The following is a 113,215-nucleotide window of genomic DNA, read 5'->3' as shown; positions in this document are numbered from 1 at the left end:
GCATGGTTTTGTGACGCCGGCTTTTGGCTTTGACAGCGCCGCAAACTGTGGTTAAGGGGACCACTCTTTTATTCACGAGGCTTGCCGTGGCAAAAACCGAACTTGGCACAAAACGTATCGACCCTGAAACGGGCCGAAAATTCTACGACCTGAACAAGGACCCGATCGTCTCGCCCTATACGGGCAAGACCTATCCGCGTTCCTATTTCGAGGAAGGCAAGGTCGCCGCCCTCGAGGAGGAAGAGGAAGTGGCCGAGAAGGAAGTGGACGCCGAGGACGAAGAAGGCGTCGAAGTCGTCTCGCTCGAAGAGGCCGACGATGACGCCAAGGGCGACGATCTTCCCGATCTCGGCGATGACGAGGATGTCGACCTGGGCGACGACGAGGATGACACATTCCTTGCCGACGAAGAGGAAGAGGACGACGACGTTGCCGACATGATCGGCGTTGGCGATGACGACGACGAGGTCTGATCGGCCAGCGATGCAGGTGTTTGCACGCTTTCTCAGCCTGTGAACAAAAAGCCGTCTATGAAGGCTTGATATTGGCGAAAGGCGGGGTTAGAAGCCGCCTGCACTAACGGCGCGGTGTTCCAACCCGCGCCGGATCTCTTCACCGGAAACGGTGCCGGTTGACTGCCGGATGTGGGGCCATAGCTCAGTTGGGAGAGCGCTTGAATGGCATTCAAGAGGTCGTCGGTTCGATTCCGATTGGCTCCACCAGTCCCTTCCAGGGTTTTCAAGGAAACCCTCTGATCTCAAGCTCTTACACGGAAATGTGGTCCACGGTGGTGGCGCACGATGTGGAGAATTTCATGCCTCGGCGTGAGGTCTCCAGCTTCGCGGCGGCGTCTGTTGGTTTCGGTTGCGCGCTCCCGATGGGCTCCCATTCAGCAAATTGCGGCGGCTAAGCTTGCGCCATCAGGCAGCGTCCGCGCCGAACTCGACAGCAAACCCCGCGTCGATCGCGCTTCGCGCTATGTGGTCGCCAAGTTCCCAATCCGTGAGCTCGCACAGCGGAAACCTCTTCCTCACGGCATGGATAACCTCCGATACCGAGACGCTGGGGTTGTCGACATTGTCGATCAGGTAGCGGACAATCTCTTGGCGAATGTCCGCGGGAGCCGTCGTCTGCGCAAGTGCGGGCATCTGCGGCCTATGAATGGAGCCGTGTTGTTGCGCCATCGGCTGGTGTCGCGTCGAAGGCGACGGGCACGTCGTGAACGATGCATGCCGCCGCCAGCATGTCTTCCAACTCTCTGTCGGTGGCCTTGCACGCCGGCATCAGTGTTCGGATGGCCCGGATCGCCTGGGCAATGGACAGGAACCGCGCCCTGCCTCTGGAAAGCACGTAGGCTTCGGCCGCCTTTTCAACCGTGATGGTGTGGAACGTGTTGGTCATCAAGAGCTCCTCCCTGAAGCCGATCCAACGCGATTTACGGACAACATTCAGCGATCTGCAAGCGTCTGTCCGATTGCGGACAAATCAGGCGGGTGACTGGGCGAAGTGGCGCTGTTCCTCCTCGCCATAAGCACCGTGTGTGAGTTTTATCATTCCTATGCGGTCGACAATCGTGATCTCGCCGCGCTTGGCGTGAACCAGTCCCCGATATTCAAGCATTTGCAGGGCCGTGGTAACGCCCGGCCTCCGCGCGCCGAGCATGGTCGCCAGAAACTCGTGCGTCAGGTAGATCTTGTTTCCTTCACAGCGGTCATGAACCATGAGCAACCAGCGGGCCAATCGCTCCTCTATCTTCGAGTGACCGTTGACCACCGCTGTTCGGGATGCCTGGACAAGGAATGCGTTGGCGTAGCGAAGCAGGGACTCGCGAAAGCTCTGGCTGCTCGCAAGAAGCGCGCGAAGACTTTCAACCGGCAGGCACCAGCCATTGCCGGCGACCTGGATATAGGTGTCATTGGGAGACCGGTCCTGGCCGAGAACGACCGTAACCCCGGTCATGCCATCGTGGCCGACAATGCCAACCTCGCCTTGACGCCCTCCGAACATGGTGGCGACGACCGACGCGATACCTGTCTCGGGGAAATACACGTGCTGGATCGGCTGATAAGCGGTTTCCAGCGGGCTTTTGAGGCCCAGTTCGACCTGACGTATCGACGGCAGGATCGTTGCGAAATCCTCAGGCGCCAATGTTCTCAAAACATGATTGCGTATCTGGGATTGGGACATGCTCCTTCCCCGTTCCGGGCAAGAGCAAGTACCCTCTCACTGTCGGCGGCATCCGAGTGACTGGCGGCCGATGCGACAGCATAGGCCTTGGAGGCCCCGCTGGCAAACACTTGTGGTGGTGCGCCGGCGCAACGGTGTCTCTCCGCGGGAAGGCGATTGGATCACAAGCTTCGTTTCCTTCGCCAAGCCGCCGGAAACGCACGCCCTGCGGCGGCTTGAGCGCATGGCCGCCGATTGACCCATCCGCGCGGCATCCTGGGCGAAATCATCGCCGTGATATTCCAGTAGGCGAAGAGAAGGCTTTCCGGCTCGCACAGGAAGATTGACAAGTAGCGGATGTTGGCGCGGCTGATGATGGCGAGCACTTCCAGCCAGACTTCGGCATGGACGCGCTTGTATTTGCGCGATCGCCTCGGCCTTCAGGCCGATACAAAGTCCCATTCTGCGCATGTGCTGGTCGTGTCGGGGTGCGGGGTTTCAGCCGAGAAGGTCGGCCGCGACTTCGAGCGTGTTGCGGAACGATGTCTCCAGATGGCGTTCCATTGCCTGCGCGGCGCCCTCGGCGTCATGTCGCTTCAGTGCGCCGAGGATAGCTTCGTGCTGCTCGATCGTCTGTTCGCCAAAGCCTGGTTTCGGAATGGCGAGATAGCGGCCGCGGTCCATCTGCGCCTTGGAGATGTCGACGGCTCGCCAGATCATCGGCAGGCCGCAGATCTCCGCGATGGTGCGGTGAAAGACGTCGTCTAGCTGGATCGCGGTGGCGTACCGGCCGCGCGATATTGCGAGCTTGTGCGCCGCCATGTTGTCCTCCAGCAGTTCGGCGGCTGCCGGGGTGAGCTTCACCGCCGCGCGCCTGGCGCTTTCCATCTCCAGCGCCCGGCGGATGACATAGGCCTCTTCCAGGTCGGCGCGGCTGATCGGTGCGACATAGGTGCCCGTCTGTGCCAGGATCTTGACGAGGCCCTCGTCGCTGATGCGCTTGACGGCCTCCCGCACCGGCGTGCGCGAGACACCGAGGGCCTCGGCGATCGCCACCTCGTTGATCACCTCCCCGGGTTTCATCTGTCCGACGACGATCAGGTTGCGGATCTTCTGATAGATCTGATCGCGGAGCGGCAGAGCCCGATTGAGGGTCGAAGGGTCCAGGTCCATGGCAAATCCGTAGCGTCGTTCACCGGAAATGGTCGGATTATATTAGAATGGAGATAGGGATGCATTCAATGCGCGCTCCAACCGCTCCACGGGCAGGATCGCTGCGGAGCAGCCTGTCCGCGGCGCCCTTTGCGCCGGGGTAGGAATCGGCGTCACCGCGACTTCGCTTACGCGCAATTTACGACCGTCGGCTACATCAGTTCCTGTTTGATTCGTCCGTGACAGGAACCTCATGAGCAAAGCCCTCACGACCTTCGCACTCGTCACCGTGCTGACCGCCTTGCTCATGGCGCTGAGCCTGGCCGTGGCCCGGCACGGCTATCCCTATGGCGTGACCGGCGTGAAGCGGCTCGACGGTGTCGCCGACGCGGGAACATTCATCCCGCTTGCCGCGGTCTATTTCTTCAGCGCGCTGCTGATGATGATCCTGCCGATCAGGGCGGCGAGCATCGTTCTCACCCACGCCGCCGACGCCATCTTCTGGACCGTGATCGTGCTGCTCGCCGCCATCGTCGGCGGCCTTCTCGCCCGATGGGCCTTCGGCCAGGGCAGCGTCCTGCTGGCATTGCTGAACTGGCGGTTCCTGTTTGCCGTGGCCGTCGTCGGCTGCCACTTCGTCATGAACGAGCTGCGCCGCAACGTGCTGTTGCGCAGCCTGTTCTTCGTCGTCTTCGCCGTCGCGACGCTCGCCTGCTTGTTCTGGTCCTTCACGCTCTGAGCGCGATCGTCGCTGGCTGATTTCCGGCCGCGATGTGGCCCGCGGCCTGCTCCATCCATGTCCAGAGATAGGCTGCAAGACCGCGCTCGACATGGATGCGCAGCCTGTTGTCATGGCGATAAACGATGACGCTGATGCCGGCGAAGGAAAGCGTTGCACTGGCGCTTGGCTGCCGAGGATCGAGCGTCGTCCCGCGTGCGATGAAGGCATCGAGAGCCGGGCCCTCGACCTCGAACACCTGCAAGCCGGCGCTGATCGTCGTCACCGCGAAACCCTCGCCGTGCCAACCCGCCGGGATGGGGAGCGGGTTGCTTGACACGACGAGCAGCCGGTCGCGCGCCAGCCGCGCGGCATAGCGGTCGCCCCGAGTGGTGCCGAAGGCACCTACAGCTTCCGCCTCGGATACACGCGTCCAGGCGTCGAGGTCGCCGCTGACCAGCATCTGGTTGAGGCCCGAGACCGCGCGCATCGTCACGCCCGGCGTCGTGATCGCCGCCGACCGCCAGTCCGGCGCGGCGGACCATTTTTCCGCAAGATCACGCATGCAGCCGGTCTCCTGCCGGGTCGAAGGCGCAAGGGGCGGCAATGGTCGCCGTGCTGACCTTCCCGAGATGCTGGATTTCGATCGCCTCGCCGTGGCGTGCCGCGCCGCGTTCGATCAGGCCAAGCGCGATGGGCCGGCCAAGCGCCGGACTCTGGTAGCTCGATGTGACAAACCCCTGGCTGCGCAGCCTTCCGCCGCTCCGTTTGATGCCATGCGCGCCGGTTGGCAGCGGCGCATCGCCCTGCGGCACCGTCAGGCCGACAAGCTGCAGCCGGTTGTCGCGCGACGCCTCCTCGGTGAACAGCGAGCGGCGGCCGACAAATTCGGTCCGGCGTTTGGCGCGTGGGCCCTCGACGCCGAGATCATGCGGCAACGTGGTCCCGTCAGTGTCCTTGCCGATGACGATGAATCCTTTTTCGGCGCGCAGGATCATCAGCGCTTCGAGTCCGATGACAACGGCATCGAACGCCTGGCCGGCCTGACGCAGATGCGCCCAAAGCGGTTCGGCGCGGTCCGCGCGGATCGAAATCTCGTAGCTCCTGTCGCCGGTGAAGCTGACACGGGCGATGCGGACCTCGTCGCCGCCATAGTTGCCATGGCCTGTCGCCATATGCGGCAGGCCCGCATCGTCGAGCGAAAGGCCGAAATCCAGGGTTTCAAGCAGCTTGCGGGCGTTCGGGCCGGAGACGGTCAGCGTTGCCATTTCCGCCGTGGCGTTGTGGATATAGACGGCGCCGCGGCCAAAGCGGTCCTGGCGCCATTCCTCCAGCCGCGCATGCACCGCGGTGACATGCGAGGACGAGCACGACACGACGAAGCGATGCTCGTCCAGTCGCACCAGCACGCCGTCGTCGAACACCACGCCGTTTTCCGATAGCATGAAGCCGTAGCGGCAATGGCCCGGCTTCAGCGTCGACATTGTGTTATAGTAGAGGAAATCCACGAATTCGGCCGCCCGCGGTCCGATCACCTCGATCTTGCCGAGCGTCGAGCCGTCGAACAGCGCGACCGACTGGCGCGCACGCCGCGCCTCATCCTGGATCGTGCGGTCCGCATCGGCATCGCGACCGCCATAATGGGCAGGCCGCAGCCAACCGCCATATTCCTGGAACACGGCGCCATCGGCACGATGGATGTTTTCCAGCGGCAGCCGGCGCACCGGCGCCATCAACTCGCCGGCGCGCGCGCCGGCAAAGCTCGCCAGCGGCACCGGCGTGAAGGGCGGACGGTAGGTGGTGGTGCCGACCTCCGGCACCGTGCGGCCGGTGATGCCTGCCATCAGCGCCAGGCCGGGGAGGTTGGAGGTCTTGCCCTGGTCGGTCGCCATGCCGAGCGTGGTGTAGCGCTTCAGATGTTCGACCGAGACGAAGTTTTCGCGCGCCGCCAGTTCGACGTCCTTCACCGTCACATCGTTCTGGTAGTCGATCCAGATGCGCCCCTTCGAGCCGGGCGCCGGCCAGGCGGCGACGATGCCGCCTGTCGCCTCCACTCCGGTGCTGCGCGGCGTCACGACTTTCGCCTGGCCGAGCGATGCAACAGCGTTCTGCGAGCCTGCGAACACCTCCGACAGCGAAACCGCGCCAGCCGCGGCGCCGGCAACGGCAATACCGTCAACGGGGTCGCCCGGCAGGAAGGCGGCACGCGCCTCGCTCCAGGCAAGCTTGCCCTTGGCCTGGCCGAACAGATGAATGGTCGGCGTCCAGCCGCCCGACACCAGCACGCAGTCGGCATCAAGCCTGGCGCCGTCGTCCAGCGTGACACCCTCGACGCGCAGCTTGCCATTGGCGGCGGCAAGCGCCCGCCCCTTGACCAGCCGCGCCTTGGTGGCTGGCATGCCGTCACGCCTGATGTCGACCAGCGTGACGTCGGCGCCGGCCTCGGCGACGGCCTCCGCCACTTCATACGCGCTGTCATTGTTGGTGGCGACGACGATGCGCCGGCCGACCAGCACCGCATGGCGCCTGAGATAGGCGAGCGCCGCATCCGCCGACAGGATGCACGGCAGGTCGTTGTTGGCAAACGGCAAAGGCCGCTCGATGGCCCCGGTTGCCAGCACGATCTGGCGCGGCCGGACCCGCCACAGCGTGTCGCGCCGGCCGTCGAAATGACGCTGGTTCAGCCCGACCAGATTGTGGTCGTAGATTCCAAAAGCGGTGGTCGAAGGCAGGATCAGGTGGCCCCCGGCGGCAAGCTCGGCAATCGTCTCGTCGATCCAGATGGCGGCCGGTTTGCCGTCGATCTCGCCGGCGCGGTGGCCGAGCGATCCGCCCGGCTTCTGCTGGTCGTCGACCAGCGTGATCGAGAGGCTGGCGCCGGCCGCCAGTTTCGCCGCCGCCAATCCAGCCGGTCCCGCGCCCACCACCAGAACGTCGCAATGGTGGTTGATCTGGTCGGCCGAGCCCGGCGAGGTCCAGCCCTTGTCCACTTCGCCCAGCCCAGCCATGGCGCGGATGCGCGGCTCGAACATGTGCCAGTCCGGCCACATGAAGGTCTTGTAGTAGAATGCCGCCGGGATGAAGCGCGAGAAGCGGTCGAGGAAGGCGTTGCGGTCGGCGAGCGCACTGGGCGTCGCGTTGACGCTTTTGGCCACCAGCCCGTCGCGCGCCGGCTCGGTCGTGGCACGCGTGTTCGGCGTCGCACGTGGGCCGCCGACATCGACCAGCGCGTTCGGTTCCTCGACGCCGGCGCCCCAGATGCCGCGCGGCCGGTGGTATTTGAAGGAGCGGCCGACAACCGCGATGTCGTTGGCCATTAGCGCCGAGGCGATGGTGTCGCCGGCAAAGCCCTCAACGTTTGTGCCGTCGAAGCTGAAGCGGATCGGGCGCGACCGGTCGATGGCGCTGCCGCCGGTGGTGAGACGCGACGCGGTCACGCCGCGTGCTCCCCGCCAAGAGCGGTCGAGGACAGCACCTCGTGCTTGACCGTGTCACGTTCCATGACGAAGAACTCGCCGCAACTCATGTGCACCCAGATTTCACGTGCCGTGCCCTTCGGGTTGCCGCGCAGATAGAGGTAGTCAGCCCAGCGCTCGATCGGCACGTCGGCTCCGTCCGGCCGGACATTGCCGGCATCGCCGCCATAGTGGAATTCGGTCTCGTCGCGCGGACCGCAGAACGGGCAAGGGAAGAGCTGCATGATTGCCTCAATCTTCGTCTTTATGCATGTCGTCGTCCCAAAACCGCTACACACTTTGGGCGACATGCATCAATGTGCGATGCCGGAGCCGGCCGCTTCGTCGATCAGCCGCCCGCTGGCGAAGCGATCGAGATCGAACGGACGGCTGATGTCGTTGTGCCTGCCCGTTGCCAGCAGGTTCGCCAGCAGCGTGCCGCCGGCGGGAATGGCCTTGAAACCGCCCGTGCCCCAGCCGCAATTGAGGAACAGATTGGGCAGCGGCGATTCACCGATGATCGGCGAGGAGTCCGGCACCACGTCGACAATGCCGGCCCATTGCCGCATCAGCTTCAGCTGGCCGAAGATCGGGAACATCTCCAGCAATCCTGCGATCACCGTCTCCAGTGTCGGCAAATTGCCGCGCTGCGCATAGGAAGGGATGCGATCGAGCCCGCCGCCAATGACGATCTCGCCCTTGTCCGACTGGCTGACATAGACGCCGGTGCCGGGCGACAGCACCACCGTATCCAGGATCGGCTTCACCGGCTCGGAAACGCAGGCCTGCAGCGCGTAGGAATTGATCGGCAGACGGAAGCCGGCCTTGGCCGCCAGCACCGAGGAATGTCCGGCCACCGCCATGCCGATGCGGTCGGCGCGGATCGCCCCGCGCGTCGTCTGGACACCACGGCAGCGGCCACCCTCGATGACGAAATCGGTGATTTCGCAGTTCTGGATAATGTCGACGCCGAGCCGGCTCGCCGCCCGCGCATAACCCCAGGCGACCGCGTCGTGGCGCGCCGTACCGGCGCGGCCTTGCCAGATGCCACCGAACACCGGGAAGCGTGCGTCTGGGGAGAAATTGTAGATCGGCGCGACGCGCCGCACATCCTCGGGCGAAAACAGCTCCGCATCGATGCCGTTGATCTGCATGGCGTTGACGGTGCGCGCGCCCACCTCCATCTCGGCCGTCGAGTGGCACAGATTGACCATGCCGCGCTGCGATAGCATGACGTTATAGTTCAGGTCTTTCGACAGGCCCTCATAAAGCCGGTGCGCCAGCCCGTAGAGCTCGACGCTTTCGGGATAATAATAGTTGGAGCGCACCACTGTGGTGTTGCGGCCGGTGTTGCCGCCGCCGATCCAGCCTTTTTCAAGGACAGCCACCCGGGCGATGCCGTGGTTCTTGGCCAGGTAGTAGGCCGTCGCCAGCCCATGGCCGCCGCCACCGATGACGATCGCGTCGTAAGACGGCTTCGGCTCGGGCGAGCGCCACGCCTGCTTCCAGCCGGTCTGGCCGGCGAGGCCCTCCTTGAACAGCGATAGGGCGGAATAGCGTCGGGTCATGGCGTGCCGGCCAGGCCTGATTTGGGGAAGGGGGCGTGGATCATTGCATGGTCTTCTGTATGGACGTCACTGGTTCGATCGGTCGCGCCCGCATCGCCTTGCCGAGAGGATCGTAAGGCGACGAAGCGATGACGCGCACCTCTTTCGACGCCGACTATATGGGTTGTCAACTGAGTATCGGCATCGGCGCGATCGCGACCGACAAGCGCCATGGCAAGGCTCTTGCCGACCGTATGGCCGTAGCCGCCGGAGGTGACGAAGCCGGCAAGCTTGCCCTTGTTCCAGACCGGTTCGTAGCCGCTGGCATACGCATCCTCAGCGTCGATTTCGAGCGTCACCAGCATTCGCCTGGCGCTGGCTGGTTCTTTTCCAGAGCAACCTCCGATTTCACCCTGTCGCACTCCACCCTGTTGCGGCGATGCACCCTATCTTTGTTGTACATATGTGTCCAGTGCACCGCGAGAACCGGCCGGAGGAGGCTGGTGTGTGGATATGGAGCACGCCTATTGCCGGGAAAGCTGCCGATCCAGGCAGCCGGTGCCCCGTCTAGCGTTTGCCGGAAAGCGTCTTTTCGACATAGCGCGAAAAATCCTCGACATCCTTGGCGGTCGGTTCCTGGCCGGTGAAGCTGCGCAGATAGGACGCGAGATGCGTCAGGCGGCTGCTCATCGGCTCGTCAAGTTCCAGCGAGTAATAGCCGATCTGCATGAAGTAGAGCACGCGGGCGCGTACGAACGCGTCTTCTTCATCATAGCCATGGCGCATGAACATGTCGCGTATCGCATTGACGCGTTCTTCGTCGGCCTCGTCGAGCGCGCGCCTTGTGGCGGGGGACCGGCGCGCCCAGGCCCTGATCGCGAAATCGAGCCGAGGGTCGAACAGCTTTTCGTCCACCCAGCATTCGAAAATGCTCATCACCCCACGGATGACCGTGGCGGATGGCCGCCCGGCGCGCTCGACGATGAACCGGGTGTTGGTCTGCCTCCAATAGTCCAGCAATTGGTCGAGCAGGTCCTGCCGGCTCTTGAAATACCAGTAAAAGCTGGAACGCGAGACGTCGAGCTGCTGGCCAAGCGTCAGCACGCGGACGCGTTCGACGCCATCTGAAATCAACGTTTCAAGCGCCAGCTTCAGCCAGTCTTCACGAGTGGCCTTGATGTTGCCGGTGGCGCCGGCGCGCTGGATCGTCGTTTCGATGGCTGCCATCGGTATGACGCATGACATGCCGGATCAGGCAAATCAAGGCTATGGACATCTCTGTACAGGGCAATCGATTGAGCTGACGTGACGGCCGCGGGGATATCAACCGGGCTGCTGTCGATGGGGCGCTGCCGCCGCCATGCTATTGACGCAGCGGTAGGCCCGGGGGTTTTTGTCGCGGCGGCCCGGCTAGTACGTGCTTTCCCCCTGGGCAATTGTCTGGCAAATACCAGTTCAGACAGATGCCGCCGCGCGGCCAACCAGCAGGAAAGACGAGGACATGGCTCAGTTTCGAAAGAACCTCATTGATGGCGAATGGGTCGGCGACGCCGGCTCCCGCAACATCAACCCCTCGGATACGGGCGACGTGGTCGGTGAATACGCCTCTGCGGGGGTCGAACAGGCCAAGCAGGCGATCGCGGCGGCCAAGGCGGCCTTTCCCGCTTGGTCCCGCTCCGGCCCGCTGGCGCGCCATGCGGTGCTGAAGAAGGCGTCCGACGAGATCATGGCGCGCAAGGACGAGATCGGCCGCAACCTGGCGCGCGAGGAAGGCAAGACGCTGGCCGAAGGCATCGGCGAGACCATTCGCGCCGCCCAGATATTCGATTTCTTTGCCGGCGAAACGTTGCGCCTCTCGGGAGAGATGGTGCCGAGCGTGCGGCCGGGCGTCGGCGTCGAGATCACGCGCGAGGCGGTCGGCGTGGTCGGCATCATCACGCCGTGGAATTTCCCCATCGCCATTCCTGCCTGGAAGATCGCTCCGGCGCTGGCCCATGGCAACACCATCGTCTTCAAGCCGGCCGAACTCGTGCCCGAGAGCGCCTGGTCCATCGTCGATATCCTGCATCGCGCCGGTCTGCCCAAGGGCGTGCTCAACCTCGTCATGGGCAAGGGCTCGGTGGTCGGCCAGGCGATGCTCGACAGCCCCGATCTCAACGCCATCACCTTCACCGGTTCGGTCGGCACCGGCAAGCGCGTCGCAGCGGCAAGCGTCGAGCACATGCGCAAGTTCCAGCTCGAAATGGGCGGCAAGAACCCGCTGGTGGTGCTGGACGATGCCGATCTTGCGGTTGCCGTCGACTGCGCGCTCAACGGCGCCTTCTTCTCGACCGGCCAGCGCTGCACCGCCTCGTCCAGGCTGATCGTGACGGATGCCATCCATGACCGTTTCGTCGACGCGCTGAAGGAGCGGATGGATAGGCTGGTGGTCGGCGATGCGCTCGACGCGCAGACCCAGATCGGTCCGGTCGTCGACGCAACGCAGCTGGAGCAGGACGAGGATTACATCGCCATCGGCGTCAGGGAAGGCGCCACACTTGCCTTCGGCGGCGAACGGCTCGACCGCAAGACGCCGGGCTTCTATCTGCGGCCGGCGCTGCTGACCAACGCCACCAACGCCATGCGCAGCTCGCGCGAGGAGATTTTCGGCCCTGTCGCCAGCGTCATCAGGGTCAAGGACTATGACGAGGCGTTGGCGGTTGCCAACGACACGCCCTTCGGGCTGACCTCGGGCATCTGCACATCGAGCCTCAAGCACGCCACCCACTTCAAGCGCAATTCGGAAGCCGGCATGGTGATGGTCAACCTGCCGACGGCGGGCGTCGACTTCCATGTTCCCTTCGGCGGCCGCAAGGGTTCGAGCTACGGTCCGCGCGAACAGGGCCGCTATGCCATGGAGTTCTACACCACGGTGAAGACCGCCTATACATTTGCAGGCTGATTGGACGCCGGCCATCGGGGCCGGCGGGCGTTCACTAGGGAATCGGCGCGAGGCAATGACGTTGCAGGACCTGATCTGGCTCAACCCGCCACCGCATCATGCCCTGGACGGCAACATCGTCCAGGTTCGCACCGGCAAGGAGACCGACTTCTGGCGTGAGACCTTTTATGGGTTCTGGCGCGACAACGGCCACTTCCTGTATCGGTCGGTCGAGGGCGATTTCACCGCCGAGGTCACCGTCAAGGGCGACTACAAGGTACTTTACGACCAGGCCGGACTGATGATCCGGCTGAGCGAAACGCACTGGATCAAGGCCGGAATCGAATACACCGACGGTCTCGCTTACTTCTCGGTTGTCGTCACCAACGACACATCGGACTGGTCGCTGGTCGCCATTCCCGCCGGCCCGAATGGCGTCAGGATCCGCCTGACCCGCCATGGCGAAGCGATCCGCGTCCAGTATCTCGACGCTTCGGACCGGCACTGGAAGCCGGTGCGGCTCGCCTATTTCCCGATCTCGAAGACGGTCGATGTCGGCATGATGTGCTGTTCACCGCAGCGCGAGGGTTTCGAGGTCACATTCTCCGGATTTTCGGTCGGCCCGCCGATTTCTCGGGAATTGCACGACTGATGCCTGGAGTATCTCAGGCGGAAGCTACAGCAGGCCGACGCACCACCACGGGACGTGCAGGATTTCCAGTTTCGGCAGGCCGACCGGCCTGATGCCAAGATCATTGGCGAGCACGCCGAAGGCTTCGGTCTCGATCAGGTCGCGTAGGGAATTTCGGGGAAGCGAAGGCCGCCGCGATGCAAGGCGGCGTCGACCAGGAGCATGGCCCCGCCGGGCCGTTCCATTATGGCTCCGGCATGAATACGGATCCGATATTGCAATGTCTTCCAGCTCCGGCTCAGGGTCTTGTGAGCGCGGACCGCACGCATCATGCTCATCGCATCCCTGTATCGCTTGTGCTTGAGAAGCTGCCTTGAAATCCGCTGCGCGATCCAGGCTTTCCTCCACTGCAGAACGTCCCTAGCAATGCCTGAACCGGCGAGCTTTTCCAGTTCAAGCGCGATCGCGAGAAACGTCGCCCGCGGAGCCTGCACAAACCGTCGCGCCATTCTCTCTTCGTCATGGTGGTAGAGGAGCACCGGGGTAGGGGTCGTCACCACGTCGGCTCGGGCAAGCAGGGCTGCCCAATAGCATGAATCCTCGTCAGTGAAGAAAGGCCGCTGCGCCGCTTGCGGTCATCGCCTGGACCATGCCAGCCAGCGCGCCGCAAGGCGCCTGCGCAAGGAGGTGAGCCGGGTTCGCCGGTAGGCGTCGCCCGCCATCTTGATGCCTTGCGCCTGTGTCGGGAAGGGATGGATGACATCGGCCAGGGCATGCAATCCCATACCCGACCTGATGGCGAGCGTCACCGCATTGATCATCTCGCCGGCATGGCTGGCGACGACGGTCGCCCCCAGGATACGGTCGGATCCCTCCCTGACATGGATCTTGACGAAGCCTTCCTCCTCGCCGTCCATCACGGCACGGGCGACATCATGCATCAGCACCGTATAGGTCTTGACCGGAATGCCGTTCAGGCGCGCCTCCGCGGGATAGAGACCGACATGGGCGATCTCCGGATCGGTATAGGTACACCAGGGAACGACAAGCTCACTCAGTCTTTCGCGCCCGCGAAAGAGCGCATTGCGCACGACGATGCGCGCCGTCGCCTCGGCGGTATGGGTGAATTTGTATTCGAGGCAGACGTCGCCCGCCGCGTAGATGTGCGGATTCGTGGTTCTCAGATAGTCGTCCACCCTGATGCCGCTGGCGTCATACGCTACATCGGCCTCTTCCAGTCCGAGACCATCGACATTGGGCGAACGGCCGACGCCGGTGATGATCTCGTCGACGGAGATCGTGGTCGTGTCGCCGTCCCGCACCAGGTCGGCGAGCTTCCTGCCGCCTTCCCCGCGCACCGCCACCACTTCGGTGTTGAGCCGGACCTCGATCCCCTCGCGCGCCAAGGCGTCCGATAGGATTTGCGCGGCGTCGCGTTCCTCGCCGGGCAGGAACATCGGATCGCTTTGCGCCAGGATGACCTTGGCGCCGAGCAGGCGGAAGGCCTGCGCGGTCTCGCAGCCAAGCGGCCCGCCGCCGATGACCAGGAGCCGCTGGGGGCATTCCGTCAGGTTGAACATGCTCTCGTTGTCGAGATAGCCGGCCTCGGCAAGCCCCGGAATCGCCGGCCCGCTCGGATGCGCGCCCGTCGCGACCAATGCCTTCCTGAAATGCAGCCTCTTGCCGGCGACCACCACCGTGTCCGGCCCGCCAAACCGCGCTTCGCCGAAATAGAGGTCGATGCCTTCGGCCGCGATGGTCTCGGCCGAATCGGCGCGGCTGATCCGCTGCCGGATCTGCCGCATCCGCATCATGGCCCGGTCGAAATCGACATGAAGACGTCGTGGCGCATCACCGCCGAAGCTCTCGGCATCGCGCATATCGGCATAGAGCCTGGCGGTGCGGATGATCGACTTCGACGGGATGCAGCCGACATTGATGCACGCACCGCCGATCAGCCCGCGCTCGATCAGGGCAACCTTCGCGCCAAGGCTCGCGGCGTCACGCGCCGCTGTCAGCCCTGCCGGCCCGGCGCCGATGACGACGAGATTGTAGGGGCCGTCCGGCTCCGGGTTCTTCCAGCGCGGCGGATGCGCGCCGCGGATCAGTTCGACGTCATTGCGGTCGACAGGAAAGGCGGCGGCCCATGTCCGTTCACGCGACATCGCCGCCCCCTGCCGCGGGCCCTGTCGGTTGCGACAGCCAGCCGCCCGAGAAGCCCGCTTTGCCCAAGCCGCGGCGAATGTGCGGATTGCACCGCATCAAGTCCCAGATCAGACGCGAGCGGTGGTTCTCGATCATCATCACCACGATGCCCTGGTCGAGCCCGTAATGGCCTTCGGACACCCAGCCATCGCCGCCGAATCTTCGCCGGTTGGCCAATGTCGGATTGAAGCCGCTCGGCAGCCGGTAATCGTCAATCACCTGCGGGTAGCGATCGGCGAGATGGCGCAGCGCAGCCAGGCAGATATCAGGCGCGAAAGGCAGCGACGCCGGATAGGACCATGGCGCGATCGTCCCGTCATCCGGACCGAAAGGCGCGCCGCGGGCGGCATAGCCGGAAAACCGATGCGTACGCCGCTCCACGCTGGCGCGGAAGCCGCCCGGCCCGTCCCCCGCCGAAAGGCCCCACAGGTTCTCGCCATAGCCATCGAAGCCATATGGGTTGTGGCGGGCATAGTCACGGTGAAGGTAGGTCGAGCGGCGGCTGTTTTCGAAATAGTCCGAGTCCTTCTCGCGCATGAAGGCGTCGCGGATGCCGGCGAAATCGATCCAGGCATGCGAGAACTGGTGCATGAACAGCGGCCCGCCATAAAGCACGTCATGGCCGTAGATGTTTTCCCACTGGTAGGTCGCCGTCCAGGCCTCGTAACTGTCGTCGGAGGCCGGTCTGTCGGGTGAGGCCATCGACAGCACATAGAGGACGATCGCCTCGTTGTAGCCTTCCCAGCCATAGTGGAGAAAGCCGCTCTTCGGCTTCCAGCCTTGCCGCAGGGTCGGGCTGCTGCCTTGCGCCCACCGCCAGTCGACGCGCCGGTAGAGCGCTTCGGCCAGGTGCCGGATTTCGGCTTCCCGTGCATTGTCGCCGCGGAAATAGGCGCCCGCCACCAGTATGCCGGCCATCAGCAAGGCGGTGTCCACCATCGACAGCTCGCAGCGCCAGACACGCAGCCCGGTCCGCATGTCGAGAAAATGGTAGTAAAAACCCTTGTGGCCAGTGACGTCCTCGCCGCCGCCTTGCGGACTGGCCAAGAAGAAACGCAGCGCGGCCAGCGTCAATTCCACCGCCGCCTCGCGTGTCATCCAGCCGCGCTCGACGCCGATCGGATAGCAGGACAGCGCGAAGCCGACGACGGCGATGCTGGCCGGCCAGTTCGGCCGCGACGTATCGGCGACCAGCCCGTTGTCGGGGTTCACATTCTCCAGGAAATAGCCGAAGGCGGCGCGCTGGTAGCGCTCCAGAAGCTCGTCGTCGGACAGCGTGGCGGGATCGGCTCTAAGCAAGAGATGCGAACTCCAGCCTGATGGCCGCGACTCCCAGGGGGGGAACGGCCACGTCGAATCCAAGGGTGCGGTCGTGCCAGGCAACTGGTTGCCGCCGTTCTTGCATTACCGAGGACGCACGCAACTGCTCGACCGCTGCCGCGCCCAGATAATCGGGTCGTCCCATTGTTACCCACAGCGCCTTGGCGTTGGCATTTTCCGCATCGATCCGCCGAACGGTTGCCGCTGTGGGCCGCGGCGCATTCCTGAGTTCGACATGGACGGTCTCGTTGGCGATCGGATGCCGTGGCAGGGCAAAGTTGGAGATCAGCACGGTCAGCGAATTCCCGTCACGGACGCACCAGCTATCAACGGTTGGGTGGGGTCCCTCCATGTACAGAATTTCCGTTCCAAGTTGATGCAGCATTTCAAAGGCACGGTAGGCCGGTTTGGCAATCCCGTGAAGATTCATCAACCCGAAGCCACCATGAAAGGGCACCGAAGGAAAATAGTTTTCCTCGAAAATATCGGAAAAGGTCCAGTAGCTGTACCCTTGAACCAATCCTCTCGCCTCCATCACCGTCTTGACGATGAAAGTGGCGGCATAGGGCTCGTCATGCATCGAATCGCGTGGATTCGAGGAGGTGCACCATTCGGTATAGTAGAGGGGCCGGTCGCCCGCTTGCAGGCGAGCGGTGCGAGCCTCATCGCGCAACGCGCTCCTGATGCTTTCCGAAAGCTGGATTTCGGTGTCATCGCCAGGTTTACCGAAGGCATCGGTGGGATAATGGTGCGTGCTGATGAAATCGGCCGGAAGGCTGTTCTGGTCACAGTATGCGACGAAGTCATCGATCCAGGCGTTGTCCGCGGTAGCCGGTCCGCCGACATTCAACTTGATGTCCACGGATTTGATCGCCTTTGCCGTATAGGCATATAGCTTGAAATAATCTTCCTGTCTGCCGCTGCCGAACGCTTCGAGATTGGGTTCGTTCCAGACTTCGAAGAACCATTGCCGCACTTCGTCCAGGCCGTAGCGATCGATCCAATGGGCGACGAGTTTCGAAATCAGCGTCGACCATTGGCCGTAGTCCTTCGGCGCGCTGACATTGGCGCGGTAGCGGAAGATGATCTGTCCGGAGGACGACAGCATTGTCGGCATGAAACTCAGCTCGACAAAGGGCCGCATGCCGATCGACAGCAGGAAATCGAAGATCTGGTCGGCATTGAAGAACGAATAGAGCGGCTGGTCATCCTGGTCGATGAGCGTGCCCATGTCGTCATCGAGCAGCCCGTGAAAACGGACATGGCGAAAGCCGAGTTCGTCATGCGCCCGGCGCATCTGGGCCTGCCAGTCCGCGCGCAACGCCAGCGTTGCATGGCCGCTGCCGACCGTATGTTCCCAGAAGTGCGGGAAGTCTTCGCCTTGGACGCCGACATCGCAGCGAAAGGTCACGCCCATGGAACAGTCACGAATATTTGCCGATCGCATGCCTTGCATTGCCGACTATCTACGTCGGCCAGGCTCCATTCGTTGCCTTGTCACGCGGATTTGTTGTCGCCGTCAGTAGGTGGCGCGGCCGCCGGAAACGTCGAAGACGGCAGCCGTGGTGAATGAACACTCCTCCGAGGCGATCCAGCAGATCAGCGCCGCCACCTCGTCGACCTCGCCGAAGCGCGCCATCGGTATCTTGGACAGCATGAAGTCGATGTGCTCCTGGCTCATCTGCTTGAAGATCGCGGTGCGCACGGCCGCCGGCGTCACGCAATTGACCGTCACCTTGGTCTTGGCCAGTTCCTTGCCGAGCGACTTGGTCAGGCCGATCACCGCCGCCTTCGACGTGCTGTAGGCGGAAGCGTTGGGATTGCCTTCCTTGCCGGCGATCGAGGCGATGTTGACGACGCGGCCATAATTGCGCTCGAGCATGTGCGGCACGAGCGCTTTGTTGCAGTAGAAGACGCCGTTGATGTTGATGTCGATGACCCTCTGCCAATCCTCGACCGAATAGGCCCAGGTCGTCATGTTTGGCCCGGTGATGGCCGCGCTGGTGACCAGGATATCGACGCCGCCAAGCGCCTCCATAGTCGCCCGCGCAGCGGCCTCCACACCGGCCGCATCGGCAACGTCCAACGTCATCCCATGCAGGTCGGGAATAACGGTTTTCGCCTGATCGATCTGGGCCGGATCACGATCCCAGACGCTGACGCGTCCGCCCTCGTCGACGATCCTTTGCGCAACGGCTAGGCCGATGCCCGAGGCGCCGCCAGTGATGACAGCCGACCGGCCAGCGAACCGTCCCGCGAAACTCATAGGCATGCGATCTTCCCCTGTCCGTGACCGACGGTATCGGCCGCGATCGGCCGTCCGACCTCCAGGTGACTGTGAGATTGCCGCCAGGCAAGTTCAAGCCGGCATGCAGGCCGATCGTCTGGGCCAATGCTCGGGAGCAACCCCGAAGTGGTGGCCCGCAGATGGGTCGCGGGGCAACCGGCTGATCTCGTCGATCGTCCCGCTGTAAGACAAGGTGACCGGATTTGCCATTGAGCACAGGGTGCGATAGATTATATTGCACTGCACAATGGAGACGCCGTTTATTGTACGCCCCTGTTTGCGGATATGCCGGCTGGCTTGTGGATTGCCCGCCCCGCGTCGCGTCGACGGGACTCTGAGATGAAGATTCCAAAGTCCCTGCTGGTCGATCCCCAGAAGAACTCCGTCTACGGCGGTTTTGCCGTAGCGGTTTCCACTTGGGCGTTTTCCTACTCCGTCATTTTCGGTCAGGTGATGATCCTGGCCTACTACGCCGTCTGGCTTCCGCTCATCCTGGTCGACTACCGGCGGTTCCTGCGGCAGCTGTCCAGCGCCTGGCTGCCGCTGCTGTTCGCCGCCTATATCTGCTCCTCCGTCTTCTGGTCGCAGGCGCCCGGCATAACCGCGAGGACGGCTGTCCAGTATTTTTCCCATATCGCCTGTGCCTACGTGGCGGCGCGCACAGTCAGCGTCCGGACCCTGACCATAGGTGCATTGATCGGAATATTCGTCGTCCTGCTTTATTCGCTGAAGGTCGGCGCCTATTCCGAGGACGTCCTCGACGGCACCTATAACTTCGTCGGCGCCTTTGCCTCCAAGAACCAGATCGGCTTCGTCGGTTCGCTCGGCATCTATTTCTCCGTGGTGTTCCTTGCCTTTCTGCGGCGCGGCCGGCTGAGCTTCATCTTGACGGTGCCTGTCGTGCTGTTGTCGGCCTACGTGCTGGTCGTTTCGCATTCCGCCACCTCGATGGCCTCGATACCGGCGGTTCTGGCGCTGGTGGCGCTTCTTGCCATGAGCAAGCTTTTGTCGCGGCGCTACCGCCGGGTGATTGTCCTGGTCGGCGCCGGACTGATCGTGGTGGTTGCCATTGTCGCCTTGAATTTCGGACTCATGGACTTCGTGCTTGGCATCTTCGGCAAGGATTCGACGCTAACCGGGCGGACCTATCTGTGGGAGCAGGGCTGGAACGCCGTGCAGAAATCGCCCATCCTCGGCGTCGGCTATGCCGCCTATTGGGTGCAGGGCTTCGCCGAGGCCGAGCGGCTGTGGAATGAGTTCTACATCACCGCCCGCAGCGGTTTCCATTTCCACAACACCTATATCGAAGCCCTGGTTGAGCTCGGCTTCGTCGGCGCGGTGATGATCTCGCTGATTATCCTGCGCACGCTCTTTGGTCACCTCGCGGCCGTGGTTCTCAGGACATGGCAGCCCGAGCCTGTGGTGCTGGCCGGCGTGATGGTGCTGCTCCTGATCCGTTCCTTCGTCGAGGTCGACATTCTCAACCCCTACATCATGGGGTCGTTTCTGCTGTACTACAGCTTCTTCAAGCTCGCGCCGGTGCCGGTCATGCAGCGTCGGCGGGTTCCAGTTGGGCCTGCCGACGAGCAAAACCGGCACAGGGCTGACCAAATGGCCTAGAGCGGCTCAGCGCCCGCTCTAAGTCTTTGTTATTGCGCAATTCCGGACGGAAAAACCGCTACGCACTTTTCCTGGAATTGCTCTAAAAGCGCACGTATCCCGGGGACGCCGCTATCTCGCGAATTATTCGAGCGGGATTTCCGGCAACCAGGCTGCGCGGAGGGACACTTTTGGTGACCACGGACCCGGCTCCAACCACGCTATGGTCGCCGATTTCAACTCCAGGCAGAATTATCGAATTGCGGCCGATCCACACATTGTCGCCGATCACGACGGCTTTCGTTTTGACGCCGGCGCCTTCATCGATCTCGTGATAGTTCGAATCTTGAATGACGACGCAATCGCCGACAAGGCAGTTTTTCCCGATGCTCACCGCTGTCGAAACGTCGATCATCACGCCGCTGTTTATGAATGATCTGGAGCCGATGGACAGTCTTGCATTGCCGAGCACATGGAACCAGGAACGGGATCCAAAACCCCGGAATGAAACCAGGGAACCGAGCTCGATAGCGCCCTTTCCCGCTATATGCGGCGAGACGCCGAGTACCGAAACGCGATCGGCCATTTTTATGCCCCTGATCCGCCAAAGGAAGGTAAAGATCCTACCTTTGATAAACCTTCGGACACGATAGATATTCACGACGACACCCCCTTCCGAGTCGCATTGATCGTCATGCGGACAGAGACATCAGGCTGCCCTCCGCAGCCAGGTGAATGCAATGGAACGAACAGCCTTTGCAGGACGGCCCGCTAGAGCGGCCCAGCGTTTTATGGAATCGTTGACCCGCCCCAGGTCTTTGTTATTACGCAACTCGAGACGGAAAACCGTTACGCACTTTTCCTGGAATTGCTCGGTGCGACTAACGCCTACTGGCTGGCCAGAGGCGCCAGCTTGACCTTGATGACGTCGCCGGGCAGCACGGGCGTGTCTTCCTTCGCCGCGATCTCGCTGGTCTTGCCGTCGACGACCCGCACCAGCGCGTAGAGCAGGCTGGGCTCTTCGCTGGTATCGGTGGCCGCCCTGGTGGCTGGATCGGTTGCCTGGGCGATCAGCCCCTTCTGCATATTCACCTTCAGCGCGGCCTCATTGAGGTCGGCTTCGGTCTGCTGCCGGTTGGCGGCGAGACTCGAACTCAAGGTGTTCTGGGCATCGATGGCGTCCTGCGTCGCCTTGCTGATCGCCTGCTTGGCGGTGAGGATGGCCGTTTCGTAGTCCAGGATCTTGCCCTGCAGGTCGGTGACGGACTGCTGCGAATCCAGAAGTCGCGCGTTGGCGACCAGACCCTTCTGCGCCAGCGGACCGATGCTGGCGAGTTGCTGCTGCGCCAGGTCGACCTGTTTCTGCTGGTTGACGATCTTCTTCTGCAGGGATTCGATCTCGGCCTGCAGAACCCCTTTGAGATCGTCGAGCGCCTCGAGCTTCAGCTTAAGCGCTTTCTGGTCCGAGGTCAGGATCGTCATCTCGTCGGCGACGATGGCCGGCAGCCGCGGATCGCCCTCGACCTCTTTTGGCACGTCGAAACTCGTCTTGCCGGCCATATCGGCGTCAATGCGGGCGCGCTTGACGATCAGCCTGACGCGCTGGTCGTCAGAGATATCGAAGCCGCCCTTGGCGGTGACCAGGTCCTTGCCGAGTTGAGGCCCGTAGTCTGTGTTGCGCCTGATGCCGCCGGCGACGCTGATCGCCTTCAGCACCGTAAGGTCGGGCACATAGGGAAACTGGCCGGGGTTCTGCACCTCGCCCGAAATGTAGAATGGCCGGAACTGCGCCATTTCGACCGAGGCTTCGGGCCTGTCCGACAAAGCGAGCTTGTGCTGCAGCGCCTCGCCGATCGCTGCCGCGACTTGTGCCGTGGTCTTGCCGGCCGCCGGCAATTCGCCGACGAAAGGCACGGACAGCGTACCGGCCGGGCCGACCGTGTATTGGCCGTTCACCGACGACCAGTCGCGGAACGCACTTTCGACGGTCTGCCATTCGGCGATGCGGATGGTGAGCTTGTCCTGCGAGCCGAGGTGGTATTCGTCGGCGGCGGCCATCGGCGGAAAAGCGAGCGATGCCACAAGGCAGGTGGCCATAAGCAGCGAGCGGCCGCAAACCGGGCCGCTGCCAAAGGCTTCCAATATGTCTTTTTTCAACTGTGCGTTCCGATCCGTTTTAGCCCCATCGCCCGATGAGCTTGCCGCCGGATGCCTGGCACCGGTTGCCGGTCAGTAAGAGCCGCGCGACATCCAGACGGCCGGCACGGTCTTGATGATGATGCGCACGTCCCCGAACAGCGACCAGTTCTCGACATAGTGGCGGTCGAACGCGACGCGGCTGTCATAGGAGACGTCGTTGCGGCCGCTGACCTGCCACAGGCCTGTCAGGCCGGGCCGGGACTTCAGATAGTACACGGCGGCGCTGCCGTAGATCTCCAGCTCGTCGCGCACCACCGGACGAGGCCCGACAAGGCTCATGTCGCCCTGAAGGATGTTGATGATCTGGGGCAGTTCATCGAGGCTGAGCTTCCTCAACACCGCTCCGACACGGGTGACGCGCGGATCGTTCTTCAGCTTGCGGGTGGCCATCCACTCCGCGTTGGCTTCCGGATTGGTGGCGAGATAGGCGGCCAGCACCTTGTCGCCGTCCGGAACCATGGTGCGGAATTTCAGGCACGGAAAGATCCGGCCGCCGCGCCCGATTCGCCTGTGGCCATAGAAAATCGATCCACCGTCGGAAAACTTGACCAGCAACGCTATCATGATGAACAGCGGGCTGAGCGCGATCAGGCCAGCCAGCGAACCCACAATGTCGAAACTGCGTTTGATAAGGCCGCCGATCGGCGGCGGAAAATCGGTGCCAGCCTGCGAAAAGTCCGCCGTGGCCGACTTGGCAATGTCCCTCATGCCGATACTCCATGCGTTGAACGAATGGTTTACCGCACGATATCAAAAAAATGCTGCAGCGCAACACACAATTTCCCAGCCCGTTGAAATAGTCACGTCATGAATTGACTAAATAATAAGCTTGTGCTGCATACTTTTCAGCACGTTTAGCAAATTTGTGACAATAAAAGGGCAAACAGAAAAAAATGCCGACCTTTCTGGGGCGATTTTGAGGCGAGGCGTTCCCCATGGCCTCGGACGGGGCATATTAGTGCTTTAGAAGGGTGCGAAGTTCTCGACTATTAACATAAAATACTGCGTAATATTGTAGATTGTACTGAAATAGGCCTATGGACCTAGATCGTTTGAAATGCCTGTGTGTGCGTTGCAACACGAGCGAGTCAATCGCATCGGCTCAACCAAAAATATGTGCGGTTGCCCTTGCCGCCTCCTGCCCGCCTTAATAGAATTGCAAATTATACCTGTCAGAGTGGCGACAGGTTGAAAGGCCGGAAGCAACCGGTCGGCAGCGGGCGACTTAACAAGCCCGCGTAACAAGGGACGGCGCTCGGGTAGGGCAATCGTTGGATATAACCCGAGCCGGTTTGTGGGCTGTTGGGTATGTCGCTTCCAAAATTCATCATTGGGATGATTTTCGCGCTGGTAATCATCGTTGGCTGGTCCTGGATCGATGGCGCTTCGCTGGGTACGACCCTGCTGCGCGTCATCATCTGCGCCGTGATCATCCAGGCCGGCTACTTCGTCCTTGTCTATGCCATGATCGCCAGGAGCGCGCCGACGCCGGCGGACAGGCTGCTCGAGGCCGAAAGAAAGCTCAGTGCGCCGGACGTGGCTGAAGGCGAAAAGCTGGGCAGCGCACGGCGAAGCCTGCACTGATCCAAGTAATATCGCCAAATCGCAGGGATATATCCGCTCTCAGGCCACATTGGCGGGTTCGGGTTCCGATTGTTCTCCCGACAGCATCCTGGACAGCCGGCTCCCCGGCTTTGCCTTCAGCCGCTGATATTGCCCGACTTCCACGACACGGCCGTCCTCCATCGCCACCACCCAGTCGGCGAAGGCGATCATCGACGGCCGGTGGGCGATGGTCAGAATGGTCATCGCCCCGCGCAATCCGTCGATCGACCTGGCGATCAGCGACTGGTTCTGCCAGTCGAGCGCGCTGGTCGCCTCGTCGAGGATGAGCAGCGACGGCTTGCGCAGCAGCGCACGCGCCAGCGCGATGCGCTGGCGCTCGCCGCCGGAGAGGCGCACGCCACGGTCGCCGACCACCGTATCGAGCCTGTGGTCGAGCCGTTCGACGAATTCACCGGCGTGCGCGGCGCGCAGCGCTGTCCATAAATCGTCATCGCTGGCCTGCGGCGCGGCGAGACGCAGGTTCTGCGCGATCGTATCGTGCAGCAGGAACACGTCCTGCGGCACATACGCCACCTGATCGCGCCAGCGGCGGCGATTGGCGGCATCGATCTCGACGCCGTCGACGAGGATCTTGCCGGCGGTCGGCTCGAGCAGGCCGAGCAGCATGTCGGCGATCGTGCTCTTGCCGGATCCGGACGGGCCGATCAGGGCGGTGACCTTGCCGGCGGGAAGGCCAAACGTGATGTCGCTCACCACCTCCCTGCCGGCGCTGTCGTCATAGAAGAAGGAGACACCGCGAATGTTCAGCCCGGTACCGAGCGCCAGCTTGCCTGCCTCCTCGAACTCGACATGGCCCGGTTCACGCTCTGCGTCGAAATGTGCCTGCAGGCTGCGCATCGCCGTATAGGCGGGCAGGTTGATCAGCACCTGCTGGGCCTGTGTCTGCATGTCCATGAAGCGCGGCGCGATGCGCATGAAGACAAGCAACAGCACGACAATCTCGGCCAGCGACAGGTTGAAGCGGACCAGCGCCACATAGATGAACAAGCTCAACCCCACCACGCTCGCCACCTGGAACACGGCGGTACCGATCGAGCTGTTGCGCACATAGTCGATGTTGTCCGCCTTCATCTTTTCGAGCGTTGCCTGCAACTGGGCGAAATAGCTCGCTTCGACATTCAGGCTCTTGGCCACCTTGATGCCGCCGAGGAATTCCGAAACTGTCCGGTACTGATCCTGACGATTGGCTGTCAGAACCCTGCCGAAAGCCGTAGCGCGCGAGCGGAACGGCTGCAGCGCGACGAACATCAGGATGCCGATGACCACGGCGAACAGCGTCATTACGGGCGAAATGAACACGGAAACCACGAGGTAGCCGGCCAGCAGCACGGCGATCTGCACCAGCATCAGCAGGGAGAAGGCCGCCCCCTGGACACGATCTATGTCGCCGGTCAGGGCATGGTCGAGGTCGGAGCCGCGCATGCGGGTGAACACGCCCCAACGCGCCTTGCCGATGCTCTCGAACAGATTCATGCGCACGCGGTTGATGAAATCGAAGAGAAGCCTGGCCATGTAGACCGACTTGAAGCGATTGAACGCTGCCTGCACGGCGACAAGCCCGACCAACGCGCACAGCACCGTGGTCAGTTGCAAGGTTCCGTCCGGGACCAGCCAGTGCACGAAATCGATATTCGGCAGCCGGACCGCGAAATCCTGGTCGGCGCGCCCGACCAGATGCAGCAGCGGCACGAGCAGCAGGATCGAGATGCCTTCCGTCAGGCTGCCGAGGATCAGGAACAGCAGCGCCATCCAGGTGCGCCGGCCGCCGATCTGGGCGATAACAGCGCCGAACGCGGCGATATCGCGAAACAGCGACAGGCGAAGGATTGACGACTTCGACATGTTTGCGCTCACCGCCGCCGACCGTCCGCGGCCCGATCTCCAGCCGCCAGGTTGATCCCGATCAACTCGACAGCCTCGCCGATCCTGTCGAGGCCTGCCGGAACTTCCAGCCGCCACACGCCGACATGGTTAGCGATCCCTGAACATTGGCGAAGATGCGTCGCCGCCAAATCGCCGGACAGGGCCGCTCGGCCAAACCGCGTCACGTAGGAGAATTTTATGATGGCCGGCAAGGCGGCAACGCCGGGCAAGGGCGTGATCTCGGCCGTTTGGCCGCGCTCCAGAACATAGATCCTGGCCACCGGCACCGTGTCACCGGAAAAGGCGCCGTGCAGGCGATGCTGCGCTTTGTCGATTGCCGGATGCACTTGCGGCCGCACCTCCGCTTGCCCAAGCGAAATCGCGGCCGCGGCGTCGGCGGCAAGCTTGATCTGCGGAAATCCCGGCACGATCATCGGCGCGTCCGGGTTGGCGAGATCGAGCGCTACGACGTCGTCGGTGAGCAGTTGGTGACCAGCCCGGATCAGCGCGCTTGCCGTCGTCGACTTGCCGGCGCCCTTGTCGCCCATGAAGACCGCGCCCTTGCCGGCCACCGCAATGGCGCTGGCGTGCAGCACGAGCAGTCCGCGCCGGTGCAGCAACAGCGCCATCACCGGTCCGAGCAGCGGAAACGCGAGCAGCGCGTCGTCGGCACCGGGCGCCGGCTCGACGTCAATGCGGCAGCCGTCGCTGATCAGGAAGGCGCCGACGGCATGCCAGGCCAGGTATTGCCGCTCCGGCTCGAAGCGGAAGATCGTCGCGGCTTCGGGTGAAGGCCTCGGCATATCGATCGTGCCGATGGCGATCAGGATATCCGCCACCGCTGGCCCCGCCGGCTCCAGCTCGGGCAAAGCAACGTCGGACGCAACGGTCAGGCCATAGGCCCGGTAGTAACGCCGCTCTCTGACCATCCCGGCATGCGCGGGCGGATGATCGGGGTATGCGGCAAGCGGCTGGTTACGGGGCATCATGCGGTGCTCCCGCCGGGCTGCACCTGCCGCAGCCAGAGCGACAGGGAGGCAGAGCGCCAGACATACTGGACGTCCAGCGGTGCCGCCCGATCAGGCTGGCTGAGCAGCCGCCCACAGGCGGCCTTCACCTGCGGCAGGTTGACATAGGGCGCGATGCGGCCGGTATCCGAGACCAGCAGCTGCTCCAGGAGGTCGCGGTGGTTGCGCACCATGCCGTTGACCAGATTGGCGGTGAAATCGATCTTGTCGCGCCGCCACTGGACTGCCGTCGGCAGGATGCCTTCCATGGCCCGGCGCAGCACATAGCGGCCAAAGCCGTGGCTGAGCTTCTCCTCGCCCGGCAGCGCCAGGCAGAATTCGACCAGCGGCTTGTCCCAGAACGGGTAGCGCGGCTCGATGCCGAAATTGGCCGCGGCCTTGTCGAGAATCTCGAAAGAATGCGGGACATAGCCATTTAACAGGATCCAGCGATGGCTGAGCGCGTCGCTGGCCTGGACACCGGGTGGCATGTAGCCGGCCCGGTGAAAGCGGTCGACAAGCTCGGTTCGTCTGGCCAGGTCCGGGTTGATCAGGTCGCGCCAGCTTCGGCCGCGCGGCGTCCGGGCGGGTCTGCGTATCCTGTTCAGGGCGCGGTTCGCCAGATGTCTCAGCCTGGCGATGCGCCAGGCCGGCCCGTAGATGGTCAGGAACTGGAAGTACAGGCCGAGCGTACTGTCGCCATAGGTGTTCGAGGCGCTGCGGACCTCGCGCCAAAGGTCCAGCCATCGGCCGGCATTGGCAAGCTCGTGCAGATGGCCATGTCCCTGTGAAACCACCTCGTCGCCGCCGTGCCCGTCGAGCAGCACCTTGATGCCCTTGGCGCCCGCCGTCCGGTAGATGCCGCGGGTCAGCGTCAGGCCCGGCGCCAGGAAGGGGCCTTCCTGCTCTTCCAGCACCCGTTCGAATTCAGCGAAGGGTGCATAATCGCCGACAGGGATCAGCGTCGGGTCGGCCTTCTGCTGGTCCAGCACGGCATCGATGAAAGGGCGCTCGTCCATCGACGAGCCCTTCTCGAAAATCAGCGAGAAGGTCGGCAGCTTCGGTTTCCGCTCGGCGGCGCTCTGCAGGCCTGCCACGCAGGCGATCGAGGAGGAATCGAGGCCACCGCTCAGCATCGCGCCGACCGACTGACTTCCGCGCATGCGGTTGCGCACCGATTGCGAGAACAGATGGGCGAACTCCTCCGCGGCGTCCGGCCGCGGCGCGCGCGGCGATGGCTCGATCTGCCAGTACCGGCGCAGCGCCACTTGCTGCGCGGTGACGGTGAGGCTATGACGCGCCGGCAGGCTGAAGATGTCGCTGTAGGGCGTTGATTGCGGGTCATCGGGAAGCCCGGCCAGGAAGCCCGAAATCCGGTGCTCGCTGATGCGCGCATCGACACCGTCCAGGCCAAGTATCGGCCCAATCTCGGAAGCGAAGACAAAGCGGCGTTCGGTTGCGTGATAGTAGAATGGCTTGACCCCGAAATGGTCGCGCGCACAAAACAACAGCTGCCGCTCGGCATCCCAGACCGCGAAGGCGAAATCGCCTTGCAGATGCACCGGGCAGGCATCGCCCCAGCGAAGGTAGGCCTGCATCAGCAACCCTGCGTCGGCGACCGACCTGTCCCTGACGCCGAGTCTCGCCATCAGCTCGTCGCGATTGTCCAGCCGGCAATCCGCGGTGATGGCGAGCTTGCCGCCGGCCAGGGTCAGCGGGCCTGGGCCGGATTCGTCCGTGGTGTTTAGCCAGGCGTGGCCAAGCGCTATGCCGGTGTCCAGCCACCACGAATTTCCGTCGGGGCCGCGATGGCGCATGTGTGCCAGCATCTGCTGGATGTCGGTCGCCGCGTCCGTCGGCGCGGGTTCCTGTCGCAGCAGGATTCCGGCCACGCCGCTCATCGGCTGCCGTGATCGACCAGATGGGCGAAACCATCGACGGAGCCGCCGAGCACGACATGGTTGTCGCTGATCAGCCAGGCATGCGCCTTCAACTGCTCGCCCGTGCCATGTTCGATACCTATGCGGATATTGGAGGCATTGCCCTGGCGCGCGAGAATGTATTGGCCCGAAAGCGCCTGGGTAAGACACGTTGCGCGCGGCACGAACCGCGCGGCGGCCGCAACGCCCCAGGCGACGAGCCGCAACTCGCCCATGCTGGCACATTGGCGCGCGTTGAGCCGGGTCACCATGCCGCGAACACGGTTGTACGAGAACAACGTCAGCCCCAGCCGGACGGCCGCGACCACCATCAGGCAGCGGCAGAGGAAAAGCGCTTCCGAACCGCTCAAGGTGAGGACCCTGGCCACCCTCCGCCCGCCGGGGCGACGGTTCGCCGGCCTGGCGCTTTTTTCCGTTGCAGGTCTTCGCCGCGGAGCCATGGCGTTTTGCGGAACCTGCCTAGACGAATGCCTCATCCTGCAGCCTCGCAAGGCCGTTTTCGGCCAGGTCCTTCAGCAATGCGTCGATGTCGGCGTTGCAGCGTTCGGCATCGACATTGTAGCGCGCCAGCACCGCGCCGCGGATATCGGCGATCGACTTCGGCTCCTGAATCAGCTCCCAGATGAAAGCGCCGACGCCGTTGAGACTGTAATAGATATTGGATTTCAGATTCAGCAGCGCGAGGCCATCGCCGAATTCGCAAGCCACGGCATCCCCAGTGGCCCTTACGCAATCGTGGTCAGATGGGTTCCAGTTCATCCTAAAACCTCGTTTGAAACACACGCTCTACGATACGCGTCGGCAGTTCAGTGCGGGAAAGTCGGGGATTTTCATCCCCGGCTCCATTTATGTTCTTGAATCCTGGGGGCCCAACGTCATTCCTCCAGGGTCACGCTGATCTTAGGAGAACGTCAGGTCGCCGATCGGGGTGTGCGCCGGAAACGACACGTCGGTCGCCGTGTTGCCGCCGCCGCCCTGGGTGATCGTCTCGATCGAACCGTGCACCGTCAAGCTTGGCGTTTCGTACTCATGCTTTTCAACATTCTGTTCCATTTTACTCTCCAATGAGGACTGGAAACGGCTTGTCGAACGCCGTCAGCACTTGCATGCTGCAATGCAATTGCTGCACAGCAACATTCATGAGTCAAGACTGATTTACCAGGCGTTAATCAATTATGGGTTGCGGGCGTCACCATGCGTGTGAGAGATGCTCAAAATTTGGTCTCTTTTGGCTTGAAGCCGAAAGCAAGCGGGCGCTGTGGCCTTCGATTCTTTAAGTGCCTGATTTTGCGTATATAAAACTTTGACGTTCAACGGCTTTTTAGACGTCACTAAAAAGACGGATTTTTGTTGGTCCATCCGTGGTTGATGGCGGGCCGAGGTTGCCTCGATGGGATCGGAATTTCAGCCTGTACTTCGCCACGTTCGGGAAAGCGGGCAAACGCTCTGGTTGCAAAATTCCGCGCTGCGAAAGGAAGGACTTTACGGCGCCGAGGTTTTTGAGGATGCTTTGCTTCGCACTTGCAGCATACGCGTGGCGCAATCGCTTTTTTGGAGACTGTGCGCTCAATGGCCCTGCCGGAAAGTTCCTATGAACGACTGCGCGCCGCGGATTGCGCCGACGAGATTGCCTACGTGCAGGCCTGCCTGCGCTTGTATTTCGCGGGCCCGGCCGCCTCGGCCGGCGAGGTGTCGACGCCCGGCCTTTCCGATGTCGTGCTCGCCGACATTGCCAGGCTGAACAAGGTCGCGACCTTCGTCCTGAAGGTCCTGTCGCGTGCGCCGGCGGGCGAAAGGCCGGCCGAGCTTTTCGAATGGCTCGATACCTATCGCAGGCGGACGGTTTCGATGAATGCCGCCTGCCTGATGGATTCGCTGGCGATCCATGAGGCGCTGCGGGACAGGCAGATCGACTTCGTCTTTCTGAAGGGCCCATTCCAGCAGCACCTGCTTTACGGCGACCATTTCATGAAGCCTTCGGGCGATGTCGACATCCTGGTCTCCCCTGCCGGCTTCTCGAAGGCGCGCGATGCGCTGCGCTCGATCGGCTACGAAGTGTCAGGCAAATCGCGCTCCGTCTGGTGGGTACGCTTCCTCGGCGAACAGCACATGAATCGCGGCAATGGGCCGAAATCGTCGACCGTCGACCTTCACTATCGCCTCCAGCAGCCCGGTTCGCCCAGTCCGCGTGATTCTGACGGGTTCTTGCGGCGCAAACAACTGGTCGAGATCGCCGGCACCGAAGTGCCGTTCACGTCGGCCGCCGACACCCTGGTGCTGTCTTGCATCAGCGTGGCCAAGGCGCTGTTCAATCGCGAACCCTGCGCCGGCCACGTTTGCGATATCAGGGCCGGCGCCAGCCGACTCGACGAGGCCGATCAGCGCCGTGTGCTCGATGCCGCGACGAGCCAGGGGCTAGACGATACGCTGCTGCTTGGCCTGCGCGCCGCCGACGTGCTGCTCGGCGGTGCCGGCACGCTTTTGTCGGAGCGGGCCACGCGGATCCTGTCGCGCATCGGCAATGAGGATCTGCTCAACATGGTCATCGCGCCATGGCTGTCATCGTTGCGGTGGCCGCAGCGGCGAACTGTGTTGTGGGAATTGTGTGGCAGGGCCCCAGTCCGCTACCTCGCCGAGGCCGGCTGGGCAGCGTCGGCGGACATAAGCCGCCGCATCTTCGAACGGCCGACCAGCGATGGCGGTGGCGTCGAACATTGAACACGTACAGGGCGAGGGCATCGGAACCTGTGCAAGAGGCAGAACCAATGTCGATGACGAAATCCCAGGTTTGCGTGATCATCGCGGCCAAAAACGCGGCACGCACGATCGGGGTCGCCATCGCATCCGCGTTGCGCGAGCCGGAAGTGGTGGAGGTCGTCGTCGTCGACGACGGCTCCACCGACAATACGGCTGAAGTCGCCCGCTCCGCCGACGATGGAAGCGGCCGGCTTGCGGTGACGCGCCTCGACATCAATCGCGGTCCTTCCTTCGCCCGCAACGCCGCGATCGCCGGCTCGGAAGCGCCGTTCATCAGCATTCTGGACGCCGACGACTTCTTTCTCGAGGGACGATTCCGCAACCTGTTTGCCGGCGCCGATTGGGATTTCGCGGCGGACAACATCATGCTCATCAGGGATGACGCGACGCGCGACGCGACCAAGATCGTCGCCCCGGATTTTGCCGCCGATCCGGAATTCCTCGACTTCGAGCGCTTCGTCGAAGGCAACATATCCAGGCGCCGCGTACAAAGAGGCGAGCTTGGTTTCTTGAAACCAGTGATCAGCCGCGCCTTCCTCGACCGGCACGGGTTGCGCTACGACGAGAGCCTGCGCCTGGGCGAAGATTATGAGCTTTACGCGCGCGCGGTCGCCCACGGAGCCCGGTTCAAGGTCATCCGTTCCTGCGGTTACGGCGCCATCGTGCGCGCCGATTCGCTCAGCGGCCGTCACAAGACGCAGGACCTGAAGCGGCTGGCCGATGCCGATCTGGCGCTGCTGGCGATCGACAGCCTGCCGGAAGGGTCCAAGGCGGTGCTGCGGCGGCATGAGCGGCACGTGCGCGACAAATACCGGCTGCGCAATTTCCTCGACGTGAAGGCCGAGCGCGGGCTGGCTTCGGCCGCGGCCTATGCTTTCGCAAGTCAATCCAACCTCGTTCCCATCGTCCAGGGTGTGGCGTCCGACAAGCTCGAGGCGCTGTTTCGTCGCGTTGGCCTTATGTCCAGGCATAAGCATGTGCCGCCGCTGCGTTTCCTGATGGCGGGAACCAGCACGGGCAAGGAGCGGTAAGACGCCGGGAACGTTTGCCCGCCGCCAGGCTCATCGCGCAAAGCATTTCCATCGGATTTATGAGTTTACGAATTGGGTGGTTGCCTCACGGCCCCGGGGATGGCAGTCTATGTTGCGGTGCAGCAAATAAAACGACCAGCCGAACTGGCCTCCGATCGGATTGGTCTGAACTCCCTCTCCCCGTCGCAGGAGGAGGACGATGCGACATTTGAACCCCGTTGCGGGGTCGGCCAGTAATCCGGCACGCGCGCCGGCGATGACAGGAATTTAAGCTCATGGCCTCGATATTCGGCTTCAGATCAAGGGATCCTGCCCGGGACCGGCAGGCCGACATCGCGCGCCTCGACCGACTGGCGAAGCTGTTCGAGCAGATCGCCGCCGAGATCGAGGCCGAGAAAACCGGCCTGGAGAGCCGCTACCGCAAGACGGCGACCAACGCGGCCTTCCTCGTCGAAGCCATGGAAAATGGCTCCGCCTCCGATCGCCGGTCGTCCGAAGTCAGCGCACTGACAAAGTCGATCCTGAATTGCGAGCGCCGCATCGCGGCGCTGTCGCGCCAGAACGGCATGATGCAGGAACTCCGTCATTCGCTGGATATGGTCTTCGACAAGGATGAGGCGTCCGATTCGGCCGTCGAGGTCGATTTTGCCAGGCCCGCGGGCGCCGGCCGAAAGTGAAAGCGAAGGTGCGAGACTGCCACGACGAATTTGATGCGAGGTGGAAAGGAAGTTCAAGGAGGGTCAAACGAGGAAGGTCAAGGTTGGCCCGTTTGGAGGCACTTCAAACGTCGACTTTGGGTTGGGGACGCACAGCACAAAGGTGAGTTTGGTATGAATTCTGATCCGAAAACCACGTCCACGACAGCAATTCACGCAATGCCGTTCGCGCGCCGGAACAGGCAAGACAGCCCGGGTCGATTGGGTTCGCTCTGTGCGTTGCTGTTGGTTGTCCTGGGCAGCCCGCTGGCAGTTCCTGCCCATGCGCAGAATATCGAGACGTCCCCGTCCTTCGTCGACGATTTCACCAGTTTCAACCGCGAGCGCTGGTATGTTTCCGACGGCTGGACAAATGGCAGCCACCAGAATTGCACCTGGTCGAAAGGGCAGGTCAAACTGTCGGACGGTGTGTTGTCGCTGGGCTTCGAGAAGCAGAAGACGAAGGATCGTGAGTTCGTCTGCGGCGAGGTCCAGACCAAGCAGCGCTACGGCTATGGCACCTATGAGGCGCGGATGAAGACCGACACGGGCCCCGGTCTCAACGCCGCCTTCTTTTCCTATATCGGCCCGTCCGACAAGCAGCCCTGGGACGAGATCGACTTCGAGATCCTGACCAAGGACACCTCCAAGGTGCAGGTCAACGCCTACATCGCCGGCAAGGGCAAGAACGAGAAGCTGGTCGACGTGCCGGGCGGCACCGACGGCGGGTTCAACGACTACGCCTTCGTCTGGCAGAAGGACAGTTTGCGCTGGTATCTCAATGGCAAGCTGGTGAACACCATCACCGATCCGGCGAAGCTGCCCGCCCACGCCCAGAAGATCTTCTTCAGCCTTTGGGGCAGCGATACCATGAAGGGCTGGATGGGGACGTTCGCGGATCCGGGCCGCAAGGTTTCGCTGCAGGTCGAGCGCGTTGCCTTCACAGCGCTCGGCGAGCCATGCCAGTTTCCGGAATCGCTGGTATGTAGCGTAAAGGAATTGGGAAAGACGAATTGAACCGGCCGGACCGTAAACGGTTCGCGGCCTTGGGAAGGAACGAAACCGAATGAACTTGACGGTGTTTGGAATTGGCTATGTCGGCCTCGTGCAGGCGGCGGTGCTTGCCGAGGTCGGCCACCAGGTGGTTTGCGTCGATGTCGACGCGAACAAGGTCGAGCGGCTGAACCAGGGCCTGGTCCCGATCTTCGAGCCCGGCCTCGAAAGCATCGTCAGGGAAAATCACGCCGCCGGCCGTATCAAATTCACCACCGATGCCGCCGCCGCCGTCAAGCATGGTGAAATCCAGATGATCGCCGTCGGCACGCCGCCCGGCGAGGATGGTTCGGCCGATCTCAAATATGTGCTGGCGGTCGCCGAGACCATCGGCCGCGAGATGGATACCGCCAAGATCGTCGTCGGCAAGTCGACCGTGCCGGTCGGCACCTGCGAAAAGGTAAAGGCGAGGATCGCCGAGACGCTGAAGAAGCGAGGGCGCGAGGATTTGACCTTCGACGTCGCCTCCAACCCCGAATTCCTCAAGGAAGGTTCCGCCGTCGCCGACTGCATGAAGCCGGACCGCATCATCGTCGGCACGTCCAGTGAGGACACCGAGGCGGTGATGCGCGAGCTCTACGCGCCGTTCAACCGCAACCACGAGAAGATGATCGTGATGGATGTGCGCAGCGCCGAATTCACGAAATACGCCGCCAATTGCATGCTGGCGACCAAGATCAGCTTCATGAACGAGATGGCCAATTTGGCCGAGCAGCTGGGCGCCGATATCGAGGAGGTGCGCAAGGGCATCGGCAGCGATCCGCGCATCGGCTACCACTTCATCTACCCGGGGCTCGGCTATGGCGGCTCGTGTTTCCCCAAGGACGTACGCGCCCTGATCAAGACCGCCGAGGGCGTCAAGTTCGACGCCAAGCTGTTGCGTGCCGTCGAGGAGCGCAACAACGACCAGAAATCCGTGCTGTTCGACAAGGTGAATCGCTATTTCAAGGGCAACCTCGAGGGCAAGACCTTTGCGCTGTGGGGCCTGGCCTTCAAGCCCAACACCGACGACATGCGCGAGGCACCGGCGCGCGTCCTGATGGAAGCGCTCTGGAACGCCGGCGCGACCGTGCAGGCCTATGATCCCGAGGCGATGCAGGAATGCCAGGCCATCTACGGGCTGCGCGACGACCTGATGCTGTGCGGCACCAAGGAAGCCGCCCTGCGCGGCGCCGATGCGCTTCTCATCGCCACTGAATGGAAAAGCTTCCGCGCGCCGTCTTTCGACGCGCTGAAGGATGCGCTGACCACGCCGGTGATCTTCGACGGCCGCAACCTTTACGACCCCAAGGTCGTCGCGCGCCACGGCATCGAATACCACTCGATCGGCAGAATGGCGGCGTGAGGCCCGTTACGGACAGGCCCGGAACGGAAGCCGCGACGAGCGCGCGCAACGTGACCGGCGCAGTTCGCCCGATGATCCGATCCGGTTCACCGGATGGCACTCATGTACCGATCCATTCGCGACGCTTGATCCGCCACGGTACGCCTGAGGCGGCTTCGACGCGGCTCTTCGTTGGCCGCATGCATGAACGCGAAAAGACGAGGAGCCAGGATCATGAAAGTTCTTTTTGCAGGTGGTAACGGGTATCCGCCCGAATTCAGCGGCGGTGTCCAGTCGAGCACCCATCACCTGGTCGAACAATTGATCGAACACGGACACGAGGCGGCGGTGCTCGCTGCCCTGTTCGGAGACGGTGTCTTCGGTTTCAAGGCACGCGCCAAGATGAAGCTGTTGCGTCAGCCGGCGGTCGTCGACAGCTTCCCCGGCTATCCGGTGATAAGGGCGTGGTTTCCCTGGGAGGCCGCGGGCTTTGCCGTCAACCGGGTGAAGCCGGATGTGGCGGTGGTCCAGTGCCACAAATCGGTTCCGCTAGGCAAGGCGCTGCAGGCCGAGGGCGTGCCGCTGGTCGTCTATCTCAGAAATGTCGAGTTTCACGAGCTGGGTGGCGATCTGCGCGAGTTGCACTCGGCGCTCTATATCGCCAATTCCGATTTCACCGCGCGTACCTACAAGCGTGAGTTCGGCATCGAGGCGACGGTGATCCCGCCGACCATCAACCCGACGCATTACAGCACGCCGACGACGGGCCAGTTCGTGACCCTGATCAATCCCTATGAGGAAAAGGGCTTCGAGCTTGCGGTGCGTATCGCTGGCGCGTGCCCCGAAATCCCGTTCCTGTTCGTCGAGAGCTGGAAGCTGGATGACGACCATCGCGCGCGCATCGAGGAAACGATCGCGCCCCTTGGTAACGTCACGCTGGAGAACCGCACCAGCGACATGAAGACGGTCTATGGCCGCACCAGGATCCTGCTTGCGCCCAGCAAATGGGAGGAGGCCTGGGGGCGCGTGGCGTCCGAGGCCCATTGCAGCGGCATCCCGGTCATCGGTTCGCGGCGCGGCGGCCTGCCTGAAGCGATCGGTCCCGGCGGCGCGGTGCTGGACCACGATGCTCCGCTCGCCGACTGGGTGGCTGCCGTCAGGCTGCTGTGGAACGATAACAAGGAGTATGATCGGGTCTCGGGCCTCGCGCGCGGCTTCGCGGCGCGCCCGGAGCTTGATCCGGATCGTCAGTTCGTCACCTTTTTCTCGATACTGGACAGGGCGGTGCAGCAGCGCGCCCGTCAGGCCGCGTAGGGCACAATTCAGGCCGGGCGCTTGCCCCGGCTTCTGAGCGTTTCGTAGCCACGGGCGCCAAGCAGGGCGCGAGCCAGGGATTTGACGACGCTCTTGCGGCCTTCCTGCGAGTTGATCTGCCGCAGTCTGGCCGGCAGGTTTCGCGCCGCCTGGCCAAGCGCCGGCAAGGATAGCGCCTCGGGAAAGCTGACCATGTGGGTCTCGACGCACAGCACCGGCTTGCCCGACAGCTCGGTGATCCTCAGCGCCTGCGCGTGCTCGCTTTCGATGAACAGGATGGCATCGGATTTGCGGTAGAAATCAGCCTTGAAACTGCCATGCGCGCCAAGCCGCTGGCGCTCCGCCTTGCTCGGCAGGTCAAGCATGACCAGGTGGTCATACTGGATCCCGTGCTTGGCCAGCCACGCCTCGGTCAGCGTGCGGTATTTCTCGAGCCGGCTGGTGACCAGCCAGCCGATCCTGTGGGTCGGCGCATGAAGCGGCCGCGCTTCGCTGAGGAATTTCTCGTAGGCCGGCCCGTCGTCGTTCTCCGCCTCGGTCGGATCGAGGCACAGAACGCCGTCTATGTCGACGCAGCATTGCGCCAGGAACTTGTGGTGCATGAAATTCCACTGGAACATGCGTGGATGCGGCACGACCTCGAAGACGATATCGGTTTCGGGATGCTGCGGCCGCAGGCCGAACACAGCGGCGAAGGTGAAGTCGGCCTCAATGCCGGCAGCCTTTATTCGAGCGCGGGCGTCGCGCATGGCGTTGCCGCCGGAGACGCTGTCATCGATCACCAGCACCTTGCGCATGTCCGAAACCTTGCGGTCGAGCGCGGCGCGGCGCTTGGTGATGCCTGACGTGTAGACCCGGCCTTCCAGGAAGCTATCCAGGTCGGTCATCGGAATGTTGGCCGCGAGGCTGACCAGCGTCGCCGCCAGCACGCCGCTTCTGGGAACGCCGACCACCAGGTCGATATCGCGCGGCAGCCGGTGAAGGTTGCTGACGATGGCGTCGTTCATGTCGGAGATCGATCGGTAGTGCATGGATCGGACCTGCTGCTCGGATGGAAGGGATAATGGTCGAAAGCGCCGAAATTATTGCGCTTCACGCGGTGTCGCCGCCGGCGGCCTTGCCGGCAGCATCTTCAGAGCCTCGCGCAAGGCCTCACGGCCGGGTGCGAACACCAGCGCGACGACGATGGTGATGGCGTAGGCGAGCACGGCACCGCTGGCCAGGGCGATGACATGCTGCTGCGGCAAGACCGGCTTGATCAGCCAGACCGCCGCCAACGCCAGATGCGCGCCGAGCACGAATGGCGTTGCTCCGCGCAGCACATGGCTGGCCCGCAGCGGTCCGCTCTTGCCGACATAGAGCCACAGGAAGGGCGTGCGCAGATACTCGCTGACCGCATAGGCCACCGCCACGCCGAGCGCGCCATAGGGCAGGCCGAGCGCGAACGCGATCACCGAGGTCAGGGCTGTGACGATGCCCCAGCGCATGAAGTCGCCGGAGCGGCCCTGGCTCACGAACAGCCAGCCCGCCGGGTTGTTGAGTGGCTGCAGCAGGCCGGCAAAGCCGAGCGCCAGGAAGATCGGGGCGCTTTCACGCCACTGCTCGCCGAGCACGTAGGGGATCAGCACGTCCGACATCGCGGTGGCGAAGGCGACGCCGGGCAGCGCCACCAGCAGGATCAGCGGCATGACGCGCAGATAGGCGCTGCGGTAGCGGTCCGGCTCGTCCTTGAGCCTGGAGAGCGCAGGCACCATGACTTTCGACAAGGGATTGGTGATTTGGCTGAGCGGGAACAGAAGCAGCTTGTAGGCGCGGTCATAAAGGCCGAGCTGGGCCTCGCCCCAGTATTTGCCGATCAGCACATTGTCGAGGTTGCGGGCAAAGAAATTGGCGAAATTGAAGCCGGTGATACCGGCGCCGAAATTGATCAGCTCGCTGATGCCCGCGACCTTGCGCGGCAGGCCGGGCCGCCAGCGCGAACTGGCCCAGTAGCAGAGCGTCGGCAGCACGGCGCCGGTCAGTGTGCCGGCAAAAAGCGCCCAATAGGAGCGGTCGATGAAGGTCCAGGCGATCGAAACCGCCAGCCCCGCGACCGCGCTGGCGACATCGATGATCGCCAGGCGCCCGAACTGCATGCGGCGCGTCAAAAGCGCCAGATGCTGGGCGCCGGACCCATAGGCCATGATCTGCAGCCCGAACGCGGCCACCAGGCCGGTCACGCGCGGCTCGCCGTAGAAGGCGGCGACCAGCGGTGCGGCACCCGCCAGCACACAGGCCAGCACGGCGCTGACGGCGACGTTGATCCAGAAGAGGTAGTTCACCTCCTCATGCCGGATGCCGGATTTCTGGATCGTCGCCTGGGTCAGGCCGAAATCCTGGAACAGCGCGATGAAGGCTAGCACCGGCGCGCACATCGCCACGACGCCGAAATCCTGTGGCGAAAGCAGCCGCGACAGCACGATGACGGATATGATCTGTGTCGCGATTCGCACCGATTGCGCCAGGGCGGTCACCACCGCGCCACGCCCGACCGATTTGCGCAGAGAGCCTTCTGGCGGATCGAATGGATTGGCTTCCAAATTCAGGATTCCTGATTTTTGCGCGGATTCCGGAACCCGAAATCCACAATCGCCGCCGACCCCAAACTACGACAATAATTTTGCAGTGCAACAGAAAACGTGGAACGCCGAACCAAGAATATTGCAATGCAGCATATCCGGCGCATATGCCTTGATGCTCGACAAAGCAGCCTTGGTGCCGTGAAGTTTAGCTCATTGGCCGACGTCGCTGCGCCTGTATCCGTGAAGTGTCATGACCAGTCTTTCCGAAGGGGCCATTGGCTCCCATTTGCCGGCCCAACGCGGATCCATGGCCGCGCCTGCCGCCACCCACAGGTCGAAATACGGCTGCATGGGCTTGTTCGGAAAGGCTCCGCCGGGGGTGTCGGCCGGCGTTACGACGGCCACTTCCTTGCCGTCGATGAAGAAGACAACTCTTTTCCCGGCCTCGTATTGCATGGCCAGGCGATATCGTTTGCCCGAGAGGTCGCCAGACTGGATCAATTTCATCCAAACGGTCTTGTGCCGATTGTCGACGTTGGCCCAGACCGTAAGCTGCATCCCCTTGGTGCCGACGATCTCAAAGTCGACTTCCTCATGGGCCTTGTCGTTGAAAATCCAAAGCGGCGCCGCGATTAGCCCTGGCTTCATGGAGGGAAGCGTTACGTCCACTTCCCATTTCGCCGATGAGGAAGCGGTGTTGGCGCCGGACACCACCTGCGCGGATGCCTTCTCGCTGACGGTAAGCTGAAGGGAGCCGTCGACGATTTTGACGTTCGCGGCTTTCCAGTCGTAGCCTCCAAGCTTGGGTTCGCTCCACTGCGATGGCACGAAGGGATTGCTGTATTTCCAAAGTTGCAGCCTGACACCCGACCAGTCGGGAACCTTGTCGAGGGTAACGTTCCCGCTTCCCGCCGTGCCGCTTTCAGCCAGTGCATGGCCGGCAACCCACTGCATGGCCGTGGAGGCCGCCAGAAGCGTCAGGAATTGTCTGCGTGTGGAACTCATCGTTAGCCTCCATTGGGTCGCCTTGACCTTGTCAGCGGCGACGATGCCAAGCCGGGCATTCGATGCGGCCTAGGTCGTTCTAGTGCATGGACACCACTTTGATGATCGAGCCGTACACCAAAGATAAGGCGATTGTTTGCTGCATTGCGTCAAAAATGTTGCACTGCGGAAAAGGCCTTTCGCGTCAGGAGATTCCGGCGGCGCGGCAGCAACTGCAACTCCTGGAGAGACGCTCAAGCCGCGGAGGCTGTTGGGAGGTGGGTTTGTCCACTACATTCTTGCCTGCCAGGTTCAAACTGCGATGAACCGAGTCGAACGGTTTCAAGCTGCAAGGACTGGGGAGATGCAACATCGAAGGCAGGATCGAGCTGCACAGACTCGCCCGCTCTTTCCAATGCGACACGATCGTAAAGCGCATCGAGAAACGCGCCCGCGGATTCTAACCCGAACATGGTCTCCGCGGTCCTGCGGGCATCGCGCCGGAGCGGCTCCATCAAGGCGGGTTGCCCTATATACGGCTTCAATCGTTCGATGGCCAAACTGGCGAGCCGCTCGACCTCGTCACGGAAATATTCGGCATATTTCGCCTCCCCCCGCGAATCGTATCCCGGACTCCACCAATCGCCGATGTCGTTGAGCCTGACGGGCAGGGCAATCCCGTTGACGCCGTCCTCAAGGAATTCCGGCAAGGCGCAGACCTTCGTTCCAAGAACCGGAGTGTGCTCGGACATGGATTCCAGCGCTGAATAGCCGAAAGTATCGCCAAACGTGGCGAGGATGCCGAAGTGCGAGTTGCGCAGCAATTGTCGCACCGATCGGTTGGGCAAAACCCCGTGATGCTGGACGTTTCTCAGTTCGAGCAGCTTTATATAGGGGTCGAAGAATCCCGGACTTGTCGGATCCGTCCATATATGGCCGCCAACCTGGAGACTTGAGACAATGTTTACCCGGATGGGCAATTTCTGCTGGATGGCTTTTTCGGCGATCTTGACTGCAACGCATCCGCCCTTGCGGCCAAAGTGAGCGCCGACAAATGTCAGCACCAGTTCCTCGGCGCTGTTTTCGGACATCGCATCTTCCGTCGCGGGCACCACGATATTCGGGTGGCGGACCAATAGCTTTTCCGTCAGGAGGCCGATTTCCGGATTGTCGCTGTGCTGGGCCAGAAAACTTCTGTGGGCAAAATGCGACAGTGCGATGATGCGACGGCAATTTGGGCTGGCAATCCGCGACCTCAGGTAGCTGGCCATCAACCCGCGTTTACGAAGGGCAAACTGTCGCGGCAAATGAGATTCAAACGACATGATGTACTTGGAGGAATTGATCGGTATCCGGTTGAATGCATGCACCATGTCGACAGACAAGGCAGGTTCGATCAGCGTCACGCCTTCCAGCTTGGATGAGACCAGATTCAATGGCAGAAATCGCTGGCGCAGGATCGTATGCCTTGATGCTCGCGGCGTGACGAAGCTGGTCGGATACTTATCGTCAAAGATGGCGATGCGAAGAGACTTGCCCATACTGAACCACCCGTCTTCAAGCAGCGGCATCGGGGATTTCGCAAGCTATTCCAATGATGCAGAAAGCATGCTGCCGCGCTGCAACAGAATGCAAGAGCGGATCCCTAGCCAAACTCAAGGCCCAACTTTCCTGACGAGAGTTCAACACCGTTTTGTGTTGCAGTGCAATACGAATTTTAGCAATTGCTTAACCTTCAGCTCGGCTACCGGGTTGGGGAGCGATTTGGGCCGATGTGACCGTCACATTGCGGGGTTTGCAGCAGAATGCCTCGGTTTATGGGCGCGTCAGGCCATGCCCCGCCTCCGATGGCGCGATTGTGTGGCCGCGCCCGCGCTGTCAAAAATTGGGTCATATGTTTTGTGCAGCGCGGTAGAGATGGCTAATTTTGCTACGCGGTGCCAAAAATGTTGCGATGCAGCAAGAGCTGTACTAGCATCCCCTTGGGTGGGTCAAACAGCGGTTGAGTTTTCATGCTGCATGTCTTGTACCTGGTGCACGATGTTTGCGATCCGGCGGTTCGCCGGCGGATCACAATGCTCAGGACAGGCGGCGCCCGTGTCACCCTGGCGGGCTTCCGCCGCACCGCGACCCCGATAGCCGACATCGAAGGATTGCGGCCGATCGACCTTGGCGCGACACGCGATGGCCGATTCGCCCAACGCCTGACAGCGGTGGCGAAAGCGGCGGTTTCGATAGGTTCGAAGCTCGGCGGCGTGCCGAAACCAGATCTCATCATCGCGCGCAACCTGGAAATGCTGGCGCTTGCCCGCCGCGCCAGGTCGGCTTTCGGCCGTGCGGTGCCGATCGTCTATGAATGCCTCGATATCCATCGCCTGGTGCTCCGCGATGATGTCCTCGGCAAGGCGTTGCGCGCCACCGAGCGGCATCTGGCGCGCGACGTGAAGCTGCTGGTGACCAGTTCGCCCGCCTTCATCGCCAATTATTTCAAACCCTTCCGCCAGATCGCCGCACCCGTCGAGTTGGTCGAGAACAAATATTTCGAGGCAGCAGCGATCTTGCCCGGTGAGCGCGAGCCGGTCGAAGCGCCTGTCGCCCCGCCCTGGCGGATCGGCTGGTTCGGAGCGCTTCGCTGCCGCCACTCGCTCGAACTGCTGGCCGATTTCACGCGCCGCATGGAGGGACGTTTCGAGGTCGTGCTGCGCGGCCGCCCGGCTCTGTCCGAATTCCCGGATTTCCACGGCTTCGTCGAAGCCGAGCCGTGGTTGTCGTTTGGTGGGCCATACCGCAATCCGGAGGACATGGCGGCGATCTATCAGGACGTCCATTTCTCCTGGGCGATCGATTTCTTCGAAGCGGGCCAGAACTCGGAATGGCTGCTGCCCAACCGCCTTTATGAAGGCTGCCGTTTCGGGGCGGTGCCGATCTCGATGGCCCATACCGAAACGGGACGGTTCCTCAGCCAGCAGGATATCGGCGTCCTTCTGCCGAACGCCACGCCCGACGCGCTCGAAACAGCACTCGGCACGATGGAGGAGCACCGCTTCGGCCGACTGAAGGCGCGCGTGCTTGCCCATGATCCGAGAATGTGGAGCTACGATCGCAGCGACTGCAGCGCACTGGTCGAAAAACTGCGCCGCCTGACCACCGTGCGCGAGCCCTTCGCGACCGAAGCCCTGGCATAGGATGGACATCGCCTGATGACGCAAGCGCTTCCTTCCAGCCTGATCGTGATCCCGTGCCTGAACGAGGCAGCCCATATCGGTGCGCTGCTCGACCAGCTCTGCCCGGCGGCGGCAAGGCTTGGCGCCCGCATCGTCGTCGCCGATGGCGGCAGCACCGACGGCACGCTCGCCATTGTCGGCGAGCGCCTGAAGAAAGATCCGCGCATCATCCTGCTCCACAATGAAAAGCGCATCCAGAGCGCGGCGATCAACCTTGCGGTGGCCAGGTTCGGCGACGGCGCGCAATATCTGATCCGCATCGATGCCCATGGCGGCTATCCCGACGACTATTGCGACCGGTTGGTGGAGGAGGCGCTGGCCACCGGTGCCGATTCGGTCGTGGTTTCGATGCTGACCAGCGGCAGCGGCGCGGTCCAGAAGGCGACCGCCGCGGCGCAGAATTCCAAGCTCGGCACCGGCGGCTCCAAGCACCGTCATCTCTCCGCCGGAGAGTGGGTCGACCACGGCCATCACGCGCTGATGCGGATCTCCGCCTTCCAGGCCGTCGGCGGCTACGACGAGACGTTCAGCCACAATGAGGATGCCGAATTCGACTATCGGCTGCGGCGGGCCGGCTATAGGATCTGGATGAGCGGCAGGACGCAGATGGTCTACTATCCGCGCGCTTCGCTCAAAGGCCTCTATTTCCAGTATCTTGGCTATGGCCGCGGCCGCGCCAAGAACGTGCTGAAACACCGTGTCATCCCGAAGGTCCGGCAGATGGTGCCGCTTCTGGTCCTTCCGGTGGTTCTTCTGGCCGCCTTCTCCTTCGTGCACTGGATCGCGGCGGTTCCGCTGCTGATCTGGGCGTCGGTATGCCTGGGCTATGGTTTGGCGACGGCGCTCAGCGAGCGCAATGCCGACATCGCGCTCGCCGGCGTTTCGGCCATGGTCATGCATTTCGGCTGGTCCGTCGGCTTCTGGCTGCAGCTTCTCGGCCTCGGCACGCGACGCGGGGTGGCGTGATGGCGGCTCGGACCAAGAACCGCAGCATCGACATCGGCGTGTGCACCTTCCGACGTCCGGAATTGGCCGACACGCTGCGCTCGCTCGCCGCCATGGACATGCCAGGAGGTTTCGATGTCGGCGTCACTGTCGCCGACAATGACGACACGCCGAGCGCCAGGGGCCTGGTCACGGCGCTATCGCGAGAACTGACCTTGCCGATCCGCTATCATCATTGCCCGGCGCGTAATATCTCGATCGCCCGCAACGCCTGTCTCGACGCCAGCGAGGCGGATTTCCTCGCCTTCATCGACGACGACGAGACCGCCACGGCTTCTTGGCTTGCCGAACTGGTCGCGACGGCTGAGAAAAGTGGCGCTGCCGCCGTGCTCGGCCCGGTGCGGGCACTTTACCGCCCGGATGCGCCGGACTGGATGCGCCGCGGCGATTTCCATTCGACCTTGCCCGTCTGGGTGCGGGGCGAAATCCGCACCGGCTACACCTGCAACGTTCTGCTCCGCATGGGATCGGACAGCCTGCGTGGCCGCCGCTTCAGCCTGGCGCGGGGCCAGACCGGCGGCGAGGATACCGAGTTCTTCGACCAGATGGTCAAGGCAGGCGGCCGCATCGCTTTCTCCGAACAGGCCTGGGTGGACGAGGTGGTGCCGGGCGCCAGGGCCGCGTTCGACTGGCTTGGCCGGCGTCGCTTCAGGGTCGGGCAGACACATGGTCATCTCCTGGGCAACAACGCCAGCGGCATTGGCCTGGCCAAACAGGTCGGCCTTGCCGCGGCAAAGGCGGCCTATTGCTTCGCGGCGGCACTTCCCGTCATCGCCAGCCCGGTGCGCCGGAACCGCAGCGTGCTGCGCGGCATTATGCATGTCGGGGTCGTCAGCGGTCTTGTCGGCATCCGCGAAATCCGTCTCTACGGCCAGCCCTCGCCGCGGGAAGGAGGTAAACGTGCAGCCTGACGCATCCTTCGTCCCGGATGTTTCCTTCGTCATCGCCGCCTACAATGCCGAGGCTACTCTTGACCGGGCGATCGCCAGCGCCATTGCACAGAAGGATGTCAGCGTCGAGATCATCGTCGTCGACGACCAGTCGCGCGACGCCACGCTCGATGTGGCGCGGGCCTATCCAGAGGATATTGTGCGCGTCGTCGCGCTCACCGCAAATCGTGGTCCCGGCGGCGCCAGGAACGCCGGGCTCGACATCGCCCGCGGCAGGTGGATCGCGGTTCTCGATTCCGACGACGCCGTCTTTCCCGGCCGCATCGCCGCCATGATCGGCCGCGCCGAAAAGGCGGGCGCTCAGATCGCCGTTGACAACCTCCAGGTCGTCCGTGAGGACGGCGTCGTCGAGGATGTGATGTTCCCGCGGCAGTATCTCGAAGGCCTGCGCGAGATTTCGCTGGCCACCTACATCGCCGGCAACGTCGTCTTCGAATCGAAGTTCAATCTCGGCTACCTCAAGCCGATCTTCCAGCGCCGGTTCCTCGATGAAAACCGGCTTCGCTATGATGAAAAACTGAGGATCGGCGAGGACTACATCCTGTTTGCCGACGCCCTTGCCAAGGGCGGCAGATGCGTGGTCGAACCTGCCATCGGCTATGCCTACCACATACGCGGCGGCTCCATCTCCCGTGTGCTCGAGCTTCACCATGTCGAAGCGATGCGCAAGGCGGATGCGGTGTTCGCTCAAACCCATCGGATGGATGAGGCAGCCCAGGCTGCTTTCGCGCGGCGCGGCCGCAGCCTGCGCAAGGCGGCTTCGTTCCTGGCGATGGTCCAGCACATCAAGGCGCGGTCCCCGCTCAAAGCGATCCGGACGGCGCTCAGCGACCCGGCGGCGGTCAGGCATATGGGCATGCCGATCGCCGTGCGGTTGCGAAGAGTAGCGGCACAGTTTGCCGTGGGGGCGGGGAGGTGAAGATGCAGGCACATGGAGGGATTTTTCGTGGCCTGCGAATGGACTGCAGTCGATCTCCTCAGAAGGAATTTGCGATGAAGAAAATCAGGAAGGCCGTGATACCGGTGGCGGGGCTTGGGACGCGGTTCCTGCCGGCGACCAAGTCGATGCCGAAGGAAATGCTTCCCGTCGTCGACAGGCCTGTCGTGCAATATGCGGTGGACGAGGCCTTCGAGGCCGGCATCGAGCACATCGTGTTCGTGACCGGCCGCAACAAGGCGGTCATCGAGGACTATTTCGACCTGCATCCGGAATTGATCGGAACCTTGGAGCAGACCGGCAAGAAGACGCAATTGCAGTCGCTGGAAAGCCTTTTGCCCGTGGCCGGCGCCACCAGCTTCATCCGCCAGCAATCCCCGCAGGGCCTCGGCCATGCCGTCTGGTGCGCGCGCGAGGTCATCGGCAACGAACCCTTCGCCCTGCTCTTGCCTGACATGGTCTCCTTCGGTGGGCGCGGATGTTTGGCCGAGATCACCGATCTCTACGCGCAAACCGGTGGCAACGTCATCGCCGTCGAGCGCTGCGATCCGAGCGAAACCAACAAATACGGCATTGTCGGCCGGGGCGCCGACATTGGCGGCGGCTTCGAGGTGACGGCCATGATCGAAAAGCCGGCGCCGGCCAACGCGCCGTCGAACTTCTACATCAACGGCCGCTACATCCTGCAGCCCGAGATCTTCGCGCTGCTCGGCAACCAGCAGCGCGGCGCCGGTAACGAGATTCAGCTGACGGACGCCATGGTGCGTCTGGCGAAGGACCAGCCGTTCTTCGCTCAGCCCTTCAACGGCCGTATGTTCGACTGCGGGTCGAAAGAAGGGTTCATCCAGGCCAATGTCGCCTTCGCGCTGGCGCGAGATGACATGAAAGGCCCGGTTTTCGAGATGCTCCGGGAGTTCGTCCGGTCGCATGAACGCCAGGAAGAAGCCGCATAATGCCCATCTTTCGGGAGCATCGTCGGATGGCTGACGGCGGAGGGGCCAGCCGGCTCGCCGCTGTCCGGCATGAAGCTTATGCCGCCCCCGGCAGTGCTCCCGATCGTCCCGGGGCCTGTGCGCTAGACAAGCCAGAATTGGACCGAAGATGAATTATGCCAACTTTCCTCTCGACAAGAGGATGCCATTGCCGAATTCGGATGCAGGAGACGGCGAAGACTTCATCGATATCGAGCGGCTGCTTGGCATGGCCGCACGACAGGCCAAGGTGGTCGGCGTGTGCGCCATCATCGGTCTTTTCCTTGGCATGCTCTATATCCAGACCACGCCGCCCAAATATCAGTCTTACGCCTCGGTGCTCATCGACGAGGGCTTGAACAAGATCGTCGACGACATTTCGGCTGCGTCGACAACGATGCAGACCGATTCCGCCATTCTGAGCCAGATCGAGATTCTGACCTCGACGCGGCTCGCCGCCGTGGTCGTCGACAAGCTCAAGCTGGACCAGAACGATACGTTTATGAACCCGCCCCAGTCGGCGCTTGCCCAGGGCGTCGACCTTGTCCGCGGCGTGATCCAGTATTTTCGCCCCAGCCCTCCCATGCCGGGCGTCGGTGACGTCAGCAAGCTCGACCCGGCCGCGCGCGATGCGTTGATCGCCACGTCGCGCCGCGACTACGCGATCCTCAAGCTGCAGAACGAGATCCGGGCTGATCGCGTCGGACGAAGCTACGTCATCGCGCTTGGCTACCAGGCGACGGATCCGGCGCTGGCGACCGCGATCACCAAGGCCTATGCCGATGCCTATCTCGCCGATCAGCTCGATGCCAGCTTCGACGCCACCGAGCGTGCGGCGGTCTGGCTGCAGGGCAGGTTGACGGAACTGCGCGAGAGCTCGCAGGCGGCATCGCTCGCGGTCGAGAAATTCAGGGCCGAACACGGACTGTCCGCCAACAGCGACGGCCAGTTGATGAGCGACAAGCAACTCGCCGACCTGAACGCCCAGCTCATCGTGGCGCAAGCCGATACCGCACGCGCCAGCGCCCGCTACCAGCAATACAAGTCGATCGTCGACAGCGGCTCCGATAATGCGTTCAAGGATGCCGCAATATCGAGCGACCAGCCGAGCAGCTCGGTCATATCGGCGCTCAAGACGCGCTACCTCACGGTCGCCAAGCGACAGCAGGATGTCGAAGCGAATTTCGGACCGCAGCATCCACAGGCGGTGGCGCTCGCCAAGGAAAAGGCCGACATATCGGCGCAGATCTTCGGCGAGCTGAAGCAGCTCACCGAAAGCTATCGCAACGAATATGAGGTGGCGCTGGCGCGCGAGACCGCGCTCAGGGCCAATGTCGCCGCCGCACAAGGCAAGAGTTCCATCGACAACCAGTCGCAGGTCAAACTGCGCGACCTGGACCAGAAGGCGACGGCACTCACCACGCTCTATCAGACGTTCCTCGGCCGCTACGAGGAGGCCGCCCAGCAGCAATCCTTCCCGGTCGGCAAGATCCGCATCATCTCGGATGCCTCGACGCCGCTCTCCGCCTCGAGCCCGCGCACCATCATCGTGCTCGGACTCTCGCTCGTGCTCGGCGTTCTGATGGGCGCCGGCTTCGGCGGCCTCAACGAATTCAACGAGCGCTTCTTCAGGACCGGCGAGGAAGTGCGCGACCGCGTCGGCCTCAAGTTCCTCGGCTACCTGCCGACCATCGGCAGCAAACCCGCCAAGGAGGACAAGCCAGCCGACGGTCAGCTTGACGTCAAGGCCGCCAGATCGCCGGCGGCCATCGAAAGGCGCGCGCGCATGAGGGTGAGCATCGACGCTCCGGCATCGATGTTCGCCGAAACGTTGCGCAGCGCCAAGATCGCTTTCGACGTCGTGCTGGAAGGGCAAGGAAGCCGCGTCATCGGCGTCATCTCGGTCCTTCCCGGCGAAGGCAAGTCGACGGTCGCGGCCAATCTGGCCGGGCTGCTTGCCGCCAATGGCGCCAGGACGCTGCTCATCGACGGTGACCTGCGCAATCCGGGCCTCAGCCGCGGCCTTGGCATGGAAGCCGACCAGGGGCTGATGGAAGCGGTGGTGAGTGGCCAGACCTGGCAGTCGGTCGGCAAGATCGACCGGCAGACCAAGCTGGCCATCATCCCGGCCGTGTCGCGCGGGCACTTCTCGCATACCAGCGAGCTGCTTTCCTCGGCCGGGATGCGGCGCTTCATCGAGAACGCCAAGGAGACGTTCGAATACATCGTCGTCGACCTGCCGCCGCTCGGGCCGGTTGTCGACGCCAAGGCCTTCGCGCCGCTCGTCGACGGCTTCGTGCTGGTCACCGAGTGGGGGCGCACGCCGCGCGCCATGGTGCGGTCGATGCTGGAATCCGAACCCTATGTCGCCAACAAGATCGTCGGGGTGGTGTTGAACAAGGTCGACCTGAAGAAGCTGGCCAAATACGGATCGTTCGGGGCCTCGGAGAAATTCTTCGACAAATACTCGACCTACTATCTCGACAAGTCGGAAGTGCGCAGCAAGGCACCCGTCTAGCCGCGCTTGCGCTCCTCGGCAATTCCAGGGAGAATGTCAGACGGTTTCCGTCGGAATTGCATCAAAACAAAGAGTTGGGGACAGCTCACCGTTTCCGTGAAACGGTGAGCTGTCCCCAGGAAAAGATCAGCCGGCTCTGCTTGTCGGCGAATCCGGACAGGCCGCCGCTCTGGAAGACGGCGGAGCCTATGCCTCAGCCTGCATCCCTCGATCCTCGGCTTGTCCACCGGCGTATGGCCGTACATCACCCAGCGGTCGAGAAGATGCGCCGCTTCGAAGGCGTCCGATTGCGTGTGGCGGGCAGGCCGAGAGGGTTCACACCGTGGCGGTTACGCTGCCTTCATCCGGTAGCGGAAAACGGTGTGGTCGAGCAGCAGCCGGATACGCGGTTCGGCCTCGGTGGCCACCAGCCAGCTTGCCGCGATCATGGTCGCGGCGACCACTGCCATCGACAGGAGATAAGGCACGTGATTTTCTTTTGAGCCATGCGACCTTGTCGATGGCCCCCCGTCAATCACTGTAGGGTGGCTTGCTGCATTGCACAATAAAAGTATTGCTTGCCGATCAAAGATAGGCCCATCGGCAAGCGAAGCGGCGCCTCAAACCCCGATCCCGCGTTCCTTCAGGGCGGCGGTGATCTCGTCGAGGATGGCCGGGTCGTCAATGGTCGCCGGCATGGCCCACTCTTCCTTGTCGGCGATCTTCTGCATGGTGCCGCGCAGGATCTTCCCCGACCGCGTCTTGGGCAGGCGCTTGATCATCACCACGGTCTTGAAGGCGGCGACCGGGCCGATGCGTTCGCGCACCAGCGCGACAACCTCCTTCTCAATGGCATCCCCATCGCGCGCGACACCGGCATTGAGCACCACGAAGCCGAGCGGCACCTGGCCCTTCATGGCATCGGCAATGCCGACGACGGCGCATTCGGCGACGTCGGGATGGGCGGCCAGCACCTCTTCCATGGCCCCGGTCGACAGCCGATGGCCGGCGACATTGATGATGTCGTCGGTGCGAGCCATCACGTAGAGATAGCCGTCTTCGTCGATCATGCCGGCATCGGCCGTCTTGTAGAAGCCGGGGAACTCGTCGAGATAGGCTTGGCGGAAGCGGGCATCGGCGTTCCACAAGGTCGGCAGGCAGCCGGCCGGCAATGGCAGCTTGACCACGACATTGCCCAGCGTGCCGCGCGGCACTTCGTGGCCGGCGTCGTCGAGCACCCGGATGTCGTAGCCGGGCATCGGCACGCCGGGCGAGCCATATTTCACCGGCAGCAGGCCGAGGCCGGCCGGGTTGATCGTCATCGGCGATCCGGTCTCCGTCTGCCACCAATGATCGACGACGGGCACGTTCAATTTCTGCTCCGCCCATTTGATGGTTTCGGGATCGGCGCGCTCGCCGGCGAGGAACAGCGTGCGGAATTTCGACAGATCGTATTTGGGAACGAACTCGCCCCTGGGATCCTGCCCCTTGATGGCACGGAAGGCTGTCGGCGCGGTGAACAGCGCGACGGCGCCGTGTTCGGCAATGACGCGCCAGTAAGTGCCGGCGTCGGGCGTGCCGATCGGTTTGCCTTCGAACAGGATGCTGGTGCAGCCATGCAGCAGCGGTCCGTAGACGATGTAGGAATGGCCGACCACCCAGCCGACATCGGACGCCGCCCAGAACACCTCGCCCGGCTTGACGCCGAATTCGTTCTCCATCGTCCATTTCAGCGCGACCATGTGGCCGCCGTTGTCGCGCACGATGCCCTTGGGCTGACCCGTCGTGCCCGACGTGTAGATGATGTAGAGCGGGTCGGTGGCGAGCACCGGCACGCAGTCGACATTGGCGCCGGCCGCCCGCTCGCGGGCGACGGCGTCGGCATAGTCGATGTCGAAATGGTCCTTCAGATCGCAGCGCAATTGGTCGCGCTGCAGGATCAGGCAGGCGTCCGGCTTGTGGCGGGACATCTCGATCGCCCTGTCGAGCAGCGGCTTGTAGGCCACGATGCGGCCTGGCTCAAGGCCGCAGGAGGCGGAGATGATCAGCTTCGGCCTGGCGTCATCGATGCGGGTGGCAAGCTCATGCGAGGCAAAGCCGCCGAAAACGACCGAATGCACCGCACCGATCCGGGCGCAGGCGAGCATGGCGATCGCCGCCTCTGCCACCATCGGCATGTAGATGATGACACGGTCGCCCTTGCCGATGCCGCGATTCTTCAGCACCGAGGTCAGCGCCACCACTTCGCGCTTGAGCTCGGCATAGGTGAATTTCTTCACCGTTCCAGTGATGGCGCTGTCATGGATCAGCGCAATCTGATCGGCGCGCCCGCCGGCGACATGGCGGTCGATGGCGTTGTAGCAGGTGTTGCAGGTCGCGCCGGTGAACCAGCGGCCGTAGACGCCGGCCGTGGCATCGAACACCTTGTCCCAGGGCGAGTACCAATCGATAGCGACGGCCGCGTCCGCCCAGAATTTTTCCGGATCGCGTTTCCAGCCGTCATAGACCTCGTGATAGCGTGAAGCCATCCACATCCTCCCAGGATCGATTTGCCGTCTTTGTGATAGCCTATGCTGTTTTTTCCGGCGATGTCTTCCCCGATTTTCGTCCGAGATGGTCTCGTCCTGAACGGAGACGCCCACCGCGGTGAAGTACGGCATTGAGGGGAGCGCATGCGCCACCGGTGGTCGCCTGCAAAACGCAAACCGGCATGGACTATCTCCCCGGCTGATAGACAGCGCCCCATCACCGCGCTATCTCATTTCGGGGTTTTGCATGGCTTTTTGGGGTTGGGGATGGAAATTGTTTCTGGGACGGTTTTGCGGCTGGCGGACGACGCCTCGGTCCAGCATGTCGGCGATGGGGCCGTCGTGCTTCTGGCGCGCAGCGGCCAACTCTACACCTGCAACGGTACGACCGAAGCCTTTCTAGACAAGGTCGATGGCGCCCGCAGCCTTGATCAGATCGTCGGCCTGCTTTGCGAGGAGTTCGAGGTCGACAAGGATACGCTCGACGAGGACATGGCGACACTCGCCACAGATCTGGTCTCGGAAGGTATCCTCGCCGCACCTAGCGCCTGATGAAGGGACGCGCCTGATGGCCGACGGTCCGCTCCTGCGTACTTTGTTTCGCTGCCATCTCTGGGCAAGCGCGCGGCTGATGCCGGTCCTCATAGCCAACCGCGATTTCGAGGAGGTGCTGAAATGGGCGCCGCTCGCCTCGCCGACACCCTATCGCGGCCTGCCAGCCGTCTACATCGTCGCCCGCGTCAACCGCACCGTGCGCCATCCCTGGCTGATGCGCGACCGCAGATGTCTGCGCGAGGGTCTGCTCGGCCATCGTTTCCTGCGCTTCGCCGGCTTCGATCCGGAGCTGCGTTTCGGCGTCGATCCGAAATCGCTGCAGGCGCAGCATTTGTCGGCCCATTGCTGGGTCTGCCTCGATGGCAAGCCGGTGGTCAGTGACAGTCTTCCCGGTATGGTCGAGATCTATCGCCACCATGCCGATGCCACAGAGGTGGGTCGCGCTTGACCCGACTTTCAACATGCTATGGCCTCAACGGCCAGGTTCTCGGCATATCGGCCGACCGTCCCGAGCTGTGGCAGGATTTCGACAGGATGCTAGGCATCATGCGCATGGGAGCTGCCGTCGAGCCGGGCTTTCACCTTGATATCACCGAGACGGATGTTCTGGAGGAAGAACCCAACGGGTCGCTCGTCTTCGAAGGAGAGATACCGGAAGACGGCTACTGCCGGATGATCGCGGAAGGCGGCACGGTCCATCTCGTCTTTCCAGGGCGCCAGACGGTGGCGATGAATGACAAGGAGGGCTGGGCGAAACTCCGGGTCCGCCCCGGTACGAAAGCGGCCTGGACGCCGTCGATGCTGGTGCTGGACGCCGCGCTCGATGCCGGCGGCCAGCATATGCTGCACACCGCCGGCCTGACGCTACCCGATCGTGACGCTGTCGTGCTGATCCACGCGCCAAGCGGCACAGGCAAGACCACCACGTCGCTGGCGCTGGCAACGCAAGGCTTCGGCCTTTGCTCCGACGACGCCATGATCCTGAACGTCGCTTCGGCCAGGCCTGTGGCCTGGGGTTTGCCGCGCCACGTCAAGATCCACCAGAAGACCGCCGCGATGATCCCGCTCGTGTCGCCATGCCTTGGTCCGTCATGGGACCGCAACGGGGAACAGGCGGTCTCGCTGGAGCGGCTGGCCGAGATAGCACGAATCGAAAGCCCGGCCGCCAGGCTGGTGGCGGCCCTTCTGCATCTAGCCCGGTCCGTCGACAATGAGACCCGGCTCTTACCCATGGCCCGGACCGACGCAATGGTGGCGCTGGCGATGGACAATGTCCGCACCGGCATGACCGGCCTGTTGCCGCTGCAGAAGCGCCGGCTGGCGACGATCGGCAAGCTGGTCTCCTCGGTGCCGACCTTTACCCTGGAAGTCGGCACGCGCCCGGCCGACGCGGCGGCGCTGATCCTGGATACGCTGGCTGCGTCGAACTGAATCCCCGCGGCAATTTCCAGACGGAAAACCGCTTCACACTTTCCCCCGGAATTGCTCTGGCCTTCGCCAGCCGCTGGATCCAGCGGAAAGCATCGCGGCGCAGGCGCGAGCCGATCTTTTCCCGGGAATTGACCCTGAGCAGCGTATTGGTCGTGATCAGCCGCTTGGCCAGCCTTATCGAGAGGTCGGGCTTGATCCGCCCGGCAAGCTCGAGCGCGCGGTGCTCCCCGAACAGTTCGCCGGTCACATTGAGCACGATCGCCAGTTCGAGTTCGATGCCGGTCATGCGCGCGGCGTCGAGCAGGCGGGTTTCCGATTGGGATGATTGCAGCGCACGCACGCCTTGCAGAACGTCGACGCAAAGCTGCAGCCGGTGGAATTTGTGGCCGCCGGCGGCGTGCACGATGGCGATCGTCAAAAGCGCGGCCGGCGTGTCCGCAGTCTCGCCGTCGATGATACCCAATTCGCGGAACCCCAGTGACAGGCGCCGCCGCATGCCGGTGTCGTGCACAAGGTCGCCATGCAGTTCGACCAGCAGGCTGGAATTCTCCTTTTCCAGCCATTTGAATTCCTGCAACCGGTAGGATTCGGCTTCGTCGCTGCCAAGCTCGAAGCCGCATGCCGCGATCACCCGGTTGGCCCGCGCGAGGTTGGCGGGCTCGACGAGAATGTCGATGTCGGTGAACGGCCTGTCGGATACGTTGCGGTAAAGCTTTCGCGCGAAGACAGGGCCCTTGACGATCCGCGCCGGAATGCCTTCCGCCGCCATTCCCTTCATGATGCGGTCGCCATGATACTGCAGCAGCATCGACTGGCCGGTGGCAATCGTCGCCTGATCACGCAGTCCCGACAGCTTCAGCTGCAAGGCAGGATCATCAGGCAAACGGACGTCGCCACGCTCACGGAGCTTGCGCAGCATGATCGGCAGAATGCCGTGGAATTCGGCATTGTCGAGCAGTGCCGACAGAGCCTTTGCCGACAAATTGTCGTCGACCGCCGCGGACTCCGGATCGGCGAAGCGCAGCAACAGTTTTTCGTCGGCGGGTGTCAGGGGTGGCAGCATCAAGCCGGACAATGTTGCAGACAATAGGGTTGTGCACGATGGTCGCAGAAACGCATGTCTGAAGCCAGTCTTACATGCCCCAGCGCAGCGCCGCCGTGTGGACGGGGGCGTCCCACCAGCCTGTCATCTCGTCGTCGAGCATGGTGAGCGTGATCGAGCAGCCGGCCATGTCGAGCGAGGTGACATAGGCGCCGACGAGCGAGCGGGTGATCGTTATGCCGTGGCTCTCGAAGATCCGGCGTGCGCTGTTGTACATCAGATAGAGTTCCATCAGCGGCGTGCCGCCGAAGCCGTTGACGAACAGCAGCGCCCGGCCTGTCGCCCTGTCGCCGAGATCGCCCAGGATAGCGGTGCAGATTTCCTCGGCGATCGCGTCGGCGCTTTTCAACCTGTCGCGGCGGCGGCCGGGTTCGCCATGGATGCCGACGCCGAACTCCATCTCGCCGTCGCCGATGTCGAAGGTCGGCTTGCCTGCGGCCGGCACCGTGCCACTGGTCAGCGCCACGCCCATTGAGCGGGTCGCGGCATTGACGCGCTCGCCCAGCGTCTTCAGCATCGGGAGGGCCAGGCCATGCTCGGCGGCCGCGCCGACGATCTTTTCCACCACCAGCGTGCCGGCGACGCCGCGCCGGCCGGTCGTGTAGGAAGAATTCTCGACGGCGACGTCGTCATTGGTCACCACCTGCAGGATGCCTTCCGACATTTCGGCCGCCATGTCGAAGTTCATCACGTCGCCCTCATAATTCTTGACGATGAACAGGCAGCCGGCGCCGGTGTCGACAGCCTGCGCCGCCGCCAGCATCTGGTCCGGCGTCGGCGAGGTGAAAACCTGGCCGGGGCAGGCGGCATCCAGCATGCCCTGGCCGACAAAGCCGCCATGCAGCGGCTCGTGGCCCGAGCCACCTCCGGAGATCAGCGCCACCTTGCCTGGCCGCAAGCTCCTGCGGCGGATGAATTTATGCTCCTCGCCAAGCACCAGTATATCGGCATGGGCGGCCACGAAACCGTCGAGGCTCTCGGTCAGCACCGTGTCCACCGCGTTCATAAATTTCTTCATGGCGTCCTCCCAAACAGCCCGGCAAGAAATGGTCAGCTGCTACCTTTGCCGGCGATGCTGGTGATCTTCTGAATGAATTCGTTGATCGCCCGGTCGAGCGCTGCGTTCTGCTTGTCGTCGCCGAAATCGGGCACGACCAGAGAAACATGCCGTGTCTTGCGCATGCCCGCCGCGATCGACATTTTTCCCGGATGTGCCTGATGGTAGGCGGCAAGGAACTGATCCCGCTCGGCCGGGCTGAAATGGCAGACGGAAAAGATTGAAGGCAGATGCTTTGAGGGGATGGGGATCGAATAGGCGGGGCTCGAAATCTGCGTGACGAAGCTGCGGTGCTTGCCAAGCGCGTCGGCAAGGCGCTGGCGCATGCCGGACGGGCGCTGGTCGATGACCTGCGACAGGATTGTCTTGTAGGCGCGGATCGCCTCTTCGGAACCGGGTTCGGGTGTGTTGTCGACCATGCCAGCCGTGCCTAGACCGAAATATCCGATATGGCCGCCTTGGCCATGGCGAGTTGCGCCGGCGCGACGGAAAGGTCGCGCAGGCCGGCTTCCAGCAGCGATGGGATCGACGCAGGATCGCCACCGGCATCGCCGCACAGGCTGACGGGAATGCCATTGTCCCGCCCGAAGGCCACAACCGAGCCGATCAGCCGCAGGACGGCAGGATGGCGGACGGAATTGAGATGCGCGACTGCTGCATTGTCGCGCGCCGCCGCCATCACATATTGCGTCAGGTCGTTGGAGCCGATGGAGAAGAAGGCGACGTTGGCGAACGCCTCCGGCGCGATGGCCACCGACGGCACCTCGACCATGATGCCGAGCGGCGGCATCTGCCGCGTGACGCCGCGCGCGGCAAGCGCCGCCTGTTCTTCGGCGAACAAGGCGGCCGCGCACTCATATTCCTCAGCCATGGCGATCATCGGAAACATCACTTTCAGATTGCCGTGTGGTGCGGCGCGCAGCAATGCCCTGATCTGAACGCGGAATATGTCGAGCCGCGCCAGCGACAGCCTGATCCCACGCAGGCCAAGGAACGGGTTGCCTTCCTCGACGGTGAAGCCTGGCACCGGCTTGTCGCCGCCGGCATCGACGGTGCGGATCGTCACTGGCTTGTCGCCGGCCCATTCCAGCACCTTGCGGTAGGCGTGGTATTGCGTCTCCTCATCCGGCAGGGTCTTGCCGAACAGGAATTCGGTCCGCATCAGGCCGACCCCGTCGCAGGTCGCGATGTCGATGGCGTCGACATCGGACGGGCCGGCGATGTTGACCTGCACGCGCACCGCCGTGCCGGTCTTGGTAACCGCCGGCCGTGCCAGGAAGGTCCGTGCCTTGCCTTGGCGGGTCGTGAAAGAAGAGGATAATTGCCGGAAGGAGACGACCTCCGCCGGCGAGGGCGCCAGCACGATGCTGCCGTGCTCGGCGTCGAGCAAAGCGAGGCCGGCCAGATTGGCCTCCAATTGGCGCAGCCCAACCACCATCGGCACGCCGCGCGATCGCGCCAGCATGGCGACATGGCTGGCGGTGCTGCCCGCCTGCAACGCGATGCCGCCGCCGTTCGTCCAGTCGGTTTCAAGAAAACGCGTCGGCGCGATGTCCTCGCCGAACAGGATGGCGCCCGAAGGCGCGGCGCGGTCCTCGTCCTCGGTGAGGGCACGCAGCACTTGATCCCTGATATCGCGCAGGTCCGCGGCGCGAGCGCGAAAATAATCCTGGTCGGAGGCTTCGTAGCCGGCGATCTCACCATTGAGTGCCTCTCGCCAGGCGGTGTCGGCGGTCTGTCCGGAAACGATCGACGCGAAGGCCGGTTCGCTCAGCGTGTCGTCCTCCAGCATGGCGATGTGGAATTCGAGTATGCTGGCGGCGTCGCGGTCTGCGGCTTCGACCATGGCGGCAAGCCGTTTCAGCGCCTTGCCGATCGCGGCTTCCAGCGACGCCTTCTCTTCCGCCGCGGTGGCTTTGCTGGCGTAGACGGCCGGTGGCCGATCGAGATCGAACAGCGGCCCCTCGGCATAGCCGGCCGAGGCGGAAATGCCTTGGAGCCTAAGCGGTACGAGCATGGTCCGCGCCTTCGTCGAAGTCGCGCCGCACCAGATCGACCAGCGCATCGACGGCATCATTGGCGCCATCACCCCTGGCCCTGATGTGCAGCAACGTGCCCTTCGGCGCCTTGGCCGCCATCACCTTGACGATGCTCTTGGCGTCGAACCACGGCCCATTGGCGGCAAGCGCGATCTCGACATCGGCGGCAAAGGTCTTGGCCAGCTTGGTAAACTTCACCGAAGGGCGCGCATGCAGGCCCACCGCATGGGTGATCAGGACGGTCGCTTCGGTGGCTGCGGACATAGGTTCAACGTTCCTGTTCACTCACGACGGCGACAATTCGTGCGCCGTCGCCACCACCTCTTTCAGCGAGGCGCCGCCGGACGCCTCTGTCGCCGCCATCACCGCGCCCTCGACGATCGGTGCGTTGCAGACGACGATCTTGTGCGCACGCGGCTCGCCGATCATCTCGACCGCCATTTCCGAGTTGGTCTCGGCGCCGCCGAGATCGACGAGAATGGCGACGCCGGCTTCCGACCAGGCCTGGTCGATTGCGCCCATGATCGCCTCGACATTGGTGCCGAGCCCGCCATGGCCGTTTCCGCCGCACCATGCAAGCGGCACTTCGTCGCCCACCATCTGGCGCACCATGTCGGCCGTGCCCTCCGCGACCAGCGGCGAATGCGACACGATCACGATCCCGACATTGCTCATCAGGCAACCTCCCCGATGGTTTCCGCCACTGTACGCACCAGCAGCGCGGTCGAGCGCGCGCCGGCATCCATATGGCCGATCGAGCGGTCGCCGAGGAACGAGGCGCGGCCGCGCAACGCCTTCATGGGCACGGTCGCCTTGGCGGCGATGTCGGCGATGTCGGCTATTTCAGCCGCCGTCTTTCCCTCGGCCAAGGCCCGATGCACCGGCTGCAGCACATCGAGCATGGTTTTCTGGCCAACCTGTGACTTGCCGCGCGCCGCCACCGCCCCGATAGCCTTGCCGAAGGCCGCCGTCAGGCCGGCGCGGTCGGGGTCCGCCGAAATCTCCTTGCCGAGCGCCATGAACAACGTGCCGAAGAGCGGGCCGGAAGCTCCACCCACCGTCATCACCAGCTTGGTGCCGATCGCCTTCAGCGCTTCGGGCAGCGGTTTTGCCGCGAACAGATCGGCCTCGGCCCGCACGGCCTCGAAGCCGCGTTTCATGTTCAACCCGTGGTCGCCGTCGCCGATCGCCTGGTCGAGCGCCGTCAATTCATCGGCGTGAGCGGCAATCGCATCCGCGGCGGCCGCGACCAGCCTGGCAAGGTTCAATGCCGTCATGTCGGCCAAATTCCTGGTTTGCGCCCTGACCGCAGTAGCGAAAGAACAGCCATTCGACAACTGGAGCATGCGTCAGGCCGTGACAAGCAGCGTGGCGGCGGCCGCGAACGCCTCGGCCACGGCATGGGCTCCGGGGTCGACCACGCCCTGCAATTTGGCGCCGACATAGGCGGACCGCCCCGCCTTTGCCTCCTCCATCGCAGCCGTGGCCTCTGCACCGCGCCGGGCCGCTATTGCCGCTTGCTCCAGGCCTTCGGCATCAAACGCCTTGAGCGCCGGCTCCAGCGCGTCGACCATGGTGCGGTCGCCCGGTCTGGCGCCGCCGTAGAAGGTCATCCGCTCGAGCCCGGCAAGCAGCGCCCGGGCAACGCGCGCGCCGCCGTCCAGGGCCTGTGCCGCCGCGGTGAAGAAGATCGACAGCAGCACCCCGCTGGAACCACCCATCGATGCGCTCAAAATGTCACCCACCGCGCCAAGGGTCGCCGTGGGGTTGGCCAGCGGCAAAGCATCAAGCCGTTCGAGGATGCTGCGCGCGCCGGTCGCCACCGTCGAGCCGGTGTCGCCGTCGCCCGCCTTGGCGTCCAGTCCGTTCAATGTCGCTTCGAGCGAAATCAGTTTTTCGCAGACCGTGACGATCAGGCGCCTGGTGACGGCGTCCTGGCTGGGCTTGTGCGCGGCACTCTGTCCGACTGCTTTCGCCATCAGCACGACAGCAGGTGCGGCGACCGGCCTTGCCGGCATCCAGGCGTGCGGGCCGACCGGCGCCAGCAGGGCGGCCTCGCGGGCCGCGTCAAGCCGTATCAGCGACAGCGAGAAGCCGTTCATGTTGAGCGCCGTCATCAGCGGCCCGGGGCCGATCGCCAGCTTGACCGACTTGCCGAGCGGCGAGGCAAGCACCGCATTCGCAACAAGCGACATTTCGAGCGGCGGCACCGAGCCTAGATTGTTGATCAGCAGGGCATGGTTGGCCTTCGGGTCGAGCCGCGCCGCCAGGCGCTCCGTCATGATCGCCACCAGCCGGTCGGCGCTTTGCACTGCGATGCGTTCGACACCAGGCTCGCCATGGATGCCAAGGCCAAGCTCGCCATCATCGGCGCCAAACCGGTCTTCATGCGGCTGGCCGGGGATGGAACAGGACGACAGCGACAGGCCGAGCGAGACGATGTCCTTCGCCGCCGCGCGTGCAGCGGCCGCGATGTCGGCCAGGTCGTGGCCTGCTTCTGACAGATGGCCCGAAATCTTGTGCACGAACAGCGTGCCGGCGACGCCGCGCGGCTGGGCGATGTCGGGCAGCGCGATGTCGTCGGCGACGATCACCATCTCGACGGCAAAACCTTCGGCGCGCGCCTTCTCGGCGGCCAGGCCGAAATTGAGACGGTCACCGGTGTAATTCTTCACGATCAGCAGGCAGCCGGCCGGGCCGGTGACCGCGCGGATGGCGGCCAGCACCGCTTCGACGCTTGGCGAGGCAAAGATCTCGCCCGACACCGCCGCTGTCAGCATGCCCTTGCCGACAAAGCCGGCGTGCGATGGCTCGTGTCCCGCACCGCCGCCGGAGACGATGCTGACCTTCGTCTTGTCCCAGCCGGCGCGCAGCACGACTTTGATCTCGGGATAGCCGTCGAGGCGCGCGAGCTCTCCGGAACCAGTGGTCCGCAAAAGGCCGTCAAGCGCCTCCGTGACGATCGTTTCCCTGCGGTTGAAAAAGTGCTTCATCGAATTCGTCCCGTATTCGCAATCGTCAATCAGAAGCCGGCGTCACCTTGGCGGGGCGCCAAGAACCGTTCACATCAATCTCTGTCCATCCGCGCCGAAATAGAGCGGCGAGCGGTAGCGGATCACCACCCTGTCGCCTTGCCCCAAATCGGTGTCGGGGTCGGTCAGCGTCACCAGTTTCTTCGGCCCCACCGTCACATGCAGATGGTTCTGGTCGCCGAGATGCTCGACCCAGTCGACGACGCCGTCGGCATGGCCATTCACGGCCTTTTCGATCGCCAGATGTTCGGTGCGCGCGCCGATCGTCTTCGTGCCGGCCGGCACGCCGCCATCGGGAAGCAACCCCATGGGCAAAAGATTGATCGCGGGCTGGCCGAGCCTTGCCGCGACATGCAGGTTCGCCGGCTCCGAATAGATCGTGCGAGGCGAGCCGATCTGCACCAGCACGCCATCGGCGAGGATGCCGATGCGGTCGGCCATGGTCATCGCCTCGATCTGGTCGTGGGTGACGTAGAGCATGGTGGCGCCGAGTTCGGACTGGATGCGCTTCAGCTCGAGCCGCAAATCCGCCCGCAGCTTGGCGTCGAGCGAGGACAGCGGCTCGTCCATCAGGTAGATGGCGGGCTTGCGCACCAGCGCGCGGCCGATGGCGACGCGCTGCATTTCACCGCCCGAGAGCTTGGTCGAGCGGTTGGCGAGCTTGTGATGGATGCGCACCATCTTCGCCACTTCCTCGACGCGGCGGCGGATCTGGTCCTCCGGCGTTCTCCGCGCCGGCGAGCGCAGCGGGAAGGCGAGATTCTCGAACACCGACAGATGCGGATAGAGCGAATATTGCTGGAAGACGAAAGCCGTGTCGCGCTCGGCCGGCGACAGTGTCGTAGCATTATGGCCGCCGATCTCGATCGTGCCGGCATCCGGCCGTTCCAGCCCCGCGATCAGCCGCAGCGTCGTCGTCTTGCCGGCCCCGGTCGGCCCGAGCAGCACGACGAATTCGCCGTCGGCTATATGCAGATCGAGACCGTTGACGGCGACATGCTCACCAAAACTCTTGGTCACGTTCTTGATGCGCACATCAGCCATGCCGCGCTCTCCGCTCCGAGGCAGTATCGTGGATCGCCGTCTTCACGGCGCGGCCGGAGCCCCTGTCGAACAGCGACAGCCGCGCGCTGTTCAGGGCCAGGCCGACATGGTCGCCGGCATTGAGCCGGATCTCGGCCGGTACCCGCGCCTTGATGATGCCGTCCGCCGTTTCCACGGCGACGATCTGCGTCGTGCCGAGATATTCGGTGCCGTAGATGGCGCCGCGCAGCTTGGAGGCATCGTCGAAACGGATGTGCTCCGGGCGGATGCCGAGCGCCATGTCGGCTGGCGCGATGTCCTCGCGCACCTCCGGCACCGCGACCGTCGCGCCCTGCACCACGATCTCCCTGGCACCCTTGGCAAGCCCGCCGCCGAACTTGAGAAAATTCATCGGCGGCGAGCCGATGAAGTCGGCGACGAACACGGTCGCCGGCCGGTCGTAGATTTCGCGTGGGCTCCCGAATTGTTCGATGACGCCATGGTTCATCACAGCGATCTTGTCGGCCATCGACATCGCTTCCATCTGGTCGTGCGTGACATAGACCGTTGTGGCGTGGATCCGGTTGTGCAGTTCGCGCAGTTCATGCACCATCAGATCGCGGAATTCGGTGTCGAGCGTGCCCAGCGGCTCGTCCATGAGGAAGCATTTTGGCCGCCGCACGATGGCGCGGCCAAGCGCCACGCGCTGGCGATCGCCGCCGGCAAGACCCGAGACGGATTTGTTGAGCAGATGGTCGATGCGCAGCAGCTTGGCCGTTTCCTCGACCCTTGTGCGGATTTCCGCCGACGGCTTGCCTTGCGCCAAAAGCGGGAAGCCGATGTTCTTGCGCACATTCATGTGCGGATAGAGCGCGAACAGCTGGAAGACGAAGGCGATGTCGCGCTCGCGTGCCCTGAGCATGGTGACGTCCTCGCCGTCGAGCAGGATCTGGCCGCCGGTCGGCAATTCGAGTCCGGCGATCATGCGCAGGGTCGTCGTCTTGCCGCAGCCGGACGGCCCAAGCATGACGAAGAACTCGCCGTCCTCGACGACGAAGTTGGAATCCTGCACGGCAACGAAGTCGCCGAAGGCCTTCCTCAGGTGTTGGACGCGGATCTCGGCCATGATTATTCCGGGAACTTCGAGACGACGATGAACATCACGGTGCCAGCAAGCATGGTGATGAAGGAATAGGTGTAGAGCGACAGCGCGAAGGGCTGGAACAGCATCAGGAAGCCGATGGCGATGAGCGCTGTGGCGACGTTTTCCATCACACCGCGCCTGGCCCAGCGCGGCCAGAGCGATTTGCGTTTTGCGGATTGGGTCATGCTCATTTGCGCACCGCGCCGAAGGTGATGCCGCGCAGCAATTGCTTGCGAAGCAGGATGGTGAAAACCAGGATCGGCACCAGGAAGATCGTCGTGCCGGCCGCGACCGCCGGCCAGTCCTGGCCGCCTTCGCCGATGATGGTCGGGATGAAGGGCGGCGCAGTTTGCGCCGTGCCGGAGGTCAAAAGTGCCGCGAACGCATATTCGTTCCAGGCGAAGATCAGGCAGAAGATGGCGGTGGCGGCAATGCCGGTCGTCGCCTGCGGCAGCACGGTGCGCCAGAAGGCCTGCAGCCGCGTGTAGCCGTCGATCATCGCCGCTTCCTCATATTCGCGCGGGATTTCGTCGATGAAGCCTTTGAGCAGCCATACCGCCAGCGACACGTTGACCGCCGTGTAGAGCAGGATCATGCCGAGCGCGGTGTCCGACAGGCCAAGCTCGCGATACATCAGATAGATCGGGATGGCGACGGCGATCGGCGGCATGAAGCGTGTCGACAGGATGAAGAACAGCAGATCGTCGGCCAGCGGCACCTTGAAGCGCGAGAAGCCATAGGCCGACAGCGTGCCGAGAAAGACAGCACAGAAGGTCGAGCCGAAGGCGATGATCAGCGAATTGAGGAAGCGCGGCAGGAAGTTGGACGGGCCGGCGATCACCATATTGCGCTTGCGCACCGTCTCGTCGCAGAAGCCGGTCGCCGGCCCGAGCGAGTTGATATATTCCGGCGTCTGCCTTGTCCGCGTGGTGAACAGGTTGCAGTAGCCCTCGATGCTCGGCTGGAACACGATCTTGGGCGGATAGGCGATCGAATCCGGCGGCGTCTTGAAGCTGGTCGCGAAGATCCACAAGAGCGGCACGATCGAGATCAGCGCGTAGGCGATGATGATCGCGCCGGCGATGCGCTTCGAACCTGCCGAGGGTGCGACGACAGAATGGGCTGTGGTCAGGCTCATCTCTGTTTCACCTTGTTGAGCGCCTTGACGTAGATGTTGGCCAGCCCGAACACCGCGACGAACAGGATGATGGCGAAGGCCGAGGAATAACCGGTGCGCCAGCTCTCGAAAGCCTGCCGCTTCAGCGTGATCGAGGCGACCTCGGTGGTCGAGCCCGGCCCGCCGCCGGTGAGCAGGTTGACCATGTCGAACATCTTGAAGTTCTCGATGCCGCGAAACAGCACCGCCAGCATGATGAAGGGCAGCGCCATAGGCAGCGTGATCGACCAGAATTGCCGCCAGTTGGAGGCGCGGTCGACCTCGGCCGCTTCATAGATGTATTCAGGGATGGAGCGCAGGCCGGCGAGGCAGATCAGCATCACGTAAGGCGTCCACATCCAGGTGTCGACGATGATGATTGCCCACGGTGCGAGTTGTACGCTGCCCAGCATCTCGAAGGAGGAAGGCGGTACGCCCGTGAAAAAAGCGACGAGGTAGTTGAAGAGGCCGGTCTGAGGTTGGTAGAGGAAGCGCCAGAAATTGCCGACCACGGCGGGCGACAGCATCATTGGCACCAGAATGACCGTCGTCCAGAAAGCGTGGCCGCGGAACTTCCGGTCGATCAGCCAGGCCAGCGTGAAGCCGATAACCGTCTGCAGCAGGATGGTCCAGAACACGAAATGCGCCGTTGTCTGCATGGCAATCCAGACATCCTGGTCCCCGAGGATGCGTTGGTAGTTTGCAAAGCCGAGATTCTTCACAACCTCGTTGGACCGGTTGGCGCGGTAGTTGGTGAACGAAAGATAAATCGCCCAGAACAGCGGGAAGATGTTGATGGCGAGCAGCAGAAGGATCGTCGGCGAGATGAACAGCCACGCCAGGCCCTTGTCGCTGATGCCCCGGACCTTGCGCGCCAACGGCTCCGGGGTAGCCCGGGCAACGTTGTCCGCGGTCCGATTGAGCATGGTCATTCCTGCTTCGGTCACGTGCTCGTCTCGATGATGGAATTTATCTGAACTGTGTCCCGTGCCAAGGCGGCACGGGACACTCGGCCGTGGCTCGGGAGGAGCCTTACATCTTGCCGTCGTCCTGGAAGGTCGCTGTCCAGTCCTTGACCAGGCTGTCGAGCGCTTCCTGGGCCGTGCCCTGGTCGGCCACGACGTAATCATGGACGCGCTTCTGCATCGCCTGCAGCAATGTGGCGTAGCTCGGCTCGGCCCAGAAGTCCTTGACCATCTGCATCGATGCGAGGAAATCAGGGGCGAAGGGCGCGCTGTGCGGGAAGGATGGTGCTTCCACCACCGCCTTCAGCGCCGAGTAGCCACCGATCTCCCACCATTTCTGCTGAACAGCCGGCTGGGCAAACCACTTGATGTACTTCAGCGCGTCGTCCTTATGATCCGAATACGAGACCACCGAGATGCCTTGGCCGCCAAGTTGGGTGAAGTGCGCCTGCGGGCCGGCAGGGTTGGGGAAGAACCCTATCTTGTCGCCGCCGACGTTCGGGTCCTTGTACAAGCCAGGGAAGAACGCGAACCAGTTCATCTGCATGGCCACCTGGCCTGACTTGAAGGCGTCAAGTCCCTCTGACATGTAGGCGTCGGTCATGCCCGGCGCGGTGCAACACTTGTAGAGATCCTTGTAGAACTCGAGGCCCTTCACCGCGCCCGCCGAATTGACGAACCTCTTCATATCGTATGGCTTCTTCGGATTCTCGTATTGGAAGCCGTAGTCGTAGAGGACGTTTGTCACGCCCATGGTGATGCCTTCCGAGCCCCGCTCGGTGAAGATATACGCGCCGTATACCTTCTTGCCGTCGATATCGCGGCCTTGGAAAAACTTGGCGATGTCCTTGAGCTCGTCATAGGTCTTGGGCGGCGCCAGATCGCGTCCGTACTTCGCCTTGAACTCGGCTTGCAACTCCGGGCGCGAGAACCAATCCTTGCGATAGGTCCAGCCGACAGCGTCGGCCATCGCCGGCAGTGCCCAGTAGTTCGGCGTGTTCTTTGGCCACTCTGAATAACCCAGCACCGTCGCCGGCACGAAGTCGTCCATGCTGATCTTCTCCTTGTCGAAGAAGTCGTTCAGCTTGACGTAATGGCCGTTCTCGGCCGCACCCCCGATCCACTGGCTGTCGCCGATTATCAGGTCGCACAATTTGCCGTGTGAGTTCAGTTCGTTGAGGAAGCGGTCGGCATAGTTGGTCCACGGCACGAACTCGAATTTCATGCCGATGCCGGTCTGCTTGGTAAAATCCTTGGACAGTTCGACAAGCGCGTTTGCCGGGTCCCAGGCGGCCCAGCACAGCGTCAGGTCTTCAGCGTGCGCGGCATTCGAGACAACTGTCGACGCAACCATCGCCGAAGCCAGTCCCAACGCCAGTTTCAAGCTCGATTTCATGCCTTCCTCCCATTTGCGAAACGCGCCCGAATGACGGTTTCAAAATCCTCAACCCTCTCCTCAGGGGCCCAAACATGGCGGCGCGGCAGCACTGCCGATGTTTAGTAATTTGTTTAGTGATGCAATTTTTACTAAACAAGGCAAGCGAATTCGTTGCTGCGCCGCAACATGACGAGCGGGCGCTTGAAATCGTTGGGAAATGACCGCCGGGTTCCTCTGGCAGTCGCTCAGCCGGCCTCGTTGGCGGTGCTCGGGTTTGGCATCACCGGCCGCAGGGGTGGCGCCGGCGGCAACAATGCCCGTATATCGGCGAAGGGAAATCTGGGCTCGAAGCGGAAGGCCTCCGCCAATGAACCGGGGAGGCTGTTGCATTGGCCGGCGCGAAATTCATTTTGGATGCGCGCCCTGTCGACATATTGCTCCGGCCCCTGCGAGCGGTGCGCCCTGATCGCCTGCGTTTTGATATCCCGATAGGCGGAAATATCGACATAGTGCGTGGGCGCGAACCCGGTGCCGCCCATCGTGTCGGCATGCAGCACGGGGACGGCGAACGAGGCCGCGATGCGCACGCCGTCAGACAGGGACCGATGATCGGCGTGATAGTCGTTGGGGGCGTGCGTGATCACCAGATCCGGTCCAATCTCGCATAGAAGCGTTTTCAACGCGCCGATAAGAGCGCCGTCGGCCACCAGCTCGCCATCGGGAAAGTCGAGGAAGCGCGGCGCTGCGCCAAGCAGCGCGGCCGCGGCCGTCGCTTCCTCGCGGCGGACACGGGCCAGAACCCGGGGATCACTCTTGCCGCCCCTGGCACCATCCGTGGCCACGGCAAAAGTCAGTTCTGCGCCTTGCGCCGCATAGGCGGCCATCGTACCGAACATGAAAATCTCGATGTCGTCGGGATGCGCGCCGAGCGCCAGTATTTTCACGCTACTCTCTCCCGGAAATGGAAAAACGTGCCGAACGGAATCCTGCTCGCCCTCATCGCCTACGCAAGTTATTCGGGCAGCGATGCCGTTATCAAGAGCCTGGGCGGGCAGTTCACCGTCTTCGAGATCGGCTTTTTCGCCACCTTGTTTGCTGGCTTTTTCCTGTTCTTCACCCGCCCGGCGGGCGAACGCTGGCGCCATTTCTGGCGCATGAAACGGCCATTGGCCGTGCAGGCGCGGGCCTTTGCCGGCATCGCGTCGGGCGTGCTCAGCGTCTACGCCTTCACCCATATTCCGCTTGCCGAAGTCTACGCGTTGATCTTCCTGGCGCCTTTGCTGGTCACCATCCTGTCGACCGTCATCCTGAAGGAAAAGGTCGGTCCCTGGCGCTGGCTGGCCGTCATCGCCGGCTTCGCTGGCGTGATGCTGGTGGTGCGTCCGGGTTTTCGCGAATTGAACCTCGGCCATCTGGCGGCCTTCGTGAATGCCTTCCTCGCCGCGACCAGCGTCATCCTGATGCGATCACTCGCCCAGCAGGAAAAGCGTACATCGATGCTCGGCGTGCTTGTCGGTTATGGCCTGCTGTTCAACGGGCTCGGGGCCGCCACCACTTCGCTCACCCTGCCAAATGCCATGCAGCTTGTCTGGCTGGCGATGGCGGGCGCTTTCACGGCCTGCGGGCAATTCATGCAGCTTCTGGCCGCCAAATACGCGCCCGCCAACCGGATTGCGCCGACGCATTATTCGCAGATCGTCTGGGCGGTCATCCTCGGCGCGCTGTTCTTCCAGGAATATCCCGACTGGCTGTCGCTGGTCGGTCTGGCGGTGGTCGGCGGTTCCGGTCTGCTGACGATGGTGCGCGAGGAGGTGCGGCTCGGCACGGTGCGCTGGAACCCGTTTTCACGGACCAGGCTTTGAGGCCGTACACATTGCAGAGCGACCGCGACCGCTGATATGCGAACGCGATGACGACCAGACACCTGCCGGAACTTCCGGTCACAGCCGTGCTGCCGGCGCTTGTTGAAGCGCTCGGTGATGGCAACAGCGCCGTGCTGGTGGCGCCGCCCGGCGCCGGCAAGACGACGCTGGTGCCATTGGCACTGCTCGATGCGTCCTGGCTGGGAGCCGGCAAGATCGTGCTGCTCGAACCGCGCCGGCTCGCCGCCCGCGCCGCCGCCCGCCGCATGGCCGAACTGCTGGGCGAGGAGCCCGGCGGCACCGTCGGCTACGCCATGCGCATGGAGAACCGCACGTCGGCCCGGACCAGAATCCTGGTCGTCACCGAAGGCGTGCTTTCCCGCATGATTCTTGATGATCCCGAACTTCCCGGCGTCTCCGCTATCATTTTCGACGAATTCCACGAGCGCTCGCTCGACGGCGATTTCGGCCTTGCGCTGGCGCTCGACGTACAAGGTGCGCTGCGGCCCGACCTGCGATTGGCCGTCATGTCGGCAACGCTCGATGGCGCCCGCGTCGCGAAACTCCTGTCGGGAGCGCCGGTGATCGAGAGCGAGGGCCGCGCCTTTCCTGTCGATATCCGCTACGACGAGCGGCCGGCCGGCGTTCCGGTCGAGGACGCCATGGCCAAGGCGATCCGTGCGGCCCTTGCCGAAGAAAGCGGCAGCGTGCTCGCTTTCCTGCCGGGCCAGCGCGAGATCGAGCGCACCGCCGAACGGCTGGCGGGCAAGGTCGGCGCCGACACCGACATCGTGCCGCTCTATGGCCAGCTCGACGGCAAGGCGCAGGACGCGGCCATCAGGCCGGCGTCGGCCAGACGCCGCAAGGTGGTGCTGGCGACCTCGATCGCCGAGACCTCCATCACCATCGACGGCGTGCGCGTCGTCATCGATTCCGGCCTGTCGCGGCTGCCGCGCTATGAGCCGGCAAGCGGCCTGACAAGGCTGGAGACCGTGCGTGTCAGCAAGGCTTCCGCCGACCAGCGCGCCGGCCGCGCCGGCCGAACGCAGGCCGGCGTCGCGATCCGGTTGTGGCGCGCCGAGCAGACGGCGGCGCTTCCCGCCTTCACGCCGCCGGAAATCCTCGAAGCGGACCTATCCGGCCTGCTGCTCGATTGCGCCGCCTTCGGTGTCGCCGATCCCACCGGGCTCGCCTTTCTCGACCCGCCGCCGGCTCCGGCACTGAACGAGGCAAGGACGCTGCTGCGCGCGCTCCATGCCATCGACGAGGCAGGGCGCCTGACGCAAGCGGGCATCGCGATGCGCAAGCTCGCTCTCCCGGTGCGGCTGGCGCATATGGTCGCCGAAGCAGCCAGGAACGGACACGCCGGCGAGGCGGCCATGCTCGCGGTGTTGCTCACCGAACGCGGCCTTGGCGGCGACGGCGCCGATCTGGAACGGCGGCTGATGCGCTTTCGCCAGGAAAGATCGCCGCGCGCCACCGCCGCGCGGCAACTGGCCGAGAGGCTGGCGAGGCAGGCCTTACCATCCCCCTCTAGGGGAGGGTCGGCGACCGAGCTGAGCGCAGCGAAGCGAGAGAGACGGGGTGGGGTCGGTTCGGGCACGCGACCCATCCCTCCACCCCACGGTGCTTCGGGGGTCGACACACCGGGGCGAGCCACAGGTCTCGCCCGCCCCTTGGACCCCCACGAGGAGGGGGATGTGACCGCCGGTTCCCTCCTCATCCACGCCTGGCCGGACCGCGTCGCCAAGGCACGCGGCGAGCGCGGCCGCTTCGTGCTGGCCAATGGCTCCGGCGCCATGCTCGATGCCGCCGACCCCCTGGCGGGCGAGCCGTTTCTGGTCGTCGCCGATCTGCAGGGCAAGGCGCAGAATGCGCGCATCGCGGCGGCGGCGGCAATAAACGAGGACGATATCCGCGCCACACTGGCCGACCGGATCGAAACGCGCAAGCAAACGAGCTTCGACCGCGATCGCCGCTCCGTGCGCGTGCGCGAAACGGTGCGCCTCGGCGCCGTCACGCTCGCCGAGCGCATGCTGCCGGCACCGGCCGGCGCCGATGCCGATCGCGCCATCCTGGATGCCTTGCGCGAGCACGGGCTGTCGCTGCTGAGCTGGAGCAAGGACGCCGAGACGCTGCGCCAGCGGCTCTCCTGGCTGCATCGCGGCCTCGGGTCGCCCTGGCCGGACATGTCGGACGCAGCACTTCTCGAGCGCCTTGACGACTGGCTGTTGCCCTTCCTGTCGGGTGCCGCATCCCTGGCCGCCATCGATCCCGGTGTTGTGTCGGCTGGCCTGACCTCGCTCGTGCCGCATGACCTGCGGCGCAAGGTCGATGCGCTGGCGCCGACCCACTTCGACGCCCCGTCGGGCAGCCATGTACCGATCCGCTATGACGGCGAATGGCCGGTGCTGGCGGTTCGCGTGCAGGAACTGTTCGGGCTGGACCGGCATCCCTCGATCGCCAACGGCACCGTGCCGCTGACGCTCGAACTGTTGTCGCCGGCGCACCGGCCGATCCAGACGACCCGCGACCTGCCTGGATTCTGGCGCGGCTCCTGGGCCGACGTGCGCGCCGACATGCGCGGCCGCTATCCCAAGCATGTCTGGCCGGAAAATCCGCTGCTCGCCGCCGCCACCGCCCGCGCCAAGCCACGAGCATGATCCCAAAAGCGAAATCGGTTTTTGAGACAAGATCATGGTCAACAGGGAGTAGAGCTTCAATCCGACCCCATCGGATTGGAGCGGACCTAGCGTTCCCGGCTCCGCGGCTGTAATCCATGGCGATGATCAAGGTTTTGCGCGCACCCGACTTCCAGCAGAGCCAGCGGCTGCGGCTCAACACGCTGATCCGACTGCGCTGGCTGGCTATCGTCGGCCAGAGCGTGACGGTGCTCGTCGTCGCTTATGGTTTGAAGTTCCCATTGCCGGTCAGCCTGTGCTTCGCGCTCATTGCCTGCTCGGCCTGGATGAACCTCTTCCTGGCCTTCCGGTTTCCGGCCGCGCACCGGCTCACCCCGTTCGCCGCCTTCGGCATCCTGATCTTCGACAGCCTGCAGCTTGCCGGCCTGCTCTATATGACCGGCGGCCTGACCAATCCGTTCTCGCTGCTGATGACCGTGCCCGTCGTCATTTCGGCGACATCGCTGCCCCTGCGCCTGACCGCCATTCTCGGCGCGCTGGTGATGATGGCGGCGACCTTGCTTGTGTTCATCCATCTGCCGTTGCCCTGGTATGAAGGCGCGCCGTTGGTGATGCCCTTCATCTATGTCGCCGGCATGTGGATGGCGGTGCTGTCCTCGATCGCTTTCACGGCCATCTATGCCTTCCGGGTGGCCGCCGAAGCGCGGCTTCTGGCCAATGCGCTTGCCGCCACCGAACTGGTGCTGCAGCGCGAGCAGCATCTTTCGGCGCTCGACGGCCTGGCCGCCGCGGCCGCGCACGAGCTCGGCACGCCGCTCGCAACCATCACGCTCGTCGCCAAGGAAATGGAAAAGGCGCTCGGCAAGGACCCGAAATATGGCGATGACGTGAAGCTGTTGCGCTCGCAGAGCGAGCGTTGCCGCGAAATCCTCAAGCGCCTGACCAGCCTGTCGTCCGAGGGTGAGGCGCATCTGTCCCGCTTGCCGCTGACTTCGCTGGTCGAGGAGGTCACCGCGCCGCATCGCGACTTCGGCATTTCGATCAAGCTTCGCCCCGGCGAACGGACCGGGCCGGAGCCGGTCGGGCGCCGCAATCCGGGCGTCATCTATGGCCTCGGCAATCTGGTCGAGAACGCCGTCGATTTCGCCCGCAAGAACGTCACCGTGAGCTGGAGCTGGGACGAGGCGACCGTCACCTTTTCGATTGTCGACGACGGGCCCGGCTTTCCGCCTGAGATCATCGACCGCATCGGCGAGCCTTACATGTCGACGCGCCAGGGCACGGAGGCCGGCGGTGGCCTGGGGCTTGGCCTGTTCATTGCCAAGACGCTGCTCGAACGCTCGGGCGCCGCGCTCGATTTCCGCAACTCGAGCGGCCTGGGCGAGGGCGCGGTGGTGCGGATTTCATGGCCGAGAACTGTCTTCCTGAATCCGGAATCGGCCCCTGCCACCATGTTTGACACCGCGTAGATTGGACAATAGCGGCGCAAAACTATATCTGCGTAAAATTAAGGCAGCAGGATTTTCGAGACGATGACAGGCGATGAATTTATTGGCGCAATGGTCGAGGGCGAGGACACTTCGCTTCTGATCGTCGATGACGACAAACCATTCCTGACCCGCCTCGCTCGCGCCATGGAAACCAGGGGCTTCGTGGTCGAAACCGCCGAGAGCGTCGAGGAGGCGGTGGGCAAGGCGCGCGCCAACCCGCCCGCCTATGCCGTGGTCGACATGCGGCTTGGCGACGGCAACGGCCTCGATGTCGTCGCCGCCATCCGCGAGAAACGCGAGGATTCCCGCACCATCATCCTGACCGGTTACGGCAACATCGCCACCGCGGTGACAGCGGTGAAACTCGGCGCCGTCGACTATCTGTCGAAGCCGGCCGATGCCGACGATGTCTTTGCCGCGCTCACCCGCACGACAGGTGAGCGCGCGGCACCCCCCGAAAACCCGATGTCGGCCGACCGTGTGCGCTGGGAACATATCCAGCGCGTCTACGAAATGTGCGAGCGCAACGTCTCCGAGACCGCGCGCCGGCTCAACATGCACCGCCGCACGCTGCAGCGGATCCTCGCCAAGCGCGCGCCGCGCTGATCGCCGAAGCACGCAGGCAATCGCTTGCGATATTGGTAATTGGCGAAACCATCGATGACAGCGCCCCTCTCCCCGTCACTATACGGGAGAGGATGCCGGCAGGCAGGTGAGGGGCGGCGCAAACGCTTGGAAACGATGACGGAGGCGACATGCAGGATTTGAAACAGCGGCCGGTCTCCGTTTTCCGCGAATTTCTCGACAGCGAGGCGGCCGGCGGCATCATTCTGATGGTGGCGGCCGCCCTGGCGCTCATCGTCGCCAATTCGCCGCTTGCCGAGACCTACTTCTCCGTTCTCCACGCCTATCTCGGCCCGCTCAGCATCTCGCACTGGGTCAATGATGGGCTGATGGCGGTGTTCTTCCTGCTCGTCGGGCTTGAGATCAAACGCGAGATGCTGGACGGCCAGCTTTCGACCTGGCCCAGGCGCGTGCTGCCCGGCATCGCGGCCGCCGGCGGCATGGTGGTTCCTGCCCTTGTCTATGTCGCCATCAACCGCAACAACGGGCCGGCCTTGCCCGGCTGGGCGATACCGACCGCCACCGACATCGCCTTCGCGCTCGGCGTGCTGTCGCTACTCGGTAGCCGCGTGCCGGCCTCGCTGAAGGTCTTCCTCACGGCGCTTGCCATCATCGACGATCTCGGCGCCGTGATCATCATCGCCATATTCTATACCAGCGGTCTGTCGCTGGCCTATCTCGGCGCCGCCTTCGCCGTCATCGCCGTGCTCGTCATGCTCAATCGCATGCGGGTGATGACGCTGGCGCCCTATCTCGTGCTTGGCGCCATCCTGTGGGTGCTGGTGCTGAAGTCGGGCGTCCACGCCACGCTTGCCGGCGTGGCCCTTGCGCTCACCATTCCGCTTGAACGCGCCGCCGGCATCGAGCACGACCTCGAGCATTCGCCCCTGCACCGGCTCGAGCACGGCCTGCACAAGCTCGTGGCATTCATAGTCGTCCCGATCTTCGGCTTCGCCAATGCCGGTGTTTCGCTCGCCGGCCTGAGCCTTGGCGCGCTGATCGAGCCGTTGACGCTGGGCGTCGCCGCCGGCCTCGTGGTCGGCAAGCTCATCGGCGTCTTCGGCTCCTCCGCGCTTGCCATCCGGCTCGGCCTGGCCGACCTGCCCGGCCATGCCGGCTGGTCGCAAATGCTCGGCGTGTCGCTGCTCTGCGGCATCGGCTTCACCATGAGCCTGTTCATCGGCCTGCTCGCCTTCGCCGGCGATGTGGCCCTGCAGGACGCCGTCAAGGTCGGCATTCTCGCCGGCTCCTTCATCGCCGCCATCCTCGGCGCGGCGGTGCTTTTGCTGGCGCCGGCAGCGGGAGGGGTGGAAGAGGACGAGGAATAGCGTCCGCGCTTCTGGCAGACGCCGCGCCGCCCCTCATCTGCCTGCCGGCACCTTCTCCCCGTGGAACGGGGAGAAGGGACACTGCCGCCCCTTGGCGCTTCTTTTGCAAACGCTGAAAACTGGCGAAATCCGCGATGAAAGCGTCCTTCTCCCCGTCACTATACGGGGAGTGGAGAAGTGGTCCGCGTAGCGGACGAAAAGCCAATTGCTTGGCTTTTCGAACGACGAACGCCGGCAGGCAGATGAGGGGCAGCGCAAACGCTGAAAGGCGACCACACGTCGCCAGCTTTCGATGGCAGCTACTCGCTCTCCCCCTCCAGCACCGGCACCGACACACCGGCCAGTTCCGCAGCCAGCAGCCGCGAGGCACCGGCGCGCGCGATGCGCAGCATCAGCGCCTTGCGCGTCGCCGCCACCATGCGGTGCTCCGGCGCGTCGCGCAGGATTTCGGCGCCATAGCCGTCGGAGAGGATGAATCCGCACTCTTCCGGAAAGATGTCCGCCGGCACGCCGGGATGGGTGGCGAAGAAGAAGCGGTCGGAATGCAGCCGGTAGTCGGGCCATTTGCGGTCGACCCTGAAATCCTCGATCGAGGATTTGATCTCGATGATCCAGATGTCGCCCTGGCGCGTCAGCGCAACGAGATCGGCGCGCCGGCCCGTGGCCAGCGAAAGTTCAGGCAGCACATGGGCGCCCATCTGCATCAGCAGCCGCTGCACGCCGCGCCGCACCAGTAGCGCGCGTTCGGACTGGCGTCCGTCGATGAGGGGGTTGAGGGGAATCGGCGAGATGATCGGCATGGCGGCACCATGCCTGATTTTGTTCACGGTTTGAACCTGTTTATCGATGGCGATTATCTGGTTGACAAACCCAAATAGATTACGTAGGGTAAGGGCATAGGAGATTTCCATGTCCGTTCTGTCCCGCCCCGAATTCCACGACGAAGCCAAGGCTTTCGAGCATGTGGAATCCATACTGTGGCCGAATGGTCCTGTTTGCCCGAAGTGCGGTAGCGTTGATCGCCACTACGCCTTGAAGGGCGTTCGCACCAAGCCTTCCAAAAAGAACCCGAACGGTGTCGAGCGTCACGGCCTGTACAAGTGCAGCGCCTGCCGTTCGCAGTTCACCGTCCGCATGGGTTCGATCTTTGAGGAAAGCCATTTGCCGCTGACCAAGTGGCTACAGGCTATCCACCTTATGTGCGCCTCAAAGAAGGGCATCAGCGCCCACCAGATGCACCGCATACTCGAATGCACCTATGAGGCCGCTTGGTTCCTGTGCCACCGCATTCGCCTTGCAATGGCGTCTGGCGAGCTTGCCCCAATGGGCGGCAACGGCAAGACGGTGGAAGTTGACGAGACGTATATCGGTCGCTTGAAGGGCACTCCGGTTAAGACTGGTGGCGGCGCGCACAAGAACTCTGTCTTCACGCTTGTCGAACGTGGTGGCCGCGCCCGTTCCTTTCACGTCGATACCGCCCGCATTGGCACCGTCATGCCTATCGTTCGCGCCAACATCGCCAAGGAAAGCGCCTTGATGACTGACGAAGCTGGCATGTATCGCCGCGCGGGCCAGGAATTCGCTTCCCACGATGTCGTCACGCATTCCAAGGACGAATACGTGCGCTACGAAGGCGAAAAGACCATCCACACGAACACCGTCGAAGGCTTCTACAGCATCTTCAAGCGCGGCATGAAAGGCGTCTATCAGCATTGTGGCGAACAGCATCTGCACCGCTACCTTGCCGAATTCGACTTCCGCTATTCGAACCGTATTGCCATGGGCGTGGATGACGGCACCCGCGCTTTCATCGCGTTGAAGGGTGCCGCTGGTAAGCGCCTCACCTATCAAAGACCTGCTTGACGCGAAGCGAACACACTTCCGAAAGGCGGTGCAGTTGGAATTGCCGCTCTGGCGATATGCAAGGCGCAAGAACTAGCTCATAGTTATCCCTCCCCTATGTGGCTTGCCGACTCACTTGGAGGCTGTTACATGACAGCCAAGAGGTAGAGGCAAAATGAGCGACCACGCATTCCCCACTCACGCCGACGTCCGAAAATGGCAAGCTCAGCTTGAGCAGCTTGTTACGGAGGAGTCCGCTATGAAGGCGCGTCATGCCGAAGAGGAGGCGCGCATCAAGAACAAGCGCACACGGCTAAACAAGCTGATCGAAGCGGCGTCGGCGTTCATGGATGCGATGGACGACGAGAGCCCGGTCTCCATTGATGACGAAAAGCCGGGTGCGGCGAGTGTGCCGGAGCCCGAAAAGCCGCAGGTACCATCCAAGAGCGCGATAGCAACGCCAGCCACAAGGCGCGCCAGCAACCAGACATGGACCGCTACAATCCATAGGGTCATTCAAGATGAAGGACGCGGCTTAACGTACCAGGAATTGAAGGAAGGTCTTTTGAAGACCCACCTAGGCGAAACGCTTCAACGGACGGATAAGGCTTTCTATGGAGGGATTGCAAAACTAGAATCGCGGCAGATGATCGTCAAACACAACGGTCGTCTATTCTCGCCCTCTGGCTACAAACGTTTCATGAATGATGTCGCCGCCGGACTCGTTGAAGACACGCCCTATACAGCGGCGAGCAACAGTTGGCAGATGTCTCCAAACGAAGCGGCTGTCGCCCGACTTCTCTCGCTTCATCCGAAGGGGCTGACCACAAGCGAAATCGTCGAGAGTTTGCTAAACGATCCTCCTCCCGACTTGGCTGTTACCAAGAACCGGAACTCACTCTATAATCTCCTCGCTAGGGAGAGGGAGAGGGGAAATCTAGTTAAAGAGGGAGACACGTATTCTCTACCTCTTCCTGAAACCGAAAGCAGCGGCTCCGATGAGGAGGCCGCTGCCTAAGAGATCGAGTGTGTCGCGGTTTAGCTTGCCGGCGGTCGCGACACAGAGCCCAAGCGAGAAAGGAGGATGTGTCATGTGGTTCATGACCCGGAGAATACCGGTAGCCGCCTAACGGCGGTTCACCCTGCCCCCTTCCACAAGGGGTAAGAACGAAGGTGGCGGTGCGTCCATAGCATCGGCATCTTCGCGCCATTGCGTATCAGATTCACCTGAAAACGTCTAGGTTGAGATCATGCCCGACAAAAAGCCGCAGATCGACAAATTCCGCGAAGCGGCGCGGGATCTGAAAACCGACCAATCCGACGAATCCTTCGAGGCGGTTGTGAAGAAGATTGCCAAGGCACCAAAACTTACGGCGGAACAGATAAAGAATATGGTGCGCCAAAAGCGCCAAACTGATTGAAAATAGCCCTAAAAAAGGAAAACCCCAGTCGCCGGAGCGCTGGGGCGGTTGCACTGAGAGCAGCGCAACGATGTGAGCGCAAGGTAGTGTAGAATTGGGGAAAGATCAAGACCCGCCCGAGGGAAAACGTGCGGCGCTTTATGTCGACGGGTTCAACCTCTACCATCCAATCCATGAAAAAGGCGAGGCCTTCCTTAAGTGGGCGAGCCTTTGGAAACTGGGAGAGATATTCTGTCGGAAGAACGGCCTAACCCTGGTTAAGGCCGTTTGCTGCACAGCCGTGCCTCAAGACGATGCCGGGAAACGGGACCGTCATAACAGCTTCAATTCGGCCCAAATCGCTTGCGGCGTGACGATCCTGAAAGGGCACCACGTAGTCGATCCAGAGAGCAAAAAGAGGAGCGAGAAACAGTCGGATATCAACCTTGCCCTGTCGCTTATGATGGATGCCGAGGACGATATTTTCGATTGGGCGTTTCTTCTGAGCGCCGATTCGGATCAAGCGGCAACGGCCAAGTTTTTCGCTGACAGGCACCCTAAGAAGGGATTGGTGGGAGTGGCGCCGCCGACGAAGAACGTTCCTGACAAAGTTATCCCCTATTGCATCTCTCATTTCGTGATGAGCTTTGACCAACTGGAAGAGTGCATCATGCCAGCGATGGTCCCCGGACTAAAAGGCTATATCCGCCGACCAGCGGAATACGCTCGACCGGAGTGGTGGGTGCATCCAGATGACCGTCCGAAAAAGAAGCCCAAGGAATAGCGAAGATTGATCTATTTTGCGGAACCGGTGGTCTCCTACAAGTCCTGTAGCCATTCCCCTACGGCTGGGTAGGCCCCGCCTATGGGGCGCCTGATGTTGGAATAAAAACCCCGAGAGCGACTGCCACCTGCATCTCCAGCAGAATTGCCCCAAACATGATTAAGAAAAACAAGCGGATAAGAAGTGACCGCTTGACCTTGTACCTTTGAGACAAGAGCACGCATACGATAGTAGCGACGCCCGCTGCAGCGGTGAAAATTAGATCAACCGTGACACCTCGCGAAAACATAGTTCCCCTTCCCTAAGCAGGAACTGCAATCCTAACGCGAACGGCCCGCCTTATGGAAGGGCAGGCCGTTCTGTCTCGCGAGTTGTTATCTTGTAACATCAAACGTTGGGTTTGTCAACCAGATAATCGCCTTATCGATGGCGATTATATATTTGACAGACCAAAAGCTGAGCGTAGATTCCGAGCCTGACATCGGTCTAGGTCAAATTCAGTCTCTCGGAGACATTGGCAAAACACGAGAAAACAAGCTGAAACACGGAAACAAAGAACGGCCTGCCCTTCCATAAGGCGGGCCGTTCGCGTTATGACTTGGTTCCTACTTGTGGGGGGACTTTGCTGTGGCTTTGACAGCCTTTGTGCTCATTGTTCTGGTATTCCCGATGAGCATCGCATTTACGGTGTGCTGGTTATTGCGAAAGAGACGCATCACGTTTGTTTGGTTCGTTCGAATATTTTTTATGACCATGTCGGTGATGGTCTTGCTGGGAATTCAGATAATGAAGGCCCTTGGCATGTAAGGCTAGTCGGCCGCCCGCTGCACCGGTCCTGTCCGGCGATTATACACCTGACAGCCCCGCCTTGGCGCACGCCTTCTTCCCATGCCGCTGCCGTTTCGCTAGTTTGACCGGATGGACGTTCTGGATTGGTTGGCCCGCTGGTACGAAGCCCAATGCGATGGTGTTTGGGAGCATCGGTTTGGTCCTTCGATCAGCACCATCGATAACCCCGGCTGGTCCTTGAAAATCGACCTTGTGGGGACGGACTGCGACGGGCGCACCCTTGATCCGATCACGCACAATCGCGGGCATCCAACCGACTGGTGGACATGCTGGACGAAGGACAACGTGTTTGAGGGGGCTGGCGGCCCGCTGCATTTGCGTTCGCTTCTGGAGACCTTCCGGGATTGGGCGACGAATGTGCGCTGAACTCTCCGAGCCCCATCGGCTTTCTTGGACCTATTGACGTCCGACGGCGGTCGGTTCGCGTTCCACCGTCCCCGCCATATCATCCAAGATCGGGCAATCCGGCCGCTCGTCACCGTGGCAGGCGTGGATCAGTTTCTGCAGGGTCGAGCGCATCGACTGCAATTCGCGTACCTTCTCCTCGATCGCCGTGACATGGGCGGCGGCGATCTCGCGCACGTCGTGGCTGGCGCGGCCGCGATCCTGGTAGAGCGCCATCAACTGGCGGCAATCGTCGATGGAAAAGCCGAGGTTGCGCGCGCGGCGCAAAAACGTCAGCCGGTGGATGTCGTCGCCGGAATAGTCGCGGTAGCCATTGGCGGCGCGCGCGGGCGCGATCAGGCCGATCTCCTCATAGTAACGGATGGTCTTGGCCGGCAGGCCTGAACGGTGGGCGGCGTCGCCGACATTCATGGCGGTTTCCTCGTTTTTGCGGGCTTCTCGATTTGCCCCATTGAATTTCCTTCACAATCCGGTGAAGGCTGTTGCCGAAATGCCATAGTGATATGCTTACCAGCGCGTAAGTCCCCGCATATAGGCATCGCGTGCTTGGCAAGCAAAGCAAATGCCAGCATGAATGGCGAGAAAGCGGCCGACTCGTGCTGCTGACGTTTGGGCGGGGCACCGGATCACCTCATGCGCATGAAGTCGCTTGCAATATTTGCCGCATTGGCGCTGTCCACTGCTATCGCCGGTTGCAGCACCATCGGCGGACAGATTTTCTCCAACGACTATGGCGCGGTGACCGATGCTGGTTATCAACTGCCGCGCATCCCGATCGAAAGGGTGCCGAGGCAGTTCCACCGGCAGGAAGTGAACTACGACACCAAGGAAAAGCCGGGCACCATCATCGTCGATACGCAGAACAAGTTCCTCTATTTCGTCGAGGGCGGCGGACGCGCGATCCGCTACGGAATCGGCGTTGGCCGCGAGGGCTTCGAGTGGCATGGCACGGCCCATATCGCGATCAAGCGTGAATGGCCTACCTGGACGCCGCCTTCACAGATGATCAAGCGTCAGCCGGAGCTCGCCAAGTTCGCCGGCGGCATGGAGCCGGGCCTGAAGAACCCGCTCGGCGCGCGCGCCATGTATCTGTTCAACAAGGGCGGTGACATGGGTTACCGCCTGCACGGCAGCCCGGAATGGAACTCGATCGGCAAGGCCATGTCGTCTGGCTGCATCCGGCTGATGAACCAGGACATCATCGATCTCTATGACCGCGCCTCGGTCGGCGCCAAGGTCATCGTGATATAGGCCATGCCCGTCAGGGCTTGGCCAAACGGCAAACAAGTTTCGTACGCGGACCGTCTAGGCAACAACGGACGTCCCAAACAGAAAACCGGGCAATTCGGCCCGGTTTTTTGTTATTCGCGAATAGACAGGCGGCGAGCGGAAGAATCAGGCGACCTGTTCGACCTGCTGCACCTCAGGCACGAAATGCCGAAGCAGGTTCTGGATGCCGTGCTTCAGCGTCGCCGTCGATGACGGGCAACCGGCGCAGGCGCCCTTCATGTGCAGGAACACCGTGCCGTTCTCGAAGCCGCGGAAGGTGATGTCGCCGCCATCCTGCGCCACCGCCGGGCGCACTCTTGTGTCGAGCAGTTCCTTGATGGTGATGACGAGTTCCTCGTCCGCCTTGTCATAGAATTCGCCGGTCTGGCTGGTCTCGGCGGCCGGGCCGGTCTTGGCCATGACAGGCGCGCCGGACATGAAATGCTCCATGATGGCGCCCAGGATCGCTGGCTTCAGGTGCTGCCAGTCGGGGCCGTCCTTGGTCACGGTGATGAAGTCGTAGCCGAAGAAGACGCCGGTGACGCCGGGGATTTCGAACAGCCGACCGGCCAGCGGCGAGGCGGCCGCCGCGCTGTCGGCGTCGCGGAAATCGGCGGTGCCTTCGAGCAGAACTTCCTTGCCAGGCAGGAATTTCAGCGTCGCCGGATTTGGCGTCGATTCGGTCTGGATGAACATGGCCGTCTCCGTGCCCGATCAGGGCAGATAGTTTGGAATGATTCTAAATAGGCTCTATCGGCCGGACATTCAAGCCAAACGCATCGCCCGAACGGCTGGCTGGCGGAATGTTTTGCCAAGGATCTGGCTGGAGGAATTGAATCCCGGGCGGATCTCAGGCGAGGCTGTCGATCTCCTCGTCGGACAGGTTTTGCGGCACGACGGTGACCGGAATGGGGAAGGCGGCGCCCTTGCCGGCCACCGCGCCGACCAGCGGCCCCGGTCCTTCCTTGCCAGCGCCCGCCGCCAGCACCAGGATGGCGATGTCCTGGTCTTCCTCGATCAGCTTGTGGATCTCTTCCGTCGGCTTGCCCTCGCGCACCACCATCTCCGGTTCGATTCCGAGCTTCTGGCGCACCTTGTTGGCATAGCCGTCGAGGGCCGCGCGCGCCGTGGCGGTGGCCTCCTCGCGCATGATCTTCTCGACGCCCAGCCAGTGCTGGAAATCATCCGGCACGATGACATAGAGCAGCACCAGCGTGCCGCTGGTGCTCTGCGCCCGCTTCGAAGCGTAGGCGACGGCGCGCTCGCACTCGGGCGTGTCATCGATGATCGTCAGGAATTTCCTGCGATGACCGGCTTCGCGGCTGAGGCGTTTGGAGACCATATCTATCTACTCGATATCTTTTCGACCGCAATCTGCCACTGCAGCAGACCGGCGGCAAGCCGCCGGTCTTAGGCCAGGATGTCTTGGGCCAATATGTCTTCGGCCATCATGGTGAAGATAGGGATCAGCCCTGCAGCAGCCCAATGATATCACGCACCGTCCTCATCGTCGTTTCGGCGAGAGCGCCGGCGCGCTCGCCGCCGTCCCTCAGCACCGCGTCGACATAGGCGCGGTCACCTTGGATGCGGCGCATCTCGCTCGCGATCGGGGCCAACTTCTCCACGGCGAGATCGGCGAGCGCCGGCTTGAAGACGGAAAACTGCTGGCCGCCGAACTCCTTCAGCACGTCGGCCTTCGATATCTCGGCGAGGCCCGCATAGATGCCGACAAGGTTCTCCGCCTCGGGACGGCTCTCCAGCCCATCGACTTCACCAGGCAAGGCCTCCGGATCGGTCTTGGCCTTGCGGATCTTCTTCGAGATGGTGTCGGCATCGTCCGTCAGGTTGATGCGCGACAGGTCCGACGGGTCCGACTTCGACATTTTCTTCGAGCCGTCACGCAGGCTCATGATGCGCGCGGCCGGGCCGCCGATGACCGGCTCGGTGATCGGGAAGAAGCCGTTCACCGTCTCCTCGCCCACCTGCATCTCGACGCCGACGCCAAGCCTGGCGATGCGGTCCGAAAAATCGTTGTTGAATTTCTGCGCGATGTCGCGGGTCAGCTCCAGATGCTGCTTCTGGTCTTCGCCGACCGGCACATGGGTGGCGCGATAGAGCAGGATGTCGGCAGCCATCAGCGAGGGATAGGCGAGCAGACCCAGCGAAGCGTTCTCGCGGTCTTTGCCGGCCTTGTCCTTGAACTGCGTCATCTTGTTCATCCAGCCGATGCGCGCGACGCAATTGAAGATCCAGGCGAGTTCGGCGTGCTGCATCACCCGCGATTGGTTGAAGACGATGTGTTTCTTCGAATCGATGCCGGAGGCAAGAAAGGCGGCGGTGATCGACCGCGTCTGGTCGGCAAGGTCGTCATGGACGAGCTGCGCGGTCAGCGAATGCAGGTCGACGACGCAGTAGATGCAATCGGACGTATCCTGCAGGGCGACGAATTTCTTGATGGCGCCCAGATAATTGCCGAGGTGCAGATTGCCGGTCGGCTGGACACCGGAGAAGACGAGTGGCTTGAAAGCGGACATGTTTTTCCTCGGGGCTTGTGGAGGGCCGTATCAGCGTGATTCCGAAAAGTTGCAGACCTTTCGGAGCCAATCACGCGGCTGGAAACCGCGCGCGGCGAAAGTCTTGCGACGGCGCGCTTATGGACGAGAGGGCGCGGAGGATCAAGGGGCTGCTCACTGATCTGGAGACTGTTCCTTGGGCGCCGGCGACCCCTTGCGCTTCACGTTGCGCCGGATCATGCCGAAATCGGCACCGCCGGTGGCAAACGCCATGAAGAAGTAGAGAGCCGCACCCCCGCCCACCAGCGCCAGGATCGTAGTCGCCTTGACCACCAGCGGCGAACCCGGACCAATCCTGGCGGCCAGCCAATGTTCGGCGAAGTACAGGGCGATGCCCATCACGATCGCCGACAGCACCAGACGTGGAATGCGTCTCAGAAGCGGCACGTCGCGGCCCCAATGGCCGCGCCGGATCAGCATGCCAAGCAGCATCAGGGCGTTGACCCAGCCGGCCACGGCCGAGGCCACGGCAATGCCGGGTGCGCCCATCGATGGAAACAGGGTCAGCGCGGTGGCAACGTTCACCGCCACCGAGATGGCGGCGAAGATCATCGGCGTGCGGGTGTCCTCACGCGCGAAATAGCCTGGGGTGAAGGCCTTGATCAGCACGAAGGCCGGCAGGCCGAGCCCGAAGATTGCCAGGATCGGCGCCACCGTCGGCGTCGAGTGGTTGGCCGCGAAGGCGCCACGTTCGTACACCAGCCGCACGATCGGTTCCGACATCACCCACAATGCCGCCGCCGCCGGCAGGGTCATGAACAGGGTGAACTCGACGGAACGGTTCTGCAGGTTGGCCGCCTCGATGAGATTGCCTGATTTCAGCGCCCGCGACAGCTCGGGCAAGAGCACGATCGCCACAGCCACACCGACGACGCCAAGCGGCAGCTGGTAGATGCGGTCGGCATAGGCAAGCGAGGACACCGCGCTGTTCTGCGCCGAGGCGATAGCCGTTCCGATCAACTGGTTGATCTGGGTGATGCCGCCAGTGATGGCCGCCGGCAGCGCCAGGATCAGCAGCCGCTTGACATTGGGCGTCATCTTCGGCCGGCGGAAACCGATCGCGATGCCGGCATTGCGTACCGCGACCCAGACGATGGCGAGTTGCACGATGCCCGCCGCCAGCACGCCCCAGGACAGGCCGAAGCCGACGGCGCGCGCATCCAGGCCATGGTACCATGCATAGCCAAGCACGCTGATCAGGATGATGTTCAGGAAAGCGGGTGCGATGGCAGCCGCGAAATAGCGGCGCAGCGAATTCAGCATGCCGGCCATCATGGCGGCGAGCGACATGCAGATCAGGTAGGGGAACATGATCGTCGCCAGCGTGACCGTCGTCTCGAACTTGCCCGGCGTCTCGGCAAAGCCCGGCGCCACCAGATAGCGCACGATCAGCGGCATCGCCAGTTCCATGGCGATCGTCAGCGCCAGCAGCGCCGTGAACAGCACGCCGAACACTTCCTCGGAGAAGCGCTTGGCGCCATCGGTGCCATGGGTCTCGATCTCCTTGGCGAACAGCGGCACGAAGGCTGCATTGAAGGCGCCCTCGGCGAACAGCCGGCGAAACGTGTTGGGAAACTGGAAGGCGGCGTTGAAGGCGTCGGCGACCGGCCCGGTGCCGAGTGCCGCCGCCATCAGCATCTCGCGGCCGAAGCCGAGTGCGCGGCTCATCAGCGTGCCGGAAGCGACCGTTGCGAATTTCTTGACGAGGCTCATGCGCTCTAAGACTGCCTGTGGGATTGGGACAAAGTGATGATGGCAGTCACTCGGCGGCCGCCTTGGCCTTGCCGCCGCGTTCGGGCGCGGTGCCTTCGAGCGTCGCCATCAGCCGGTTGCGGATGGTGGCGATGCGGGCCGGGCTGTCGATCTTCTGGCCGGTGAGGTCGGTGACATAGAAAGTGTCGATGACCTTCTCGCCGAAAGTGGTGATGTGCGCCGATGCGATGTCGAGCGACAGGTCGGATAGCGTCCCGGTGATCTCCGACAGCAGGCCGGGGCGATCGAGCCCCTCGACCTCGATGACCGAAAACCGGTTCGACAGCGTGTTGCGGATTTCGGCGCGCGGCGGGATTTTGAACACTTTGGCGCCGCGCCTGGGCTTCGTCCGCTTCTCGATCATCTCCGGCAGCCAGCTCTTGCCCGACAGCACGTCCTCGATCAGCCGGCCGACGCGCTCGGCGCGCCGGCGCTCGTCCTCGTCAAGGTCGAACTCCCGCGAGATCAGGATCGAATCCAGCGCGCGCCCGTCGGAAGTGGTGAAGATCTGCGCGTCGACAATGTTGCCGCCGGCGGCGGCACAAGCGCCTGCAATCACCGAAAGCAGGCGCGGATGATCCTGCGCCAGCACCGTGATCTCGGTCACCGCCTCGAATTCATATGTCTTGACCATGGTGGCGAGCATTTTGCCGGCGGCGTCCGCCTCCCGAACGAATTCCGCATGGCGAAGCTGGTCCGGCAGGTCGACGGTCAAAAGGTAGTTTTCGTAATGCTGGGCGACATAGCGCTTGCGCTCCTTCGCCGGCCAGCCGGCCAATGCCTCGGCCAGCCGCTCGCGCGCCGCCGTCGTGCGCTCGGCGCGCGACACTTCCGAAAAGCCGCCGGTCAGGAGCAGTTCGGTCTCGTAGTAGAGCGTGCGCAGCAACTGCCCCTTCCAGCCGTTCCAGACGCCTGGTCCGACGCCCCTGATGTCGCAGACGGTGAGGATCAGAAGCAGCTTCAGCCGCTCGACCGATTGGACGATCGAGGCGAAATCCTCGATGGTCTTGCGGTCGTTGAGATCGCGGGTCTGCGCCGTCATCGACATGGCGAGATGGTTCTCGACCAGCCAGGCGACCGTTTCGGTGTCGGCTGGCGACAGCCCCATATGCGGGCAGATGCGCCGCGCGATCCTGGCGCCGGCCTCGGAATGATCCTCCGGCCTGCCCTTGGCGATGTCGTGCAGCAGCACGGCGACATAGAGCGCTTCGCGGCTCTTCTTCAGCCCCGGCATCAACGAATGCGACAGCGGATGCACCTTCTCGCCATCGCCGCGTTCGATCTCGGCCAGCACGCCGATGCAGCGGATCAGGTGCTCGTCGACCGTGTAGTGGTGGTACATCGAGAACTGCATCATGGCGACGATCTTGCCGAAGTCGGGGATCAGCTTGCCCAGCAGCCCTGCCTCGTTCATGCGCCGCAGGTTGAGTTCGGCATTGCGGTCCGACGTCAATATGTCGAGGAACAGCCGGTTGGCTTCCTCGTCGCGCCGCAGAGATTTGTTGACCAGGCCGAGCGAGCGGGTCAGCAGTTTCAGCGCGTCGGGGTGGAATTCCAGCCCGTGCTTGTCGGCGAACCAGAACAGTCTGAGCAGATTGACCGGATCGCGCTCGAACACGGTGTCGTCGGCGATGTTGATGCGGTGGTTGTCGACGATGAAGTCCGAGGTACCGGCGAGCTTGCGCTTGCGGCGCTGGAAGGTGAGGAAGATGCGGTTGAAGCCCGGCACATGCTTGGCCTGCTCCTCCTCCAGCGCGGCGCAGAAGATGCGGGTCAGGTCGCCGACATCCTTGGCGACGAGGAAGTAGTGCTTCATGAAGCGCTCGACCGCCGACAGGCCGGGATGGGTGGTGTAGCCGAGCCGCTCGGCGATCTCGCGCTGGATGTCGAAATGCAGCCGTTCCTCGGCCTTGCCGGTGAGGAAATGCATGTGGCAGCGCACCGCCCACAGGAAATCCTCGGCCTTCTGGAATTCCCGGTACTCGGCCTCGGTGAAAACGCCTTTCTCGACCAGCTCCTCGCCGGTGCGCACGCGGTAGAAATACTTGCCGATCCAGAACAGCGTCTGCAGGTCGCGCAAGCCGCCCTTGCCGTCCTTGACGTTGGGCTCGACCAGATAGCGGCTTTCGCCGGCCTTGGCATGGCGCTCGTCCCGCTCGGCGAGTTTGGCCTGCACATATTCCGGGCCGGTCGTGCGCACCAACTCGTGGTCGAAGCGCAGCATCAGTTCGTCATAGAGCTTGCGTTCGCCCCACAGGAAGCGCGCTTCCAGGATCGAGGTGCGGATGGTGATGTCGGTGCGCGAAAGCCTCAGGCACTCGTCGATGTTGCGGGTGGCATGGCCGACCTTCAGCCCGAGATCCCACAGCATGTAGAGCATGTATTCGACTGTTTGTTCGCCCCAGGGCGTCTGCTTGTAGGGCAGCAGGAACAACAGGTCGATGTCGGATCCCGGCGCCAGCGTGCCGCGGCCATAGCCGCCGACGGCAACGACGGCCATGCGTTCGGCCGCCGACCGGTTCTTCACACGGTAGACATGGGTCGCCGCGAAATCGTAGAGCGCGCGGATCAGCTCATCCATCAGATGCGACAGCCGCTCGGCGCAGGCATTGCCGCCGCCATCCTGCCTCAGCATGGCCTCGGCTGTTCTGCGGCCTTCGGCGAGCCGGCCCTTGAGAAGCTGGAGAACGCCGGCGCGGGCGGCCGGTCCGGAGCCGTCGCCGGCCGTGGCCGTCGTCAGGGCGGTCATCTCGCGGCGCAAGGCGTCGCCGTCGATCAATTCATCAAGCTTCAGGGAGATTTTCGCCATATGTACCGGTTGGCCTTGCCTTTTGGGCGGCGTCTATAGCGCGTTTTCGCGGCGCTGGGTATGGGGCCGCCCGACAGCCCGGCAAATGGCTTATTCAGTCGCCTCGATCGGATCGAGAGGCACGACGATCTGTCGCCGGAACCTGCAGAAGTCGGCGATCCACCGCATGGTGCGTCCCGCCTCCCTCCTGATTCTCACGGCTGTCGGCTTCCTCTGTCTCGTCAAAAGCCCGCTCGCGGAGCGTGCGGCATCCCGTTCCTCGTCAAGCAGGCTTGGCAGCCTGTCGCCGACGAACTGGTCCTGCGCGCAGAGCGCTGGAACAAGCTGGTAGACAGTCTTGTCGGCTGAAATGACCGGATCGAATATGAGATCGTCGACGGCGATATTGACCTTGGCGGTTGCCTCCAGAAAGTCGCGTGCCGTCTGCCGCGAGAGCAGATAGCCCCCAGCCCCCGGATGGCCTTTGCGGAGCCTGACCATGGAAAAGCCGTGTCCAGCGGCGATCCTTTTCCTCTGGATCACGGTTCTGGAAAAGAAGGTCTCGAGCTTCACGACGTCCGCGTCAGCTGGCACCCAGCTGATATCGCCCAGCAACGCACCGGCCTTGCTGGAGAAGACCATGTCGTCCTCGAACACGGCGCCGTATGGGGCGTCGTCCTCGGCAATGATCATCCAGCAGGCGCGATGACTATGCAGGCAGGCGATCTCGCTGCCGGAAAGCGGGCGAATGGCGTGTATCGCGTGCTGCGGCTGCAGCACCAGGTCGGGGCATTCCCTGGCATCGACCCCCGCAACCCGCTCGAAGGCGACGCGGATGCGGGCAAATTCGGCGGTCATGTGGGCGAGCCGGTCGGGTGAGCGATCGAGATTGATGACCAGGCGCTTCATTGGTCGCCTGCCTCGATCGAGCCGAGGGGGACGACGATCTGTCGCCGGAATCGGCACAAGTCGGCAATCCACCGCGCCGTCCGCCAGACCTCTCTCTTGATGCGCGCCATGACCGGTTTCCTCCGCTCATTCGCACGCCCGCTGGCAACCCACGCAGCGTCCCGCTCCTGCGCGATCAGACTGGGCAAGCTGGCACCAACGAACTGTTCCTGCGCGCACAACGCGGGAACAAGCTGGTAGATGGTCTTGCCGATCGACGTCGTGAATGCGGGATCGAAAATCAGATTGTCCACTGCCACGTTGATCTCGGCGGTGGCCAGGAGAAGGTCGCGAGCCGCCTGCCTGGAGAGCAGGTAGCCTCCGGCCCCGATATGGTTCTTGCGGAGCCTGAACACAGAAAACCCATGGCCGATGGACGCTCTTTCCCTCTGGATCACCGTCGTGTGGAAGAATGTCTCCAGCTTGACGATATCGGCGTCGGCTGGAACCCAGTTCGTATCGGCTAGCAGCGCACCGGCTTTCGCCGAAAACACCATGTCATCCTCGAACACGGCGCCGTAAGGCGCGTCGTCCTGGGCAATGATGGCCCAGCAGGCACGATGGCTGTGCAGGCATGCAATCTCGCTGCCGGAAAGGCGTTGCACCGCATACAGAGCATGCTGGCGTTGCAGGCCCAGATCCGGATGCTGTCTGGCGTCGATTGCCGCGATCCGCTCGAAGGCAATCCCGATGCGGGCAAATTCGGCGGTCATGTGGGCGAGCCGGTCGGGTGAGCGATCGAGATTGATAATCAGGCACTTCATTCTTGCACGAAATCTTTGCTACTATTACACGAGCACTCGTTTCGCCGAGCCGGCACTAGCTGTCTGGCGCCGCGTTAGGCGTGTAGAACGAAATAGTTTGGCGTTTGCTGGCGGGATTTTTATCCCCCATATGCAGAAACGAATATTTAAGCCAGCCCAAATCCAAAAAAATTACACGAAGATTGCGTGTTACGGGAAGTAGGTGAAATTTTTCTATTCGAAGTCCGGTAACAAGCGGCAATTCGAAGCTAAGAGGTTTAACAGCCCCGCAGCGGATGTCGGCTGATGTTTTAGGAATATCTAAATTAGACTAATTGGTTGCACCGGGCATCCGGAACAAAGTCTATTTTTCTGCTTCCGGCGGATCGAGAGGGACGACGGTGTAGCGCCGCAGCCTGCAGTGATCGATGATCCACTCGGCGATGCGCCTGATCTCCACTCTCACCTTCTCGGAGAGGGGCTTTCTGCGTTTGACGGTCAACCCGCTTGCGACCCATTCGGCTTCGCGTTCGTCATAAATCAGGCTCGGCAGTCTGTCGCCCACGAACTGGTCCTGCGCACAGAGTGCGGGAACGAGCTGGTAGATCGTCTTTTCGCCCGAGGTCGGGAATGCCGGGTTGAAGACGAGATCATCGGCGGCCGCGTTGGCCTTTGCGGTCGCTTCCAGCAGGTCGCGCGCCATCTGTCTTGAGAGGATGTAGCCTCCGGTCCCCATATGGCTCCTGCGGAGCCTGAACGCTGAGAAGCCATGGCCGACGGCCGTCCTTTTCCTCTGGATCATGGTCTTGCTGAAGAAGGTCTCCAGCTTGATGACATCGGCGTCGGCCGGAATCCAGCTGCTGCCGGCAAGCAGGGCACCGGCTTTCGCGGAGAACACAATGTCATCCTCGAAGACGGCGCCGTAGGGGGCATCGTCCCGCGCGATGATCGACCAGCAGCTGCGATGGCTGTGCAAGCAGGCAATCTCGCTGGGGGACAGCCGGCGGACGGCATACATCGGATGTTGTGGCTGCAGCACCAGGTCCGGGTACTCGCGGGCATCGGTTCCGGCTATTCGCTCGAAGGTGATGCCGATGCGGGCAAACTCGGCCGTGATATGGGCAAGCCGGTCAGGAGACCGATCAAGATTGATGACCAGGCATTTCATTGTCGACGGGATCGGGGTCATGGTTTGAAGGACCCGCCTGTATTAGCACACGCTGCGCCAAGAAATATGGGCTTTTTCTGGGTGAACCGCCCGGTTGGACCCCGAAACGCGAAAAATCAAAACAGCCCTTGACCTTCCAGTTACTGGAAGCACTACCTCGGCTCCGAGGCAGAGGCATAGAGGCATTTTGGATGACGCATTCAGACCATGATCACCACGGCGATCACCACACACATGGCGCGCATGGCAGCTGTTGCACGCCGAAAGGCGGGGCCGTGGATGCCGGTGCCGTCCTGCGCGACCCGGTCTGTGGCATGACCGTGGATACGGCCGCCGGCAAGCCGGCATCAGAACATGGTGGCCATCTCTATCATTTCTGCAGCGAGCGCTGCCGTACGAAATTCCAGGCCGGAGCGGAACAATACCTGACGGCCATCGACCCCGTCTGCGGCATGAGCGTCGACCGTGCCACCGCCAGGCACTTTGTCCGCCATGAAGGCCAGGCTTTCTATTTCTGTTCCGCCGGCTGCAAGGCGAAGTTCGAAGCCGCACCGCAGACCTATCTCGGTGACAGACCGGAGCCGCCGCCTGCGCCCAAGGGCACGCAATACACGTGCCCGATGCATCCCGAGATCATCCGCGACAAGCCCGGCTCCTGCCCCATCTGCGGCATGGCGCTCGAGCCGATGGGGATACCATCAGGCGATGAGGGGCCGAACCCGGAACTGGTCGATTTCACCAAGCGGTTCTGGGTCAGCGCGGCCCTGTCGGTCCCGCTTCTGATCATCGCCATGGCGCCGATGGTCGGCCTGTCTTTCGAAGGCCTGGTCGAGGATCTCACGAAGGTTTGGATCGAGTTGGCCCTGGCAAGCCCGGTGGTGCTTTGGGCCGCTTTCCCCTTCTTCCATCGTGGCTGGGAGTCGATCCTCAACCGCAGCCCGAACATGTGGACGCTGATCTCGCTCGGCGTTGGCGCCGCCTATCTCTACAGCGTCGTCGCCACGCTCTTCCCCGACATCTTTCCGCATCAGTTCCGCGGCCATGGCGGTACGGTGCCGGTCTATTTCGAGGCCGCCGCCGTGATCGTCGCGCTGGTCTTCCTCGGCCAGGTGCTGGAACTGCGTGCTCGTGAAAAGACCGGATCGGCGATCCGCGCCCTGCTTGATCTGGCGCCGAAGACCGCGCGGCATATCGCCGGGGACGGTTTCGAGACCGATGTACCGCTGGACAGCGTCAAGGCCGGCGATCGCCTGCGCATCCGTCCCGGCGATGCCGTGCCGGTCGATGGCACCGTGCTGGAAGGCCGCTCTTCCATCGACGAATCGATGATCACGGGCGAGCCGCTGCCGGTCGAAAAGGCCGAGGGCGATGCCCTCACCGGCGGCACGCTCAACAAACAAGGCTCGCTGATCATGCGCGCCGAACGGATCGGCGCCGAGACCACGCTCGCGCGCATCGTCGAGCTCGTCGCCAAGGCACAGCGCTCGCGCGCGCCGATACAAGGATTGGCCGACCGCGTTTCCTTCTACTTCGTCCCGGCCGTTGTCCTCGTCGCGATCGCCGCGTTCATCGCCTGGGCGCTCTTCGGCCCCGAGCCCAGCCTGATCTTCGCCATTGTCTCGGCGGTCTCGGTGCTGATCATCGCCTGTCCCTGTGCGCTCGGCCTCGCCACGCCGATGTCGATCATGACCGCCACCGGGCGCGGCGCGCATGCCGGCGTGCTGATCAAGGAAGCCGCCGCGCTCGAACGCTTTGCTTCCGTCGACACGCTGATCGTCGACAAGACCGGCACGCTGACCGAGGGCCGGCCGAAACTGACCGACGTCGTGGCCGCCAATGGCTTTTCCGAGGATGACCTTTTGGGTCTCGCCGCGAGCCTGGAGAAAGGGTCCGAACATCCGTTGGCCGAAGCCATCGTGGAAGGCGCGGCGGCGCGCGGTGTTGCCGTCACTGACGCCACCGGCTTCGAGGCGGTCACGGGCAAGGGCGTTTCCGGTACCGTGTCGGGCAAGACGGTCGCGCTCGGCAACGCGGCGATGATGGGCGACCTCGGCGTCGCCGTTGCCGCCGTTTCAGCCAGCGCGGAAGCGTTGCAGGGCGATGGCAAGACGGCGATGTTCGTCGCGGTCGGCGGCACGCTGGCCGGCATCGTCGCCGTCGCCGATCCGGTCAAGGCGACCACCGCCGAGGCGATCAGGGCCCTGCATGAGAGCGGGCTCAGGATCATCATGGCGACCGGCGACAATGAGCGCACGGCGAACGCGATCGCCAGGAGCCTCGGCATCGACGAGGTTCGCGCCGGCCTGTTGCCGGAACAGAAGGCGGCCCTCGTCGACGAACTGCGCGGCAGGGGCGCCGGCGTTGCCATGGCAGGCGACGGTGTCAACGACGCACCAGCCCTTGCCGCCGCCGATGTCGGCATCGCCATGGGCACCGCCGCCGATGTCGCGGTCGAAAGTGCCGGCATCACCTTGGTCAAGGGCGACCTCAATGGCATCGTGCGCGCCCGCACACTGGCCCAGGCGACCATCGGAAACATCCGGCAGAACCTGTTCTTCGCCTTCCTCTACAATCTGCTTGGCGTGCCGGTCGCGGCCGGCGTGCTCTATCCGCTCACCGGCACGCTTTTGTCGCCGATGCTGGCGGCGGCGGCGATGAGCCTGTCCTCGGTCTCGGTCATCGCCAATGCATTGCGGCTGAGAACGTTGAAACTCTGAGCCAAAGCCCCAAATACGAAACCCACTCAACAGGAGACCATGAATGACGTTGGCCAAGAAACTGGTGCTTTTGCTGATGGCGGCCGGAATGCTGCTCGCCGTCTTCCTCGAAAGCGTTCCGGCGAGCAGTGAAGAGATGAAGCACGACATGGCAGGCATGGCGACCGGTGCAGCCAGCCCTTCGACCGAGGGCTATAGGGCGGCGATGGACAAGATGCATGCCGGCATGATGGCGTCGCAATATACCGGCAATGCCGATGTCGATTTCGTCCGTGGCATGATCCCCCATCATCAGGGTGCCATCGACATGGCCAAGGTCGAGCTTGCCAACGGCCAGGACCCGGAAATCCGCAAGCTCGCCGAAGCGGTCATCGCCGCGCAGGAAGCCGAGATCAAGCAGATGCAGGACTGGCTCGCCGCCCATCCCGTGAAGTAGGCCTTCGGGCATCGTAAGGCTGTGGCGAGAACGCTCTGGATTTCTCGCCCGGCCTGTGATGCGATCCTGCCTCAACTGGAGCCCCGTCATGCCATCGAGCGTCAGAACCACCACGCTGCCTTCCGGCGAGGCCGTACCCGTTCTCGGTCAGGGCACATGGAAGATGGGCGAGGATTCGCGCCGCCGCGCTGACGAGGTGAGCGCCCTCAGGCTCGGCCTCGATCTCGGCGTCACCCTGATCGACACCGCCGAAATGTATGCCAGCGGCGGTGCGGAGGAGGTGGTGGCTGAGGCGATAGTCGGACACCGTGCCGAAGTCTTCCTGGTCTCGAAAGTGCTGCCCTCGAACGCTTCGCGCGCGGGCGTGCGGCGCGCCTGCGAGAACAGCCTGAGGCGCCTGCGCACCGATCGTATCGATCTCTATCTCTTGCATTGGCCCGGCAGCGTACCGTTGGCGGAGACGGTCGAGGCCTTCGAAATCTTGAAGAAGGAGGGAAAGATCCGCCATTGGGGCGTCAGCAATTTCGATACCGAAGAGATGGAGGAATTGGTCGGTCTGCCGGCAGGCGATGGGGTCCAGACCAACCAGGTTCTCTACAACCTCTCTCGGCGCGGCCTCGAGTTCGATCTGGCACCGTGGAGCCGCCAGCGCGGCATCCCGCTGATGGCCTATTCGCCGGTGGAGCAGGGCGCCTTGGCGCGCAACGCCAGGCTCGACGCGGTCGCCGTCCGCCACGGTGCGACCGCCGCACAGATCGCCTTGGCCTGGGTGATGCACCAGGAGGGCGTCATCGCCATTCCAAAGGCCAGCAGCCAGGAGCATGTCCGCCAGAATTTCGCGGCGCTCGACATCGAGCTTACGGTTGAGGATCTCGCCGATCTCGACCGTGCCTTCCCACCGCCCACGCGCAAACATGGGCTGGAGATGATCTGACTATTTCCCCGCCAGCCCCTTCAGCCGGTAAAGCGCCTCCAGCGCTTCCCTCGGCGTCATCTCGTCGGGATTGATCTCGCCGAGCGCGGCGCCCAGCGCGTCGCTCTTCACCGGCTTCGGCGCCTCGCGTTTCATCGCCACCGAAAATAGCGGCAGGTCGTCGACCAGTCGGTTGGTCTTGCCGGAAACCTCGCCTTCTTCCAACTGGTGCAGCACTTGCTTCGCCCGGTCTACAACCGCTTCCGGCAGGCCGGCGAGCCGCGCCACCTGCACGCCATAGGAGCGATCGGCCGCACCCTTGCCGACCTCGTGCAGGAAGACGACGTCGCCTTCCCATTCCTTGACCCTCATGGTGACGTTGTGAAGCCGCGCCAGCTTGCCGGCCAGCGAGGTCATTTCATGGAAATGGGTGGCGAAGATTGCCCGGCAGCGGTTCTTCTCGTGCAGGTACTCCACCGCCGCCCAGGCGATCGACAGGCCGTCGAAAGTGGCGGTGCCGCGGCCGATCTCGTCGAGGATCACCAATGCCCGTTCGCCGGCCTGGTTGAGGATCGCCGCCGTCTCGACCATTTCGACCATGAAGGTCGAGCGACCCCGCGCCAGATCATCCGAAGCGCCGACGCGCGAGAACAGGCGGTCGACGACGCCGATATGGGCCGATGCCGCCGGCACGAAGGAACCGGTCTGGGCAAGGATCGCGATCAGCGCGTTCTGCCGCAGGAACGTAGACTTACCACCCATGTTCGGGCCGGTCAGCAGCCAGATCGCGCCGTTCTTGGCACTGCCTTCCGGCGAGAGATCGCAATCATTGGCGACGAACGGGCCTTCGCCAGAACGGCGCAACGCCTGTTCGACCACCGGATGCCGGCCGCCGGATATTTCGAAGGCAAGGCTGGAATCCACCACGGGCCGGCACCAGGCCTCGCTTTCCGACAGAAGCGCCAGTGCCGCCGACACGTCAAGCACAGCGAGCGCGTCGGCTCCGGCGCGGATCGCCTTGGCCTCGGCGACGGCTTCCGCCGTCAGCGCATCGAAGGCGGCGAGTTCAATGCTGAGCGCCCGGTCGGCGGCATTGGCGATCTTGGTCTCGAGCTCGGCGAGTTCCGTCGTGGTGAAGCGCATGGCGTTGGCCATGGTCTGTCGGTGGATGAAGCGCGCCTTGGCGCCATCGCTGCCGGTCATCACGGCATGATGGTTGGCCGTCACCTCGATGTAGTAGCCGAGCACATTGTTGTGCCGGATTTTGAGCGAGCGGATGCCGGTCTCGTCGATCAGCGAGCGCTCCAGCCCGGCGATCACCTTGCGCGACTCGTCGCGCAGCGCCCGCATCTCGTCGAGTTCGGCATGGTAGCCGCCGCGAACGAAACCTCCGTCGCGCTTCAAGAGCGGCAGTTCCTCGCCGAGCGCCTGCGTCAGGTGCCGGGCAAGCGCTTCGGGGAGTGCCTTGATGGCAGCCAGCGCTGCCGTCAGTTCCTGGGGCAGCGCTGTCGTGGCAAAAATATCAGCGATTGCGCCGGCGGCCTCGAGGCCAGCGCGCAATGCGCCGAGGTCGCGCGGCCCGCCCCGGTTGAGCGCCAGCCTGGAGAGGGCGCGCGGCATGTCGGCGACGCTTTTCAGGCTCGCGCGCACCGCCTGGCAAAGCCGCGTTTCGGACCGGAAGAACGACACCGAATCCAGCCGTGCGACGATCGCCGCCGGGTCGGTCAGCGGCGCCATCAGCCGGTCCGCGAGCAGTCTTGCCCCGCCGCCGGTCACCGTGCGGTCAATCGCCTTGAACAGGGAACCTTCGCGGCTCCCCGACAGCGTGCGTAAAAGCTCCAGATTGCCGCGCGTCGCCGGATCGATGAACAGGGTCGAGCCCTGTTCCTCGCGCTCGGGCCGCGACAAGGGCGGCCGCTCGGCTTTCTGCGTCTTCTCGACATAGGCGATGGCGCCCGAGATCGCCGACAGTTCGGCCCGCGAAAACGTGCCGAAACTGTCCGGTGTCGCCACATCGAAGAAGCGCGCGATACGACCCGTGGCCGAAGCCGAATCGAACAGCGACGGCGGCTGCGGGTTGGCGACCCGGCCGAGCAGGTCGAACACGGGCTTCAGCTCGGGATCGTGGAACACCGGCTCGGCGACGATCAGCTCGCGCGGATCGACACGGAAGATATCGGCGAGCAGACGGTCGGCGGTGGTCTCGGCGACGCGGAAGGCGCCGGTCGAGATGTCGATCCAGGCCAAGGCGAAGCTTCCCTGGTTTCCTGTCGCGGTCCCGCGCTCCCCGCCTCTTGGATCCGCGCCACCCTTCACCCGTCCGAGCGCCATCAGGAAGCTTGATTCCGAAGGCGCCAGCAATTTGTCCTCGGTGATCGTGCCCGGCGTCACCAGCCGCACCACGTCGCGGCGCACCACTGATTTGGAGCCGCGCTTCTTGGCTTCGGCCGGATCCTCGATCTGTTCGCAAACGGCGACGCGAAAACCCTGGCCAATCAGCTTCTGCAGATAATCGTCGGCGGCATGCACCGGCACGCCGCACATCGGTATGTCGTGGCCCTGGTGCTTGCCGCGCTTGGTCAGCACGATGCCAAGCGCCCGGCTCGCCTTCTCGGCATCGTCGAAGAACAGCTCGTAGAAATCGCCCATGCGATAGAACAGCAGCGAATCCGGGTTCGCCGCCTTGATCTCGATGAACTGCTCCATCATCGGCGTGACGGCGGCGCCGGGCTGCGGCGGCGTCATCACCTCTGGGGCTTCGGGCTCGTTCGGGCTGTGCATGTTCATGGCGCGGCACGCTAGCAGATGTGATGGCCGGGTTTAATGCCGGGGCCTCGAAAAGCAGGGGAAGACTGCGTTGTCGCCACCAATGTCTGGCGGGTTTGCAGGCATTGCACCCCGCTGGCGGCGGACCTAATCATTCCTGCGTACAGGACAGCGGTCGATGGACAGGTTTCGCCAGGAAACGTTCGAGGAGATGGTCGGTCCGGTCCACTCGCCCGTCGAAAGGCTGCGGCTGAGGATCGCCTTGCGCGCGCGCAATTTTCTCGGCAAGGCCCGGCTTTCGGCCGCCAGGCGGATCCCCTTCCTACTTCCGGTTCATGGCCCCTTGCGTGATCTCGACGCAGGCATGCTCGTTTCGGTTTATGCGATCTGCCGCGATCCGCTGATACTCTACACACCGATCGGTGGCGCTCGCCCGCTCTCCACCATTGCCGCCATCGGCCGACACCTGGCGAAGCGGCGCGCCACCTTGCTGCTGTCGCCGAACTGGACATTGGAGCGGCCGGCGGTGGTCGCCAGGATGGGCGAGGACATCGCCTGGTACGGCGCACGATTTCCGCTTCACGAGCTGATCTTCCTCTGCAACACCGAGGAGGAGCGTCGCCTTGTCGCCGCTGTCGGCGGCACAGCGATCGTCTCCAACCACAATCTCATGGTTTCCGAAGAGATATTCCGCCCGCTCCCGGACGTGCCGGTCATGTTCGATGCCGTCTACAATGGCCGCATCTCGCACACCAAGCGCCATTATCTCGCGCTGGACATTGAAAGGCTGGTCCATATCACGGTCTCGATCGGCGAGATGCCGACGGCCCTTGCCCGAGCCTTCGTCCGTCGCCTGCAGGCGCAGTCGCCGCTGCACCGCATCGCCAACCCGATCGTCGGTGGCATGACCGCCAAGCTGTCCGCGGCTGAAGTCAATCGCGTCTACAACCAGGCCGCCGTCGGGCTTTGCCTGTCGGCCGAGGAAGGAGCGATGTATTCCTCCATGGAGTATCTGCTCGCCGGTCTGCCGATCGTCAGCACGCCAAGCCTTGGCGGCCGCGACGTCTTTTTCGATCCGGACTATTGCATGATCGTCGAGCCGGAGCCGGTCGCCATCAGGCGCGCCGTCGAGCGGCTGCGCGACCGTGCTATCCCGCGCGAGGAGATACGCGGCCGCACGCTCGAAAAAGTGCGGGCCGGGCGGCTGGAACTGACGGCCTATCTATCGGCACTGAAGCAGCGTTTGGGCAGCGGCGGCCCGCCGTTCTCACAATGGCCGTTTCAGGGTGCAGGGACCTTGATGCGCTGGGCGACGCTGCGCCAGCATGCCCGTGAAATCGAGGCATTCAGGACGACACAAGAACGGCCGTGAACAGTCGTGCGCGCTTTGAAGCAGCTTTGCCGAGCTTGGCGGTTTACACGAGCCGGCGCGTGGTCTTAATTCGGAACCACACAAGCACCCGCTTCAAGGAGGTGCTGCACCGGCGAGGAAATCAAAAGCATCATGGCCAGGAAAACCGAGAACAACGGTCCGTCCGTCAGCGCGCAGGAAGCGCTCGAGTTTCATGCCATGGGCCGGCCCGGCAAGCTCGAGATCGTCGCCACCAAGCCGATGACGACGCAGCGCGATCTCAGCCTCGCCTATTCGCCAGGTGTCGCCGTGCCGGTGCGCGCCATCGCCGAGGATCCCAGCCGCGCCTTCGACTATACGACGCGCGGCAATATGGTCGCCGTCATCTCCAACGGCACCGCCATCCTCGGCCTCGGCAATCTCGGCGCGCTGGCATCGAAGCCGGTGATGGAAGGCAAGGCGGTGCTGTTCAAGCGCTTCGCCGACGTCGATTCCATCGATCTCGAGGTCGACACCGAGGATGCCGACGAGTTCGTCAACTGCGTGCGCTTCCTCGGGCCCTCCTTCGGCGGCATCAACCTGGAAGACATCAAGGCGCCGGAATGCTTCATCATCGAGCAGCGCCTGCGCGAACTGATGGACATCCCGGTCTTCCACGACGACCAGCACGGCACCGCGATCATCTCGGCCGCCGGCCTCATCAACGCGCTGGAGATCACCGGCCGCGACATGAAGACCACCAGGATGGTCTGCAACGGCGCCGGTGCCGCCGGCATCGCCTGCATCGAGCTGATGAAGGCGATGGGCTTCGCGCCGGAAAACATCATCCTGTGCGACACCAAGGGCGTCGTCTTCCAGGGCCGCACCGAAGGCATGAACCAGTGGAAGTCGGCGCATGCGGTGAAAACCGAGGCGCGCAGCCTGGCCGAAGCGCTCGATGGCGCCGACGTCTTCCTCGGCCTGTCCGCCAAGGGCACGCTGACCACCGCCATGGTGCAGTCCATGGCCAAGAACCCGATCATCTTCGCCATGGCCAATCCGGACCCCGAGATCACGCCGGAGGAAGTGGCCGAAATCCGCACCGACGCGATCATGGCCACCGGGCGTTCGGACTACCCGAACCAGGTCAACAACGTGCTCGGCTTTCCCTATATCTTCCGCGGCGCACTGGATGTGCGGGCCACCACCATCAATGACGACATGAAGATCGCCGCGGCCCGCGCGCTCGCCGAACTGGCGCGCCAGGACGTGCCCGACGACGTCGCCGCCGCCTATCAGGGCAACCGGCCGAAATTCGGCCCCAACTACATCATTCCGGTGCCGTTCGACCCGCGCCTGATCTCGGCCATTCCGATTGCCGTGGCCAAGGCGGCGATGGATTCTGGGGTCGCCCGCAAGCCGATCCTCGACCTCGACCGCTACGCGCAGGAGTTGTCCGCCCGCCGCGATCCGATCGCTTCGACCCTGCAGCGCATCTACGACCGCGTGCGCCGCCAACCCAAGCGCATCGTCTTCGCTGAGGGCGAGGAGGAGCAGGTGATGCGCGCCGCCGTTTCCTATGTGAACCAGCGGCTCGGCACCGCCATCCTGCTTGGCCGCGATGATGTCATCAAGGAGAACGCCAGGAACGCCGGCATCGACCTCAACAAGCAGGGCCTCGAGATCATCAATGCCCGGCTGTCGCGCCGCAACTCGATCTACACTGACTATCTCTACGAGCGCATGCAGCGCAAAGGTTTCCTGTTCCGCGATTGCCAGCGGCTGATCAACAACGATCGCAACCACTTCGCCGCCTGCATGGTGGCCCTGGGCGATGCCGACGGCATCGTCACCGGCGTGACCCGCAACTATTCCACCGCGCTCGACGACGTGCGCCGCGTGATCGATGCCAAGCCCGGCCACCGCGTCATCGGCGTGTCGATCGTGCTGGCGCGCGGCAGAACGGTGATCGTCGCCGATACCGCCGTGCACGACATGCCCAACGCCGAGCAGATCGCCGATATCGCCGAGGAGGCAGCGGGCTTCGCACGCCGCATGGGCTATGAGCCGCGGCTCGCAATGCTTGCCTATTCCACCTTCGGCCATCCGCAGGGCGAGCGTTCCGAGCGCATCCAGGAAGCGGTGCGCATCCTCGACAGGCGCCGCGTCGATTTCGAGTATGACGGCGAGATGGCCGCCGATGTCGCGCTGAACGCCCGCGCCATGGCGCAATACCCGTTCATGAGGCTGACCGGCCCGGCCAACGTGCTGATCATGCCGGCCTTCCACTCGGCCTCGATCTCGACCAAGATGCTGCAGGAACTCGGCGGCTCGACCGTGATCGGCCCGCTGCTGGTCGGCCTGAACAAACCGGTCCAGATCGTGTCGCTGAACGCCAAGGACTCGGACATCGTCAACATGGCGGCGATCGCGGCGTATACGGCGGGGACTTGAGAAACGCTCAGCCCGGCATAAACACCCGCGCTGCCTCGACAACCTCCTCGACCTGGTCCTGCCGCAGCAGGTCGATCGGAATGCGGCCGTCGAGTTGTGCTGCCGGACGCGTCAGCCACAGCCAGGCCAGCCTGGGATTGCCGATAAGGGACAGCACGTCGCTTATGCCCGCCACCGGCCTGCCGTCGACGAATTGCGCCAGCGGGAAGACGTGTTTGCGGCCGCCCTTGCGCAGGGCGATGACGTCGCCCCGCCGCTGCCAGCGGTGCAGGGTCGAGCGGGCGATGCGCAGGTTTTCCTCCAGATAGGTCGAACCGGCGACACGGCCGGCCCAGTCCTCGATCAGCATCGATTCGAGGTCGTCGGACTGGGGAGGAGGTGCTTCATCGGCCAGCAAGGCCGTCGGCGGGTTTGTCGTTCCGGCGGTGCCGGCTTCGCTGCGGCGCGCGGCTTCCGCCGCCAGCGCGCGCACGAACTTCTGGGCAAGGCCGGGAAGGTCGGCATGGATGGTGTCGATGGCGCGCTGAAGTTTCGGCGACAGCAAGGTGACGGCCGACGCTATGCTGCCGGCAATCTTGCCGACCGAGACCACTGTGGATCGGTTTATCGCCTCGTCATAGTGGGCAAGCGCACGCTCGACGTCCTCCGCGACCATCTCCGCGAAGTCGTCCTGTCCGAGACCATTTGTCTGAAATCTGCTCATGCATTCTGTCTTCTGGCCGCGCGCTCCTCCCCCAAGCCACGGCCGATTGCTGAATTTCTAGTGCGGAAAACGGAAATCGCGGCACGAATCTTGCCGCTCCACAGCTTGTTGTCTTACATCCTGGACACCCCAACTGACTGCGGACGTCCCGCAATGTCGGTCACGGGGCGCCCAAATTGCGTGTAGGAGCGATATGTGACAGCCGCGCGACGGTGAGAAGCGGTCCGCGCAGCGGACGAAAAGCCAATCGCTTGGCTTTTCGAGCTTCGAACGCCCTGAGCCTGCGAAGGGCAGCAGTCGAGGGCGCGAAGGATTGCCACGGACGAATGATTGTTCACGTACAGCGAGATAGAAACCTAGAGATACCGGCGGGACAGCGCCCCCCTCTGGCCTGCCGGCCATCTCCCCCACAAGGGGGAAGATCGGCAGCTTGACGGTTCCTACAGCAACCCCGCTTGCTCGGCCTCGCGGCGCAGATTTTGCCTCGGCCTTGGGCCGATCTGCTGGATCACCAGTCCGGCGGCGAGAGAGCCGAGGTCGCCGCAGGTCTTGAGGTCGCGGCCTTGCGTGTAGCCATGCAGGAAACCGGCGGCATAAAGATCGCCGGCGCCCGTCGTGTCGACCAACTCCCTGATGGCGGTCGCCTGGATCACCACGGTCTCGTCACCGCGCACGATGACCGAGCCTTTCTCGGACCGCGTCACGGCGGCGATCCTGCAGTCCTTGCGAATCTGCGCCAGCGCCGCGTCGAAGGACGATGTCTGGTAGAGCGACTTGATCTCGTGACTGTTGGCAAAGACGATATCGACGGTGCCCGAGCGCATCAACTCGAGGAACTCGTCGCGGTAACGGTCGACGCAGAAGGAATCCGACAGCGTCATCGACACTTCACGGCCCGCCGCGTGCGCCAGCTTCGCCGTCTGCCGGATCGCTTCCTTGGCGCGCGGCGGATCCCAAAGGTAGCCCTCGAAATAGGTGACCTTGGCGCCCGAAGCCTTGTCGGCCTCGACATCTTCGGGTCCGAGTTCGACGCAGGCGCCGAGATAGGTGTTCATCGAGCGCTCGCCGTCGGGGGTGACGAAGATCATCGAGCGCGCCGTCGGCGGCTCGCCCTCGAGCGGCTTGGTGTCGAAGGCGACGCCCTGCGCATGGATGTCGTGCGCGTAGATTTCGCCCAGCGCATCGTTAGAGACCTTGCCGAAGAAGGCGGCGCGTCCGCCGAAACTGGCGACGCCGGCCGCCGTGTTGCCGGCGCTGCCGCCGGAGGCCTCGATCGCCGGGCCCATGCGGCTGTAGAGCAGCTCGGCGCGCCTTGTGTCGATGAGGTTCATCGCGCCCTTGATGATGCCATTGGTCTCGAGGAATTCCTCTTCGCACTGGGCGATGATGTCGACAATGGCATTGCCGATGCAAAGCACGTCATAATCCGGCATCAATGTCTCCGCCAAAAAACCGAGCCGGCTTCTTGCCATGCCCGGGCGGGTCTACAGCATGACCCTGAAAATTGGCAACCGATTTTCTGTCCTTGCCGGCGTGGCGGCCATGACCGTTCGCTGTCGAGAAGGCGTAAAGCCGCGGTCCTTGCAAAATTGGGGTCCACGTGGTGCGCGTCAACAGCCAGGCGCTACGACAATTCGACCGTGGCCGAAGCACTTCTTCGCGGCGTTGCCTAGAACAAGTCCGATTGCACCCCCAAGGCGACAAGTCCATGTCCGAAAAAAGCGATACGACAACCGACCTGGCACTGCTCGGCGTGTTGGCGGTGCTGTGGGGCGCCTCCTACACCTTCATCAAGATCGGCGTCGAAACGATCCCGCCGGTCACTTTCATCGCCGCCCGCACCTTGATCGCCGGCGGCATCCTGTTCGCCATCATCCGCTGGCGCGGGCTTGCCATGCCCCGCGATGCGGCCGCGTGGCGTCGCTTCGCCTTCCAGGCATGCCTCAACAGCGTCGTGCCGTTCACGCTGGTCGCGGCGGCCGAGCGCTCGGTCGACGCCGGCCTTGCCACCATCCTCAATGCGACCTCGCCGATCTTCACCTTCCTGCTCACAGCGCTGATCACCCGCCACGAGCCGGTCACCTTGCGTAAATTGGTTGGTGTCGGCGCCGGCATTGCCGGCATCTGCCTGATCATCGGCACGCAGGCGCTGGGTGGTCTCGGCCATCAGTTCTGGGCCCAGCTTGCCATCGTCGTGGCAACGGTCTGCTATGCATGTGCCGCGATCTTCGGCCGTGGCTTCAAGGGCCTCGATCCGATGCTGCCGGCCGCCGGTTCGATGCTCTGCGGCGCGGTCATGCTGGTGCCGCTCAGCCTTGCGGTCGACCAGCCATGGACGCTGACGCCCTCGTCGGCGTCGATCCTGGCCCTGCTCGGCCTCTCCGTGTTCTCGACCGCGCTGGCCTTCGTCATCTATTTCCGCCTTATCCACACGCTGGGCTCGGTCGGCACGACGTCACAGGCCTATCTGCGCGTGCCGATCGGCGTCGGCATCGGCGCCGTCTTCCTCGGCGAAAGCCTGGGGCCAACCGCCTGGGCTGGAATGGCCTTCGTCGTCGCCGGCGTCGCGGCCATGACCATACCGGTCGGAAAGCCGGCCTTCGCGCGGTAGGGCAATTCCGACCTGTGAAGCGGCTTTCCGTCCGCAATTGCGCCAAACCGACCACGACCCACGCTTGTGCTTGCGGCCAGCGCCGCCTATCTCGGGAGCGTCCGCCTTTCCGGCGGTGCCCGCTGGAGCTAGGGGGTTAGGCACGGTGATTTTCGACGCTGCCCGCACTGCGGCCTTGGAACTGTTTTCGCCTCCTTTCCGTGCCGTGTTCATCAAGACGCTTGGCCTGACCCTGCTGGCGCTGGTTGCCTTGTGGTTTGGCCTGACCAGCCTTGTCGAGTGGCTGGCCCTGCCATGGCTCCATACGCTGTTGCCCGGCGTGCCGTCCTGGGCCGGCTGGCTCGGCGGCATCATTGCGGCAATAGCGCTTGCCTTCGGGATGGCGCTGCTCGTCGCGCCGGTGACGGCCGTGATCGCCGGCCTGTTCCTCGACGATGTCGCCGAGGTGGTCGAGCGCACCGACTATCCCCGCGACCCGGTTGGGCGCGCCATGCCGGCGCTGCGTTCGCTGGTGCTGGCGATAAAATTCTTCGGCGTCGTCATCCTCGGCAACATCGTGGCGCTCATGCTTCTGCTGGTGCCGGGCATCAACATCGCCGCTTTCTTCGTCGTCAACGGCTATCTGCTCGGCCGCGAATTCTTCGAATTCGCCGCCATGCGCTTTCGCCCCGAAGAAGAGGCCAAGGCCTTGCGCGGGCGCTATGCCGGCACGGTGTTTGTCGCCGGCCTGGTCATATCGGCCTTCCTTGCCGTGCCGCTGCTCAATTTGGTGACGCCGTTGTTCGCCGCCGCGATGATGGTGCATCTGCACAAGGCGATCTCGGCACGGGAAGCGGCCCGGTCCTGCGGCTAAGCGGTCGCTTCACCGCAACAGGAAGCCGCGTCCCAACTCGTCGTCGGGTTCGACGATGTATTCGGCACGCCCGGAATAGTAGGCGCGGCCGCCGACGCGGGCGATGATCGCCTCGTGCGGACCGGCCTGCGCCGTCCTCGCCACGGCTCCGGAAAAGCGCGAGCCGGCGATGCTCTCGAAGGTGCGCGTCTGCCCGATGGCAATCTGGCCCCTAGCATGCATGGCCGCCAGCCGTGCGGTGACGCCGGAGCCGGTCGGCGAACGGTCGACCTCGGCTTCGGCGAAGACGCAGATGTTTTTCGTCACCTCGCCGGAAAAGGCGTCCTTTCCATCCGTCAAAATGGTGCCGTAGAGAAAGGCAAGATCGGCGTGGTCGGGATGCGACAGCCGGAAATCCGCTTTCAGCCTGTCCGTCAAAGCCGTCGCCGCGTCGACGAAATCGCGCACCCGGCTGCGGCCGAACTCAAGGCCGAACTGGTGGCAGTCCGCCAGCGCGTAGAAGGCGCCGCCATAGGCGACGTCGAAACCGATCGCGCCATAGCCCGGCAATTCGATCCGTTGGTCACGGGCAAACAGGAAGGCCGGCACGCTTTCGAACGAGACCGCGCCGGCCTTGCCGTCCTGGACCTCGACCGAAGCGACGACCAAACCGCAAGGCGCCTCGATGTTGACCGTCGTGATTAGCTCCTGTTTCACCACCAGGCCTTCGTCGACGGCATAGCGGCCGAGCGCGACGATGGCGTGGCCGCACATGGTCGAATAGCCCTCATTGTGCATGAACAGCACGGCAAGGTCGGCGCCGGGCAAGTCGGGTTCGACCAGCAAGGCGCCATACATGTCGTAGTGGCCGCGCGGCTCGAAGATCAGCAGCTTGCGCAGATGATCGAGATGGTCGCGCACATAGGCGCGCTTTTCCAGGATGGTGCCCTTTGGGATCTCCGGATAGCCGCCGGTGACGATCCTGAGCGGCTCGCCGCCCGTATGCATGTCGACGACGGTAAGGCTCATGTGACGGCTCTTTTCAGTCCGAGGATTTGCCGAACAGCGCCTGCAGCTTGCCGAACGGCATGGCGGCGCGGGTGAAGCCGAACGTGCCGTCCTGCTGGATCTCGCGCGCCGCCGTCTCCAGCATGCCATAGGCGAAATTGGTCAGCCAGGGCCCGAGCGAAATGCGTTTTGCCCCGGCCATGGCGAGATCGGCGATGGTGAAGCCTGGTTTCGCCATGACGTTGACCGGCTTGCTGACCGCCGAGCACAAGGTCCGCACCATCTCGATGTCGCCGATGCCCGGCGCGTAGAGCACATCGGCGCCGGCCTTCTCGAAGGCCTGCAGCCGCTTGATGGTGTCGTCGAGGTCGGACTTGCCCCACAGAAAGTTCTCCGCCCGCGCCGTGAACACGAAATCGCGCTTCAGCGCGCGCGCCGCTTCCACCGCCGCCGCGACGCGCTCGACCGCGTGCGCAAAATCATAGATCGGCTTGTCGGGATCGCCTGTGTGATCCTCGATCGAACAGCCGGCAAGGCCCGCCGCTTCGGCCGCGAAGATGGTTTCGGCGGCCCGCTCGGCGCTGTCGCCCTTGCCCCTTTCGAGATCGGCCGAGACCGGCAGGCTGGTTGCCGCCGTCACCTCGCGGCAATGATGGATCATCTGGTCGAAGGTCACGGCGCCATCCGGCAGGCCGCGTGAAAAGGCAAAGCCGGCGCTGGTCGTCGCCAACGCCTTGAAACCGAAGGAGCCAAGCAACTTCGTCGTGCCGACATCCCAAGGATTGGGCATGACGAAGGTCGAGGCATGCAGGTCGCGAAAAATCTTGCCCTTGTCCATGGTAGTTCCCCCATCACGTGCTGTTTGGTGGAGCGGATTTTATCTTGCCCTCTTTGCCTGGGCAAACGAATGCGATTGGTTCAGAAGCGTTTTGGCGTTGTCTGCTGACAAACGTTCGAACGCGCGGCGGAATCCCTGACGTAATGCGCTGTTTTCTCGCCCCAGTGCGGATGACCGAAACGTCGTGCGACGACGCCTCGCGCGCTGCCCCGGAGATCGTTGACATCGCGCCTCGGGCTGTCGGGCGCCTGGACCCAACGCAGCCCCAACCCGTCCAGCCGCCTGTGAAGACCGGGGGCAAATCAGTGGATCGGCACCAGCCCGGCCAACTCGCGCATGTCGTCGAACAGGATGCCACCGGCCTGGATCAGGCCATCGCGGTCGGAATAAGGGTCGCCGTGATAGGAAAACACCCGCATGCCGGCGGCAATGCCGGCCTGCGTGCCGGCGACGCTGTCTTCGATGACGATGCAGTCGGCAGGCGCGAAGCCCAGGGTGCTGGCCGCATGCAGGAACAGGTCCGGGAACGGCTTGCCGCGTCCGACCATGGTGGCGCTGAACATCGCATGTTCGAACAGCGGCAAGAGCCCGGTCTGGCCAAGCGTGATATGCATCTTCGAGATCCTGGCCGAGGTGGCCACGCAATAGGCGATGCCGGCCGCGCGCACCGCCTCGACAAATTCCCGCACATAGGGGACGGCCTCGACGCCATGGGCGAACAAATCCGGCAGGCCGGCATTCCAGCGCTCGACGAAATCCGCGCCGAGCCTGACCTCGGTCTGCTCTTCGATCTCCCTCTGCACCGAGACCATGCTGCGGCCGGAAAAATTCTTGCGGCAATATTCAAAGGTCGTCGGAAAACCTGCGGTAACAAGCCATTCGGCGAGGCGTCGGTTGGCAAGGTTCTCGGTGTCGACGAGGATGCCGTCGCAGTCGAAAATAACAAGTTTAGGAAAGGACATTAGGCGGTGCCGGTGGATCCGAACCCGCCGGAGCCACGCGCCGTGCCGCCGGCCAGGGAACGCTCTTCAACGGCCACTTGAGTCACTGGCGCGAAAACGATCTGGGCGATCCGCATGCCGCGCGTCACCGCGAAATCCTCGTCGCCGAGATTGATCAAGAGCACCCTCACCTCGCCGCGATAGTCGCTGTCGACCGTGCCAGGCGAATTGAGGACGGTGAGGCCGTGTTTGAAGGCAAGGCCGGAGCGAGGCCGGACCTGGCCTTCCATGCCTTCGGGGATTTCCAGGATCAGGCCGGTCGGCACCAAGGCGCGTTTTCCCGGCAGGATCAGCAGCGGCCGGTCATCCGGCACGGCCGCACGCAGATCCATGCCGGCGGCGCCGGTGCTTTCATAGGCGGGAAGCGGTAGTCCTTCACCATGCGGCAACCTTACGAAGCCGACAGTCGGACCGATGACGGAGGGAGTTTGGAGAGCTGCGCGCATAAAATCGATCCTATCGGCGCGAATGCCGATTCGGTCAATTCGCGTGCAAGAGTATCAACGTCTTTCTTTCGGGCATCACTATGGCCGGAGCACAGCTCAGCGCACTTCCATCGGAACCACCGTCGTCTCCTTGATCTCCTCCATGACGAAGGAGGCGGACACGTCGGACAGCGCCACCTTGGCAATCAGCCGCTGGTAGAGCCGGTCATAGGCCTTCACGTCGGCGACACGGGCGCGCAAGACATAGTCGAGGTCGCCCGACATACGGTAGACGCCGATGATCTCGGGCAAGCCCGTCACCGCCGCGCGGAATTTCTGCAACCAGCCGGGATCATGGTTCGATGTGCGGACCAGGATGAACACCGACAAGCCAAGCCCGAGCTTCTCGGCATCGACAAGCGCCACGCGGCCAGTAATGACGCCATTCTCCTCCAGCCGCTTGACGCGCCGCCAGCAGGCATTGCGCGACAAGGCCACCCGTTCCGACAGCTGGTCGACCGACAGGGTGCCGTCGCGTTGCAATTCGGCAAGCAATTTTCGGTCGATTTCGTCGATTTCGAGCGCCATGTGGGATGTTTGTCCCATGATACGGCAAAACACAAGGACATTTTGGGACCAATGAACCGGCGAAGCGTGTCAGGATACTCACATAAGAACTCAAGCGCTGAAGGGGACCAGCATGTCGGTAGCAAGCATTTTCACCTCTCATCCGGCCAAGGTCGGCGAAACCTATTTCAGCCATATGGCCTTCGCCGCCTGGTTCTCCTCGCGCCTACTGATAGCGGCGGGCGCCGCGCTCGTTCACGCTTTCTTGCCATTTCTGTTCGAGACTACCGCCAGCCGAGTCGTCCGCGAGCTTTACGAGCGGACGCACAACAGAGGCACACATGCGATCAAGGAGCCCGCGGCTCTCGCCGATCGCGCCTAGAGGACGACGGAAGCCATGTGCCGATGGGCGGCCTATCTCGGTGAAGCGGTCTTTCTCGAAGACATCCTCACGGCGCCCTGCCACTCGCTGATTGCCCAGAGCCATTGCGCCCAGGAAGCGAAATCGCCGACCAATGGTGACGGCTTCGGCCTTGCCTGGTATGGCGACCGGCCGGAACCGGGTCTCTATCGCGACATCCTGCCGGCCTGGTCGGACCCCAATCTGAAGAGCCTGTGCCGGCAGATCAAATCCGGCCTGTTCCTCGCCCATGTGCGGGCCTCGACTGGCGGCGCCACCAGCCGCATGAACTGCCATCCCTTCATCTCCGGCCGCTGGTCGTTCATGCATAACGGCCAGATCGGCGGCTTCGAAAGGATCCGCCGCGCGCTGGAGAATTCCCTGTCCGACGCCGTTTTCGACCAGCGCGAAGGCACCACCGATTCCGAATTGTTTTTCCTGCTGATGATCGACGAAGGATTGGCCGGCGACCCGCAAGGCGCGGTGTCGCGCGCGACCAGCCGGGTGCTTGAAGCCTCGCGCCGCGCTGGCCTCGAACCGGCCCTGAAACTCACCGCCGCCTTCTCGGACGGACAGGCGCTGCACGCGGTGCGCTATGCCACCGACGCCCACGCGCCGACGCTCTACACGTCAATGTTCCGCAAGGGTGGCGGCCGCTGCATCGTCTCCGAACCTTTCGACCGCGACGGCGGCGATTGGCAGGCTGTTCCGCCGTCGAGCTTTGTCACCATGACCCGAGAGGCGATCGCCATTCGTCCCTTTGCGCCGGCAGCGGCGAAACTGGCGTTGGTCGGGTAGCGCTTCTCCGGATTGCAAATGAGAAACGTCGCGGGACAGCGCTGACTTCATCGACTCGGTAACGCAATTTCGATCAAGCGTTGCCGGTGCTGGAATGCTCAACTCGGCTTGAAGTCATGCCGCTGTCCGCCATCTTCACCAGGGCGAGCGCGGTCAAGCCGGAGCATTCGCCATGGACGCCACCTTTTCCTCGACCACCGATCTCGCCGCCGCTATCGCCAAGCGCAAGATTTCTGCCGTCGAAGCACTCGACGCCCACTTCGCGCAGATCGATAGCCACAATGGAGCGGTCAACGCCGTCATTTTGCTCGACAGGGAAGGCGCGCGCGAGCGGGCAAGAAATGCCGACGCGGCGGTGGCGCGCGGTGAAGCGCTCGGGCTTTTGCATGGCGTTCCCTTCACGCTGAAAGACACGCACGAGACGGCGGGCATGAAGACCACGGTCGGATTCCCGCCTTTCGCCGACTACGTCGCCAGGCAGGACAGTCCGGTGGTTCTCAGATTGAAGGCGGCCGGCGGCAATCTCTTCGCGAAGACCAATGTCGCGACCATGCTTTCCGACTGGCAGTCGAACAATCCGCTGTTCGGCCGCACCGGCAATCCCTGGAACCTTGAGCGGACCGCAGGTGGCTCCAGCGGCGGCGCCGCAGCGGCGGTTGCCACTGGCATGACGCCGTTCGATGTCGGGACCGACATGCAGGATTCGATCCGGCTGCCCGCCGCCTTCTGCGGTGTCTATGGGCTCAAGCCGACGGAGCGCCGCGTCTCGCTGGCCGGCGCTTTCCCCGACCCGGGCAGCGCCCCGCGCAGCGTGCGGCTGATGTCCTGCCTCGGGCCGCTGGCGCGCAGCGTGGACGATCTGTCGTTGATCTACCGAATCATCGCCGGGCCGGATGGGTGCGACACCGATCTTGCGCCGGTGCCAGTCGAGGCCTTGCCGAAGCTGGACCTCCAGACAGTGCGCATCGCCTTTGCATCGACCTTTCCCGGCTTCCCGGTCGCCGGCGACATCAGTGCGGCGGTCGAAAATCTCGCAAGGCAACTGCAATCGGCCGGCGCCATCGTCGAGGAAGCGAAGCTGCCCAGGCTCGATCTGCACGACGATCTTGCCCAGGGGGGAACGCTGATCGGCATGATGCTGGAAGCCGCACAACCGGAGCCGCCGGAAGAGCCGACACAGATCTCCCGCTGGTTCGAGGTGCTCGCCCGCCGCGACCGGTCCATCCTCGCCTGGGATGCTTTTTTCGAGAGCCATGACGCGCTGCTTTGCCCGGTGACCATGACCACGGCCTTCCCGCATTGCGAACCCGGTGCGCCGATCAAGGTCGACGGCCAGGACCAGAACTACTGGATGCTGCCGGCCTATGGCGCCGTCTTCAACTATAGCGGCCACCCGGCCCTTTCGATGCCGTGCGGACAGGATAGCGTCGGCCTGCCGATCGGTCTGCAACTGGTCGGCAGACGCTGGTCGGAATCGCGGTTGCTGGGCATCGCCCGAGCAATGGCGCCTCTAGCTGGGGGCTTTAGAGCGTTTCATAGCTTGAGAGAATCGTAGGATTCCCACGGGCTCCGTTTTGTGATTCAAGATGCAGGCTGGACGG

At 63.3% G+C, this 113,215-nt stretch carries 105 protein-coding genes, 1 tRNA gene and 1 pseudogene; 43 read left to right on the top strand and 64 right to left on the bottom strand.

Going from position 1 to position 113,215, the window contains the following annotated elements; all coding sequences use genetic code 11:
* Positions 1-86: 86 nt before the first annotated feature.
* Together FJ930_RS08320 and FJ930_RS08315 are read left to right on the top strand one after the other, a co-directional pair.
* Entirely contained in the window at positions 87-473 is a 387-nt protein-coding gene (locus FJ930_RS08320; protein WP_140745134.1) for a TIGR02300 family protein, read from the top strand.
* A 173-nt stretch (positions 474-646) separates the two neighbouring features.
* Positions 647-722 (top strand) — tRNA-Ala (locus tag FJ930_RS08315).
* A gap of 198 nt (positions 723-920) precedes the next feature.
* On the opposite strand, the gene FJ930_RS08310 is transcribed toward FJ930_RS08315, so the two are convergent.
* The 5 genes and pseudogenes from FJ930_RS08310 to FJ930_RS08290 all read right to left on the bottom strand — a co-directional run bounded on the left by FJ930_RS08310 (position 921) and on the right by FJ930_RS08290 (position 3,339).
* On the bottom strand, positions 921-1,148 hold the full coding sequence (locus FJ930_RS08310) for a hypothetical protein (protein ID WP_141836708.1): 228 nt from the start codon (positions 1,146-1,148) through the stop codon (positions 921-923).
* 7 nt (positions 1,149-1,155) lie between these two features.
* Positions 1,156-1,401 carry a hypothetical protein gene (locus FJ930_RS08305; protein ID WP_140745138.1) on the bottom strand — a complete coding sequence of 82 codons (246 nt, stop codon included), beginning with the start codon at positions 1,399-1,401 and terminating at the stop codon, positions 1,156-1,158.
* A gap of 84 nt (positions 1,402-1,485) precedes the next feature.
* Positions 1,486-2,187: a Crp/Fnr family transcriptional regulator gene (locus FJ930_RS08300; protein WP_140745140.1), complete on the bottom strand. Its 702-nt coding sequence runs from the start codon at positions 2,185-2,187 to the stop codon at positions 1,486-1,488.
* A 281-nt stretch (positions 2,188-2,468) separates the two neighbouring features.
* Positions 2,469-2,637 (bottom strand): annotated as a pseudogene (locus tag FJ930_RS30325) (L-rhamnose mutarotase); the annotation flags it as partial.
* A 27-nt stretch (positions 2,638-2,664) separates the two neighbouring features.
* A complete protein-coding gene (locus FJ930_RS08290) occupies positions 2,665-3,339 on the bottom strand; it encodes a GntR family transcriptional regulator (protein ID WP_140745142.1) in 675 nt (224 codons plus the stop codon).
* Positions 3,340-3,571: 232 nt separating this feature from the next.
* On the opposite strand from FJ930_RS08290, the gene FJ930_RS08285 reads away from it, so the two are divergent.
* Complete coding sequence (locus tag FJ930_RS08285; protein WP_141836705.1) at positions 3,572-4,057, top strand: hypothetical protein; 486 nt, start codon at positions 3,572-3,574, stop codon at positions 4,055-4,057.
* Here FJ930_RS08285 and FJ930_RS08280 read toward each other — a convergent pair.
* The 6 genes from FJ930_RS08280 to FJ930_RS08255 all read right to left on the bottom strand — a co-directional run bounded on the left by FJ930_RS08280 (position 4,047) and on the right by FJ930_RS08255 (position 10,265).
* Positions 4,047-4,601 carry a hypothetical protein gene (locus tag FJ930_RS08280; protein WP_141836703.1) on the bottom strand — a complete coding sequence of 185 codons (555 nt, stop codon included), beginning with the start codon at positions 4,599-4,601 and terminating at the stop codon, positions 4,047-4,049. The two genes, FJ930_RS08285 and FJ930_RS08280, sit on opposite strands and share 11 nt — an antisense overlap.
* A complete protein-coding gene (locus FJ930_RS08275; protein WP_141836701.1) occupies positions 4,594-7,473 on the bottom strand; it encodes a sarcosine oxidase subunit alpha family protein in 2,880 nt (959 codons plus the stop codon). Before FJ930_RS08275 ends, FJ930_RS08280 begins: the two co-directional genes overlap by 8 nt.
* Complete coding sequence (locus FJ930_RS08270; protein ID WP_141836699.1) at positions 7,470-7,736, bottom strand: sarcosine oxidase subunit delta; 267 nt, start codon at positions 7,734-7,736, stop codon at positions 7,470-7,472. Before FJ930_RS08270 ends, FJ930_RS08275 begins: the two co-directional genes overlap by 4 nt.
* A 69-nt stretch (positions 7,737-7,805) precedes the next feature.
* Positions 7,806-9,059, bottom strand: coding sequence for a sarcosine oxidase subunit beta (locus tag FJ930_RS08265; RefSeq protein ID WP_141836697.1), 1,254 nt, complete (start codon positions 9,057-9,059; stop codon positions 7,806-7,808).
* Entirely contained in the window at positions 9,056-9,397 is a 342-nt protein-coding gene (locus FJ930_RS08260) for a glycine cleavage T C-terminal barrel domain-containing protein (RefSeq protein WP_246676838.1), read from the bottom strand. The genes FJ930_RS08265 and FJ930_RS08260 overlap by 4 nt, the downstream gene beginning before the upstream one ends.
* Before the next feature lie 208 nt (positions 9,398-9,605).
* Positions 9,606-10,265 (bottom strand): TetR/AcrR family transcriptional regulator, encoded by a 660-nt coding sequence (locus FJ930_RS08255; protein WP_181763314.1) that lies wholly within the window; start codon positions 10,263-10,265, stop codon positions 9,606-9,608.
* A gap of 274 nt (positions 10,266-10,539) precedes the next feature.
* Here FJ930_RS08255 and FJ930_RS08250 point away from each other — a divergent pair, with 274 nt between their 5' ends.
* Positions 10,540-11,979 (top strand): aldehyde dehydrogenase family protein, encoded by a 1,440-nt coding sequence (locus tag FJ930_RS08250; RefSeq protein ID WP_141836693.1) that lies wholly within the window; start codon positions 10,540-10,542, stop codon positions 11,977-11,979.
* Between the two features lie 55 nt (positions 11,980-12,034).
* A complete protein-coding gene (locus FJ930_RS08245; protein ID WP_141836691.1) occupies positions 12,035-12,610 on the top strand; it encodes a DUF1349 domain-containing protein in 576 nt (191 codons plus the stop codon).
* Positions 12,611-12,744: 134 nt separating this feature from the next.
* On the opposite strand, the gene FJ930_RS30320 is transcribed toward FJ930_RS08245, so the two are convergent.
* The 5 genes from FJ930_RS30320 to FJ930_RS08220 all read right to left on the bottom strand — a co-directional run bounded on the left by FJ930_RS30320 (position 12,745) and on the right by FJ930_RS08220 (position 18,386).
* Positions 12,745-13,098, bottom strand: coding sequence for a hypothetical protein (locus FJ930_RS30320; protein WP_246676837.1), 354 nt, complete (start codon positions 13,096-13,098; stop codon positions 12,745-12,747).
* 126 nt (positions 13,099-13,224) lie between these two features.
* Positions 13,225-14,754, bottom strand: a complete 1,530-nt coding sequence (locus FJ930_RS08235; RefSeq protein ID WP_141836689.1) for a mercuric reductase — start codon at positions 14,752-14,754, stop codon at positions 13,225-13,227.
* The gene (locus tag FJ930_RS08230; protein WP_141836687.1) at positions 14,744-16,093 is read right to left on the bottom strand and encodes a glucoamylase family protein; all 1,350 of its coding nucleotides are present in this window, start codon (positions 16,091-16,093) and stop codon (positions 14,744-14,746) included. The genes FJ930_RS08235 and FJ930_RS08230 overlap by 11 nt, the downstream gene beginning before the upstream one ends.
* The gene (locus tag FJ930_RS08225; protein ID WP_246676836.1) at positions 16,086-17,531 is read right to left on the bottom strand and encodes a glycosyl hydrolase; all 1,446 of its coding nucleotides are present in this window, start codon (positions 17,529-17,531) and stop codon (positions 16,086-16,088) included. The genes FJ930_RS08230 and FJ930_RS08225 overlap by 8 nt, the downstream gene beginning before the upstream one ends.
* A 102-nt stretch (positions 17,532-17,633) precedes the next feature.
* The gene (locus FJ930_RS08220; protein WP_141836683.1) at positions 17,634-18,386 is read right to left on the bottom strand and encodes an SDR family NAD(P)-dependent oxidoreductase; all 753 of its coding nucleotides are present in this window, start codon (positions 18,384-18,386) and stop codon (positions 17,634-17,636) included.
* 354 nt (positions 18,387-18,740) lie between these two features.
* Between FJ930_RS08220 and FJ930_RS08215 the strand changes: the two genes are divergently transcribed.
* Positions 18,741-20,021 carry an O-antigen ligase gene (locus FJ930_RS08215; protein ID WP_141836681.1) on the top strand — a complete coding sequence of 427 codons (1,281 nt, stop codon included), beginning with the start codon at positions 18,741-18,743 and terminating at the stop codon, positions 20,019-20,021.
* A gap of 82 nt (positions 20,022-20,103) precedes the next feature.
* Here FJ930_RS08215 and FJ930_RS30700 read toward each other — a convergent pair whose 3' ends face one another.
* The 3 genes from FJ930_RS30700 to FJ930_RS08200 form a co-directional block, all read right to left on the bottom strand.
* Entirely contained in the window at positions 20,104-20,586 is a 483-nt protein-coding gene (locus tag FJ930_RS30700; protein ID WP_141836678.1) for an acyltransferase, read from the bottom strand.
* Between the two features lie 302 nt (positions 20,587-20,888).
* On the bottom strand, positions 20,889-22,145 hold the full coding sequence (locus FJ930_RS08205) for a polysaccharide biosynthesis/export family protein (protein ID WP_181763321.1): 1,257 nt from the start codon (positions 22,143-22,145) through the stop codon (positions 20,889-20,891).
* An 84-nt stretch (positions 22,146-22,229) separates the two neighbouring features.
* Positions 22,230-22,907, bottom strand: a complete 678-nt coding sequence (locus FJ930_RS08200) for a sugar transferase (protein WP_140695201.1) — start codon at positions 22,905-22,907, stop codon at positions 22,230-22,232.
* A gap of 600 nt (positions 22,908-23,507) precedes the next feature.
* On the opposite strand from FJ930_RS08200, the gene FJ930_RS08195 reads away from it, so the two are divergent.
* Positions 23,508-23,783 carry an exopolysaccharide production repressor exox gene (locus tag FJ930_RS08195; RefSeq protein ID WP_141836674.1) on the top strand — a complete coding sequence of 92 codons (276 nt, stop codon included), beginning with the start codon at positions 23,508-23,510 and terminating at the stop codon, positions 23,781-23,783.
* 39 nt (positions 23,784-23,822) lie between these two features.
* Here FJ930_RS08195 and FJ930_RS08190 read toward each other — a convergent pair whose 3' ends face one another.
* The 6 genes from FJ930_RS08190 to FJ930_RS08165 form a co-directional block, all read right to left on the bottom strand.
* Positions 23,823-25,667: an ABC transporter ATP-binding protein gene (locus FJ930_RS08190; protein WP_141836672.1), complete on the bottom strand. Its 1,845-nt coding sequence runs from the start codon at positions 25,665-25,667 to the stop codon at positions 23,823-23,825.
* A gap of 8 nt (positions 25,668-25,675) precedes the next feature.
* The gene (locus FJ930_RS08185; RefSeq protein WP_140745176.1) at positions 25,676-26,677 is read right to left on the bottom strand and encodes a serine kinase; all 1,002 of its coding nucleotides are present in this window, start codon (positions 26,675-26,677) and stop codon (positions 25,676-25,678) included.
* Positions 26,674-28,596: a lasso peptide isopeptide bond-forming cyclase gene (locus tag FJ930_RS08180; protein ID WP_141836670.1), complete on the bottom strand. Its 1,923-nt coding sequence runs from the start codon at positions 28,594-28,596 to the stop codon at positions 26,674-26,676. The genes FJ930_RS08185 and FJ930_RS08180 overlap by 4 nt, the downstream gene beginning before the upstream one ends.
* Entirely contained in the window at positions 28,593-28,985 is a 393-nt protein-coding gene (locus FJ930_RS08175) for a lasso peptide biosynthesis B2 protein (protein WP_246676835.1), read from the bottom strand. The genes FJ930_RS08180 and FJ930_RS08175 overlap by 4 nt, the downstream gene beginning before the upstream one ends.
* A 109-nt stretch (positions 28,986-29,094) precedes the next feature.
* Complete coding sequence (locus FJ930_RS08170) at positions 29,095-29,394, bottom strand: PqqD family protein (protein ID WP_140745182.1); 300 nt, start codon at positions 29,392-29,394, stop codon at positions 29,095-29,097.
* A gap of 141 nt (positions 29,395-29,535) precedes the next feature.
* The gene (locus tag FJ930_RS08165; protein WP_140745183.1) at positions 29,536-29,688 is read right to left on the bottom strand and encodes a lasso peptide; all 153 of its coding nucleotides are present in this window, start codon (positions 29,686-29,688) and stop codon (positions 29,536-29,538) included.
* A 516-nt stretch (positions 29,689-30,204) separates the two neighbouring features.
* Between FJ930_RS08165 and FJ930_RS08160 the strand changes: the two genes are divergently transcribed.
* The 6 genes from FJ930_RS08160 to FJ930_RS08135 all read left to right on the top strand — a co-directional run bounded on the left by FJ930_RS08160 (position 30,205) and on the right by FJ930_RS08135 (position 36,809).
* Positions 30,205-31,353: a nucleotidyltransferase family protein gene (locus tag FJ930_RS08160; protein ID WP_141836668.1), complete on the top strand. Its 1,149-nt coding sequence runs from the start codon at positions 30,205-30,207 to the stop codon at positions 31,351-31,353.
* A 47-nt stretch (positions 31,354-31,400) separates the two neighbouring features.
* Positions 31,401-32,423 carry a glycosyltransferase family 2 protein gene (locus tag FJ930_RS08155; RefSeq protein WP_141836666.1) on the top strand — a complete coding sequence of 341 codons (1,023 nt, stop codon included), beginning with the start codon at positions 31,401-31,403 and terminating at the stop codon, positions 32,421-32,423.
* A gap of 275 nt (positions 32,424-32,698) precedes the next feature.
* Entirely contained in the window at positions 32,699-33,100 is a 402-nt protein-coding gene (locus FJ930_RS08150; RefSeq protein ID WP_140606813.1) for a hypothetical protein, read from the top strand.
* Positions 33,101-33,253: 153 nt separating this feature from the next.
* A complete protein-coding gene (locus FJ930_RS08145; RefSeq protein WP_141836664.1) occupies positions 33,254-34,135 on the top strand; it encodes a glycoside hydrolase family 16 protein in 882 nt (293 codons plus the stop codon).
* Positions 34,136-34,184: 49 nt separating this feature from the next.
* Positions 34,185-35,516: a UDP-glucose/GDP-mannose dehydrogenase family protein gene (locus FJ930_RS08140; RefSeq protein ID WP_140745189.1), complete on the top strand. Its 1,332-nt coding sequence runs from the start codon at positions 34,185-34,187 to the stop codon at positions 35,514-35,516.
* A gap of 213 nt (positions 35,517-35,729) precedes the next feature.
* Positions 35,730-36,809: a glycosyltransferase gene (locus FJ930_RS08135; protein ID WP_141836662.1), complete on the top strand. Its 1,080-nt coding sequence runs from the start codon at positions 35,730-35,732 to the stop codon at positions 36,807-36,809.
* An 8-nt stretch (positions 36,810-36,817) separates the two neighbouring features.
* Here the strand turns inward: FJ930_RS08135 and FJ930_RS08130 are convergent, their stop codons facing one another.
* The 4 genes from FJ930_RS08130 to FJ930_RS08115 all read right to left on the bottom strand — a co-directional run bounded on the left by FJ930_RS08130 (position 36,818) and on the right by FJ930_RS08115 (position 41,925).
* Positions 36,818-37,840, bottom strand: coding sequence for a phosphoribosyltransferase family protein (locus FJ930_RS08130; protein WP_141836660.1), 1,023 nt, complete (start codon positions 37,838-37,840; stop codon positions 36,818-36,820).
* A gap of 51 nt (positions 37,841-37,891) precedes the next feature.
* Positions 37,892-39,388, bottom strand: a complete 1,497-nt coding sequence (locus FJ930_RS08125; protein ID WP_141836658.1) for a lipopolysaccharide biosynthesis protein — start codon at positions 39,386-39,388, stop codon at positions 37,892-37,894.
* Positions 39,389-39,580: 192 nt separating this feature from the next.
* Positions 39,581-40,375, bottom strand: a complete 795-nt coding sequence (locus tag FJ930_RS08120) for a family 16 glycosylhydrolase (RefSeq protein ID WP_141836656.1) — start codon at positions 40,373-40,375, stop codon at positions 39,581-39,583.
* A gap of 233 nt (positions 40,376-40,608) precedes the next feature.
* A complete protein-coding gene (locus FJ930_RS08115; protein WP_141836654.1) occupies positions 40,609-41,925 on the bottom strand; it encodes a glycosyltransferase family 4 protein in 1,317 nt (438 codons plus the stop codon).
* A gap of 441 nt (positions 41,926-42,366) precedes the next feature.
* On the opposite strand from FJ930_RS08115, the gene FJ930_RS08110 reads away from it, so the two are divergent.
* The 6 genes from FJ930_RS08110 (at position 42,367) to FJ930_RS08085 (ending at position 49,959) form a co-directional block, all read left to right on the top strand.
* Positions 42,367-43,539: a glycosyltransferase family 4 protein gene (locus tag FJ930_RS08110; protein WP_141836652.1), complete on the top strand. Its 1,173-nt coding sequence runs from the start codon at positions 42,367-42,369 to the stop codon at positions 43,537-43,539.
* 15 nt (positions 43,540-43,554) lie between these two features.
* Positions 43,555-44,544: a glycosyltransferase family 2 protein gene (locus FJ930_RS08105; protein ID WP_141836650.1), complete on the top strand. Its 990-nt coding sequence runs from the start codon at positions 43,555-43,557 to the stop codon at positions 44,542-44,544.
* Positions 44,544-45,494: a glycosyltransferase family A protein gene (locus FJ930_RS08100; RefSeq protein WP_141836648.1), complete on the top strand. Its 951-nt coding sequence runs from the start codon at positions 44,544-44,546 to the stop codon at positions 45,492-45,494. Before FJ930_RS08105 ends, FJ930_RS08100 begins: the two co-directional genes overlap by 1 nt.
* Complete coding sequence (locus FJ930_RS08095; RefSeq protein WP_141836646.1) at positions 45,484-46,452, top strand: glycosyltransferase family 2 protein; 969 nt, start codon at positions 45,484-45,486, stop codon at positions 46,450-46,452. Before FJ930_RS08100 ends, FJ930_RS08095 begins: the two co-directional genes overlap by 11 nt.
* 74 nt (positions 46,453-46,526) lie before the next feature.
* Positions 46,527-47,423: a UTP--glucose-1-phosphate uridylyltransferase gene (locus FJ930_RS08090; protein ID WP_141836644.1), complete on the top strand. Its 897-nt coding sequence runs from the start codon at positions 46,527-46,529 to the stop codon at positions 47,421-47,423.
* Between the two features lie 148 nt (positions 47,424-47,571).
* Positions 47,572-49,959 (top strand): polysaccharide biosynthesis tyrosine autokinase, encoded by a 2,388-nt coding sequence (locus FJ930_RS08085; protein ID WP_141836642.1) that lies wholly within the window; start codon positions 47,572-47,574, stop codon positions 49,957-49,959.
* Positions 49,960-50,288: 329 nt separating this feature from the next.
* On the opposite strand, the gene FJ930_RS08080 is transcribed toward FJ930_RS08085, so the two are convergent.
* Together FJ930_RS08080 and FJ930_RS08075 are read right to left on the bottom strand one after the other, a co-directional pair.
* A complete protein-coding gene (locus tag FJ930_RS08080) occupies positions 50,289-50,426 on the bottom strand; it encodes a hypothetical protein (protein WP_246676834.1) in 138 nt (45 codons plus the stop codon).
* A gap of 132 nt (positions 50,427-50,558) precedes the next feature.
* Positions 50,559-52,466, bottom strand: a complete 1,908-nt coding sequence (locus FJ930_RS08075) for a propionyl-CoA synthetase (RefSeq protein ID WP_141836640.1) — start codon at positions 52,464-52,466, stop codon at positions 50,559-50,561.
* A gap of 267 nt (positions 52,467-52,733) precedes the next feature.
* Here FJ930_RS08075 and FJ930_RS08070 point away from each other — a divergent pair, with 267 nt between their 5' ends.
* The 3 genes from FJ930_RS08070 to FJ930_RS08060 are packed head-to-tail and all read left to right on the top strand — an operon-like array spanning position 52,734 to position 54,452.
* Positions 52,734-53,018, top strand: coding sequence for a PqqD family protein (locus tag FJ930_RS08070; protein WP_140745212.1), 285 nt, complete (start codon positions 52,734-52,736; stop codon positions 53,016-53,018).
* Positions 53,019-53,034: 16 nt separating this feature from the next.
* Positions 53,035-53,469, top strand: coding sequence for a lasso peptide biosynthesis B2 protein (locus FJ930_RS08065; protein ID WP_141836638.1), 435 nt, complete (start codon positions 53,035-53,037; stop codon positions 53,467-53,469).
* Complete coding sequence (locus tag FJ930_RS08060) at positions 53,466-54,452, top strand: serine kinase (RefSeq protein ID WP_141836636.1); 987 nt, start codon at positions 53,466-53,468, stop codon at positions 54,450-54,452. Before FJ930_RS08065 ends, FJ930_RS08060 begins: the two co-directional genes overlap by 4 nt.
* Here the strand turns inward: FJ930_RS08060 and FJ930_RS08055 are convergent.
* The 15 genes from FJ930_RS08055 to FJ930_RS07985 all read right to left on the bottom strand — a co-directional run bounded on the left by FJ930_RS08055 (position 54,379) and on the right by FJ930_RS07985 (position 68,292).
* The gene (locus FJ930_RS08055; RefSeq protein ID WP_246676845.1) at positions 54,379-55,515 is read right to left on the bottom strand and encodes a nucleotidyltransferase family protein; all 1,137 of its coding nucleotides are present in this window, start codon (positions 55,513-55,515) and stop codon (positions 54,379-54,381) included. The genes FJ930_RS08060 and FJ930_RS08055 overlap by 74 nt on opposite strands.
* 70 nt (positions 55,516-55,585) lie before the next feature.
* The gene (gene dhaK, locus FJ930_RS08050; protein ID WP_141836634.1) at positions 55,586-56,572 is read right to left on the bottom strand and encodes a dihydroxyacetone kinase subunit DhaK; all 987 of its coding nucleotides are present in this window, start codon (positions 56,570-56,572) and stop codon (positions 55,586-55,588) included.
* A 32-nt stretch (positions 56,573-56,604) separates the two neighbouring features.
* Positions 56,605-57,030: a hypothetical protein gene (locus tag FJ930_RS08045; RefSeq protein WP_141836632.1), complete on the bottom strand. Its 426-nt coding sequence runs from the start codon at positions 57,028-57,030 to the stop codon at positions 56,605-56,607.
* A gap of 11 nt (positions 57,031-57,041) precedes the next feature.
* Complete coding sequence (gene ptsP / locus FJ930_RS08040) at positions 57,042-58,628, bottom strand: phosphoenolpyruvate--protein phosphotransferase (protein ID WP_141836630.1); 1,587 nt, start codon at positions 58,626-58,628, stop codon at positions 57,042-57,044.
* On the bottom strand, positions 58,612-58,914 hold the full coding sequence (locus FJ930_RS08035) for an HPr family phosphocarrier protein (protein ID WP_140745223.1): 303 nt from the start codon (positions 58,912-58,914) through the stop codon (positions 58,612-58,614). Before FJ930_RS08035 ends, ptsP begins: the two co-directional genes overlap by 17 nt.
* A gap of 21 nt (positions 58,915-58,935) precedes the next feature.
* Positions 58,936-59,325, bottom strand: coding sequence for a dihydroxyacetone kinase phosphoryl donor subunit DhaM (gene dhaM / locus FJ930_RS08030; protein ID WP_141836628.1), 390 nt, complete (start codon positions 59,323-59,325; stop codon positions 58,936-58,938).
* The gene (dhaL, locus tag FJ930_RS08025; protein WP_141836626.1) at positions 59,325-59,927 is read right to left on the bottom strand and encodes a dihydroxyacetone kinase subunit DhaL; all 603 of its coding nucleotides are present in this window, start codon (positions 59,925-59,927) and stop codon (positions 59,325-59,327) included. Before dhaL ends, dhaM begins: the two co-directional genes overlap by 1 nt.
* A gap of 72 nt (positions 59,928-59,999) precedes the next feature.
* The gene (locus FJ930_RS08020) at positions 60,000-61,643 is read right to left on the bottom strand and encodes a dihydroxyacetone kinase subunit DhaK (RefSeq protein ID WP_141836624.1); all 1,644 of its coding nucleotides are present in this window, start codon (positions 61,641-61,643) and stop codon (positions 60,000-60,002) included.
* Between the two features lie 69 nt (positions 61,644-61,712).
* On the bottom strand, positions 61,713-62,726 hold the full coding sequence (locus FJ930_RS08015; RefSeq protein ID WP_141836622.1) for an ABC transporter ATP-binding protein: 1,014 nt from the start codon (positions 62,724-62,726) through the stop codon (positions 61,713-61,715).
* Positions 62,719-63,831, bottom strand: a complete 1,113-nt coding sequence (locus FJ930_RS08010; RefSeq protein WP_141836620.1) for an ABC transporter ATP-binding protein — start codon at positions 63,829-63,831, stop codon at positions 62,719-62,721. Before FJ930_RS08010 ends, FJ930_RS08015 begins: the two co-directional genes overlap by 8 nt.
* Positions 63,832-63,833: 2 nt before the next feature.
* Positions 63,834-64,040, bottom strand: a complete 207-nt coding sequence (locus FJ930_RS08005) for a hypothetical protein (RefSeq protein WP_141836618.1) — start codon at positions 64,038-64,040, stop codon at positions 63,834-63,836.
* The gene (locus FJ930_RS08000) at positions 64,037-64,987 is read right to left on the bottom strand and encodes a carbohydrate ABC transporter permease (protein WP_140745236.1); all 951 of its coding nucleotides are present in this window, start codon (positions 64,985-64,987) and stop codon (positions 64,037-64,039) included. The genes FJ930_RS08005 and FJ930_RS08000 overlap by 4 nt, the downstream gene beginning before the upstream one ends.
* Positions 64,984-65,931, bottom strand: a complete 948-nt coding sequence (locus tag FJ930_RS07995; RefSeq protein WP_141836616.1) for a sugar ABC transporter permease — start codon at positions 65,929-65,931, stop codon at positions 64,984-64,986. Before FJ930_RS07995 ends, FJ930_RS08000 begins: the two co-directional genes overlap by 4 nt.
* Before the next feature lie 106 nt (positions 65,932-66,037).
* Positions 66,038-67,366 carry an extracellular solute-binding protein gene (locus tag FJ930_RS07990; protein ID WP_141836613.1) on the bottom strand — a complete coding sequence of 443 codons (1,329 nt, stop codon included), beginning with the start codon at positions 67,364-67,366 and terminating at the stop codon, positions 66,038-66,040.
* Between the two features lie 227 nt (positions 67,367-67,593).
* Complete coding sequence (locus FJ930_RS07985) at positions 67,594-68,292, bottom strand: PIG-L deacetylase family protein (RefSeq protein ID WP_140745242.1); 699 nt, start codon at positions 68,290-68,292, stop codon at positions 67,594-67,596.
* A 27-nt stretch (positions 68,293-68,319) separates the two neighbouring features.
* Here FJ930_RS07985 and FJ930_RS07980 point away from each other — a divergent pair, with 27 nt between their 5' ends.
* From FJ930_RS07980 to nhaA, 5 genes are all read left to right on the top strand, one after another.
* Positions 68,320-69,210, top strand: coding sequence for a DMT family transporter (locus FJ930_RS07980; protein WP_141836611.1), 891 nt, complete (start codon positions 68,320-68,322; stop codon positions 69,208-69,210).
* A gap of 47 nt (positions 69,211-69,257) precedes the next feature.
* A complete protein-coding gene (gene hrpB / locus FJ930_RS07975) occupies positions 69,258-71,873 on the top strand; it encodes an ATP-dependent helicase HrpB (protein ID WP_141836609.1) in 2,616 nt (871 codons plus the stop codon).
* Between the two features lie 116 nt (positions 71,874-71,989).
* A complete protein-coding gene (locus FJ930_RS07970) occupies positions 71,990-73,321 on the top strand; it encodes an ActS/PrrB/RegB family redox-sensitive histidine kinase (RefSeq protein ID WP_140745247.1) in 1,332 nt (443 codons plus the stop codon).
* A gap of 63 nt (positions 73,322-73,384) precedes the next feature.
* Positions 73,385-73,948, top strand: coding sequence for an ActR/PrrA/RegA family redox response regulator transcription factor (locus FJ930_RS07965; protein WP_141836606.1), 564 nt, complete (start codon positions 73,385-73,387; stop codon positions 73,946-73,948).
* Positions 73,949-74,097: 149 nt separating this feature from the next.
* The gene (gene nhaA, locus FJ930_RS07960) at positions 74,098-75,294 is read left to right on the top strand and encodes a Na+/H+ antiporter NhaA (protein ID WP_141836604.1); all 1,197 of its coding nucleotides are present in this window, start codon (positions 74,098-74,100) and stop codon (positions 75,292-75,294) included.
* A 299-nt stretch (positions 75,295-75,593) separates the two neighbouring features.
* Here the strand turns inward: nhaA and FJ930_RS07950 are convergent, their stop codons facing one another.
* Positions 75,594-76,094: an MmcB family DNA repair protein gene (locus FJ930_RS07950; RefSeq protein WP_141836918.1), complete on the bottom strand. Its 501-nt coding sequence runs from the start codon at positions 76,092-76,094 to the stop codon at positions 75,594-75,596.
* 109 nt (positions 76,095-76,203) lie between these two features.
* Between FJ930_RS07950 and FJ930_RS07945 the strand changes: the two genes are divergently transcribed.
* The 5 genes from FJ930_RS07945 (at position 76,204) to FJ930_RS07930 (ending at position 80,535) form a co-directional block, all read left to right on the top strand.
* The gene (locus FJ930_RS07945) at positions 76,204-77,157 is read left to right on the top strand and encodes an IS1595 family transposase (RefSeq protein WP_141836602.1); all 954 of its coding nucleotides are present in this window, start codon (positions 76,204-76,206) and stop codon (positions 77,155-77,157) included.
* A gap of 154 nt (positions 77,158-77,311) precedes the next feature.
* Positions 77,312-78,154, top strand: a complete 843-nt coding sequence (locus FJ930_RS07940) for a hypothetical protein (RefSeq protein ID WP_141836600.1) — start codon at positions 77,312-77,314, stop codon at positions 78,152-78,154.
* Between the two features lie 232 nt (positions 78,155-78,386).
* Positions 78,387-78,557, top strand: a complete 171-nt coding sequence (locus FJ930_RS30035) for a hypothetical protein (protein ID WP_181763313.1) — start codon at positions 78,387-78,389, stop codon at positions 78,555-78,557.
* 94 nt (positions 78,558-78,651) lie between these two features.
* Positions 78,652-79,320: an NYN domain-containing protein gene (locus FJ930_RS07935; RefSeq protein ID WP_141836597.1), complete on the top strand. Its 669-nt coding sequence runs from the start codon at positions 78,652-78,654 to the stop codon at positions 79,318-79,320.
* Positions 79,321-80,238: 918 nt separating this feature from the next.
* Positions 80,239-80,535 (top strand): immunity 53 family protein, encoded by a 297-nt coding sequence (locus tag FJ930_RS07930; protein ID WP_140744647.1) that lies wholly within the window; start codon positions 80,239-80,241, stop codon positions 80,533-80,535.
* A 30-nt stretch (positions 80,536-80,565) separates the two neighbouring features.
* On the opposite strand, the gene cueR is transcribed toward FJ930_RS07930, so the two are convergent.
* Positions 80,566-80,985, bottom strand: coding sequence for a Cu(I)-responsive transcriptional regulator (cueR, locus tag FJ930_RS07925; RefSeq protein ID WP_140744646.1), 420 nt, complete (start codon positions 80,983-80,985; stop codon positions 80,566-80,568).
* Positions 80,986-81,207: 222 nt separating this feature from the next.
* On the opposite strand from cueR, the gene FJ930_RS07920 reads away from it, so the two are divergent.
* A complete protein-coding gene (locus FJ930_RS07920) occupies positions 81,208-81,825 on the top strand; it encodes a L,D-transpeptidase (protein ID WP_141836595.1) in 618 nt (205 codons plus the stop codon).
* A 144-nt stretch (positions 81,826-81,969) separates the two neighbouring features.
* On the opposite strand, the gene FJ930_RS07915 is transcribed toward FJ930_RS07920, so the two are convergent.
* From FJ930_RS07915 to FJ930_RS07880, 8 genes are all read right to left on the bottom strand, one after another.
* On the bottom strand, positions 81,970-82,539 hold the full coding sequence (locus FJ930_RS07915; RefSeq protein ID WP_140744644.1) for a NifU family protein: 570 nt from the start codon (positions 82,537-82,539) through the stop codon (positions 81,970-81,972).
* Between the two features lie 154 nt (positions 82,540-82,693).
* Positions 82,694-83,185 (bottom strand): universal stress protein, encoded by a 492-nt coding sequence (locus FJ930_RS07910; protein ID WP_140744643.1) that lies wholly within the window; start codon positions 83,183-83,185, stop codon positions 82,694-82,696.
* Between the two features lie 124 nt (positions 83,186-83,309).
* Positions 83,310-84,377 (bottom strand): tryptophan--tRNA ligase, encoded by a 1,068-nt coding sequence (trpS, locus tag FJ930_RS07905; RefSeq protein ID WP_141836593.1) that lies wholly within the window; start codon positions 84,375-84,377, stop codon positions 83,310-83,312.
* A gap of 153 nt (positions 84,378-84,530) precedes the next feature.
* Positions 84,531-86,129 carry a murein biosynthesis integral membrane protein MurJ gene (murJ, locus tag FJ930_RS07900; protein ID WP_141836591.1) on the bottom strand — a complete coding sequence of 533 codons (1,599 nt, stop codon included), beginning with the start codon at positions 86,127-86,129 and terminating at the stop codon, positions 84,531-84,533.
* 46 nt (positions 86,130-86,175) lie between these two features.
* Positions 86,176-88,977 (bottom strand): [protein-PII] uridylyltransferase, encoded by a 2,802-nt coding sequence (locus FJ930_RS07895; protein ID WP_141836589.1) that lies wholly within the window; start codon positions 88,975-88,977, stop codon positions 86,176-86,178.
* A 90-nt stretch (positions 88,978-89,067) separates the two neighbouring features.
* Positions 89,068-89,865 carry a glycosyltransferase family 25 protein gene (locus tag FJ930_RS07890; RefSeq protein WP_141836587.1) on the bottom strand — a complete coding sequence of 266 codons (798 nt, stop codon included), beginning with the start codon at positions 89,863-89,865 and terminating at the stop codon, positions 89,068-89,070.
* Complete coding sequence (locus tag FJ930_RS07885; protein ID WP_141836585.1) at positions 89,862-90,668, bottom strand: glycosyltransferase family 25 protein; 807 nt, start codon at positions 90,666-90,668, stop codon at positions 89,862-89,864. Before FJ930_RS07885 ends, FJ930_RS07890 begins: the two co-directional genes overlap by 4 nt.
* 343 nt (positions 90,669-91,011) lie before the next feature.
* Positions 91,012-91,815 (bottom strand): glycosyltransferase family 25 protein, encoded by an 804-nt coding sequence (locus tag FJ930_RS07880; RefSeq protein ID WP_141836916.1) that lies wholly within the window; start codon positions 91,813-91,815, stop codon positions 91,012-91,014.
* A 191-nt stretch (positions 91,816-92,006) separates the two neighbouring features.
* Here FJ930_RS07880 and FJ930_RS07875 point away from each other — a divergent pair, with 191 nt between their 5' ends.
* From FJ930_RS07875 to FJ930_RS07865, 3 genes are all read left to right on the top strand, one after another.
* The gene (locus FJ930_RS07875) at positions 92,007-94,532 is read left to right on the top strand and encodes a heavy metal translocating P-type ATPase (protein ID WP_141836583.1); all 2,526 of its coding nucleotides are present in this window, start codon (positions 92,007-92,009) and stop codon (positions 94,530-94,532) included.
* A 43-nt stretch (positions 94,533-94,575) separates the two neighbouring features.
* Positions 94,576-94,968 carry a DUF305 domain-containing protein gene (locus FJ930_RS07870; RefSeq protein ID WP_141836580.1) on the top strand — a complete coding sequence of 131 codons (393 nt, stop codon included), beginning with the start codon at positions 94,576-94,578 and terminating at the stop codon, positions 94,966-94,968.
* Positions 94,969-95,056: 88 nt separating this feature from the next.
* Positions 95,057-95,902 carry an aldo/keto reductase gene (locus FJ930_RS07865; protein ID WP_141836578.1) on the top strand — a complete coding sequence of 282 codons (846 nt, stop codon included), beginning with the start codon at positions 95,057-95,059 and terminating at the stop codon, positions 95,900-95,902.
* On the opposite strand, the gene mutS is transcribed toward FJ930_RS07865, so the two are convergent.
* Positions 95,903-98,668, bottom strand: coding sequence for a DNA mismatch repair protein MutS (mutS, locus tag FJ930_RS07860; RefSeq protein WP_141836576.1), 2,766 nt, complete (start codon positions 98,666-98,668; stop codon positions 95,903-95,905).
* A 157-nt stretch (positions 98,669-98,825) separates the two neighbouring features.
* Here mutS and FJ930_RS07855 point away from each other — a divergent pair, with 157 nt between their 5' ends.
* The gene (locus FJ930_RS07855; RefSeq protein ID WP_141836574.1) at positions 98,826-100,019 is read left to right on the top strand and encodes a glycosyltransferase; all 1,194 of its coding nucleotides are present in this window, start codon (positions 98,826-98,828) and stop codon (positions 100,017-100,019) included.
* Positions 100,020-100,151: 132 nt separating this feature from the next.
* Positions 100,152-102,431, top strand: a complete 2,280-nt coding sequence (locus tag FJ930_RS07850; RefSeq protein WP_141836572.1) for an NADP-dependent malic enzyme — start codon at positions 100,152-100,154, stop codon at positions 102,429-102,431.
* Between the two features lie 7 nt (positions 102,432-102,438).
* On the opposite strand, the gene FJ930_RS07845 is transcribed toward FJ930_RS07850, so the two are convergent.
* Positions 102,439-103,134, bottom strand: coding sequence for an antitoxin Xre/MbcA/ParS toxin-binding domain-containing protein (locus FJ930_RS07845; RefSeq protein ID WP_141836570.1), 696 nt, complete (start codon positions 103,132-103,134; stop codon positions 102,439-102,441).
* A gap of 440 nt (positions 103,135-103,574) precedes the next feature.
* Complete coding sequence (locus tag FJ930_RS07840) at positions 103,575-104,567, bottom strand: adenosine kinase (RefSeq protein ID WP_140744632.1); 993 nt, start codon at positions 104,565-104,567, stop codon at positions 103,575-103,577.
* A 275-nt stretch (positions 104,568-104,842) separates the two neighbouring features.
* Here FJ930_RS07840 and FJ930_RS07835 point away from each other — a divergent pair, with 275 nt between their 5' ends.
* Both FJ930_RS07835 and FJ930_RS07830 read left to right on the top strand, forming a co-directional pair.
* Positions 104,843-105,745, top strand: a complete 903-nt coding sequence (locus tag FJ930_RS07835; protein ID WP_141836568.1) for an EamA family transporter — start codon at positions 104,843-104,845, stop codon at positions 105,743-105,745.
* A gap of 145 nt (positions 105,746-105,890) precedes the next feature.
* Entirely contained in the window at positions 105,891-106,598 is a 708-nt protein-coding gene (locus FJ930_RS07830; RefSeq protein WP_141836566.1) for a sulfate transporter family protein, read from the top strand.
* Positions 106,599-106,607: 9 nt separating this feature from the next.
* Here the strand turns inward: FJ930_RS07830 and FJ930_RS07825 are convergent, their stop codons facing one another.
* The 5 genes from FJ930_RS07825 to FJ930_RS07805 form a co-directional block, all read right to left on the bottom strand.
* Positions 106,608-107,606 carry a proline racemase family protein gene (locus tag FJ930_RS07825; protein ID WP_141836564.1) on the bottom strand — a complete coding sequence of 333 codons (999 nt, stop codon included), beginning with the start codon at positions 107,604-107,606 and terminating at the stop codon, positions 106,608-106,610.
* A 13-nt stretch (positions 107,607-107,619) separates the two neighbouring features.
* The gene (locus FJ930_RS07820) at positions 107,620-108,423 is read right to left on the bottom strand and encodes an oxaloacetate decarboxylase (RefSeq protein WP_141836562.1); all 804 of its coding nucleotides are present in this window, start codon (positions 108,421-108,423) and stop codon (positions 107,620-107,622) included.
* Between the two features lie 302 nt (positions 108,424-108,725).
* A complete protein-coding gene (locus tag FJ930_RS07815; protein ID WP_141836560.1) occupies positions 108,726-109,385 on the bottom strand; it encodes an HAD family phosphatase in 660 nt (219 codons plus the stop codon).
* A complete protein-coding gene (gene dut, locus FJ930_RS07810; protein ID WP_141836558.1) occupies positions 109,385-109,870 on the bottom strand; it encodes a dUTP diphosphatase in 486 nt (161 codons plus the stop codon). The genes FJ930_RS07815 and dut overlap by 1 nt, the downstream gene beginning before the upstream one ends.
* Before the next feature lie 96 nt (positions 109,871-109,966).
* Positions 109,967-110,437, bottom strand: coding sequence for an Lrp/AsnC family transcriptional regulator (locus tag FJ930_RS07805; RefSeq protein WP_141836556.1), 471 nt, complete (start codon positions 110,435-110,437; stop codon positions 109,967-109,969).
* A 112-nt stretch (positions 110,438-110,549) separates the two neighbouring features.
* On the opposite strand from FJ930_RS07805, the gene FJ930_RS07800 reads away from it, so the two are divergent.
* From FJ930_RS07800 to FJ930_RS07790, 3 genes are all read left to right on the top strand, one after another.
* Positions 110,550-110,798 carry a DUF6356 family protein gene (locus tag FJ930_RS07800; protein ID WP_141836554.1) on the top strand — a complete coding sequence of 83 codons (249 nt, stop codon included), beginning with the start codon at positions 110,550-110,552 and terminating at the stop codon, positions 110,796-110,798.
* Between the two features lie 15 nt (positions 110,799-110,813).
* Positions 110,814-111,614 (top strand): class II glutamine amidotransferase, encoded by an 801-nt coding sequence (locus tag FJ930_RS07795; protein ID WP_141836552.1) that lies wholly within the window; start codon positions 110,814-110,816, stop codon positions 111,612-111,614.
* 172 nt (positions 111,615-111,786) lie between these two features.
* Positions 111,787-113,169, top strand: coding sequence for an amidase (locus FJ930_RS07790; RefSeq protein ID WP_141836550.1), 1,383 nt, complete (start codon positions 111,787-111,789; stop codon positions 113,167-113,169).
* Positions 113,170-113,215: the final 46 nt, after the last annotated feature.

This window comes from Mesorhizobium sp. B2-4-15, assembly GCF_006658505.1.
Taxonomy (GTDB): domain Bacteria; phylum Pseudomonadota; class Alphaproteobacteria; order Rhizobiales; family Rhizobiaceae; genus Mesorhizobium.
Note: the sequence above shows the minus strand (reverse complement) of the source record. Positions and strands in the feature narration are given on the sequence as shown.

Excerpts from the sequence above, each read along its gene's own strand:
- FJ930_RS08310 (WP_141836708.1), bottom strand. The coding sequence starts at position 1,148 with ATGCCCGCACTTGCGCAGACGACGGCTCCCGCGGACATTCGCCAAGAG.
- FJ930_RS08305 (WP_140745138.1), bottom strand. The coding sequence starts at position 1,401 with ATGACCAACACGTTCCACACCATCACGGTTGAAAAGGCGGCCGAAGCC.
- FJ930_RS08300 (WP_140745140.1), bottom strand. The coding sequence starts at position 2,187 with ATGTCCCAATCCCAGATACGCAATCATGTTTTGAGAACATTGGCGCCT.
- FJ930_RS08290 (WP_140745142.1), bottom strand. The coding sequence starts at position 3,339 with ATGGACCTGGACCCTTCGACCCTCAATCGGGCTCTGCCGCTCCGCGAT.
- FJ930_RS08285 (WP_141836705.1), top strand. The coding sequence starts at position 3,572 with ATGAGCAAAGCCCTCACGACCTTCGCACTCGTCACCGTGCTGACCGCC.
- FJ930_RS08280 (WP_141836703.1), bottom strand. The coding sequence starts at position 4,601 with ATGCGTGATCTTGCGGAAAAATGGTCCGCCGCGCCGGACTGGCGGTCG.
- FJ930_RS08270 (WP_141836699.1), bottom strand. The coding sequence starts at position 7,736 with ATGCAGCTCTTCCCTTGCCCGTTCTGCGGTCCGCGCGACGAGACCGAA.
- FJ930_RS08265 (WP_141836697.1), bottom strand. The coding sequence starts at position 9,059 with ATGACCCGACGCTATTCCGCCCTATCGCTGTTCAAGGAGGGCCTCGCC.
- FJ930_RS08255 (WP_181763314.1), bottom strand. The coding sequence starts at position 10,265 with ATGGCAGCCATCGAAACGACGATCCAGCGCGCCGGCGCCACCGGCAAC.
- FJ930_RS08250 (WP_141836693.1), top strand. The coding sequence starts at position 10,540 with ATGGCTCAGTTTCGAAAGAACCTCATTGATGGCGAATGGGTCGGCGAC.
- FJ930_RS08245 (WP_141836691.1), top strand. The coding sequence starts at position 12,035 with ATGACGTTGCAGGACCTGATCTGGCTCAACCCGCCACCGCATCATGCC.
- FJ930_RS30320 (WP_246676837.1), bottom strand. The coding sequence starts at position 13,098 with ATGGCGCGACGGTTTGTGCAGGCTCCGCGGGCGACGTTTCTCGCGATC.
- FJ930_RS08235 (WP_141836689.1), bottom strand. The coding sequence starts at position 14,754 with ATGTCGCGTGAACGGACATGGGCCGCCGCCTTTCCTGTCGACCGCAAT.
- FJ930_RS08225 (WP_246676836.1), bottom strand. The coding sequence starts at position 17,531 with ATGGGCGTGACCTTTCGCTGCGATGTCGGCGTCCAAGGCGAAGACTTC.
- FJ930_RS08220 (WP_141836683.1), bottom strand. The coding sequence starts at position 18,386 with ATGCCTATGAGTTTCGCGGGACGGTTCGCTGGCCGGTCGGCTGTCATC.
- FJ930_RS08215 (WP_141836681.1), top strand. The coding sequence starts at position 18,741 with ATGAAGATTCCAAAGTCCCTGCTGGTCGATCCCCAGAAGAACTCCGTC.
- FJ930_RS30700 (WP_141836678.1), bottom strand. The coding sequence starts at position 20,586 with ATGGCCGATCGCGTTTCGGTACTCGGCGTCTCGCCGCATATAGCGGGA.
- FJ930_RS08200 (WP_140695201.1), bottom strand. The coding sequence starts at position 22,907 with ATGAGGGACATTGCCAAGTCGGCCACGGCGGACTTTTCGCAGGCTGGC.
- FJ930_RS08195 (WP_141836674.1), top strand. The coding sequence starts at position 23,508 with ATGTCGCTTCCAAAATTCATCATTGGGATGATTTTCGCGCTGGTAATC.
- FJ930_RS08190 (WP_141836672.1), bottom strand. The coding sequence starts at position 25,667 with ATGTCGAAGTCGTCAATCCTTCGCCTGTCGCTGTTTCGCGATATCGCC.
- FJ930_RS08185 (WP_140745176.1), bottom strand. The coding sequence starts at position 26,677 with ATGATGCCCCGTAACCAGCCGCTTGCCGCATACCCCGATCATCCGCCC.
- FJ930_RS08180 (WP_141836670.1), bottom strand. The coding sequence starts at position 28,596 with ATGAGCGGCGTGGCCGGAATCCTGCTGCGACAGGAACCCGCGCCGACG.
- FJ930_RS08170 (WP_140745182.1), bottom strand. The coding sequence starts at position 29,394 with ATGAACTGGAACCCATCTGACCACGATTGCGTAAGGGCCACTGGGGAT.
- FJ930_RS08165 (WP_140745183.1), bottom strand. The coding sequence starts at position 29,688 with ATGGAACAGAATGTTGAAAAGCATGAGTACGAAACGCCAAGCTTGACG.
- FJ930_RS08160 (WP_141836668.1), top strand. The coding sequence starts at position 30,205 with ATGGCCCTGCCGGAAAGTTCCTATGAACGACTGCGCGCCGCGGATTGC.
- FJ930_RS08155 (WP_141836666.1), top strand. The coding sequence starts at position 31,401 with ATGTCGATGACGAAATCCCAGGTTTGCGTGATCATCGCGGCCAAAAAC.
- FJ930_RS08150 (WP_140606813.1), top strand. The coding sequence starts at position 32,699 with ATGGCCTCGATATTCGGCTTCAGATCAAGGGATCCTGCCCGGGACCGG.
- FJ930_RS08145 (WP_141836664.1), top strand. The coding sequence starts at position 33,254 with ATGAATTCTGATCCGAAAACCACGTCCACGACAGCAATTCACGCAATG.
- FJ930_RS08140 (WP_140745189.1), top strand. The coding sequence starts at position 34,185 with ATGAACTTGACGGTGTTTGGAATTGGCTATGTCGGCCTCGTGCAGGCG.
- FJ930_RS08135 (WP_141836662.1), top strand. The coding sequence starts at position 35,730 with ATGAAAGTTCTTTTTGCAGGTGGTAACGGGTATCCGCCCGAATTCAGC.
- FJ930_RS08130 (WP_141836660.1), bottom strand. The coding sequence starts at position 37,840 with ATGCACTACCGATCGATCTCCGACATGAACGACGCCATCGTCAGCAAC.
- FJ930_RS08120 (WP_141836656.1), bottom strand. The coding sequence starts at position 40,375 with ATGAGTTCCACACGCAGACAATTCCTGACGCTTCTGGCGGCCTCCACG.
- FJ930_RS08115 (WP_141836654.1), bottom strand. The coding sequence starts at position 41,925 with ATGCCGCTGCTTGAAGACGGGTGGTTCAGTATGGGCAAGTCTCTTCGC.
- FJ930_RS08110 (WP_141836652.1), top strand. The coding sequence starts at position 42,367 with ATGCTGCATGTCTTGTACCTGGTGCACGATGTTTGCGATCCGGCGGTT.
- FJ930_RS08105 (WP_141836650.1), top strand. The coding sequence starts at position 43,555 with ATGACGCAAGCGCTTCCTTCCAGCCTGATCGTGATCCCGTGCCTGAAC.
- FJ930_RS08100 (WP_141836648.1), top strand. The coding sequence starts at position 44,544 with ATGGCGGCTCGGACCAAGAACCGCAGCATCGACATCGGCGTGTGCACC.
- FJ930_RS08090 (WP_141836644.1), top strand. The coding sequence starts at position 46,527 with ATGAAGAAAATCAGGAAGGCCGTGATACCGGTGGCGGGGCTTGGGACG.
- FJ930_RS08085 (WP_141836642.1), top strand. The coding sequence starts at position 47,572 with ATGAATTATGCCAACTTTCCTCTCGACAAGAGGATGCCATTGCCGAAT.
- FJ930_RS08075 (WP_141836640.1), bottom strand. The coding sequence starts at position 52,466 with ATGGCTTCACGCTATCACGAGGTCTATGACGGCTGGAAACGCGATCCG.
- FJ930_RS08070 (WP_140745212.1), top strand. The coding sequence starts at position 52,734 with ATGGAAATTGTTTCTGGGACGGTTTTGCGGCTGGCGGACGACGCCTCG.
- FJ930_RS08065 (WP_141836638.1), top strand. The coding sequence starts at position 53,035 with ATGGCCGACGGTCCGCTCCTGCGTACTTTGTTTCGCTGCCATCTCTGG.
- FJ930_RS08055 (WP_246676845.1), bottom strand. The coding sequence starts at position 55,515 with ATGCTGCCACCCCTGACACCCGCCGACGAAAAACTGTTGCTGCGCTTC.
- dhaK (WP_141836634.1), bottom strand. The coding sequence starts at position 56,572 with ATGAAGAAATTTATGAACGCGGTGGACACGGTGCTGACCGAGAGCCTC.
- FJ930_RS08045 (WP_141836632.1), bottom strand. The coding sequence starts at position 57,030 with ATGGTCGACAACACACCCGAACCCGGTTCCGAAGAGGCGATCCGCGCC.
- ptsP (WP_141836630.1), bottom strand. The coding sequence starts at position 58,628 with ATGCTCGTACCGCTTAGGCTCCAAGGCATTTCCGCCTCGGCCGGCTAT.
- FJ930_RS08035 (WP_140745223.1), bottom strand. The coding sequence starts at position 58,914 with ATGTCCGCAGCCACCGAAGCGACCGTCCTGATCACCCATGCGGTGGGC.
- dhaM (WP_141836628.1), bottom strand. The coding sequence starts at position 59,325 with ATGAGCAATGTCGGGATCGTGATCGTGTCGCATTCGCCGCTGGTCGCG.
- dhaL (WP_141836626.1), bottom strand. The coding sequence starts at position 59,927 with ATGACGGCATTGAACCTTGCCAGGCTGGTCGCGGCCGCCGCGGATGCG.
- FJ930_RS08020 (WP_141836624.1), bottom strand. The coding sequence starts at position 61,643 with ATGAAGCACTTTTTCAACCGCAGGGAAACGATCGTCACGGAGGCGCTT.
- FJ930_RS08015 (WP_141836622.1), bottom strand. The coding sequence starts at position 62,726 with ATGGCTGATGTGCGCATCAAGAACGTGACCAAGAGTTTTGGTGAGCAT.
- FJ930_RS08010 (WP_141836620.1), bottom strand. The coding sequence starts at position 63,831 with ATGGCCGAGATCCGCGTCCAACACCTGAGGAAGGCCTTCGGCGACTTC.
- FJ930_RS08005 (WP_141836618.1), bottom strand. The coding sequence starts at position 64,040 with ATGAGCATGACCCAATCCGCAAAACGCAAATCGCTCTGGCCGCGCTGG.
- FJ930_RS08000 (WP_140745236.1), bottom strand. The coding sequence starts at position 64,987 with ATGAGCCTGACCACAGCCCATTCTGTCGTCGCACCCTCGGCAGGTTCG.
- FJ930_RS07995 (WP_141836616.1), bottom strand. The coding sequence starts at position 65,931 with ATGCTCAATCGGACCGCGGACAACGTTGCCCGGGCTACCCCGGAGCCG.
- FJ930_RS07990 (WP_141836613.1), bottom strand. The coding sequence starts at position 67,366 with ATGAAATCGAGCTTGAAACTGGCGTTGGGACTGGCTTCGGCGATGGTT.
- hrpB (WP_141836609.1), top strand. The coding sequence starts at position 69,258 with ATGACGACCAGACACCTGCCGGAACTTCCGGTCACAGCCGTGCTGCCG.
- FJ930_RS07970 (WP_140745247.1), top strand. The coding sequence starts at position 71,990 with ATGGCGATGATCAAGGTTTTGCGCGCACCCGACTTCCAGCAGAGCCAG.
- FJ930_RS07965 (WP_141836606.1), top strand. The coding sequence starts at position 73,385 with ATGACAGGCGATGAATTTATTGGCGCAATGGTCGAGGGCGAGGACACT.
- nhaA (WP_141836604.1), top strand. The coding sequence starts at position 74,098 with ATGCAGGATTTGAAACAGCGGCCGGTCTCCGTTTTCCGCGAATTTCTC.
- FJ930_RS07950 (WP_141836918.1), bottom strand. The coding sequence starts at position 76,094 with ATGCCGATCATCTCGCCGATTCCCCTCAACCCCCTCATCGACGGACGC.
- FJ930_RS07945 (WP_141836602.1), top strand. The coding sequence starts at position 76,204 with ATGTCCGTTCTGTCCCGCCCCGAATTCCACGACGAAGCCAAGGCTTTC.
- FJ930_RS07940 (WP_141836600.1), top strand. The coding sequence starts at position 77,312 with ATGAGCGACCACGCATTCCCCACTCACGCCGACGTCCGAAAATGGCAA.
- FJ930_RS30035 (WP_181763313.1), top strand. The coding sequence starts at position 78,387 with ATGCCCGACAAAAAGCCGCAGATCGACAAATTCCGCGAAGCGGCGCGG.
- FJ930_RS07930 (WP_140744647.1), top strand. The coding sequence starts at position 80,239 with ATGGACGTTCTGGATTGGTTGGCCCGCTGGTACGAAGCCCAATGCGAT.
- cueR (WP_140744646.1), bottom strand. The coding sequence starts at position 80,985 with ATGAATGTCGGCGACGCCGCCCACCGTTCAGGCCTGCCGGCCAAGACC.
- FJ930_RS07920 (WP_141836595.1), top strand. The coding sequence starts at position 81,208 with ATGCGCATGAAGTCGCTTGCAATATTTGCCGCATTGGCGCTGTCCACT.
- FJ930_RS07915 (WP_140744644.1), bottom strand. The coding sequence starts at position 82,539 with ATGTTCATCCAGACCGAATCGACGCCAAATCCGGCGACGCTGAAATTC.
- FJ930_RS07910 (WP_140744643.1), bottom strand. The coding sequence starts at position 83,185 with ATGGTCTCCAAACGCCTCAGCCGCGAAGCCGGTCATCGCAGGAAATTC.
- trpS (WP_141836593.1), bottom strand. The coding sequence starts at position 84,377 with ATGTCCGCTTTCAAGCCACTCGTCTTCTCCGGTGTCCAGCCGACCGGC.
- murJ (WP_141836591.1), bottom strand. The coding sequence starts at position 86,129 with ATGAGCCTCGTCAAGAAATTCGCAACGGTCGCTTCCGGCACGCTGATG.
- FJ930_RS07895 (WP_141836589.1), bottom strand. The coding sequence starts at position 88,977 with ATGGCGAAAATCTCCCTGAAGCTTGATGAATTGATCGACGGCGACGCC.
- FJ930_RS07890 (WP_141836587.1), bottom strand. The coding sequence starts at position 89,865 with ATGAAGCGCCTGGTCATCAATCTCGATCGCTCACCCGACCGGCTCGCC.
- FJ930_RS07885 (WP_141836585.1), bottom strand. The coding sequence starts at position 90,668 with ATGAAGTGCCTGATTATCAATCTCGATCGCTCACCCGACCGGCTCGCC.
- FJ930_RS07880 (WP_141836916.1), bottom strand. The coding sequence starts at position 91,815 with ATGAAATGCCTGGTCATCAATCTTGATCGGTCTCCTGACCGGCTTGCC.
- FJ930_RS07875 (WP_141836583.1), top strand. The coding sequence starts at position 92,007 with ATGACGCATTCAGACCATGATCACCACGGCGATCACCACACACATGGC.
- FJ930_RS07870 (WP_141836580.1), top strand. The coding sequence starts at position 94,576 with ATGACGTTGGCCAAGAAACTGGTGCTTTTGCTGATGGCGGCCGGAATG.
- FJ930_RS07865 (WP_141836578.1), top strand. The coding sequence starts at position 95,057 with ATGCCATCGAGCGTCAGAACCACCACGCTGCCTTCCGGCGAGGCCGTA.
- mutS (WP_141836576.1), bottom strand. The coding sequence starts at position 98,668 with ATGAACATGCACAGCCCGAACGAGCCCGAAGCCCCAGAGGTGATGACG.
- FJ930_RS07855 (WP_141836574.1), top strand. The coding sequence starts at position 98,826 with ATGGACAGGTTTCGCCAGGAAACGTTCGAGGAGATGGTCGGTCCGGTC.
- FJ930_RS07850 (WP_141836572.1), top strand. The coding sequence starts at position 100,152 with ATGGCCAGGAAAACCGAGAACAACGGTCCGTCCGTCAGCGCGCAGGAA.
- FJ930_RS07845 (WP_141836570.1), bottom strand. The coding sequence starts at position 103,134 with ATGAGCAGATTTCAGACAAATGGTCTCGGACAGGACGACTTCGCGGAG.
- FJ930_RS07840 (WP_140744632.1), bottom strand. The coding sequence starts at position 104,567 with ATGCCGGATTATGACGTGCTTTGCATCGGCAATGCCATTGTCGACATC.
- FJ930_RS07835 (WP_141836568.1), top strand. The coding sequence starts at position 104,843 with ATGTCCGAAAAAAGCGATACGACAACCGACCTGGCACTGCTCGGCGTG.
- FJ930_RS07825 (WP_141836564.1), bottom strand. The coding sequence starts at position 107,606 with ATGAGCCTTACCGTCGTCGACATGCATACGGGCGGCGAGCCGCTCAGG.
- FJ930_RS07820 (WP_141836562.1), bottom strand. The coding sequence starts at position 108,423 with ATGGACAAGGGCAAGATTTTTCGCGACCTGCATGCCTCGACCTTCGTC.
- FJ930_RS07815 (WP_141836560.1), bottom strand. The coding sequence starts at position 109,385 with ATGTCCTTTCCTAAACTTGTTATTTTCGACTGCGACGGCATCCTCGTC.
- dut (WP_141836558.1), bottom strand. The coding sequence starts at position 109,870 with ATGCGCGCAGCTCTCCAAACTCCCTCCGTCATCGGTCCGACTGTCGGC.
- FJ930_RS07805 (WP_141836556.1), bottom strand. The coding sequence starts at position 110,437 with ATGGCGCTCGAAATCGACGAAATCGACCGAAAATTGCTTGCCGAATTG.
- FJ930_RS07800 (WP_141836554.1), top strand. The coding sequence starts at position 110,550 with ATGTCGGTAGCAAGCATTTTCACCTCTCATCCGGCCAAGGTCGGCGAA.
- FJ930_RS07795 (WP_141836552.1), top strand. The coding sequence starts at position 110,814 with ATGTGCCGATGGGCGGCCTATCTCGGTGAAGCGGTCTTTCTCGAAGAC.
- FJ930_RS07790 (WP_141836550.1), top strand. The coding sequence starts at position 111,787 with ATGGACGCCACCTTTTCCTCGACCACCGATCTCGCCGCCGCTATCGCC.